At 63.5% G+C, this 110,103-nt stretch carries 114 protein-coding genes and 1 pseudogene (2 of these 115 running past the window's edge); 62 read left to right on the top strand and 53 right to left on the bottom strand.

The features are described from left to right. Positions 1-1,476, bottom strand: partial view of a DNA primase gene (dnaG, locus tag FJ490_RS19105; RefSeq protein WP_140631952.1) — the 5' portion only. It extends 459 nt beyond the left edge of the window; the window shows 1,476 of its 1,935 coding nt (coding positions 1-1,476); its start codon is at positions 1,474-1,476; the stop codon falls past the left edge of the window. Positions 1,477-1,617: 141 nt separating this feature from the next. Then, positions 1,618-2,013: an RcnB family protein gene (locus FJ490_RS19100; protein WP_140495913.1), complete on the bottom strand. Its 396-nt coding sequence runs from the start codon at positions 2,011-2,013 to the stop codon at positions 1,618-1,620. A gap of 247 nt (positions 2,014-2,260) precedes the next feature. Between FJ490_RS19100 and FJ490_RS32735 the strand changes: the two genes are divergently transcribed. The 4 genes from FJ490_RS32735 to FJ490_RS19085 all read left to right on the top strand — a co-directional run bounded on the left by FJ490_RS32735 (position 2,261) and on the right by FJ490_RS19085 (position 5,800). Then, positions 2,261-2,407 (top strand): hypothetical protein, encoded by a 147-nt coding sequence (locus tag FJ490_RS32735; protein ID WP_181165210.1) that lies wholly within the window; start codon positions 2,261-2,263, stop codon positions 2,405-2,407. Continuing rightward, positions 2,404-4,065, top strand: a complete 1,662-nt coding sequence (locus tag FJ490_RS19095) for a Na/Pi cotransporter family protein (RefSeq protein ID WP_140495914.1) — start codon at positions 2,404-2,406, stop codon at positions 4,063-4,065. The genes FJ490_RS32735 and FJ490_RS19095 overlap by 4 nt, the downstream gene beginning before the upstream one ends. A gap of 218 nt (positions 4,066-4,283) precedes the next feature. Continuing rightward, positions 4,284-4,493 (top strand): DUF2061 domain-containing protein, encoded by a 210-nt coding sequence (locus tag FJ490_RS19090; RefSeq protein WP_140495915.1) that lies wholly within the window; start codon positions 4,284-4,286, stop codon positions 4,491-4,493. Positions 4,494-4,615: 122 nt separating this feature from the next. After that, a complete protein-coding gene (locus tag FJ490_RS19085) occupies positions 4,616-5,800 on the top strand; it encodes an MFS transporter (RefSeq protein ID WP_140686120.1) in 1,185 nt (394 codons plus the stop codon). A 114-nt stretch (positions 5,801-5,914) separates the two neighbouring features. Here the strand turns inward: FJ490_RS19085 and FJ490_RS19080 are convergent, their stop codons facing one another. Continuing rightward, positions 5,915-6,472: a GNAT family N-acetyltransferase gene (locus FJ490_RS19080; protein ID WP_140631944.1), complete on the bottom strand. Its 558-nt coding sequence runs from the start codon at positions 6,470-6,472 to the stop codon at positions 5,915-5,917. 52 nt (positions 6,473-6,524) lie between these two features. Beyond that, the gene (locus tag FJ490_RS19075) at positions 6,525-7,229 is read right to left on the bottom strand and encodes a DNA helicase (protein WP_140728588.1); all 705 of its coding nucleotides are present in this window, start codon (positions 7,227-7,229) and stop codon (positions 6,525-6,527) included. Positions 7,230-7,519: 290 nt separating this feature from the next. Between FJ490_RS19075 and FJ490_RS19070 the strand changes: the two genes are divergently transcribed. Beyond that, positions 7,520-8,509 (top strand): hypothetical protein, encoded by a 990-nt coding sequence (locus tag FJ490_RS19070; protein ID WP_140516982.1) that lies wholly within the window; start codon positions 7,520-7,522, stop codon positions 8,507-8,509. 46 nt (positions 8,510-8,555) lie between these two features. On the opposite strand, the gene pcaD is transcribed toward FJ490_RS19070, so the two are convergent. Further along, positions 8,556-9,347: a 3-oxoadipate enol-lactonase gene (pcaD, locus tag FJ490_RS19065; protein WP_140582023.1), complete on the bottom strand. Its 792-nt coding sequence runs from the start codon at positions 9,345-9,347 to the stop codon at positions 8,556-8,558. A 100-nt stretch (positions 9,348-9,447) separates the two neighbouring features. Between pcaD and FJ490_RS19060 the strand changes: the two genes are divergently transcribed. Next, entirely contained in the window at positions 9,448-10,374 is a 927-nt protein-coding gene (locus FJ490_RS19060; protein WP_140686119.1) for a LysR family transcriptional regulator, read from the top strand. 36 nt (positions 10,375-10,410) lie between these two features. On the opposite strand, the gene FJ490_RS19055 is transcribed toward FJ490_RS19060, so the two are convergent. Beyond that, positions 10,411-10,860 (bottom strand): GatB/YqeY domain-containing protein, encoded by a 450-nt coding sequence (locus FJ490_RS19055; protein ID WP_140728587.1) that lies wholly within the window; start codon positions 10,858-10,860, stop codon positions 10,411-10,413. A gap of 278 nt (positions 10,861-11,138) precedes the next feature. Here FJ490_RS19055 and carA point away from each other — a divergent pair, with 278 nt between their 5' ends. After that, entirely contained in the window at positions 11,139-12,344 is a 1,206-nt protein-coding gene (gene carA, locus FJ490_RS19050) for a glutamine-hydrolyzing carbamoyl-phosphate synthase small subunit (protein WP_140516753.1), read from the top strand. Between the two features lie 13 nt (positions 12,345-12,357). Here carA and FJ490_RS19045 read toward each other — a convergent pair whose 3' ends face one another. The 3 genes from FJ490_RS19045 to mntR form a co-directional block, all read right to left on the bottom strand. After that, complete coding sequence (locus FJ490_RS19045) at positions 12,358-13,623, bottom strand: TCR/Tet family MFS transporter (RefSeq protein ID WP_140728586.1); 1,266 nt, start codon at positions 13,621-13,623, stop codon at positions 12,358-12,360. A 156-nt stretch (positions 13,624-13,779) separates the two neighbouring features. After that, on the bottom strand, positions 13,780-14,712 hold the full coding sequence (locus FJ490_RS19040; RefSeq protein ID WP_140555992.1) for a neutral zinc metallopeptidase: 933 nt from the start codon (positions 14,710-14,712) through the stop codon (positions 13,780-13,782). 205 nt (positions 14,713-14,917) lie between these two features. Continuing rightward, on the bottom strand, positions 14,918-15,367 hold the full coding sequence (mntR, locus tag FJ490_RS19035; protein ID WP_181165236.1) for a manganese-binding transcriptional regulator MntR: 450 nt from the start codon (positions 15,365-15,367) through the stop codon (positions 14,918-14,920). 232 nt (positions 15,368-15,599) lie between these two features. On the opposite strand from mntR, the gene FJ490_RS19030 reads away from it, so the two are divergent. From FJ490_RS19030 to FJ490_RS19020, 3 genes are all read left to right on the top strand, one after another. Next, the gene (locus FJ490_RS19030; protein WP_140524851.1) at positions 15,600-16,964 is read left to right on the top strand and encodes an Nramp family divalent metal transporter; all 1,365 of its coding nucleotides are present in this window, start codon (positions 15,600-15,602) and stop codon (positions 16,962-16,964) included. Between the two features lie 46 nt (positions 16,965-17,010). After that, a complete protein-coding gene (locus FJ490_RS19025; protein ID WP_181165211.1) occupies positions 17,011-17,853 on the top strand; it encodes a protein-L-isoaspartate O-methyltransferase in 843 nt (280 codons plus the stop codon). Between the two features lie 102 nt (positions 17,854-17,955). Beyond that, positions 17,956-18,606, top strand: a complete 651-nt coding sequence (locus FJ490_RS19020) for a dihydrofolate reductase family protein (RefSeq protein ID WP_140728585.1) — start codon at positions 17,956-17,958, stop codon at positions 18,604-18,606. A 65-nt stretch (positions 18,607-18,671) separates the two neighbouring features. Here the strand turns inward: FJ490_RS19020 and FJ490_RS19015 are convergent, their stop codons facing one another. Further along, positions 18,672-19,550 carry a LysR substrate-binding domain-containing protein gene (locus FJ490_RS19015; RefSeq protein ID WP_281405700.1) on the bottom strand — a complete coding sequence of 293 codons (879 nt, stop codon included), beginning with the start codon at positions 19,548-19,550 and terminating at the stop codon, positions 18,672-18,674. A gap of 87 nt (positions 19,551-19,637) precedes the next feature. Between FJ490_RS19015 and FJ490_RS19010 the strand changes: the two genes are divergently transcribed. Continuing rightward, positions 19,638-20,237, top strand: a complete 600-nt coding sequence (locus FJ490_RS19010) for a LysE family translocator (RefSeq protein WP_140495928.1) — start codon at positions 19,638-19,640, stop codon at positions 20,235-20,237. A gap of 62 nt (positions 20,238-20,299) precedes the next feature. On the opposite strand, the gene FJ490_RS19005 is transcribed toward FJ490_RS19010, so the two are convergent. After that, the gene (locus FJ490_RS19005; RefSeq protein WP_140728584.1) at positions 20,300-21,094 is read right to left on the bottom strand and encodes an SDR family oxidoreductase; all 795 of its coding nucleotides are present in this window, start codon (positions 21,092-21,094) and stop codon (positions 20,300-20,302) included. A 192-nt stretch (positions 21,095-21,286) separates the two neighbouring features. Here FJ490_RS19005 and FJ490_RS19000 point away from each other — a divergent pair, with 192 nt between their 5' ends. Continuing rightward, the gene (locus FJ490_RS19000) at positions 21,287-21,751 is read left to right on the top strand and encodes a MarR family winged helix-turn-helix transcriptional regulator (protein WP_140728583.1); all 465 of its coding nucleotides are present in this window, start codon (positions 21,287-21,289) and stop codon (positions 21,749-21,751) included. 41 nt (positions 21,752-21,792) lie between these two features. Here FJ490_RS19000 and FJ490_RS18995 read toward each other — a convergent pair whose 3' ends face one another. Continuing rightward, positions 21,793-22,971 (bottom strand): MFS transporter, encoded by a 1,179-nt coding sequence (locus tag FJ490_RS18995; protein ID WP_140516769.1) that lies wholly within the window; start codon positions 22,969-22,971, stop codon positions 21,793-21,795. A 194-nt stretch (positions 22,972-23,165) separates the two neighbouring features. Between FJ490_RS18995 and FJ490_RS18990 the strand changes: the two genes are divergently transcribed. The 4 genes from FJ490_RS18990 (at position 23,166) to carB (ending at position 29,218) form a co-directional block, all read left to right on the top strand. Further along, the gene (locus FJ490_RS18990) at positions 23,166-23,522 is read left to right on the top strand and encodes a helix-turn-helix transcriptional regulator (RefSeq protein ID WP_140495932.1); all 357 of its coding nucleotides are present in this window, start codon (positions 23,166-23,168) and stop codon (positions 23,520-23,522) included. 71 nt (positions 23,523-23,593) lie between these two features. Continuing rightward, complete coding sequence (locus FJ490_RS18985) at positions 23,594-24,352, top strand: metallophosphoesterase family protein (RefSeq protein WP_140582048.1); 759 nt, start codon at positions 23,594-23,596, stop codon at positions 24,350-24,352. A gap of 284 nt (positions 24,353-24,636) precedes the next feature. After that, positions 24,637-25,482 (top strand): SH3 domain-containing protein, encoded by an 846-nt coding sequence (locus FJ490_RS18980; protein WP_140728582.1) that lies wholly within the window; start codon positions 24,637-24,639, stop codon positions 25,480-25,482. A 232-nt stretch (positions 25,483-25,714) separates the two neighbouring features. Next, positions 25,715-29,218 (top strand): carbamoyl-phosphate synthase large subunit, encoded by a 3,504-nt coding sequence (gene carB, locus FJ490_RS18975; protein ID WP_140728581.1) that lies wholly within the window; start codon positions 25,715-25,717, stop codon positions 29,216-29,218. A 79-nt stretch (positions 29,219-29,297) separates the two neighbouring features. Here carB and FJ490_RS18970 read toward each other — a convergent pair whose 3' ends face one another. The 10 genes from FJ490_RS18970 to FJ490_RS18920 form a co-directional block, all read right to left on the bottom strand. Continuing rightward, positions 29,298-31,067: an AAA family ATPase gene (locus FJ490_RS18970; protein WP_140728580.1), complete on the bottom strand. Its 1,770-nt coding sequence runs from the start codon at positions 31,065-31,067 to the stop codon at positions 29,298-29,300. A 192-nt stretch (positions 31,068-31,259) separates the two neighbouring features. Next, positions 31,260-31,652, bottom strand: coding sequence for a RidA family protein (locus FJ490_RS18965; RefSeq protein ID WP_140649751.1), 393 nt, complete (start codon positions 31,650-31,652; stop codon positions 31,260-31,262). 141 nt (positions 31,653-31,793) lie between these two features. Continuing rightward, positions 31,794-32,258, bottom strand: coding sequence for a cupin domain-containing protein (locus tag FJ490_RS18960; protein ID WP_140728579.1), 465 nt, complete (start codon positions 32,256-32,258; stop codon positions 31,794-31,796). A gap of 285 nt (positions 32,259-32,543) precedes the next feature. Then, the gene (locus tag FJ490_RS18950; protein WP_140516783.1) at positions 32,544-33,095 is read right to left on the bottom strand and encodes a DUF4142 domain-containing protein; all 552 of its coding nucleotides are present in this window, start codon (positions 33,093-33,095) and stop codon (positions 32,544-32,546) included. 78 nt (positions 33,096-33,173) lie between these two features. Then, on the bottom strand, positions 33,174-33,917 hold the full coding sequence (locus tag FJ490_RS18945; RefSeq protein WP_140728578.1) for a DUF899 family protein: 744 nt from the start codon (positions 33,915-33,917) through the stop codon (positions 33,174-33,176). Between the two features lie 90 nt (positions 33,918-34,007). Then, positions 34,008-34,832 (bottom strand): carbohydrate ABC transporter permease, encoded by an 825-nt coding sequence (locus FJ490_RS18940; RefSeq protein ID WP_140728577.1) that lies wholly within the window; start codon positions 34,830-34,832, stop codon positions 34,008-34,010. Between the two features lies 1 nt (position 34,833). Then, positions 34,834-35,748 carry a sugar ABC transporter permease gene (locus tag FJ490_RS18935; protein WP_181165237.1) on the bottom strand — a complete coding sequence of 305 codons (915 nt, stop codon included), beginning with the start codon at positions 35,746-35,748 and terminating at the stop codon, positions 34,834-34,836. A gap of 98 nt (positions 35,749-35,846) precedes the next feature. Next, positions 35,847-37,115 carry an ABC transporter substrate-binding protein gene (locus FJ490_RS18930; RefSeq protein ID WP_140631929.1) on the bottom strand — a complete coding sequence of 423 codons (1,269 nt, stop codon included), beginning with the start codon at positions 37,113-37,115 and terminating at the stop codon, positions 35,847-35,849. Positions 37,116-37,262: 147 nt separating this feature from the next. Further along, complete coding sequence (locus tag FJ490_RS18925) at positions 37,263-37,751, bottom strand: GNAT family N-acetyltransferase (RefSeq protein WP_140566986.1); 489 nt, start codon at positions 37,749-37,751, stop codon at positions 37,263-37,265. A gap of 5 nt (positions 37,752-37,756) precedes the next feature. Continuing rightward, positions 37,757-38,668, bottom strand: coding sequence for a lytic transglycosylase domain-containing protein (locus FJ490_RS18920; RefSeq protein WP_140495943.1), 912 nt, complete (start codon positions 38,666-38,668; stop codon positions 37,757-37,759). A gap of 180 nt (positions 38,669-38,848) precedes the next feature. Between FJ490_RS18920 and FJ490_RS18915 the strand changes: the two genes are divergently transcribed. Further along, positions 38,849-39,427 carry a methylated-DNA--[protein]-cysteine S-methyltransferase gene (locus tag FJ490_RS18915; protein ID WP_140728575.1) on the top strand — a complete coding sequence of 193 codons (579 nt, stop codon included), beginning with the start codon at positions 38,849-38,851 and terminating at the stop codon, positions 39,425-39,427. A 20-nt stretch (positions 39,428-39,447) separates the two neighbouring features. Here the strand turns inward: FJ490_RS18915 and FJ490_RS18910 are convergent, their stop codons facing one another. Further along, positions 39,448-39,777, bottom strand: a complete 330-nt coding sequence (locus FJ490_RS18910; RefSeq protein ID WP_140728574.1) for a hypothetical protein — start codon at positions 39,775-39,777, stop codon at positions 39,448-39,450. A gap of 275 nt (positions 39,778-40,052) precedes the next feature. Here FJ490_RS18910 and FJ490_RS18905 point away from each other — a divergent pair, with 275 nt between their 5' ends. Then, positions 40,053-40,265: a cold-shock protein gene (locus FJ490_RS18905; RefSeq protein WP_010910991.1), complete on the top strand. Its 213-nt coding sequence runs from the start codon at positions 40,053-40,055 to the stop codon at positions 40,263-40,265. Positions 40,266-40,532: 267 nt separating this feature from the next. Next, entirely contained in the window at positions 40,533-40,733 is a 201-nt protein-coding gene (locus FJ490_RS18900) for an iron-containing alcohol dehydrogenase (RefSeq protein ID WP_140556015.1), read from the top strand. Positions 40,734-41,086: 353 nt separating this feature from the next. Here FJ490_RS18900 and FJ490_RS18890 read toward each other — a convergent pair whose 3' ends face one another. The 3 genes from FJ490_RS18890 to FJ490_RS18880 all read right to left on the bottom strand — a co-directional run bounded on the left by FJ490_RS18890 (position 41,087) and on the right by FJ490_RS18880 (position 43,543). Continuing rightward, on the bottom strand, positions 41,087-41,695 hold the full coding sequence (locus FJ490_RS18890) for a glutathione S-transferase family protein (protein ID WP_140556017.1): 609 nt from the start codon (positions 41,693-41,695) through the stop codon (positions 41,087-41,089). 112 nt (positions 41,696-41,807) lie between these two features. Further along, positions 41,808-42,656 carry an EAL domain-containing protein gene (locus FJ490_RS18885; RefSeq protein ID WP_140728573.1) on the bottom strand — a complete coding sequence of 283 codons (849 nt, stop codon included), beginning with the start codon at positions 42,654-42,656 and terminating at the stop codon, positions 41,808-41,810. Continuing rightward, positions 42,653-43,543 carry an EAL domain-containing protein gene (locus FJ490_RS18880; RefSeq protein WP_140728572.1) on the bottom strand — a complete coding sequence of 297 codons (891 nt, stop codon included), beginning with the start codon at positions 43,541-43,543 and terminating at the stop codon, positions 42,653-42,655. Before FJ490_RS18880 ends, FJ490_RS18885 begins: the two co-directional genes overlap by 4 nt. Positions 43,544-43,758: 215 nt before the next feature. Here FJ490_RS18880 and FJ490_RS18875 point away from each other — a divergent pair, with 215 nt between their 5' ends. Further along, positions 43,759-44,961: a pyridoxal phosphate-dependent aminotransferase gene (locus FJ490_RS18875; protein ID WP_140728571.1), complete on the top strand. Its 1,203-nt coding sequence runs from the start codon at positions 43,759-43,761 to the stop codon at positions 44,959-44,961. A 56-nt stretch (positions 44,962-45,017) separates the two neighbouring features. Here FJ490_RS18875 and FJ490_RS18870 read toward each other — a convergent pair whose 3' ends face one another. Next, the gene (locus tag FJ490_RS18870) at positions 45,018-45,413 is read right to left on the bottom strand and encodes a cupin domain-containing protein (protein ID WP_140495951.1); all 396 of its coding nucleotides are present in this window, start codon (positions 45,411-45,413) and stop codon (positions 45,018-45,020) included. A 325-nt stretch (positions 45,414-45,738) separates the two neighbouring features. Between FJ490_RS18870 and FJ490_RS18865 the strand changes: the two genes are divergently transcribed. Further along, entirely contained in the window at positions 45,739-47,790 is a 2,052-nt protein-coding gene (locus FJ490_RS18865) for an elongation factor G (protein WP_140624094.1), read from the top strand. 874 nt (positions 47,791-48,664) lie between these two features. Continuing rightward, complete coding sequence (locus tag FJ490_RS18860; protein WP_140728570.1) at positions 48,665-49,162, top strand: isoprenylcysteine carboxylmethyltransferase family protein; 498 nt, start codon at positions 48,665-48,667, stop codon at positions 49,160-49,162. A 21-nt stretch (positions 49,163-49,183) separates the two neighbouring features. Here FJ490_RS18860 and FJ490_RS18855 read toward each other — a convergent pair whose 3' ends face one another. Both FJ490_RS18855 and trxB read right to left on the bottom strand, forming a co-directional pair. Continuing rightward, complete coding sequence (locus FJ490_RS18855; protein ID WP_140495954.1) at positions 49,184-50,080, bottom strand: LysR family transcriptional regulator; 897 nt, start codon at positions 50,078-50,080, stop codon at positions 49,184-49,186. 89 nt (positions 50,081-50,169) lie between these two features. Beyond that, entirely contained in the window at positions 50,170-51,144 is a 975-nt protein-coding gene (gene trxB, locus FJ490_RS18850) for a thioredoxin-disulfide reductase (protein ID WP_140495955.1), read from the bottom strand. 250 nt (positions 51,145-51,394) lie between these two features. On the opposite strand from trxB, the gene FJ490_RS18845 reads away from it, so the two are divergent. Together FJ490_RS18845 and FJ490_RS18840 are read left to right on the top strand one after the other, a co-directional pair. Continuing rightward, positions 51,395-51,874, top strand: a complete 480-nt coding sequence (locus FJ490_RS18845; protein WP_140495956.1) for an Lrp/AsnC family transcriptional regulator — start codon at positions 51,395-51,397, stop codon at positions 51,872-51,874. Positions 51,875-52,047: 173 nt separating this feature from the next. Continuing rightward, positions 52,048-52,842: a glycosyltransferase family 2 protein gene (locus tag FJ490_RS18840; RefSeq protein WP_140560642.1), complete on the top strand. Its 795-nt coding sequence runs from the start codon at positions 52,048-52,050 to the stop codon at positions 52,840-52,842. 15 nt (positions 52,843-52,857) lie between these two features. Here FJ490_RS18840 and gmhB read toward each other — a convergent pair whose 3' ends face one another. From gmhB to FJ490_RS18820, 4 genes are all read right to left on the bottom strand, one after another. Then, the gene (gmhB, locus tag FJ490_RS18835; protein WP_140631912.1) at positions 52,858-53,508 is read right to left on the bottom strand and encodes a D-glycero-beta-D-manno-heptose 1,7-bisphosphate 7-phosphatase; all 651 of its coding nucleotides are present in this window, start codon (positions 53,506-53,508) and stop codon (positions 52,858-52,860) included. Further along, positions 53,501-54,073: an SIS domain-containing protein gene (locus tag FJ490_RS18830; RefSeq protein WP_140556028.1), complete on the bottom strand. Its 573-nt coding sequence runs from the start codon at positions 54,071-54,073 to the stop codon at positions 53,501-53,503. The genes gmhB and FJ490_RS18830 overlap by 8 nt, the downstream gene beginning before the upstream one ends. A gap of 7 nt (positions 54,074-54,080) precedes the next feature. After that, positions 54,081-55,574, bottom strand: a complete 1,494-nt coding sequence (gene rfaE1, locus FJ490_RS18825) for a D-glycero-beta-D-manno-heptose-7-phosphate kinase (protein WP_140728569.1) — start codon at positions 55,572-55,574, stop codon at positions 54,081-54,083. Between the two features lie 122 nt (positions 55,575-55,696). Then, positions 55,697-56,329: a LysE family translocator gene (locus tag FJ490_RS18820; RefSeq protein ID WP_140524876.1), complete on the bottom strand. Its 633-nt coding sequence runs from the start codon at positions 56,327-56,329 to the stop codon at positions 55,697-55,699. 216 nt (positions 56,330-56,545) lie between these two features. Here FJ490_RS18820 and rfaD point away from each other — a divergent pair, with 216 nt between their 5' ends. The 3 genes from rfaD to waaC are packed head-to-tail and all read left to right on the top strand — an operon-like array spanning position 56,546 to position 59,462. Next, positions 56,546-57,496, top strand: a complete 951-nt coding sequence (gene rfaD, locus FJ490_RS18815) for an ADP-glyceromanno-heptose 6-epimerase (RefSeq protein WP_140728568.1) — start codon at positions 56,546-56,548, stop codon at positions 57,494-57,496. Next, the gene (gene waaF / locus FJ490_RS18810) at positions 57,469-58,476 is read left to right on the top strand and encodes a lipopolysaccharide heptosyltransferase II (RefSeq protein ID WP_140728567.1); all 1,008 of its coding nucleotides are present in this window, start codon (positions 57,469-57,471) and stop codon (positions 58,474-58,476) included. Before rfaD ends, waaF begins: the two co-directional genes overlap by 28 nt. Further along, a complete protein-coding gene (gene waaC / locus FJ490_RS18805) occupies positions 58,473-59,462 on the top strand; it encodes a lipopolysaccharide heptosyltransferase I (protein ID WP_140516818.1) in 990 nt (329 codons plus the stop codon). The genes waaF and waaC overlap by 4 nt, the downstream gene beginning before the upstream one ends. 221 nt (positions 59,463-59,683) lie before the next feature. Here waaC and greA read toward each other — a convergent pair whose 3' ends face one another. Continuing rightward, complete coding sequence (gene greA / locus FJ490_RS18800; RefSeq protein ID WP_008877613.1) at positions 59,684-60,157, bottom strand: transcription elongation factor GreA; 474 nt, start codon at positions 60,155-60,157, stop codon at positions 59,684-59,686. Between the two features lie 267 nt (positions 60,158-60,424). After that, positions 60,425-60,958: a tetratricopeptide repeat protein gene (locus FJ490_RS18795; RefSeq protein ID WP_140495965.1), complete on the bottom strand. Its 534-nt coding sequence runs from the start codon at positions 60,956-60,958 to the stop codon at positions 60,425-60,427. A gap of 150 nt (positions 60,959-61,108) precedes the next feature. Between FJ490_RS18795 and FJ490_RS18790 the strand changes: the two genes are divergently transcribed. From FJ490_RS18790 to FJ490_RS18775, 4 genes are all read left to right on the top strand, one after another. Further along, entirely contained in the window at positions 61,109-61,534 is a 426-nt protein-coding gene (locus FJ490_RS18790) for a DUF3775 domain-containing protein (protein WP_140524880.1), read from the top strand. Positions 61,535-61,733: 199 nt separating this feature from the next. Then, positions 61,734-62,714 carry an extensin family protein gene (locus tag FJ490_RS18785; RefSeq protein WP_246672633.1) on the top strand — a complete coding sequence of 327 codons (981 nt, stop codon included), beginning with the start codon at positions 61,734-61,736 and terminating at the stop codon, positions 62,712-62,714. 109 nt (positions 62,715-62,823) lie between these two features. Then, a complete protein-coding gene (locus FJ490_RS18780) occupies positions 62,824-63,639 on the top strand; it encodes an extensin family protein (RefSeq protein WP_140495967.1) in 816 nt (271 codons plus the stop codon). A 61-nt stretch (positions 63,640-63,700) separates the two neighbouring features. After that, entirely contained in the window at positions 63,701-64,408 is a 708-nt protein-coding gene (locus tag FJ490_RS18775) for an LssY C-terminal domain-containing protein (RefSeq protein WP_140516822.1), read from the top strand. A 9-nt stretch (positions 64,409-64,417) separates the two neighbouring features. Here FJ490_RS18775 and FJ490_RS18770 read toward each other — a convergent pair whose 3' ends face one another. Next, a complete protein-coding gene (locus FJ490_RS18770; protein WP_140728566.1) occupies positions 64,418-65,440 on the bottom strand; it encodes an NAD(P)-dependent alcohol dehydrogenase in 1,023 nt (340 codons plus the stop codon). Between the two features lie 124 nt (positions 65,441-65,564). Between FJ490_RS18770 and FJ490_RS18765 the strand changes: the two genes are divergently transcribed. Further along, a complete protein-coding gene (locus FJ490_RS18765; RefSeq protein WP_140728565.1) occupies positions 65,565-66,479 on the top strand; it encodes a LysR family transcriptional regulator in 915 nt (304 codons plus the stop codon). 81 nt (positions 66,480-66,560) lie between these two features. Then, positions 66,561-67,871 carry a hemolysin family protein gene (locus tag FJ490_RS18760; RefSeq protein ID WP_140649739.1) on the top strand — a complete coding sequence of 437 codons (1,311 nt, stop codon included), beginning with the start codon at positions 66,561-66,563 and terminating at the stop codon, positions 67,869-67,871. Positions 67,872-67,938: 67 nt separating this feature from the next. Here FJ490_RS18760 and FJ490_RS18755 read toward each other — a convergent pair whose 3' ends face one another. The 4 genes from FJ490_RS18755 to FJ490_RS18740 all read right to left on the bottom strand — a co-directional run bounded on the left by FJ490_RS18755 (position 67,939) and on the right by FJ490_RS18740 (position 73,757). After that, complete coding sequence (locus tag FJ490_RS18755) at positions 67,939-69,255, bottom strand: HlyD family type I secretion periplasmic adaptor subunit (RefSeq protein WP_140556041.1); 1,317 nt, start codon at positions 69,253-69,255, stop codon at positions 67,939-67,941. 3 nt (positions 69,256-69,258) lie between these two features. After that, on the bottom strand, positions 69,259-71,001 hold the full coding sequence (locus FJ490_RS18750; RefSeq protein WP_140556043.1) for a type I secretion system permease/ATPase: 1,743 nt from the start codon (positions 70,999-71,001) through the stop codon (positions 69,259-69,261). Positions 71,002-71,046: 45 nt separating this feature from the next. Beyond that, positions 71,047-72,471, bottom strand: coding sequence for a family 16 glycosylhydrolase (locus FJ490_RS18745; protein ID WP_140728564.1), 1,425 nt, complete (start codon positions 72,469-72,471; stop codon positions 71,047-71,049). A gap of 407 nt (positions 72,472-72,878) precedes the next feature. After that, positions 72,879-73,757, bottom strand: coding sequence for a DMT family transporter (locus tag FJ490_RS18740; RefSeq protein WP_140728652.1), 879 nt, complete (start codon positions 73,755-73,757; stop codon positions 72,879-72,881). A 277-nt stretch (positions 73,758-74,034) separates the two neighbouring features. Here FJ490_RS18740 and FJ490_RS18735 point away from each other — a divergent pair, with 277 nt between their 5' ends. Together FJ490_RS18735 and FJ490_RS18730 are read left to right on the top strand one after the other, a co-directional pair. Beyond that, complete coding sequence (locus FJ490_RS18735; protein WP_246672626.1) at positions 74,035-74,559, top strand: gamma-glutamylcyclotransferase family protein; 525 nt, start codon at positions 74,035-74,037, stop codon at positions 74,557-74,559. 40 nt (positions 74,560-74,599) lie between these two features. Next, positions 74,600-75,121: a hypothetical protein gene (locus FJ490_RS18730; protein WP_181165213.1), complete on the top strand. Its 522-nt coding sequence runs from the start codon at positions 74,600-74,602 to the stop codon at positions 75,119-75,121. 61 nt (positions 75,122-75,182) lie between these two features. On the opposite strand, the gene FJ490_RS18725 is transcribed toward FJ490_RS18730, so the two are convergent. Further along, positions 75,183-76,160 (bottom strand): zinc-binding dehydrogenase, encoded by a 978-nt coding sequence (locus tag FJ490_RS18725; protein WP_140728563.1) that lies wholly within the window; start codon positions 76,158-76,160, stop codon positions 75,183-75,185. A gap of 97 nt (positions 76,161-76,257) precedes the next feature. Here FJ490_RS18725 and FJ490_RS18720 point away from each other — a divergent pair, with 97 nt between their 5' ends. Further along, a complete protein-coding gene (locus FJ490_RS18720; RefSeq protein ID WP_140728562.1) occupies positions 76,258-76,659 on the top strand; it encodes a helix-turn-helix domain-containing protein in 402 nt (133 codons plus the stop codon). Positions 76,660-76,712: 53 nt separating this feature from the next. On the opposite strand, the gene FJ490_RS18715 is transcribed toward FJ490_RS18720, so the two are convergent. After that, a complete protein-coding gene (locus FJ490_RS18715) occupies positions 76,713-77,318 on the bottom strand; it encodes an NADPH-dependent FMN reductase (RefSeq protein ID WP_140495977.1) in 606 nt (201 codons plus the stop codon). 104 nt (positions 77,319-77,422) lie between these two features. On the opposite strand from FJ490_RS18715, the gene FJ490_RS18710 reads away from it, so the two are divergent. Further along, entirely contained in the window at positions 77,423-77,791 is a 369-nt protein-coding gene (locus FJ490_RS18710; protein ID WP_181165214.1) for a helix-turn-helix domain-containing protein, read from the top strand. Positions 77,792-77,885: 94 nt separating this feature from the next. On the opposite strand, the gene FJ490_RS18705 is transcribed toward FJ490_RS18710, so the two are convergent. Further along, the gene (locus FJ490_RS18705; protein WP_140560632.1) at positions 77,886-78,281 is read right to left on the bottom strand and encodes an acyl-CoA thioesterase; all 396 of its coding nucleotides are present in this window, start codon (positions 78,279-78,281) and stop codon (positions 77,886-77,888) included. A gap of 128 nt (positions 78,282-78,409) precedes the next feature. Beyond that, positions 78,410-79,351, bottom strand: a complete 942-nt coding sequence (locus FJ490_RS18700; protein WP_140560631.1) for a phosphoribosylaminoimidazolesuccinocarboxamide synthase — start codon at positions 79,349-79,351, stop codon at positions 78,410-78,412. 206 nt (positions 79,352-79,557) lie between these two features. Here FJ490_RS18700 and FJ490_RS18695 point away from each other — a divergent pair, with 206 nt between their 5' ends. The 3 genes from FJ490_RS18695 to FJ490_RS18685 are packed head-to-tail and all read left to right on the top strand — an operon-like array spanning position 79,558 to position 83,299. After that, on the top strand, positions 79,558-81,174 hold the full coding sequence (locus tag FJ490_RS18695) for a GMC family oxidoreductase N-terminal domain-containing protein (protein ID WP_140728561.1): 1,617 nt from the start codon (positions 79,558-79,560) through the stop codon (positions 81,172-81,174). Next, positions 81,171-82,385: a mandelate racemase/muconate lactonizing enzyme family protein gene (locus FJ490_RS18690; RefSeq protein ID WP_140728560.1), complete on the top strand. Its 1,215-nt coding sequence runs from the start codon at positions 81,171-81,173 to the stop codon at positions 82,383-82,385. The genes FJ490_RS18695 and FJ490_RS18690 overlap by 4 nt, the downstream gene beginning before the upstream one ends. Beyond that, complete coding sequence (locus tag FJ490_RS18685; protein ID WP_140728559.1) at positions 82,382-83,299, top strand: NAD(P)-dependent oxidoreductase; 918 nt, start codon at positions 82,382-82,384, stop codon at positions 83,297-83,299. The genes FJ490_RS18690 and FJ490_RS18685 overlap by 4 nt, the downstream gene beginning before the upstream one ends. A 90-nt stretch (positions 83,300-83,389) precedes the next feature. On the opposite strand, the gene FJ490_RS18680 is transcribed toward FJ490_RS18685, so the two are convergent. Next, complete coding sequence (locus FJ490_RS18680) at positions 83,390-84,328, bottom strand: diacylglycerol kinase family protein (RefSeq protein WP_140728558.1); 939 nt, start codon at positions 84,326-84,328, stop codon at positions 83,390-83,392. Positions 84,329-85,124: 796 nt separating this feature from the next. On the opposite strand from FJ490_RS18680, the gene FJ490_RS18675 reads away from it, so the two are divergent. The 3 genes from FJ490_RS18675 to FJ490_RS18665 all read left to right on the top strand — a co-directional run bounded on the left by FJ490_RS18675 (position 85,125) and on the right by FJ490_RS18665 (position 87,625). Beyond that, positions 85,125-86,255: a hypothetical protein gene (locus FJ490_RS18675; protein ID WP_140728557.1), complete on the top strand. Its 1,131-nt coding sequence runs from the start codon at positions 85,125-85,127 to the stop codon at positions 86,253-86,255. A gap of 208 nt (positions 86,256-86,463) precedes the next feature. Next, the gene (locus tag FJ490_RS18670; RefSeq protein ID WP_140495985.1) at positions 86,464-86,979 is read left to right on the top strand and encodes a hypothetical protein; all 516 of its coding nucleotides are present in this window, start codon (positions 86,464-86,466) and stop codon (positions 86,977-86,979) included. 151 nt (positions 86,980-87,130) lie between these two features. Beyond that, positions 87,131-87,625, top strand: a complete 495-nt coding sequence (locus FJ490_RS18665) for a DUF2314 domain-containing protein (RefSeq protein WP_140495986.1) — start codon at positions 87,131-87,133, stop codon at positions 87,623-87,625. A gap of 16 nt (positions 87,626-87,641) precedes the next feature. On the opposite strand, the gene FJ490_RS18660 is transcribed toward FJ490_RS18665, so the two are convergent. Both FJ490_RS18660 and FJ490_RS18655 read right to left on the bottom strand, forming a co-directional pair. Further along, a complete protein-coding gene (locus FJ490_RS18660) occupies positions 87,642-88,592 on the bottom strand; it encodes a DUF3137 domain-containing protein (RefSeq protein ID WP_181165215.1) in 951 nt (316 codons plus the stop codon). A gap of 182 nt (positions 88,593-88,774) precedes the next feature. After that, on the bottom strand, positions 88,775-89,803 hold the full coding sequence (locus FJ490_RS18655) for a CapA family protein (protein ID WP_140728556.1): 1,029 nt from the start codon (positions 89,801-89,803) through the stop codon (positions 88,775-88,777). A gap of 141 nt (positions 89,804-89,944) precedes the next feature. Here FJ490_RS18655 and FJ490_RS18650 point away from each other — a divergent pair, with 141 nt between their 5' ends. The 9 genes and pseudogenes from FJ490_RS18650 to FJ490_RS18610 all read left to right on the top strand — a co-directional run bounded on the left by FJ490_RS18650 (position 89,945) and on the right by FJ490_RS18610 (position 100,743). Next, positions 89,945-91,198, top strand: a complete 1,254-nt coding sequence (locus FJ490_RS18650; protein WP_140686097.1) for a hypothetical protein — start codon at positions 89,945-89,947, stop codon at positions 91,196-91,198. 618 nt (positions 91,199-91,816) lie between these two features. Then, positions 91,817-93,475, top strand: a complete 1,659-nt coding sequence (locus FJ490_RS18645; RefSeq protein ID WP_140495989.1) for a DUF2778 domain-containing protein — start codon at positions 91,817-91,819, stop codon at positions 93,473-93,475. 127 nt (positions 93,476-93,602) lie between these two features. After that, positions 93,603-96,764 carry an excinuclease ABC subunit UvrB gene (gene uvrB / locus FJ490_RS18640; RefSeq protein WP_140556061.1) on the top strand — a complete coding sequence of 1,054 codons (3,162 nt, stop codon included), beginning with the start codon at positions 93,603-93,605 and terminating at the stop codon, positions 96,762-96,764. Between the two features lie 416 nt (positions 96,765-97,180). Next, complete coding sequence (locus FJ490_RS18635) at positions 97,181-98,707, top strand: ABC-F family ATP-binding cassette domain-containing protein (protein WP_140728555.1); 1,527 nt, start codon at positions 97,181-97,183, stop codon at positions 98,705-98,707. A gap of 64 nt (positions 98,708-98,771) precedes the next feature. After that, positions 98,772-99,049 (top strand): annotated as a pseudogene (locus tag FJ490_RS18630) (type II toxin-antitoxin system RelE/ParE family toxin). Positions 99,050-99,076: 27 nt separating this feature from the next. Then, on the top strand, positions 99,077-99,385 hold the full coding sequence (locus tag FJ490_RS18625; protein ID WP_140495992.1) for a HigA family addiction module antitoxin: 309 nt from the start codon (positions 99,077-99,079) through the stop codon (positions 99,383-99,385). A 129-nt stretch (positions 99,386-99,514) separates the two neighbouring features. Continuing rightward, positions 99,515-99,697, top strand: coding sequence for a hypothetical protein (locus FJ490_RS18620; RefSeq protein ID WP_140556066.1), 183 nt, complete (start codon positions 99,515-99,517; stop codon positions 99,695-99,697). Positions 99,698-99,850: 153 nt separating this feature from the next. Beyond that, positions 99,851-100,276, top strand: coding sequence for a glyoxalase/bleomycin resistance/extradiol dioxygenase family protein (locus tag FJ490_RS18615; RefSeq protein WP_140495994.1), 426 nt, complete (start codon positions 99,851-99,853; stop codon positions 100,274-100,276). A gap of 113 nt (positions 100,277-100,389) precedes the next feature. Beyond that, entirely contained in the window at positions 100,390-100,743 is a 354-nt protein-coding gene (locus tag FJ490_RS18610; protein WP_140624138.1) for a DUF1428 domain-containing protein, read from the top strand. 51 nt (positions 100,744-100,794) lie between these two features. Here FJ490_RS18610 and FJ490_RS18605 read toward each other — a convergent pair whose 3' ends face one another. Beyond that, positions 100,795-102,429, bottom strand: a complete 1,635-nt coding sequence (locus FJ490_RS18605; protein ID WP_140624140.1) for a tetratricopeptide repeat-containing sulfotransferase family protein — start codon at positions 102,427-102,429, stop codon at positions 100,795-100,797. A 187-nt stretch (positions 102,430-102,616) separates the two neighbouring features. Beyond that, positions 102,617-102,841, bottom strand: coding sequence for a hypothetical protein (locus tag FJ490_RS18600; RefSeq protein ID WP_140495997.1), 225 nt, complete (start codon positions 102,839-102,841; stop codon positions 102,617-102,619). Between the two features lie 323 nt (positions 102,842-103,164). On the opposite strand from FJ490_RS18600, the gene FJ490_RS18595 reads away from it, so the two are divergent. The 5 genes from FJ490_RS18595 to FJ490_RS18580 all read left to right on the top strand — a co-directional run bounded on the left by FJ490_RS18595 (position 103,165) and on the right by FJ490_RS18580 (position 104,581). After that, a complete protein-coding gene (locus FJ490_RS18595) occupies positions 103,165-103,371 on the top strand; it encodes a cold-shock protein (protein ID WP_140495998.1) in 207 nt (68 codons plus the stop codon). Between the two features lie 168 nt (positions 103,372-103,539). Continuing rightward, complete coding sequence (locus tag FJ490_RS18590) at positions 103,540-103,809, top strand: hypothetical protein (RefSeq protein WP_140495999.1); 270 nt, start codon at positions 103,540-103,542, stop codon at positions 103,807-103,809. Beyond that, on the top strand, positions 103,806-104,087 hold the full coding sequence (locus FJ490_RS18585; protein WP_140496000.1) for a hypothetical protein: 282 nt from the start codon (positions 103,806-103,808) through the stop codon (positions 104,085-104,087). Before FJ490_RS18590 ends, FJ490_RS18585 begins: the two co-directional genes overlap by 4 nt. Positions 104,088-104,129: 42 nt before the next feature. Continuing rightward, positions 104,130-104,267 (top strand): hypothetical protein, encoded by a 138-nt coding sequence (locus tag FJ490_RS32730; protein WP_181165218.1) that lies wholly within the window; start codon positions 104,130-104,132, stop codon positions 104,265-104,267. Between the two features lie 89 nt (positions 104,268-104,356). After that, positions 104,357-104,581 carry a hypothetical protein gene (locus FJ490_RS18580; RefSeq protein WP_140496001.1) on the top strand — a complete coding sequence of 75 codons (225 nt, stop codon included), beginning with the start codon at positions 104,357-104,359 and terminating at the stop codon, positions 104,579-104,581. Between the two features lie 77 nt (positions 104,582-104,658). Here the strand turns inward: FJ490_RS18580 and FJ490_RS18575 are convergent, their stop codons facing one another. Further along, positions 104,659-105,063 carry a Kazal-type serine protease inhibitor gene (locus FJ490_RS18575; protein WP_140496002.1) on the bottom strand — a complete coding sequence of 135 codons (405 nt, stop codon included), beginning with the start codon at positions 105,061-105,063 and terminating at the stop codon, positions 104,659-104,661. Positions 105,064-105,644: 581 nt separating this feature from the next. On the opposite strand from FJ490_RS18575, the gene FJ490_RS18570 reads away from it, so the two are divergent. From FJ490_RS18570 to FJ490_RS18560, 3 genes are all read left to right on the top strand, one after another. Then, positions 105,645-105,857, top strand: a complete 213-nt coding sequence (locus FJ490_RS18570; RefSeq protein ID WP_006202520.1) for a cold-shock protein — start codon at positions 105,645-105,647, stop codon at positions 105,855-105,857. 322 nt (positions 105,858-106,179) lie between these two features. Then, on the top strand, positions 106,180-106,392 hold the full coding sequence (locus FJ490_RS18565; RefSeq protein WP_006202521.1) for a cold-shock protein: 213 nt from the start codon (positions 106,180-106,182) through the stop codon (positions 106,390-106,392). A 190-nt stretch (positions 106,393-106,582) separates the two neighbouring features. Continuing rightward, positions 106,583-107,005 (top strand): BA14K family protein, encoded by a 423-nt coding sequence (locus FJ490_RS18560; protein WP_140728554.1) that lies wholly within the window; start codon positions 106,583-106,585, stop codon positions 107,003-107,005. An 87-nt stretch (positions 107,006-107,092) separates the two neighbouring features. Here FJ490_RS18560 and FJ490_RS18555 read toward each other — a convergent pair whose 3' ends face one another. The 3 genes from FJ490_RS18555 to FJ490_RS18545 all read right to left on the bottom strand — a co-directional run bounded on the left by FJ490_RS18555 (position 107,093) and on the right by FJ490_RS18545 (position 109,256). Further along, positions 107,093-107,731 carry an MBL fold metallo-hydrolase gene (locus tag FJ490_RS18555; protein ID WP_140496004.1) on the bottom strand — a complete coding sequence of 213 codons (639 nt, stop codon included), beginning with the start codon at positions 107,729-107,731 and terminating at the stop codon, positions 107,093-107,095. A gap of 170 nt (positions 107,732-107,901) precedes the next feature. Beyond that, a complete protein-coding gene (locus FJ490_RS18550; RefSeq protein ID WP_140496005.1) occupies positions 107,902-108,216 on the bottom strand; it encodes a hypothetical protein in 315 nt (104 codons plus the stop codon). Positions 108,217-108,362: 146 nt separating this feature from the next. After that, positions 108,363-109,256 carry a branched-chain amino acid aminotransferase gene (locus FJ490_RS18545; protein WP_140728553.1) on the bottom strand — a complete coding sequence of 298 codons (894 nt, stop codon included), beginning with the start codon at positions 109,254-109,256 and terminating at the stop codon, positions 108,363-108,365. Between the two features lie 258 nt (positions 109,257-109,514). Here FJ490_RS18545 and FJ490_RS18540 point away from each other — a divergent pair, with 258 nt between their 5' ends. Both FJ490_RS18540 and FJ490_RS18535 read left to right on the top strand, forming a co-directional pair. After that, on the top strand, positions 109,515-110,048 hold the full coding sequence (locus FJ490_RS18540; protein WP_181165219.1) for a MarR family transcriptional regulator: 534 nt from the start codon (positions 109,515-109,517) through the stop codon (positions 110,046-110,048). After that, a protein-coding gene (locus FJ490_RS18535) for a response regulator transcription factor (protein ID WP_140631839.1) crosses the window boundary here: on the top strand, positions 110,035-110,103 show its 5' portion. 651 nt of this gene lie beyond the right edge of the window; only the first 69 of its 720 coding nucleotides appear in the window; its start codon is at positions 110,035-110,037; its stop codon lies beyond the right edge, outside the window. The genes FJ490_RS18540 and FJ490_RS18535 overlap by 14 nt, the downstream gene beginning before the upstream one ends.

Here is a 110,103-nt window from a genome sequence, read left to right as displayed (position 1 = left end):
GACCAGTGCCACGATGATCGTCGCTTCGCGCACCGACATTCCTTCGTTGCCGCGCTTGACCAGTGCCGACTGGCCGAGACTTTCCGTGATGGCGATGCGACCACCGCCGGCTTTAGCGAATTGTCCGCCGGGAGCGGGCGCCTTGCCCTGCCCCGGTTTCCAGTCCGGACGACCTTGCCGCGTTGCGCGCTGAGAACCGAAGAAGCTCAGCACGCGCTCGCGCATGTCCTGCTGGTAGTGATATCGCAGGCTTTCATCACGGATGCGGCTGGTCAGTTCGCGCAGCCGCTTCTCCAGTTCGGCCCGCCGCTCCGGCGTGTCGAAGACGCCGCCCGCCGTCTCGCGCATCCATAACAGATCGGCAAGAGGACGCGCTTCCGCCAGCACGGCGCGGAAGGCATCCGGCCCCTCCGCCTTGACCAGGTCGTCGGGATCCTTGCCTTCCGGCAGCAGCGCGAAACGCGCCGTGCGCCCGGCTTGGACTACGGGCAGCACCATGTCGGCGGCCCGCCATGCGGCCTTCAGCCCGGCCTTGTCGCCGTCGAAGCACAGCACCGGCTCGGCGGCCATACGCCACAACAGTTCGAGCTGGTTTTCGGTTAGCGCCGTGCCGAGTGGCGCGACGACATTCTCGAAGCCGGCCTGCGCCAATGCGATGACATCCATATAGCCTTCGACGGCGATGACCGTGCCGCCCTTGGCCAGCGCTTTTCGCGCGCGGGCGAAATTGTAGAGCACGTTGCCCTTGTGGAAGAGCTCGGTATCGGGCGAGTTCATGTATTTGGCGAGCGCATCCGGCGCCAGCGCTCGCCCGCCGAAAGCGATGACCTTGCCACGCGAATCCGGAATCGGGAACATGATGCGGTCGCGGAACCAGTCATAGGAGACCGGAATGTCATCGCCATGGCGCACCAGCCCACAGGCCTCGATATCGCCCTTCGGCACGCCCTTTGCGGCCAGATGCTCCTTCAGCGCATTGCGGCTGTCGGGCGCATAGCCCAGCCGGAACGCATGCTGCGTCGCGGGCGTCAGTCCGCGGTCGCGCAGATACGCACGGGCCTTGGCGCCCTCCGCGCCCTGTAGCCGCTCCTGGAAAAAGGCAGTCGCCATTTCCATGACGTCGGTAAGGCTGGCGCGTTCCTTCTCGCGCCGCTCCTCCTGCACGTCGCGAACCGGCATCGGCACGCCGGCCATGTCTGCGATCTTCTCGACCGCCTCGGGAAAGCTCAGTCCGTCAAGTTCGGTCAGGAACTTGAAGTGATCGCCCGAGACCGAGCAGCCGAAACAATGATAGCGGCCCTTCTTGTCCTCGCAATGGAAGGACGGGCTCTTCTCGCCATGAAACGGGCAGCAGGCCCAATAATCGCCGCGCGACGCATTGGTCTTCTTGCGATCCCAGGCGACGCGCTGGCCGATGACCTGCGAAATCGGCACGCGATCGCGTATCTCGTCGAGGAAGGCGGGCGGAAAGCGCATCGGGGAACTCGTTTATCCCCCATATAATCATGCCCGCGAAATCCGGCGACCCCTAATGCTGACGATGCCCGGTTTCCACAGGGCAAAAGGAAAGGCGGCCGTTGCGGGCCGCCCTTCCTCCAGTCTGGCACTATCGGGACTTTACTGCGCGGCAATGGCGCCAAAGATGATGCCGGAGAGGGCGCCGACCAGCACATAGTCGTTGCCGACGCGGATCCATTCCTGGCCACGGCCGGGACGATGCAGGCCGTAGCGACCATAATCGCGGACCGGCTGATGCTGCCGCCAGCCGGAATATTTCTGGCCATTGCGCCAGTTGTTCCGCTTCACGACGACCTTCTTTTGAATGATGCGCTTCTGGATAACACGCTTCTGGATGACGCGCTTCCTGACATCCCGGTTGGTAGGCTTCTGCCAGTCGACATTGGTATAGTTCGACTGCGGCGCGACCGGCGCATTGAGCGGTGCGGCCTGGCCCGTCAGGGACGTGGCGGCCAGCATCGAGAAAGCAAGACCGGAAAGAACAATGCGTTTCATGAAGGAATCTCCTTGGTTGTCGATGCCGCAGAAATAGCCGTCGAAGAATGAACCGAAACTGAACATGAGCATTACAATTCCGTAATGAATCCGAAGCTTTAGACCGGTTGGTTGAACATCCTCGCAAATTCCGAGCGAAGGGCGGGCGGCAACACCGGCCTATCCGCCGCGTCAAGGCGGCGAGGCTCATGCAACCATTTCGGCATCCGTCCATTCTCCGACACGGCCCGTCGCGCGCGGAGAGCCCTTGAAATCGACAAATTTTTATTATCCGGCTAAAATATTCGAGCTATTATCGGCCAACGTCATGATCATGATTCGCACCCCTCCTCTTTCTCCCGACCGCCGCGCTGCCCGTGTCGCCGGCCTTGTCCGTATCGGTGCGCCGCAATGAGCGGCTCCGTGGTTCTCCTGCATCTGGCCGGCGCCGTGGCGCTGATGCTGTTTGCCACGCGCATGGTGAAGACCGGCGTCGAGCGCGCCTATGGCGACGTGCTGCGCCACAAGCTGCGCGCCACCATGCGCAATCCTGTCATGGCGGTGCTGGCCGGCACCGGCCTCGCTATAGCGCTGCAGAGCTCCACCGCCGTCACGCTGCTGGTCGGCTCCTTCGCGGGCTCCGGCATCGTCTCGGGCGCGGCCGGGCAACTGGCCGTGCGCGGCGCCGAGATCGGTTCGGCTCTGGTGGTCAAGCTGCTCACCTTCGATCTCACGCTGCTGGTGCCGCTTTGCCTGATCACCGGCACGGTCATGTTCATGGCCACCGAGCGGCGCGACTGGCGCCAGACCGGTCGCATCCTGGTCGGCATCGGCCTTTTGATCCTGTCGCTGGAAATGATCGGTCAGGCATCCGAGCCGCTGCGCAACAGCCAGTTGATGCCGGTCATCATCAATTACTTCTCCGGCGATTCCATCACCGCCTATCTGCTGGCGGCGCTGATCACCTGGCTGTTCCAATCGAGCATCGCCGCGGTCCTGTTGATGGCGACGCTGGCGGGCCGCGGCCTGATCACGCCCGAACTCGGCGTCGTCCTCATCCTGGGCGTCAATCTCGGTTCGTCGATCATCGCGCCCATGCTGACCCGCTCCTCCGGCCCCGAAGTGCGCGTCGTGCCGATCGGCAACCTCTTGATGCGCGGGCTTGGCTCGCTGGTCATGCTGATCCTGGTCATGATCTTCAGGCCGCATTTCGCGTTCCTTGGCGCGACGGCAGCGGACCAGATCGTCAATGCCCACATCCTGTTCAATGTGCTGATCCTGCTCGCCGGCCTGCCGCTGGCGGGTCTCGTCTACCGCGCCTCGGAGAAGATCGTGGCGCTCGGCACCAAGACGCCAGCCGCCACGCTCGACGTCGTCGAACTCTCGGCGCTCAACGAAAGCGCGCTCGACGTGCCGAGCCAGGCGCTGGCCAATGCCACCCGCGAGGTGGTGCGGGTCTGCGAGACGGTCGAGATCATGCTCAAGCGCATCATCGAGCTCTACGAGAGCGCCGATGCCGACAAGATCAAGGCGCTGGCCGCCCTTGACGACCGCGTCGACCGCAAGCACGCGGCGATCAAGCTCTACCTCGCCAAGGTCACCAAGAACCCGCTGACCGAGGACGAGGCGTTGCGCTGCCAGGAACTGATCGGCGCCTGCGTCAAGCTGGAGCAGGTCGGCGACATCATCGTGCGCAACATGCTGGTACATGTGAAGAAGAAGTTCGACCGTGGACTGGAATTCACCGACGAGGGTTGGAGCGAGCTGTGCGCCTTCCACGCTTCGGTGCTCGCCAATGCGCGGCTTGCCTTCAACGTGCTGGTGTCGCGCGATGCCGAGACGGCTCGCCAATTGGTGCTGGAGAAGGAACGGCTGCGCGACGCCGAAAAAGAGACCAGCGCCAGCCATTTCCTGCGGCTGCGCGAAGGCACTGCCAAAAGCGTCGAGACCAGTTCGATCCACCTCGACACCATCCGCGATCTCAAACAGATCAACTCGCTGCTGGCATCGATGGCCTATCCCGTGCTGGAAGAACGCGGCCTCCTCGGTGGATCCAGGTTGAAGGCGAGCTGATCAACGACATCTCTCCCTTCTTTGAGATACCTCATCCCACCTCGCTTTGCGACGCCACCTCCCAACAAACAAGGGCAGAAGGAAGAGCGCCGCACTCTGTCGAAAAAATTGTATTGCGGCAGAATTGCATGGCGTCGGTCCTTCGGCGGCAAAATTGCCATTGCCGCGTTTCCATCGCTCGGGCTAGGCATATCAGCCAAAGCTTTCGGAGGAGATCGATGGACACCCATTCGCGCAGTTTCGCCAAGGCGCTTTCGTGGCGCGTGACCGGCACCATCGATACGATGATCATCTCGCTGGTGGTGACCGGAAGCGTCAAGCTGGCGGCCGCCATCGGCGTGACAGAAGTCTTCACCAAGTCGCTGCTCTATTATTTTCATGAGCGGGCATGGTTGAAGGTTCCTTATGGACGCAAGACCCCGTTCTGAACCCGGGGTCAAGATTTTGAACCCGGAGATCAAGAAAAGCTAAAGCGGCGACAAAGATTTCTGGATTGCCGGCAGCGCGCATCCGTGGTTTGAGGCCTGCATTCGAGGATTTAATTCCCGCCATGTCGCTTCCGCTCATCGCCCTGTTCATCGCTGCCTTCGCTTTCGGCACCACCGAATTCGTCATCGCCGGCGTGCTGCCGCAGGTGGCGCAAGGGCTTGGCGTTTCGGTTCCGACATCGGGCTATCTCGTCTCCGGCTATGCCTGCGGCATCGCCATCGGCGGTCCGCTTCTGGCACTTGCCACCAAGTCCTTGCCGCGCAAAACCTTGCTGCTCGGCCTGGCGGTCGCCTTCACCATCGGTCAGGCGGCCTGCGCGCTGGCGCCCGACTTCACCTCGATGCTGCTTCTGCGCATTGCCGTCGCAGTCGCGCATGGCGCTTATTTCGGCGTCGCCATGGTGGTTGCGGTCGGGCTGGTGCGCGGGGACCAGCGCGGCATGGCGGTGGCCGTCATCCTGTCGGGCCTCACCGTCTCCAACGTGATCGGCGTGCCGGCGGGCACTGCCATCGGCAACATCTGGGGCTGGCGCGCGACCTTCTGGGTTATGTGCGCATTGGGCGTGGCGGCCACGCTTGCCATGGCAGCCCTTTTGCCGCGCACCACAGGTTATCAGGCCAAACCCGCCGGCCTCGCCCGCGAGGTCCGCGTGCTTGCCCGCCAGCAGGTCTGGACCTCGCTGATCCTGATGCTGATGCTGATGATCGGCCAGTTCGGCCTGTTCACCTACATCACCCCGACATTGATCGAGATCACCGGCCTCGACGAGAACCTGGTGCCCTGGGTGCTCTTGCTCAACGGCGTCGGCGCCACGCTTGGCGTCTTCCTCGGCGGCAGGCTAGCCGACTGGAAGCTGATGCCCTCCCTGATCACCATGCTGGCCCTGCAGGCGGTGACGCTTGCGGTGATCTATGCCGTCAGCCCCTATCCCGTGCCGATGATCGTGGCGATCGTCATCTGGGGCGGCCTCAACTTCGCCATCGGTACGCCGATTCAGACCCGCATCCTGTCCTGGACTGCGGATGCCTCGAACCTGGCCTCCTCGCTGATCCCATCCGGCTTCAATGTCGGTATAGCGCTCGCGGCATCGCTCGGTGCTGCCATGCTCAATGGCGGTTACGGTTATCGCAGCCTGCCGCTGCTTGGCGCTGTGGCGATGCTCGTCGCCGTCGCGGTGGCGCTCGCCTCGCACATCTGGGAGTGGCGCAGCAACGCCACGCCACCGCTGACGGCAGCGGCTGAGTAGATTATCCGCGTCAGGACATCCACCACCGATCATGCCTGATCCGGGCGTCCACCGGCGCAAGCACGACGCGATGAACAGTCATGTCTCGCCCGGCGGCTGCGCAGCTCCAACGCATTACAGATCGATGCGGAACCGCAGGGTCTCCGCTCCGCCATAGGCGGCATCTTCGAGGAAACGTTCGACCAGTCTGCCGCCGTTGGCCAGGATCACTTTGTGCGAGGCCGGATTCCCAGGTTTTGCGGTGATGTCGACATGAGCCAGGCCGACCGCCCTCGCCTCATCCAGCATAAGCCGCAGCGCTTCCGTCGCGTAGCCGCGTCGCTGTTTCCACGGCACCACGGCGTAGCCGATATGGCCAAGCACGTGCGGCGGCAGCGCCGACGTGCCCTTCTGCCAGCGCAGGCCGATCGAGCCTGACGTCTCGCCGTCCCACATCCAGCGCCTGAAGCCCGGCAGGCGCGGGACCTGTCTGCCGTCAGGCAAGGTGATCGGCGGCCCCTTGGCCTCGGGATCATCGAGGCTGGCCAGGAACGCCGCCGGATCCTCCTCGATTGCGGCAAGCTGCTCGCGAGCTGCCTCCATGAGCCGTACATTGTCGGGCGACCAGCCGCGCTCGAGCGCAGCCTTGTAGGACGCCAGATGCTTGAGCCCGGGCTTGACGATTTCGATCATGATCCATGCTCCCTCGCAGGCCAAGCAGGCATAGCGATGGCCACTGGAACGCTCAAGCGGGCTGGAAGCGGATCGCGCCCTTGTTGAGGAAACACGCTTTGCTGAACAGCGACAGATCCAGCGGGTTCGGTAGCCGAACGTCGCTGATATCGGGAAACGGCTTCGTTGACGGATCGTAGGAGCGGTCGATCTGCGAGATGAAGACCAGGATCACGCCCCTGTCACGCGCAAAAGCCTTCAATGTCCGGACCTGGTTCATCAGCTCCGGATTTTCCCGCTTCTGGTCGAGCAGTTGCAGATAGTCGATGACCGCGAGCGTCCCGCGCGCCACCGATCCCAACACCTCGACGATGTAGTCGGCGCTGATGGCTTCGGAAGTGTCGGACGCGAACAATCGGTCGAACTGGGCGGGGTCCGCCCCGATGGCGCGAAACCGGTCCAGCACATCGCGATGCGTGTATTCCAACGAGAAGAACACGCTGCGATGGCCACGCTTCATGGCTTCGACCGCGAGCTCGAGGCTCATCAGCGTCTTGCCGTGGCCTGGTCGCGCACCGACCAGAACCAGGTCGCCGGGCATCAGCCGCGAGAACAGCCTGCCGGCGGCCGTCGTCTCGGCTGCCTTGGCCGCAAGCAGACTCCAACTCGCAAAACCTTCGCGGGCTGCAACACGGTCAAGCGCCTGATGGAGCGGAATCTTCTCCTTGCGGGACAACAGCCTGGCTTGACGCTTCAGATGGTAAATGGGCGCAATCATCGCAAACCTCCTGGTGCGAGCAGTCTTCGCAACCCCTCCTTATGCTTGGTGCTCGAACAGTCGGTTCGATGATCGGATTGCCCCGCATGAATGATGCTTTCCCGACGGAGGGAGGAGGCGTGGGCGCGCCGGAATCAGACAATACCCCAATGCTGACCGGTCGAAAACGCGCATACGTGCCGGGAATGCTGAACAAGATGTGTTTCGCCGGCCGGCATAAGCCGATTTATGATCGTGCCGGGGGTGATTCACCGCCAAAACACAAACGCTTCGACAGGAGAACGGGTCTGGTGCGGTTGAGATCTATCCCGCTGGGTGTCGTCGCCAGCCTCTTCCTCGTTGTCGTCGCTTTGACGGCACGGTCCTTTGCCGCGCCCTCGGCCATTCCGGCCTGGCTGCAGGCCCATGTCGGCGAAGGTGATGGCCAGATCTCAGCTGTGGTCCTGGAGCGGGCCCGAGCGCTTTACCTGAAGAAAGTCGGCGCAGGAGCCGTTAACAATCCCTGCTACTTCGCCATGGATGCGACGCGCCCTAGCGATCTGGGCAACAACAAACTGGGTCACCGTTATTACATCATCTGCGAGGCCAGCCAGGCGTTTCGCGCCGTTTCGGCGGGCCACGGCAGCGGCCGGAATCTGAAGGGCGTCGCAGATTTCGCCAATGGCAAGCGCTGCGCGAAGAACTTCGGCAATGCGCTGGATTCGTCACTGACCGCCGGCGGCGCCTATATGACCGGCGAGGCGAAAACCTCGTTCAAGGGCTATTATCGCACCGCAGCGAAGCAGGACGTGGCTTTCATGCGTACCTTCGTGCAGTTCGATGGCGAGGGCGAGGCCGCGAACGCCAGGCAGCGCGTGATCGGCGGGCATCCGGCGGAAGTGCTGAAGGGAATGTGTCTTCGCAAAGACCCGGCCAGCTCGCATGCCGACCATGACGGCTACGTGCCGTTCGGCAAACTGGTGGATTATGCCGGCGGCCGCAGCAATGGCTGCACCAGTTGGTCGGCGGCGGATGCGCAGCAGATCATCCCGATGGTGAAGGACAATCCGACTACGCTCTACATCTACCCTGAATCGCGCGACATCGCCGCCGTTGCGCAAATCGTGGCGGCGGGCCGTTCGCTGTCGGACGCTGGCCCCTATTGGAACGCATCCTGCCTGAAGGAAATCGGCACGCCGAAATTCTGGCCGCGAAAGACGCTCGAGCCGATCATTGCCCAATACAGGAAGGACCACCCGGCACCGCCGCCGCAGCCGGTGCCGATCTGCAAGGAGCCGTGAGGTCCGTCCCGGCTCCGGGGATGCGGGGTCTACGGGATCGCATCCCTCAGCGCAGAAAATCGAACACCGCCTGCATGAAACCGGATGGATATTCGACATTCGACAGGTGAACCGCCGGCAGGACGACCAGTTTCGCGCCGGGCACCGCCGCGGCGATCAGTTCGCTGTGGCTGGCCGCCGTCACCGTGTCGTGCTCGCCGGCGATCACCAGCGTCGGCCGCGAGATCAGCGCCACGGTGCGGCGAAGGTCGGCGTCGCGCACCGCCGCAAAGAGGCCCGCCAGGCCTTGCCGGTCGATGGCGAGCAGCATGGCGCGAAATTCCTCGATGACGGGCTCGTTGGCCGCCACCATTTTTGCCGGGAACCAATTGTTGAGGAACGTTTCGGCGGTTTCGGCCATGTCGGGCGCCTGCCGGACGGCGGCAATGCGCTCGTCGAAATAGCTTGCCGGTCCGAGATGCGACGAGGTGTTGCTCAGGATCAGCCGGTCGATCCGCTCCGGCGCGTGGATGCCGAGCCATTGCCCGACGAAGCCGCCCAGCGACAGGCCGAGGAAATGCACGCGGCCAAGGCCGAGCGCGTCGAGCAGTTCGATCACGTCGCCGCCGAGCCGATCGAGCGAATAGGCGCCGGCCGGCACGCTCGATCCGCCATGGCCGCGAAAATCATAGCGCAGAAGATGGAAATGCCTGGACAACTCGCCGACCTGTCCATCCCACATATGCAGCGTGGTGCCGATGGAGTTCGACAGCATCAGAACCGGCTTTCGCGCATCGCCGTCGAAACGGTAGGCGATGCGCGTGCCGTCGCCAACAGTCACAAAATTCAGCTCACTCATGATGAAAGATCCTTCTGGAAGGGTTGAATGACAGAGCGTAGTCAGATCGTTGGTTTGTTGATATTACAAAGTCAGGACAATCTCTGTAATCAAAGCTGACATGGCTGAATTCACCTTGCACGACCTGCAGTGCTTCGACGCCGTGATCCGCACCGGCGGCTTTCAGCCGGCGGCGGCCCTGTTGCATCGTTCACACCCGGCTGTATTCGCCGCTGTCGCCAAGCTGGAACGGCAGCTCGACCTCGTTCTCCTGGACCGCAGCGGCTATCGCGGGCGCCCGACCGAGGCCGGGCTGTCGTTCCACCGCCGGGCGCAATCGCTGCTGCGCGAACTGGAAGGCCTGCGCGTGCATGCCGCCCAGCTCTCGATGGGCGAAGAAAGCGAAATCCATGTGGTGATCGGCGACCTATGCCCACGACCGCAGGTGCTGGGCCTGCTCGGGCGGTTCTTCGCGCAATGTCCCGGCACGCGTCTGCACCTGCACTTCGAGGCCGTCGGCGGCCCTTGGGAACGCCTTTTCGACGACGAGGCCGATCTGGTCCTGCACTGGATCGACAAGGGCGATGCGCGGGTGGAATGGATCGATTTGTGCAAGGTGCCGTTCATTCCCGTGGTGGCACCGGGCTTTCTGCCGGAGCGCATCGAGCCGCCGATCACACCCGACCAGATGCAGGCGCTCACCCAATGCGTGATGCGCGACACTGCCCGCCATTCACCGCAACAAGACTACTTCATGGTCGAAGGCGCGCCGCAATGCCTGGTCGCCGACCAGGGCATGAAGAAGGAGATCATCCTGCAGGGCCTCGGCTGGGGCCACCTGCCACGCTTCCTGATCGAGGAGGAGCTGCGTGATGGACGCCTGCGGTCCATCGCCGGCCCTCATATGCCGGGCCGCACCGACGAACTGGTGGTTGCGCGTCGCCGCGACCGTCCCCACGGGCCGGTCGCCAACCGTTTGTGGGATCATATCCAGCAGGAGGCGCCAGCATTGCGCCACGCGTTGGAGCCCCAGAAGGTTGTTTTATAGGCAGGCGAGCGCTGGCGCTCGCGCTCGACGCGCCGACTATTGCAAAAGCCCCTTGACGATGCCGCTTGCCTTGCCGAAATCCATCTGGCCGGCATATTTCTGCTTCAGCGCCGCGATCACCTTGCCCATGTCTTTCTGGCTGGCGGCACCGGTCGCCGCGATCGCCTCGCGCGCCGCGGCGGTGATGGCGGCATCGTCGAGCTGCGTCGGCAGGAAATCGCGGATGATCTCCATCTCGCTGCGCTCCTGCGCGGCCAGTTCCGGACGCTTGCCGTCTTCGAAGGCCTTGGCCGATTCTTCGCGCTGCTTCACCATCTTGGCCAGGATCTGCAGGATCTCCTCGTCGCTGGCCGGTTCCTTGCCGGCACCGCGATTGGCGATATCGCGATCGTGGATGGCGGCCTGGATCAGCCGCAATGTCGGCAGCCGCTGCTTGTCCTGCGCCTTCATCGCGCTCTTCAGGGATTCGGCGATTTTTGCGCGCATCGTGCTCTCTCCTTCGGTCGGCGCGGACAATAGCGCCGGCTGCAGACCAACGCAAACCCTGATATGTCGAGGCAAGCCTATGATATTGCTCAATGAAATAAATCGCAGCAGCATTTCCCATCATCATTGACCGACCTGCCCCCTTCCCCTATGTACTGGGCCTTGCATGAACTGAAGCTTGAGTGCGTGGAGGCCGCGAATTCGCCGCTCCGCGTCGTTTGCCGCGCAAATGGTCCGCCGGGCCAGTTTGAAGCGCGCGGCCTGATAGGAGTGCCGCCATGGCCGAGATGACGCCCGCCTGGGCCACGCAAAAGCCGACCGCCCTGCTGGTGCTGGCCGACGGCACCGTCATTGAGGGTCGCGGTCTCGGCGCAACGGGTTCGGCGGTCGCCGAGGTCTGCTTCAACACCGCGCTTACCGGCTATCAGGAGATCCTCACCGATCCGTCCTATGCCGGCCAGATCGTCACCTTCACCTTCCCGCATGTCGGCAATATCGGCACCAACGGCGAAGACGTCGAGGACCTCAATCCGGCTGCTCGCGCCGGTGCGGTCGGCGCCGTGTTCAAGGCCGATGTCACCAATCCCTCCAACTACCGCGCTGCCGGCCATCTCGATCAATGGCTGAAGAAGCGCGGCATCGTCGCCCTCTCGGGCATCGACACCCGCGCGTTGACCGCGTTGATCCGCGAAAAGGGCATGCCCAACGCCGTTATCGCGCATGCGACCGACGGCGTCTTCGATCTCGACGACCTGAAACGCCGCGCCGCCGCGTGGTCCGGCCTGATCGGCCTCGACCTCGCCAAGGAGGTCACGTCAGGCCAGTCCTCGGTGTGGCGCGAGACGCCTTGGGTGTGGGACGAGGGCTTTGGCGAACAGGACGAGCCCTCCATGCATGTCGTCGCCATCGACTATGGCGTCAAGCGCAACATCCTGCGCCTGCTTGCGGGGCTTGGTGCCAAGGTGACCGTGGTTCCGGCCAAGACCGGCGCCGAGGAAATCCTCGCCATGCAGCCGGACGGCATCTTCCTGTCCAACGGCCCCGGCGACCCTGAAGCCACCGGCGCCTACGCCGTGCCGGTCATCCAGGACCTGCTCAGGACCGAGATTCCGGTGTTCGGCATCTGCCTCGGCCACCAGATGCTGGCGCTGGCGCTGGGCGGCAAGACCGCCAAGATGCATCAGGGCCATCACGGCGCCAACCATCCGGTCAAGGACCACACTACAGGCAAGGTCGAGATCGTCTCGATGAACCACGGCTTTGCCGTCGACGCCGACTCGCTGCCGTCAGGCGTCGAGGAAACCCATGTCTCGCTGTTCGACGGCTCGAATTGCGGCATCGCGCTGACAGGCCGGCCGGTATTCTCGGTCCAGCACCACCCCGAGGCCTCGCCCGGCCCGCAGGATTCGCATTATCTGTTCCGCCGCTTCGTCAACCTGATCCGCGAAAAGCGCGGCGAGGAACTGCTGGCCGAACGGGCTTAGTTCCGACAGATCCTCATATTCGTGCCCCATCTTCCGCGACGCCTTTGGTGACGGTTCCGAGTGCCGCGGGCCTCGCCACTTTCGTAACGAAGACAACGAGCGCCAGCACTAGGAAAACCGCGCCAACCAGGTAAGGCGCACCGCCGAAGGTCACTGGCGCGCTTGGCCCGGTGAACCAGGAAAAGATCGCGGTATAGAGCAGCGGCGTGACGATCGATGTGATCGAGAAGATCGACGTCATCGCGCCTTGTAATTCACCCTGCGCCGAAGGCGGCACCTTGGCGGCGGCGAGGCTCCTGAGCGGCGGGTCGGCCAGCGCTTCCAGGCAGCCGACGACGATCACCGCATAAATCATCCAACCCTGCGTCGCGAAGGCGTAGCCGAAAGCACTGAGCGCCGTGAACGCCAGACCGATCACCGCCGTCCTCCACTCGCCAAGCCTGGGAATGATGCGTGGCAGCACCGTTGCCATGACGATGGCTCCGCACAGGCCGAAAGCGCCGAGCGAAAAACCGATCTGCTGCTCGTTCCAGCCATAGCGATAGTTGGAGACGAACGACCAGACCGCCGGATACATCATGTGGCCGAGCGTCATCAGGAAGAAGACGAGCCCGATCCAGCCAATGCCTTGATATTGGCGCATCTGCAGAAGCGTGCCGACTGGGTTGGCGCGTTTCCACTCGAAGCGCCGGCGGTGCTTTTCATCGAGCGTTTCGGGCAGCAGGAACAGCGCGATCAGGAAGTTCACAAAGGCAAGTCCGGCGGCGAAATAAAACGGCACGCGCGGCCCGAAGGTGCCGAGCAGCCCGCCAAGGACCGGCCCGATGACGAAGCCGACGCCGAAGGCGATGCCGAGCAGGCCGAAATTCTTGGCCCGGTTCTCATCGTTCGAGATGTCGGCGATGAAGGCTGATGTGGTCGAATAGCTGGCGCCTGAAATGCCGGCCAGCACGCGCCCGATGAACAGCATCGGGTAGGACCAGGCTATGGCGCAGATCAGATTGTCGATGGAAAACGTCAGCACGGAGGCGAGAAGGATCGGCCGCCGGCCGAACCGGTCGCTCAACCCGCCCATGATGGGCGCGAAGAAGAACTGCATGGCCGCATAGACGAAGAACAGCCAGCCGCCTTCGATCGCCGCCTGCGAGACGCCGACGCCGGTCAATTCTTGCAGATAGGCCGGCAGCACCGGCATGATGATGCCGAATCCGATGATGTCGAGGAGCAGCGTCGTGAAGACGAGCGCAAGCCCCCGCTTGGCGGTTTTGGGATCCATCATGGTTCGTCTGCTCCTTCCCGGCGCCTGGCGCGCAGGCGGAGGCACTTATAGGCGAGCCGGCCGTCAGGAACAATGAGGGAACAAGCAGGACGTTCGCATCCTGACATCCCCTGACGACATCCTTGCCGTCAGGTCACCCGTGAAAGAACCGGATGCTCAGATCGGGTTGTTGAACGTATCGCAGTCGGAAAGCTTGCCGCTCTTGTAGCCGCGCGCCAGCCAGGTCTGCCGCTGCGCCGACGTGCCGTGGTTGAAGCTTTCCGGCACCACATAGCCCTGCATTTTCTTCTGCAGCGTATCGTCGCCGATCTGCCTGGCGGCATTGAGCGCGCTTTCCATATCGCCTTGCTCCAATATGCCCTTCTGCGCCGTGTAATGCGCCCAGACGCCGGCGAAGCAGTCGGCCTGAAGCTCGACGCGCACCGACATTTGGTTGGCTTCGGCCTCGCCCATGCTTTGCCGCATCTGGTTGAATTTGGACATGATGCCGGTCAGATTCTGCACGTGATGGCCGACCTCATGCGCGATCACATAGGCCCGCGCGAACTCGCCCGAGGCGCCGAACTGCTGGTCCAGCTGCTGGAAGAATGTCATGTCGAGATAGACTTTGTGGTCGCCGGGGCAATAGAACGGTCCGGCCGCCGACGAGGCGAAGCCGCAGGCCGAGCGGATCTGCCCGCTGAACAGCACCAGCTTGGGGTCCTCATAGGTCAGTCCATTGGCCTTGAAAATGCCGGTCCATGTGTCCTCGGTCTCGGCCAGAACGGTTGCCACGAACTGCTTCATCTCGTCGGAAGCCGGCGCACCGGTGCCCCCGCCCTGGCTGCCGCTGTTGTCCGTTATCTCGCCGCCGCCAGGCAGCAGGCCTCCACCGCCGCCGCTCAGCACCTGGATCGGATCGATGCCGAAGGCTTTCAGGCCGAAATAGAGCACGACGAGGATGATGATGGTCGAGATCGACATGCCGCCGCCGCTGCTGCCGCCGATCGGAATGCGGAACTGACCGGGTCCGCCGCCACCAAATCCGCCGCCGCCGCTGCTGCGCTGGTCCTCGACATTGTCACTCTGACGACGGCCTCTCCAGAGCATGGCAACTCCCCGCGCTGCGAATTTACTGGTCGATCCGGCGCGAGGCCGGCTCCACCTCATAAACAATTATCTCAATGGTTGCGCCAAGTCACAGCATTTTTCGCAGCCGTGGCCGTGCTGGTATGATGGCTCCGCTGCTCTGGCCGCGACTGTGGAATGTCTATGGCAGCGCCGGCGAAATAGGCCTGCGGGCTTGGCAAAATCCCTAGCCCGCCGTCATCGCCTTGCGGAACGCTTCCAGCGTCTCGGCGCTAACATGGTGCTCTATGCCCTCGGCATCGATGCGCGCCGTCTCGGCGCTGACGCCGAGCGAACGCAAAAAAGCCTCCACCGTCTGGTGGCGAATGCGGCTCTCTTCCGCGACCTTGCGACCTGCTTCGGTCAAGAACACGCCGCGATAAGGCTTTCTGGAGACCAGCCCGTCGGCACACAGCCTGGTCAGCATCTTGGCCACTGTCGGTTGGGCGACCCCCAGCCTGGCCGCGATGTCGACCTGGCGAGCCTCGTTGCCGTCCTCGATCAGGTCGGCGATCAACTCGACATAGTCCTCGACCAGCGCGCTGCGGCGCGCTTCGCGCGTCTGCCGGAACCCTTCCGAATGGACATCGGCATCGGGCAGCGGCTCACGCGGGACCGGTCTGTTCTTCAGCGCCAATATGCGCTCCTCCTTGGCTGCCCGAAGATTGAATCGGCCCGCATTCATAGCACGGGCCCCCACAATCCTGGCGTTTATTTGCATTCGGGCCCAGGCGCAACCGCATCGCCGCCGCGTCGGAGCACGATCGATCACATCACAAAAGCATGATCAATGAAATATAGCATATTGCATAATGTTGAGCCGCGACATAGATAGGAGACATCATCCATTGCATCAAGCGGAATTCGCCATGTCCGAGACCGACGCCACCGCCATAGCCAGACCCGCGTGGCGGTTCGACAGGCCAGGCGACGAGCAGCCGAGTCTGCGTGAGGTCAATTCCTCGATCGCCGTGCCGAATTCGGGCGTCTGGTTCCGTCGCCTGTTTGCCTTCATGGGGCCGGGCTACATGGTCTCGGTCGGCTATATGGACCCGGGCAACTGGGCGACAGACCTCGCCGGCGGCGCCCAGTTCGGCTACACGCTGCTGTTCATCATCATGCTGTCCAACCTGATGGCGATCCTGCTGCAGGCGCTGGCCGCGCGTCTCGGCATCGCCACTGACCGCGACCTCGCCCAGGCCTGCCGCGCCTACTACCCGCGTCCGGTGAACTTCGTGCTGTGGATCGCCTGCGAGCTCGCCATCATCGCCTGCGACCTCGCCGAAGTGATCGGCACCGCGATCGCGCTGCAGCTCCTGTTCGGCATTCCGCTGATCGGCGGCGCCATGCTCACCGCGCTCGACGCCTTCCTGGTGCTTTTGTTGATGAACAAGGGCTTCCGCTATCTCGAAGCCTTCGTCATCGCGCTTCTGATCATCATCTTCAGCTGCTTTGCCATCCAGATCTTCGTCGCCGCGCCGCCGGCCGGCACGATCCTGCATTCGATGTTCGTGCCGTCATCCGAAATCGTCACCAATCCGGCGATGCTCTACATCGCCATCGGCATCATCGGCGCCACCGTCATGCCGCACAATCTCTATCTGCACTCCTCAATCGTGCAGACCCGCGCCTATGAACGCACCGACGAGGGCAAGCGCGACGCCATCAAATGGGCAACCACGGACTCGACCATCGCCCTGATGCTGGCCCTGTTCGTCAACGCCTCGATCCTGATCGTGTCGGCGGTCGCCTTCCACAACACCGGCCACCAGGACGTCGCCGAGATTGGCCAGGCTTTCGAACTGCTGTCGCCGCTGCTCGGCCTGAGCATCGCCTCGATCCTGTTTGCCGTGGCGCTGCTCGCCTCCGGCCTGAACTCGACGGTGACCGCCACGCTTGCCGGCCAGATCGTCATGGAAGGCTTCCTGCGCCTGCGCATTCCGCAATGGGCGCGGCGCCTGCTGACGCGCGGCCTCGCCATCATCCCCGTGGTGGTCGTCACCGCGCTCTACGGCGAAAAGGGCACCGGCCAGTTGCTGGTGTTCAGCCAGGTGATCCTGTCGATGCAACTGCCCTTCGCGGTAATCCCGCTGGTCCAGTTCGTCTCTGACAGGAAGAAGATGGGCAGCCTTGCCATCCCGCGCGGCGTTGCGGCGCTCGCCTGGGTGGTCGCCGCCATCATCCTGGTGCTCAACTTCAAGCTGCTCTACGACACGCTGTTCGGGATCGGCTGAGATCGGCCGCGACAAAGACGCGGCCCGCGCTATTTCTCGCTCGATCATGACCACGATAGCCCAATCCCGAAGCTTCTATGCCAAGCTGATGGCTGCCCAGGCGCGTTCCGCCGATCCGCGTCTTGAAGAGGTGTTCGCGGCCGTGCCGCGCGAGGCGTTTCTCGGTCCTGGCCCATGGACGATCGTCGCCGGCCAAGGCGCGGTCGAGACCCCGAGCGCCGACCCGCGCTTCATCTACCAGAACGTGCTGGTGGTGCTCGATGCCGACAAGGGCATCAACAATGGCGAGCCGTTCCTGCACGCCATGTGGATCGGGAAACTCGCGCCCAGGCCCGGCGAGGCTGTCACTCACATCGGCGCCGGCACCGGCTACTACACGGCTTTGCTGGCCAGGTTGGTTTCACCTGGCGGCACCGTTGCCGCCTTCGAACTGGACGCCGATCTTGCCTCGCGGGCAAAGGCAAACCTTGCGGGCTACGAGAACGTCACTGTCATTCCTGGCGATGCCGTCACATCGGATTTGCCGCCGTCGGACGTCATCTATGTCAATGCCGGCGTCGCGGCACCTCCACCCGGCTGGCTCAAGGCGCTGAAGCCGGACGGCCGCATGATCTTCCCGTGGCGCCCGGCCGAGCGCGTTCCCCTGGCCGTTCTGGTGACCCGCACCGAAAACGGTTTTGCCTGCGACCCTTTCATGCGCTCCTGGTTCATCCCTTGCTCCGGCGCGTCGATTGCAAGCCCCGCGGCAAAAATCCCGACGCGCGACCAGGCCGCGCGCAGCCGCTCGATCTGGCTGACGGCGGACAAGTTGCCGGACCGCACCGCCACCGCGATCTTTGAGCATGTCTGGTTTTCGTCACGCAGCCTCGACGCGCGGCCTCGGGGCTGACGAACCGAAATTCGGCAGGGCCTGTCGGACGGCCAGCCAGTCATCCGTCCTTGGACTGAAGTCCGGCCCTGACGGCATGGATCGAAACAGGAGGAGCATCCCATGAGAAAGATCATAGCGGCGACATTCGTCAGCCTCGACGGCGTGATGCAAGCGCCGGGCGGCCCGGAGGAGGATCCCGTCGGCGGCTTCAAGTTCGGCGGCTGGACGTTCCACTATTTTGACGAAGTGGCGGGCGCGGCGATGGATGAACTATTCTCCGAGCCCTTCGCCCTCTTGCTCGGCCGCAGAACCTACGACATCTTCGCCGCGTACTGGCCGTATCAGAAAGATCCGATCGCGGATGCCTTCAACCCTGCGACCAAATATGTGGCGACGCATCGTCCGGATTCGCTCACCTGGCAGAACACGCAATCGCTTGGGCCTGATATCGTCCCGGCGTTGCGCCGCCTCAAACAGGAAGATGGACCTGACCTGCTCATCCAGGGATCGGCCAATCTGATCCAGACCTTGCTCGCCAACGGGCTGATCGACGAGATTCGGCTGATGATCTTCCCGCTGTTGCTGGGCAAGGGCAAGCGGCTGTTCGGCGATGACGCGATGCCGGCCGCCTTCAAGCTGACCCGCTCGCAGACTTCCAGCACCGGCGTCATCATGGCGACCTACGAGCGCGCCGGCGAAATCAAGACCGGTTCCTTTGTCACGGGGGAGCCATCCGACGCCGAGCTCGAGCGGCGCAGGACCTGGAAGTAGTGTGTCGGCCTTGGCACCTTCCTCTCCCTCCGGAGGGGAGAGAGGAACCCAAGGTCTACTTGGTCTCAAGCCGCCATCAGCCGCCGCGCCAGACCGTCGCGTACATACCGCGCAAACTCCTGGGCCGCGGGGCCGACACCATGCCTTGGCAAATGCAAACTGATGGCAAAATTCGGCAGCGGCGGCAGCGCGCCGTCAGACGATAGGATCTCCAAGTCGGCCGGCACCGTGGAGGCCAGCCAGGTGGTGACGGCCAGGTCGGAGCGCACCGTCGCGGTCGTCGCGTCGATATTGCCGTTCTCGAACACGGTGCGCCATTCCAGCCCATGCTCGTGGAGCGCCGAAAGCACCACCGGCCGGAAGGCGCAGCTGTCGGCGACCATCGAGACCGGCAGGGGGCGCTTGGCGCGCGCGACACCGCCCTTGGCGCCGACCCACACCAGCCGATCGATGGTGAGGCACTCGCCATCCGATGCCCCCACCCGCTCCTCGATGACCGCCAGGTCGATAGTGCCGGCCGCGAGCGCCGCGGCCAATTCCGGTGAGGAGGCGCAGACCAGCGATATCTCGACCTGCGGATGGGTTTGCGCATAGGCTTTCAGCACCGGCGCCAGCGTCGTGCCGACAAGGTCGTAAGGCACGCCGAACCGCACCTGGCCGGCCACGACATTGGCAGCCATTTCGGCCCAGATCTCGTCATTAAGGCTGAGCAGCCGCTTTGCCTTGCCGAACAGCCGCTCGCCGGAAGAGGTCAGCCGCAAGCCGCGCCGGTCGCGCTCGAACAGGCTGCGGCCGAGCGCCTCCTCCAGCCGCCGGACTTGCTGGCTGACGGCGCCTTGCGTCAGGTGCAGCGCATTGGCCGCCGCCGTCATGCTGGCCTTGTCGGCGACGGTGACGAAGGTGCGCATGAGCGTCGTATCGAGGTTGCGGATCATGTCCTGCATTATAGATGCTAATGCCCGTCATCGCAAATATTGCATTTACTGATATTCGGCTGCATCTACCATGGGGCCTCCGACTGAGGACGCCGCATGCTCCAACCCGTCATCCCCCTGATCCTGTTCGCCCTGGTGGCGACCAGCACGCCCGGCATCGCCACCACCTTGTCGACGGCGTCGGGCGCGCAGTTCGGCTTTCGCCGCTCCATCCCGCTGGTGGTCGGCAGCGCGGCCGGCTTGGCCACCGTCACCGGGGCGGCGGCCGCCGGGCTGGCCGGCCTGCTTCTCGCCATGCCGTCCTTGCAGCTTGCCATGAAGATCGCCGGCTCGCTCTACCTCGTCTGGCTGGCGCTCAAGATCGGCCGTGCGGGGGCCCCCAAGCTCGATGTGACGATGATCAAACCGAACAGTTTTCTCGGCGGTGCCGGCATTCAGTGGCTGAACCCCAAGGGCTGGGCGATGGGGCTTGGAGCCGCGGCATCCTTCGCCGCACTCGCCGACGGGCCGGCGCGGCTGGCCCTGCTGCTCGGCTCCACCTTCGGCCTCACCGCCGCCTTCTCGCTGTCGCTATGGTGTGTGGCCGGCATGCTGCTCGCCCGGCTGCTGAAGACCGAGCAGCAATGGCGCGCGCTCAATATCCTGCTCGGCCTGGTGCTGGCGGCATCGATCATTCCGATGTGGCGGCAGGCGTAAGATGGGCCTGCAGAACCTGGGTTCCTCGCCCCCGCAAGGCGAGGCGAGGAACCCGAATCCTGTCAAGCCGCGTAGCGTGCGGCTGGCTTGTCGGCGTGCAGGCTGCCGTAGAAGGTCTGCCGGGCGCCAAGGAAGGCGTCCAGCTTGGCCGTATCGGCAAGCGCGGGCACGGTGACGGCTTCGCCCCTGGCCAGGCCGACAAGGGCAGCATCGACCATATCGTCGGCGGTCATGATGATTTCCTTCGGAAGCTGGTCGATATCGCTTCCCGCGGCTTCCCAGAAATCGGTCCGGGTCGCCCCCGGCAGCACCACCTGCGCCTGGACGTCGGTGCCGGCGACCTCGCGCTGCAGGGCTTCGGTGAAGTTGACGACATAGGCCTTGGTGCCGCTGTAGATGCCGCCGAATGAGGTGTCGAAGGCCAGCACCGAGGCGATGTTGACGATAGCGCCGCGGTTGCGCGCGAGAAATCCCGGCAGCACAGCACGCGTCAACCGCGTCAGGGCGATCACATTGACCTTGATCATGCGTTCAGCCGCATCGGCGTCCGCCGTCGCAACCACCTGCGCACCGCCAAGCCCGGCATTGTTGACCAACAGCGTGACGCTGTCATCCGTCGATACCGCCCGCTCCACCCGCCGCACATCATCGTCGTCGGCCAGATCGGCACTGATCACGCTGACCTTGCGGCTGTAGGCATAGCGCAGCCTTTCAGCCAATTCCTCGAGCCGGTCGGCGCGGCGCGCCACCAGCACCAGGTCATAGCCCTGCCCCGCCAGCCGGTCGGCATAGACAGCGCCGATGCCGGAGGAGGCGCCGGTGATGACGGCGGTGCCCTTGTTCTCATTCTTGCTCATTGTCCTGTTCCTTTCGCGCTTTTCGCTCTGGTTCGGCTTCGACGGATGCGCCGGCTGCCGAGCTTCTCGATCGCCAATTAGTGGCATATGCCACTTTTGCGACGTAGGTATATGCCACTATCTTGTCAACGGCGGCCGCGAAAACTATTTCTGGCGGCAGGCTGGCACAGTCTTTGCCGGCGAGGAGTTGACATGACCGACCTTCAGAAACCGGGATTCAGCCGGTGCAACAATGCCACCTTGCGGCGCACCGCGCGCAGGCTCGGCCGCTTCTACGACGACGCACTTGCGCCTTCCGGGCTGAAAGGCACACAATTTGGCCTGCTCTTTCAGATCAGTGCCAGCAGCGAACCGGCGATGGGGACCGTTGCCGAGGCGCTGATCATGGATCTCTCGGCGCTCGGCCATACGCTGAAGCCACTGGTCCGCGACGGCTATGTCGAAACCTTCCCCTACAAGGACGATCGCCGCGTCAAGCGCGTCCGGCTGACGCCGCACGGCCAGGCCAAGCTCGAAGAGGCGATCAAGCTGTGGAGTGTCGCACAGCAGCGCTTCGAGGAGATGATCGGCGCGGAGCAAGCCGCGAAGCTGCGTGCGACGCTGGATGCTGTGGCCTCTCTGGACCTCGAAACGCGGGCGGCCGCTCCCTCCAGCTGAAGCGGCCGCGAAAGAAGCAGTGACGAAAAGCTCGGCGCCCTCTACTCCGCCGGCATGGCGACCGGCCGCGCCAGCATCCGGCCGGCCAGCACGATGCCGAGCCCGACGACGGGGAAGACGGCCGCGATGAGGCCGAGATCGGCCGGCCCGCCATAGCGCAGCACGGCGCCGCCAACCACCGCGCCGAGCGCCACGCCGAGATAGAGCGCGGAGGCGTTGAGCGACAGCACGATCGGGGCAGCGTCCGGGGCGAGCTTGATGATGCGGCTCGCCTGCGCCGGCGGGAAGGCCCAGCCGACGATGCCCCATGGCACCATCATGCCCATCAGCGCCGGCCCGGCGAGATGATGCGGCAGAAAGGCCGGGATCAGCGAGAAGGTGACGAGCATGGCAGCGCTCAGCGCCAGCGACCAGCCGACGGTGCGCGTAGCGCCGAAGCGGTCTGCGGCCTGGCCGCCGGCGATGTTGCCGATGACGGCGCCGACGCCGAAGGCGAGCAGCATGCCGGGCAGCGCTATCGGGGAGAGCCCGCTGGCTTCGATGGCCAGCGGCGCGATGAAGCTGAACACGGTGAAGGCGCCGATGAGGGCAAGTGTGGTCGTCACCAGGATCGGCATCACGCCGGGACGCATTGCCGCCGCCAGCCGGCGCTTCAGCGGCAGCTTGGTGCCGATGATGCCGCGCGGCAGCCGATACCAGAGGATGGCGCCGGCGAGCGCGCCGAGGCCTGCGATGGCATAGAACGTGCCGCGCCAGCCGGCTATCGCCGCGACCAGCGCGCCGAGCGGGGCGCCCACCGCTACCGCCACCGTGGTGCCGCCGACGACGACGGCAATGGCGCGGGCCCGGTGATGGTCATCGACCAGCGCCACCGCCGTGCCTTGCGCGGTCGCCGCGAACAGGCCAGACGACAGCGCCATGATGATGCGCGCGGCGAGCAGCACTTCGAAGGAGGAGCTCAAGGCCGCGGCAACGTTGCCAATGACGAAGAACACCAGCGTCCACAGGATGACGCGGCGCCGGTCCCATTCGCCGGTCAGCGTCGCCAGGATCGGCGTGCCGACCGCATAGGCGAGCGCGAAGGCGGTGATCAGCGTGCCGGCGAGCGGAACGGAGATGCCGGCATCCCTGGCGATGTCGGGCAGAAGGCTGGAGATGACGAAGCCTTCGGTCGAGATCGCAAACGATCCGAGCGCAAGCCAGAAAATCCGCTTGTCCATGGCGATGTGTCCTTAGTTCAAAAGTTATTGAACAATTGGACATAGCCCGGCAGGATGTCAATGAAGCCAGGGAAAAATAGCACAACCATCCTGACAGCCCTGTGTCAGCACGGTCGTGAAAGGGAGAGCGGGGTGCACGGCAGACGCGGAGCGGGTGCGTTGAAATCGGCCGGAACTGTGCTTAGGTTGCAGCCATGAGCCTGCCACATCCCAATACGGACCAGATCAGCCTGCCGATCGTGCTCGCCGTGCTCGGCGACCCGACGCGGCTGGCGATCGTGCGTTATCTCGCCAGCAAGGAAGGCGTGCCGCTGAACTGCAGCAAATTCCTCGATCTCGCCTCGAAGACCAATCTGAGCTACCACCTGGCAAAGCTGCGCGAGGCCGGCGTGACTCGCGCAGAAGTGGCCGGCACCAACCGCATGATCACGCTGCGCCGCGCCGATCTCGATGCCCGCTTCCCCGGCCTGCTCGACAGCATTATTGCCGCCGCAGGCGACGATCCGGCGCTGCCGGCGGTCGGCGGCCATGATATCGAAGTGACGGCCTGACTCGCGGGATCTGGGTTCTCGCCCCCACGGAAGTGGGGAGAGGAAACGCTGCCTCACAACCGGAGCTCCCCATGCGCATCGCTGTCCTCGCCGATATCCATGGCAATGTGCTGGCGCTTGACGCCGTGCTCGCCGACCTCGAGCGGCGCGGCGGCGCGGATATCACGGTCAATCTCGGCGACAGCGTTTCGGGTCCGCTCTGGCCGCGCGAGACGTTTGCGCGGCTGGAAGCGCTGGACCTGCGGACCGTGCGCGGCAATCATGACCGCCGCGTCGCCGCCGATCCGGCCGATGAGACCATGTGGGCCTCCGACATCTACGCGCGGGAACGGCTGACCGGGGCGCAGCGCGAGGTGCTGTTCGCCCAGCCTCTGACGCTGGAGATCGCGCCCGGCGTGATCGCTTTCCATGCCAGGCCCGATCATGACGAGAAATACCTGCTCGATGCGATCACCGATGGCCGGCTGGTGCGTGCGCCGCTGGCGGCGATCCGGCGGCGGTTGAAGGCGCTCGATCCGGCCTGCCGCCTGGCCCTGTGCGGCCATAGCCACCGGGCCGAACTGATCCGCTTGCCCGGCGGTCCGGTGATCTTCAACCCGGGCAGCGTCGGCTGTCCCGCCTATGAAGACTCGACGCCGCCGGCGCATTCCTCCGAGCAGGGCGCGCCGCATGCGCGCTATGGCATCGTCACTTCAGGCGAGCCCGGCCGGCCCGACCGTTTCGAGGCCATCGCCGTCGATTACGATCACGAGGCGGCCGCTAGCCAGGCCGAACAGGCGGGACGGCCGGAATGGGCCCATGCGCTGCGAACCGGCTTCATGCCCGGCTGAATGCTTTTTGCATTCATGCCGCCAGGCTGAATGCCCTTGCATTCATGCCGTCCGACTGAATGCCCTTGCATGCCCGGCTGAATGCTCTTCGCATTCATGCCGCCAGGCTGCTCGCTCCCCGCTCCTCCGATCATCGCCCTCACGCAGCTTCGTCCCTGCCGGAAGAAAATCTCGCTTCTGGACATGGCGCAGCGTCGTCGCCTATAAAATCGGCTTCGCGTGTGGCGGCGTTTTCGTATCTGGCGGTGCCTTTGGTAATGCAATCTATCGGCCACGGCGAAGCGATGAAGCGCCGGTCTACGCTCCGAACGACGCTCTTCGCGCTGATCGCCGCTCCTGTGCTTCTGACGGTGGCCCATGCCGAAGATGGGCCGTTCATCTCCATCGTCACCGGCCTCGCCCCCGACGATCTCCTCAACGTCCGCGCCCAGCCATCGCCGATCGGCAAGACCGAGGCGCGTCTGGCCAATGGCGCCAGCGTGAACAATCTCGGCTGCATCGACGTAGACGGCCGGCAATGGTGCAAGGTCGAGGCCGAGAACCCGAAAATCAGCGGCTGGACCCCTGCCCGCTACCTGAACCCCGTCAATCCGGCTTCGCCGCCCGATCCGGATCAGGCGGATGCGGCCGCTGCCGCGACCAACAATGCAGGCCAGGCGCTCGGCGCCGCCAGCCCCGCGGCCGCTCAGCCGCCCGACCTGACGGCGCGGCTAGGCGGAGCCGACAATGCGGCTGCCCCCGCAACCACGCCGAAATCCGCCGCGGTGATCGCCATGCAGGATGCTTACGGCCTGGCGCTGGTGGCGAATGAACCGCGCACTGGGGAGAATCCGGCACAGGCGGAGGCCACCGCCGGAGGCGCCGCCATTGAAATTCCCTGTGCGCGCAATGTCGGCCAGCCGATGACCTTTTGCGCGGCAAGCGTCGAGCACAAGGGCAGCGACAAGGCCGACGTCACCGTGACCTGGCCGGACGGCGGCAGCCGCGTCATCTCCTTCTACGGCGGCCTGCCCGCAGGTTCCGACGGCGACAGCGATTTCCGCTTCACCCGCGAAGGCAGCCTCAGCATGATCCGCGTCGGCATCTCGGAGCGATTCGAGATTACGGACGCGGTGGCGTTTGGGGATTAGTTTGGAAGGCAATAGGGCAGTAAGGCAATATGTGAAGTGCCTGGAGTGACTGCCCTACTGCCCTACTGCCCTACTGCCCTACTGCCCTACTGCCCTCATTTTCGGGGTTACATCCGGCAAAACTCTTCCCTATAAGGCCCTCCTAGCCTGATACCAGAATCGCAAGCACAACCGGCCGGGTCTCCCGTCCCGGTTTTTCGTGCAAGCCGCTCGCCGAACGGAATTCATAAAGATGCCAAGACGCACCGACATCAAGTCGATCCTGATCATCGGGGCCGGCCCCATCGTCATCGGCCAGGCCTGCGAATTCGACTATTCCGGCACCCAGGCCTGCAAGGCGCTGAAGGAAGAGGGTTTCCGCGTCATCCTGGTCAATTCCAACCCGGCCACCATCATGACCGATCCGGAACTGGCCGATGCCACCTATATCGAGCCGATCACCCCCGAGGTCGTGGCCAAGATCATCGCCAAGGAGCGGCCCGATGCGCTGCTGCCGACCATGGGCGGCCAGACCGCGCTCAACACCGCCCTGTCGCTGCGCCGCATGGGCGTGCTGGAGCGCTATAATGTCGAGATGATCGGCGCCGACGCCACGGCCATCGACAAGGCCGAGGACCGGGCGCTTTTCCGCGAAGCGATGAAGAAGATCGGCCTGGAAACGCCGAAGTCGATGCTGGCCAACGCCACCGACGTCAAGAATGCCGACCGCAAGACGCATGAGGCCGAGCGCGCGGCGCTGAAGGCCGAAAAGCCCGACAATCTCGACGCCGCGCTCGACGCGCTGGAGACAAGCTGGAACCTCGGCGAAGGCGACCGCAAGCAGCGCTACATCAGCCATGCCATGGCGATCGCCGCCCAGGCGCTCGACCATGTCGGCCTGCCCGCCATCATCCGCCCCTCCTTCACCATGGGCGGCACCGGCGGCGGCATCGCCTACAACAGGGCCGAATTCTTCGACATCGTCCAGTCCGGCCTCGACGCCTCGCCGACCACCGAAGTGCTGATCGAGGAAAGCGTGCTCGGCTGGAAGGAATACGAGATGGAGGTCGTCCGCGACAGAGCGGACAATTGCATCATCGTCTGCTCCATCGAGAACATCGATCCGATGGGCGTGCACACGGGCGACAGCATCACCGTCGCGCCGGCGCTGACCTTAACCGACAAGGAATACCAGATGATGCGCAACGCCTCGATCGCGGTGCTGCGCGAGATCGGCGTCGAGACCGGCGGCTCCAACGTGCAGTTCGCCGTCAACCCGGCCGACGGCCGCCTCGTGGTCATCGAGATGAACCCGCGCGTCTCCCGCTCCTCGGCGCTGGCCTCCAAGGCGACCGGTTTCCCCATCGCCAAGATCGCCGCTAAGCTTGCCGTCGGCTACACCCTGGACGAGCTGGAGAACGATATCACCGGCGGCGCGACACCCGCCTCGTTCGAACCGTCTATCGACTACGTCGTCACCAAGATCCCGCGGTTTGCATTCGAGAAATTCCCCGGCGCGGAGCCGGTGCTGACCACCGCGATGAAGTCGGTCGGCGAAGTCATGGCTATCGGCCGCACCTTCCAGGAATCCTTGCAGAAGGCGCTGCGCGGGCTGGAGACGGGCCTCACCGGCCTCGACGAGATCGAGATTCCCGGCCTTGGCCATGGGACTACGCCCGCCAGCCATGTCGACGACCGCAATGCCATCCGCGCCGCACTCGGCACCCCGACGCCCGACCGGCTGCGCATGGTGGCGCAGGCGATCCGCATGGGCACCTCGCTCGAAGACGTGCACGCAATGTGCAAGATCGACCCCTGGTTCCTAGAGCAGATCGCGGGCATCCTCGCCATGGAAGCGCGCATCCGCGAGCACGGCCTGCCTGAGGATGCCGCCAATCTGCGCATGTTGAAGGCCATGGGCTTTTCGGACGCCCGCCTCGCGTCACTGACGAGGACCGACGTGGAAGTCGTTCAGAAGATTCGCGAAAAGCTCGACGTTCATCCAGTTTATAAGCGCATCGACACCTGCGCGGCCGAGTTCGCCTCGCCGACCGCCTACATGTACTCCACTTATGAAGTTCCCTTCGCCGGCGCGCTTGCAAACGAGGCGCAGGTTTCGTCGCGCAAGAAGGTGGTCATCCTCGGCGGCGGTCCGAACCGCATCGGCCAGGGCATCGAGTTCGACTATTGCTGCTGTCACGCGGCGTTCGCGCTGCGCGACGCCGGCTATGAAGCGATCATGATCAACTGCAACCCCGAGACCGTGTCGACCGACTACGACACGTCGGACCGGCTCTATTTCGATCCTCTGACGGCGGAGGACGTGCTGGAGATCCTGCGCGCCGAGCAGGCCTCGGGCGAACTGGTCGGCGTCATCGTCCAGTTCGGCGGCCAGACGCCGCTGAAGCTGGCCGACGCGCTGGAGAAGGCCGGCATCCCGATCCTCGGCACCTCGCCCGACATGATCGACCTGGCCGAAGACCGCGACCGCTTCCAGAAGCTCTTGCACAAGCTCAACCTCAGCCAGCCGAAGAACGGCATCGCCTATTCGGTCGAGCAGGCCCGCCTCGTCGCCGGCGAGCTCGGCTTCCCCCTGGTGGTGCGCCCCTCCTATGTGCTGGGCGGCCGCGCCATGCAGATCATCCATGACGAGGGTATGCTGCAATCCTACCTGCTCGACACCGTGCCCGGCCTGGTGCCGGAAGACATCAAGCAGAAATACCCCAACGACAAGACCGGCCAGATCAACACGCTGCTGGGCAAGAACCCGCTTTTGTTCGACACCTATCTCTCCGGCGCCATCGAGGTCGATGTCGACTGCCTCTGCGACGGCAAGGCGACCTTCGTGTCGGGCATATTGGAGCACATCGAGGAGGCCGGCATCCATTCGGGCGACTCGGCCTGCTCGCTCCCCGTCCACTCGCTGCCTGCGGAGCTGGTCGACGAGCTGGAGCGCCAGACGGCGGCTCTTGCCCGGGCGCTCAATGTCGGCGGCTTGATGAACGTGCAATACGCGATCAAGGACGGCACGGTCTATGTGCTGGAGGTCAACCCGCGCGCGTCGCGCACCGTGCCCTTCGTCGCCAAGACCATCGGCCGTCCCATAGCGAAAATCGCCGCCCGCATCATGGCCGGCGAAAGCCTGGAAGACGCTTTCGCTCATTACGGCGCCATGCCCGACCCCAGGAACCCCGGCCACATCGCGGTCAAGGAAGCCGTCTTCCCCTTCGCCCGCTTCCCCGGCGTCGACATCCTGCTCGGCCCGGAAATGCGCTCGACCGGCGAGGTCATGGGCCTCGACCGCGATTTTGCCCTCGCCTTCGCCAAGAGCCAGTTAGGGGCCGGCGTGGACCTGCCACGCTCCGGCACGTTGTTCGTGTCGGTGCGCGACGAAGACAAGAAAGGCATCTTGCCGGCGGTCAAGCGCCTCGCCGGCCTCGGCTTCAAGGTGATGGCCACATCAGGCACCGCCCGCTTCCTCGCCGAAAACGGCGTCGTCGCCGAGAAGATCAACAAGGTCCTGGAGGGTCGCCCCCACATCGAGGACGCCATCCGCAACCGCCAGGTGCAGATCGTCTTCAACACGACCGACGGCCAGAAGGCGGTGTCGGACTCCAAGTCGCTCCGCCGCGCCACGCTGATGCAGAAGGTGCCGTATTACACGACGCTGTCGGGTGCCGCTGCGGTGGCGGAGGCGATTGCGGCGTTGAAGGCGGGGAGCCTGGAGGTGCGGCCGCTGCAGGAGTATTTTTCTTAGGGGATTGGCTCTCTTCTCCCCATCACTATACGGGAGAAGATGCCGGCGGATGAGGCGATGTCGACTTCATCCAGAATGGCTACCTAGCTATTATTTCTTTAATATTCTTAAACAAAGCTTCGAATGCTACGAAAGCCTCCTTTGGCAAGTTCGGCACAACGACCTGAGCAAATTCGACTTTGGAGTTGTCTTCTATTTGCTGAAACGCAGTGCCGTCACCTATCTTAATACGGAAATTCTCTTCGCCTAACTTTCTCGTCGCCATAATCGGCTTCAGCTCCAAACGTCGACCATTTACCTCCTTGGCAAGGTATTCATCGGGAAAAAGAAACTCTATAGGAAGATTTTGATTTTTTGCGCAATCAGTTCTAAAATCCGGCACAGGCAGAAGCACTGCAAACGACTTGCCATTTTTTGAGGCTTTTACGTTTGAAAACAGATCATCGCTAACAAATGTGCCGTCGAGCCGCCACTCCTTAGCACCGGCATCGTCACGGTCGAACAATCCAATTACTATATTATTGCTATCGTACGGAACTGCGCGCAGTGAAAGAGCCAATCTGGACGCTCCAGCCGACCCTCCATCCGCACCGTCTGTGATATCGCAACACTTAATCTTGAAAGGTGGCTTACCTCCGCGAATTTTTTTCCAAGCTTCTAAAAGAATAACTTCATCGGTTTTTCCCTCGGTTAAAACCACCGGCTGCGTAAACGCCTTAACCTGCTGCTGAAATTCTTCCGCGCGAGTCCTAAAAAGTGCTGCATCAGCCTCCCTGACGGAATACTGCTCAAGAGCCTTTGCAACAGCCGGCAAATAAAATCCCTCGCCAACCGCGCTTACAATGTCCAATTTTTCGAGATTTCGCCCTTGAACTATTGTGGCCTCTTGATCATCATTTCTCGTTACGTAAAATTTCTTCACGCCATCGTCGCCTAAATTGTAGAACGATGGGCTATGAGTCGTCACAAAGATCTGTATATGCCCAGCCAACGCAAGCTTTAAGAACCTAGAAGCCTCGGCTTCAGCCGAAACGAAATCAAGCGAGTTTTCCGGCTCCTCGAAACCCCAGATGTGGAATTGATAGGAATCTCGATCGCATATGAAATTTAGAATTTCTGGGATATGACGAGCCTTTATGCCGTCCCCTCTCTGGAGAGTAAGCGATTTTGCTGAGCGTCCGTCTGCCCCTATAGTCTCAAAATCGAGCGTTTCAAACAACTCAACCATTCGAGACGGAGCAGATATCTTCGATTGATGAGCAATCTCTTTCGGCATAGAAGCGAAGAGTTCGCTAGTTGATGACTGAACTCTACTTGCAAAATCCTCTACAGTTTTTAAAAAATCGTCAGATGTTGACAATATACCATATATATTTCCAAGCAATGTTCTAAATGTGGCCGTGTCTTTTATAGCCGGTATGTGAATAAATCTTATAAGATTTAAAAATCGAGTTACAATATGTCTTTGATTTCCTTTGATATGAGAGGAAACCTCCTCGACATACTCATCATCTCTCGACACTGTCCACTGTCGTTTCACGTAGAATTCGTTCCCAAGCGACTTTCTATAATTACTTGGTGTCGAGAACGTGATTTTTACGTAGATAAATTTCCTAATACCTTCCGAATTTTCGGACTCCGCGCGTCTTTTGTCGCTAAAATCAATATCAAAATTAAAATCCGTAGCATCGTCGGTAGAATTATTGAAGAATAAATTCAAAGCTCTAATAATATTAGATTTACCTATGTCATTTTTTCCAAATATAACGTTCAAATCGCTACATTTAAAAAGCGTCTCCTTGTAGAGACTGCGGAAATAGGCTATTTCTATTTCTTTGATAAATTTCATAACTCCCCCGAAAACGGTATCGGAAACGGCCCCAAGCAGCCACAGTTAACGCTTTCGGACACGGCTCTCACCTTATCCCCCAGACGACAGAACCGTTTGCAGGTTAGATATTTCCAAATAATTTTTTTTTGCAAGCAAAACAGATGAAATAGGGACCATAGTGAGTTCGAGGCGGTCGGCTGGCGGCACCCCTCACCCCACAGCCACACACTCAATCTCGATATCAAACTCCATCGGCCAAGACGCCACCGGCACAAAACTCCGCGCCGGAGGGTTCACGCTGAAATACCTGGCATAGACCCGGTTAATCGCGTTGTAGAAGCCGGAATTGACGGCGTAGATGCGCACCATCACCACATTGTCCAGCGAGGTGCCCGCCGCTTCCAGGCAGTGTTTCAGCGCCTTGAGCGATGCCTCGGTCTGCACCTCGATGTCGCCGCGCACCATCTCGCCGGTCACCATGTCCACCGGCGGTGTCGCCGAGATGAACACGAAGCCGTTGGCCTTCACCGCCGTCGAACAGGGCAGGCCGAGCGCCCGCACCTTGTCCGACATGACCGGCACTTCGATGATTTCTTTCTTCATGGCGACGCTCCCTGGGTTTGGGGAGCTTATAGTGCCGGCCGGGGAACGCCAGCGCCGACCCGCAGTCCAGAGCCGGAACTCGTCCCTCGCCTGCGAAATCTCGTAGGGCGCTCCCCCTGGCGCCGACGCGTTGTCCAGCCTTCACCCTTGCCCCGGATAAGGCGTGCCGTCCTTGTGCAGGAAGCGTCCATCCGAAGTCGGGCTCATCATGTCGATGTCGGAGCAGGTGATGACATCGTCGGGGTTGCGCGAGCCGACCTCGAGATAGAGCGCCGTCGTGGATGAGCGGTTGATCAAATGGTGGCCATTGCCGCTGTTCTTGGCGAAGGTGGCGCAGTCGCCGGCCTTGAGCAGCGTCTCGCCGCCATCCTCGACCAGCGTTAGCTCGCCTTCCAGCACATAGACGAACTCGTCCTCGTGGCTGTGCCAGTGACGCTGGCTTGACCAGCCGCCGGGCGGCAGCGTCATCAGGTTGACGCCGAAATCGGTCAGTCCGCCGGCATCGCCAAGCCGGCGGCGCGTGCGGCCGGCGCAAGGGCCATCGAAGGGCGCGGGATAGCCCGAGCCCTTGCGGATGGGCAGGGATGCGAGGTCGAGTTTGGGCATGGGTGCTCTCGGGGTGGTGGTGCGGCAGTGTAGTCCCACGCAGGCCTGGGAAGAACCCTGGCCGTCGCGCCGCCCTACGGCGCCCCCCTCTGTCCTGCCGGACATCTCCCCCTCAAGGGGGGAGATTGGCTGTCGCGAATGCTTTCGCCAAATTTTCGGCGTGGGCAGAAAGAGCGCCGACGCCCAAGCTGCCGATCTCCCCCCAAGAGGGGGAGATGTCCCGCAGGACAGAGGGGGGCGCCGTAGAGTGCTGTCGTCTGCGGTTCAGCTCCCTCTCGACCGCCCTCACCCCTGATGCGCCGCGCCCAGTTCCTTCACGTGCTTCTCGTGCATCTTCAGCGTCGGCAGCGTCTTCTTGGCGAATTCCTTCATCGCCGGGTCGTCGCCCGATTGGGCGTAGGTGCTGAAGAGCGCGACGGCGTCCTTGTGAGCGGCTGTCTGCATCATGATGTATTTGGTGTCGAAGTCCTTGCCGCTGGCGGCCTTGAGCTCGTCGAGCTGGCCCTGTTCTTTCGGCTGCAGCGCGGGGCCGGCCGGCTTGGTCGAGGCGGTGGTCTGGCCCTGCGCGAGCGCCGCCTTGAAGTCCTCGCCGGCCTTCGTGTGGTCCTCGATCATCTGTTTGGCGAAGGCCTTGACGTCGGCCGACGCCGATTTCTGCTCGGCGAGCTTGCTCGACTGGATCTCGAACTCGTTGGCGCCGGGCACCGTCTTGATGAAGGTCTGCGTGTCGACCTTGCTGTCGGCCGCCAACGGCGTCGTTTGGGCGGTGGATTGGGCAAGCGCGGCGGGCGCGGCGGCGAGCAAGGCCGCGGCGGTCATGGTCAGAAGCGTTTTCATCTGCAATCTCCGATCGGAATGGTTCCCTCGGAATTCCAACGCCGCAGATGCACGGAAGTTGCGCCGGGCGCCTTGCCGTCAATGGCAGCATGCCTCGCCATATTGCAGCTGCTCGTGCCAGTTCGGCCGGCCCTCCGGGGTGAAATCCATCAGGTTCCACAGGATCTCGCAGGTGCCGATGGCGCGCGGGTCCTGGCCGGGTTCGGGCGGCGCGAAGCCGAGTTCGGACGACCAGAAATGCCTGATGCCGTCAGCGTCGCGGTGGAACACCGAGAGCAGCGGGATCTGCGCACCGTCGGCATCCTCGGCGTTGTAGTCGCGCTTGAAGCTGTTGGAGGCCGACGACACCAGCCGCATGTTCTTCCAGCCACGGTCGCGGCCGAGCGTGACGAGGTTTTCGAGCGCCGTTTTCGCCACCACGGCGAAGTTGAAGCCGGCCGCCTGGAGATGGCCGACGGCGCCGTCGAACTGGTCGAGCAGCGCCGTGCAGGACGGGCATGGCTGGTCCGGCCGAGCCAGCTTCGCCGTGCCGCCCGTCATTGCCACGTCGCGCGTCTCCTGCGGATGGCGCGGAAACATCATCTGGTAGAGGATCAGCGTGTCCTTGCCGGGTGCGAACAGTTGCGACAGCTTTATCTCAGCCGCCCTGCCCTCGGCATCCAGCCCATCAAACACGTAATCCTGTGGCACCAGCCCGCCCGGCGGCAACGCGCGGCGCGCCACGGCCACATCCTCCATGGCACGGCGCAGCTCGATTTCCTTCTTCAGCAGCTTTTCGCGGGCGGCGCGGTATCTGGCGGATTCGTTGGGGAAGGTGATCATGATCGGCTCCTTGGTCACAGCGCCGGCGTCCCGGCGCGGTTGCTCTAAGACCTAAGGACGCGCCGCTGCGGCCGGTTCCGACATTTCCCCTCACCCCTTCACGCCCCCGGCTGTCAGGCCCGAGACGATCTTGCGCTGGAAAATCAGCACCAGCACCACCAGCGGCACCGTGACGATCACCGATGCGGCCATGATGTTGCCCCATGGGATCTCGAACTGCGAATTGCCCGACAGCAGCGCGATCGCCACCGGCACGGTGCGCTGGGCGTTGTTGGAGGTGAAGGTGAGCGCAAACAGGAACTCGTTCCACGCGCCGATGAACGCCAAAAGCCCGGTGGTCGCCAGCGCCGGCCACATCAGCGGCAGGAAGATGCGCGTGATGATGATCCACGGCGTCGCGCCGTCAAGGATCGCCGCCTCCTCGACCTCGACCGGCAGGTCGCGCACGAAGGCGGTGAGCACCCAGACGGTGAACGGCAAGGTGAAGATCATGTAGGAGAAGATCAGCGCGACAAGCGAATTGTAGAGGCCGAACATCCGCACCAGTTCGAACAGCCCGGCCAGCACCGCCACCTGCGGAAACATCGACACCGACAGGATGGTAAGCATCAGCGCCGAGCGGCCGCGGAAGCGCACGCGCGCCAGCGCGTAAGCCGCGGTGACACCGAGCAACAGCGAGAGCGCGACGACCGCGCCGGAGACTACCAGCGAGTTGATGAGGTTGCGCACGAAAGCGCCTTCTGTCAGCACATTCCTGTAATTGCCGAGGCTGAACGTCTTCGGCCAGAGGTCGGCCTGGAACAGTTCGGTCCCCGATTTCAGGCTGGTGACGATGGCGTAATAGAACGGGAATACCGCGACCAGCACGATGGCCGCGACCAGCAGGTAGAAAGCCGTCCGCTTCAGGATCCACATCTCAGCGCCCGCCCTCGAGGCTGACCCCGCCGATCCGGATATAGGCCATGGTGAGAAGCGCAAGAATGAGGAACAGCAGCGTCGAAGCGGCCGAGCCGTAGGCGAATTTGTCGAACTCGAACAGGTTCTCGCGCGCGAACACCGACATCGACTTGGTGTGCACGTTGTTGGGCGTCAGCACATAGATCAGGTCGAAGATGCGCAGCGCATCGAGCGCGCGGAAGATCACCGCCACCATCACCGCAGGGCGGATCAGCGGCAAGGTCACCCGCCAGAAGATCTGCCACGGATTGGCGCCGTCGAGCCTGGCGACCTCGATGATCTCGCGCGGCAGCATCTGCAGCGCGGCAAGGATGAGCAGCGCCATGAACGGCGTCGTTTTCCAGATGTCGACGACCAGTACGGCGGCCATCGCCGTGTCCGCGTTGGCCGTCCAGGCGATCTTGGTGTCGATCAGGCCGAGATTGAGCAGAACCACATTGATGATGCCGAACTGGTCGTTGAGCATCCACTGCCACATCTTGGCCGAGACGATGGTCGGGATCGCCCAGGGGATGAGGATCGCCGCCCTGACGATGCCGCGGCCCGGGAATTCGGCATTGAGCACCAGCGCGACAATCATGCCGAGGATCGTCTCGCAGGTAACCGAAAGGGCCGCGAAACGCACCGTGTTCCAGACGGCGCTCCACCACACCGGGTCGGCCAGCACGCCATCGTAGAGCACCCGGCCGCTCGGCATGCGCAGCACCGAGAAGTAATTGGCGAAGCCTGCCCACTGGCGGGCGTCAAGATCGGCCAGCGAAGCGTCGGTGAAACTGAAATAGACCGTGCGGGCGAGCGGCCAGCCGGCAGCGGCGGCGAGCACCAGGAGCATCGGCGCCAGGAACAGCCAGGCCGAACGCACGCGCTGGCGCATCAGCCGCGAGCGCGGGCGGTGGGTCGCGACGGCTTCAGTCCTCGGCTCCGCTTCTGTCATCCCTCGCGCCGGGCGGGACATGGAGGCGCGTTGTGGCGTCACCAGCCACGCCCCTTCAGCCTGGTCAGCATGGCTTCGAGGTCGGCCAGATTGTCGCCCGCGGTGCCATCGCCCGACAGCGTCTTGTGGACGGCGTTCCAGAATTGGCTCGACGCCTCGTTGTACTTGATCCTGGCCGCGGCCGAGGGACGCGGCACCGCATTGAGGAAGATCTGCTTCCAGCGCGGAACGATCGGCTGTTGTCTGGCGATGTCGGTATCGTCATAGAGCGCCTGGATGGTCGGCAGGCTGGAGTTCCTCAGCGCGCGGTATTTCTGCATCGCGGGCGAGGCGATGAATTTGACGAGCCCGATCGCAGCGTCCGGGTGCCTGGAATATTTGGACACGGCAAGATTCCAGCCACCCAGCACCGCCGCCGGACGCGCGCCTTCGCCGGTGCCGGCCGGCAGCGGCGCTACGTCGAACTTGCCCTTGATCGGCGAGCCTTCGGAATTGCCTAGTGCATAGGCGTAGGGCCAGTTGCGCATGAAGACCGCATTGCCGGTCTGCCACACGCCGCGCGATTCCTCTTCCTGATAGGCCAGCACGCCGGGTGGCGCGATGGTTCCGACCCAGCCTTTGGCCGTGTCGAGCGCTGCCGCCGCTTTTGGATTGTTGATCGAGATGGTGCCGTCCGGCTCGATGATCTGGCCGCCGCCGTTCGACATCACCCATTCCAGCGCGTCGCAGGTCAGCCCCTCATAGGCATTGCCCTGGAAGACGAAGCCCCAGATGTCCTTGTTGCCGGCAGCCCGTTCCTTGTCCATGACCAGCCTGGCGGTGTCGGCCAGCTCCTTCCAGGTGGCAGGCACCTTGGCGCCGTATTTGTCGAGCAGGTCCTTGCGGTAGTAGAGCGCCGGCGCATCGGTGAAGATCGGCAGCGCCACCAGCCTGCCGTTGACGGTCTGCGACTGGATGATCGAGGGGAAATGGGCGCCGACGACATCCTTGGTCGCCGCGGTCAGGTCGACAAGCTGGCTGGCGAGCTGCGGCGCCCAGATCACATCGGTCTGGTAGACGTCGATATCGCTATTGCCGGCGGCAAGCCACAGCCTGTACTGGCCGAACTGGTCGGTCCCGGATGCCGGCATGACGACGATGCTGACCTTGTTGCCGCTGTCCTTCTCATAGCGGTCGAGGATTTCACGCAGCACCTTGATGCCGATTCCTGTGTCGCCCGATACGATCGACAATTCGACGGCTCGCGCAGGCACAGCCGCAATCATCGCGGCAGCGACCAACGTGGCAAATGCGTGAAAGAGCCTCATGGCGGCGGAGGATCTCCTTTCGGAACGGCGACGCAAGCCTTCGAGGCTCCGGAAGCTCGTCGGACCCCTCCACCACTCTTTGAATGCGGAGCGGCGCTCTGGGTTCCCGAGCGATGCCCGCGAGCGGCGGTGGGCCGGGCCGCGGCTTCAGCCTTCCCAGGCGACAGGGCTCATCCCAAGCCGCTGATAGAGCCTGACAGCGGCGGCGTTTTCCACCGTGTTGGTCTTGAGGTCGACATGGTCTGCGCCGCGTTCGCGAAAGACGGCGAAGGCGTGCCACATCAGCGCCTCGCCGATGCCCCTGCCGCGCGCCTGCGGATGCACGGCGAGATCCCTGACGAAGGCGCTCGTCCAGCACAGCGCCGCCGCCACCAGCAGGCCCTTGGTGTCGATGACGAGGAAACAGAGCGCAGGGTCGAATTCGGGGTCGCCTGAGATGCGTGGCCACCATTCGTCGAACGGGCCGTCGGCGCCATCATCGAACACCTCGCTCAGCAGCGCATGCAAGGCCGGCGCATCGCCGTGCTCGAGGGTGCGCATGACAAAGCCATCCGGCCAGTGCGCGGGAACCAGCGTCTCGTCGAGGATCTTGCGCAGCCGGATGTCGTTCGGAGCCGGCGGGCGCGGTTCGGGCATTTCGCTCAGGCGTCGGGCAGCAGGCGGCGCCGCTTGCGGTCGACGCCGAGGCCGGTCGCCTCGAGCAGGCCCTTGCGCTTGGCGTCGAAATAGTAGCCGGTCTGGTAGAGCCAGTCGGCGCGCTTGGCGTTGCCGTCCGACACCAGCCAGGCGCCACGCAGGTATTTGACGGCGTATTTCAGGTTGGTTTCGGCATCGAACAGGCCCCTGGCCGGTCCGTCATAGCCCATGCCGCGCGCCGTCGCGTGCTTGATCTGCATCAGCCCCCAATGGCCGTTGTTGTAGGCTTTGGGATTGAAGGTGCTTTCGCGGTTGACGACATGGCGCACAAGGTCGACCGGCACCTGATAAAACGCGGCGTATTTTACGATCAGCCGGTCGATATCGCCGCGCACGCCGGTCGCATGCTCTTCCTGCACCGGAGCGGCAGGAAACTGGACGAGGGCAGCCGGATTCTGCGGCACAACATAGGCCGCCTGCTGCACGCCGGGCATGGCTTTCTGATCGTTCCTGGCGATCGCCGGCACGATGAGCCCGGCGGTGGCGTAGGTGGCTGCCGCCTTGATTGGTGCGCCGGCGCCAGCCGGCGGCGGCGCCTGCCAGGCATTGGCGGTCATCACCGCCGGCACGGCCGGTGCGGTTGGGGTCGCTCCGGCAAAGGCCGCGGTTGCCGCGGCCGCCTGTGTGGTCGGGCCGGCGGACAACTCAGCGGTTTGAACGGGCGTAATCCCCGACGATTCCGGCAGCACCGAAACCGTCTCCGGCAACGGTATGGTGAAGCCGGCATCGGTGCCGGCGACGGTCGCTGTTTCGGTCAGGGAAGACGCGGATTTCATCTGCGATGTCGACGTGCAACCGCTGACGCAGGCCATGGCCGCGATCACGCCGAGCGCGATAAGGGTTTGTTTTGCTGGCAAGCCGCGTTCGGGTCCGGTTCGTCGGATGTTAAGAAATCCCTTACACCAGCGATTCCTGGCGAGCAATCGGGGCGCTCAGGTGGTTTTCGGGTGGCGAGACTCGGGCCGAAATGCCATATTGTTCCTGATATGTACCGGCATGAATGCCGGTTTCTGGCCATTTTGCGAAAGGAGCACGCCATGCAAACGCCGTCGCAGATCACAGCCGGCCACGCAGTGTTAGAAACAGTGATCGGCTTCATGGGGATTGCCTGGAGCGAAAAGGGCCTGATCCGGCTCTGCCTGCCCGAACGCAGCCGCGAGGCGGTCGAGCGGCGGCTGATGCGCCACGCCGGCGTTTCGGCCGCTACCGTGCAGCCGCCGTGGGTGGTCGAGCTGATCGCCTCGATCAAGGCCTATGCGGCGGGCGAGGATATCGATTTCTCCGGCGTGCCGGTCGATCTCGACGGCATCGACGATTTCCGCCTCGCCATCTATGGCGCGGCGCGAAAGCTAGCCTATGGCGAAACCACCACCTATGGAGAACTGGCCAAGCGCGCCGGCCATGCCGGCCTGCCGCGCGAAACCGGTGCCGCGCTTGGCGCCAATCCGGTGCCGCTGGTCATTCCCTGCCACCGTATCCTCGCGGCCGGCGGCAAGATCGGCGGCTTTTCGGCGCCCGGCGGTTCGACCACCAAGGAAAAGATGCTGGCCATGGAAGGCGTGCGCGTCGGCCCGCCGCCGCCCGCGCAAGGTCTCATTCGGATTTTGAAGCGATAGCGGCCGCGCCGAGCGACTACCTAGTCGCTGTGAAAGAAACGCCGGCGGAAACGCCGGTCGTTGTCCGGTCGCTTGCAATTGTAGACCGGGCAGGATTTCGTATCGGCGCTCGGCACATAGGCGCGTGTCCTCACCTCGCCCATGGTGCAGAATTGCTGGCTCTGCACATAGCGGTCGTAGAGTGGCAGTCCCGGTACCCGCCTCGACTGGTAACGCAGGATGACGGCGCCCTGCCGCGCGATCGTCGCCTGCACGCGGCCACACCCCATCCGCGTCGGATCGTAGCTCGAGATCGCCTGCGCCTCGGCGGCAATCAGCGTCAGGCATGCTGCCAGCAGAATGGTCTTCATGGTCCTCTCCCCTGATGCGCGGCCCACGGACAGCGCCATCTGACGCAACGGTTTCACCGGATTGGGGCGGCCGTTGGGCGGTCCCTCGATCACGGCTTTCTCACGCAGTCTTGTATTTCGTGCGAAAGCAGCCTATATCAGCCCCATTGATATTTCGGCCGATCGATCCGGGCCTCGCGATCTTCGCGTTTGCTGACGTCTATCTCCAAAATCTCGATGCACACCGGCTGGACCTCGGTTCGGTCAAACCAAAGCAAATGTGAAGGACTATTTTTATGGCAACTGGAACGGTCAAGTGGTTCAACGCCACCAAGGGCTTCGGCTTCATCCAGCCTGACGCGGGCGGCGCGGACGTTTTCGTCCACATCTCCGCTGTCGAGCGCGCTGGGCTGTCGACCCTGGTCGAAGGCCAGAAGATCAACTTCGAGATCGAGCAGGACCGCCGCACTGGCAAGTCGTCCGCTGGATCTCTGAGCAAGGCAGCCTGATTTTGAAAATGGCGCGCGCCGGGCGACAGCCCGGGGCGCGCGGCAAGTCACGGATGTACTGACGGTCGCGCGAGAAGCGCGCCGGAGCGGAAAGACCCGACAAGCCGGATCAGCAGATAGCTGCCAGCCCGGACCGGACGCTCCCGATCAGGCTACCGAAATGGGAAGGCGGGCATTGTCCCGCCTTTTTATTTGCCTGGATTCCAGGCATGTAAAGCCGAACCTGGAGTCCCACCTGTGGTACCACTAGAGTGGTATTATCCGGCCATGACCAAGCTTGAGCAAATCGAAAAGTCCATCACCGAACTGAGCCCCGAGGAGCTGAAGGCGTTTGCCGCATGGTTCGAGGCGCTCCAGGCGGACCTGTGGGATCGGCAGATCGAGACCGACGTGAGGGCGGGGCGATTGGACAAGCTTGCCGAACAGGCATTGGCTGACCATCGCGCCGGCCGGACTCGCCCTCTGTGAATCACGGCGCCTCTCCATCATTCTGGAAGGCTTATGAAAAACTGTCATCGTCGATCAAAGCAAAGGCGGACAGGCGTTTTGTCATACTGCGTTCCGATCCTTTTCATCCCTCCTTACATTTCAAGCAGGTCGGTTGCTATTGGTCGGCGCGGGTCGACGAAACTACCGGCTGTTGCCATACGCAACAATGAAGATGTGATCTGGTTCTGGATCGGCACCCTATGCCGACTACGACCATCTGTTGAAATAGCTCCCGCGCAGCTTCCCGGACGATGGGCGGCCGGGCCTCGCGCCTGTTGACGCGTGCCCCGCCCCCAAAGAGCCGCGAGGCGGCGACGAGGTTGAGGATAAAGCTACCCCACCCACTCCATCGGCACATGCCCCGGATCCGCTTCCACTCGTTTCAGCCACGCAGCCACCGCCGGGTAGGCGTCGAGCTGGAAGCCGCCCTGCTCCGCCGTATGCGTATAAGCGTAGAGCGCGATGTCGGCGACGCTGTAGGCGCTTCCGGCGAAGAACGCGTTGTTCTCCAGGTATTTATTCATGACACCGAGCGCCTTGTTGCCGCGCTCCAGTGTCACCGCCAGCCGCTCCGGCGTCGCGTCCTTGGCCCTTTCGGGAAAGGTCAGCAGCGCCTTGCGCACGGCGATATAGGGCTCGTGGCTGTACTGTTCGAAGAACAGCCATTGATAGGCGAGCCCGCGCTCATACTTGTCCGCGGGCAGGAAGCGCGTGCCCTCCGCGAGGTAGAGCAGGATGGCGTTGGATTCAGCGATCCGCCTTCCGTCGTCGAGCTCCAGCAGCGGCACCATGGCGTTCGGATTCTTGGCGACGAAATCCGCTTTTCGCGTATCGCCCGTGTGCGAACTCACCTCGACAGTGGTGAAAGGGAGGCCGAGCTTGGCCATCAGCAGGCGCGGCTTGTAGCAGTTGCCGCTATCGATCATGCTGTAAAGTATCATCGCTGGTCCCCGAGCGCTGCCATGTGCAGACGCGATTATCGTAGCCGCGCCGTCCTCACCAATGATTAGTTTTGGCGCGACGATCAGCGCCGCTGATGTGTAGCACACGGCGCTACCCGAACAGCGGCACCACCTTGCTGTCCCTGCCCAGCAGCGCGTCGATGGCGAGCGGTCGCTCGTCGAAGATCACCCCGGCCAGCGCCGGCCGGGCGAGTAGAAAACCTTGCAGCAGGTCGACGCCGCCATCGAGCGCGACGCGCAGATGGGTGGGCTGTTCGATGCCCTCGACCAGGACCTTGGCGCCGCGGTCGTGCAGGCTGGAGACCAGCGGGCGGAAGAACCGCTCGGCGGCGGCGTGGCGGCAGAATTGCGCGAACCAGCCACCGTCGATCTTGACGATATCGGGCTTGAGCAGGCTGACCCGCTCCTCGGTCGAGTGGCCGGTGCCGAAATCGTCGATGGCGATGCGGATGCCGTCGCGGCGCATCTCGCGCACCAGCCTGGCCAGCAGCGTGTCGTCGGCCGCCTGTTCGGTGATTTCGCAGACCAGCATGCCGGGGGCCAGGCCGAGCTCGCCGAGATGCCTGCTCATCAGCCGGATTTCGGCCAAGGCCCGGCCCCGATGGGCGTTGACCAATGGATTGTAGTTGAAGAACAGATCGAGCCCGTCGACGCCGATGTTGCGGAAGTTCCTGAGATGCAGCACGCGGCACATGGTTTCGACGAACAGCCGGTCCTCGGCCGCGACGCCTTCGAAGAACGCCCGTGCGGCGCCCGGCCGGCCGGCGCGATGCGGCTCTATCAGGCCCTCGACCGCGATTGCGTGCAGGAAGCGGCCGCGCGGCGCGAAGATCGGCTGGTAGGCGCTGCGCAGGCGGAAGTCGCCATAAACGCCATATTCGATACCGATCTCGTCCATGAAGATCGCATCGCCGACATCGCGCCGCCGCTCGGGCCTCATCGTGTGCCCCTGCGCCCAAAGGCTTTCGCCGCCCGCGCGGTATGCGGCGCGGCTGCCGGGACGGAAGAGGCACTGTCGGCGACAGGCGATGGCCCGTCCTCGCCGAAGACGCGGAAGCTGGTCGGCGCCAGTTCCGGCCGTGCCAGCACGAAACCCTGGACCATCGAAGCCCCGGATTTCTCGGCCAGCTCCAGCTGCCAGCCTTCCTCGATGCCCTCGAACACGGTGCGGATGCCTTGTGCCTCGAAGCTTTTCACCATGGACGTCAGCAGCGCGAAGCCGGCGCCGGACTCCATCAACTGCGTGATCCAGTGGGCATCGAACTTGACGATGTCGGGTTTCAACTCCTTGATGCGGTTGATGTCGGAATCGTCGGCGCCATAGTCATCGACGGCAATGCGAAAGCCGTTGCCCTTCAACGCCGCGACGAAACCGTGCAGGGTCTCCTGCGAGGCTGGACGCTGCTCGGTCACCTCGCACACGACACGGCCCGGATCGATGCCGGCCTCGTGCAGCACCAGGCGCATTTCGCGCAAGGCATTGTCGGCAACGGCGCGCTCGGTGAACACCGATGGATCGAAATTGACGAAGATCGACGCTTCCTGCGGCAGGCAGGCGCCGGCATTCAGCAGATGCAGCGTCCTGGTCAGCGCCTCGACATGAAGCCGGTCGGCGGCCGGGCAGGTGCTGAAGAAGCTCATTGGCGATTGCGGCTCGCCGTCGCGGAACGGCCGGATCAAGCCCTCGAAGGCGGCAACCGACAGCTTGCCTTCCCTGAAGGCGAAGATCGGCTGGAAGGCGCTTTGCAACGTATAAATGCCCCAGACACCTGACGAGGTGCCGTCATCATGACGGATGATATGGGCAAGCCCGATGCTGCGCGACAAGGTTCCTCGCTCCGCGAACTGGCGCAATTGGGTTACGATCCTGCCACGCAAGCCTCTACCGCCCGTTAATGAACTTTCTGTTGCCGATCACGGCTCATTGACCTCCTTGCGGCACTGGCCCAGCCGACAATGCTTGCACTCACGGGAATGATGCGACATGAGAAGCGCCGCGGCCGCTCCTGGCCGCGCTGATCCTTTCTGGAGAGAAAAAGGTCATGGCCTTCCTTGCCGACACCCTTTCACGCGTGAAGCCTTCCGCCACCATCGCGGTGACGCAGAAAGCCCGCGAGCTGAAAAATGCCGGCCGCGACGTCATCGGCCTGGGTGCCGGCGAACCGGATTTCGATACGCCCGACAACATCAAGAATGCGGCGATCGAGGCGATCCGCCGTGGTGAGACCAAATATCCGCCGGTGTCGGGCATCGTGCCGCTGCGCGAAGCGATCGCGAAGAAATTGAAGCGCGAGAACAATCTCGACTACAAGCCCGAACAGACAATCGTCGGTACTGGCGGCAAGCAGATCCTGTTCAACGCCTTCATGGCGACGCTGAATCCCGGCGACGAGGTCATCATCCCACGCCCCTATTGGGTCAGCTATCCCGAGATGGTGGCGATCTGCGGCGGCACCTCGGTGTTCGCCGACACTTCGATCGACAATGGCTTCAAGCTCACTGCCGCTGTGCTGGAAAAGGCCATCACGCCGCGCACAAAGTGGCTGCTGATGAACTCGCCGTCCAACCCGTCGGGCGCCGCCTACACCGAGGCCGAGCTTCGGTCGCTCGCCGACGTGCTGCTCAGGCATCCGCATGTTTGGACGCTGACCGACGACATGTACGAGCATCTGACCTACGGCGACTTCGTCTTCAAGACCATCGCCGAGGTCGAGCCGAAGCTCTATGAGCGCACGCTGACCATGAACGGCGTGTCGAAAGCCTATGCCATGACCGGCTGGCGCATTGGCTACGCCGCGGGTCCCGTCCAGCTGATCAAGGCGATGGACATGATCCAGGGCCAGCAGACGTCGGGCGCCTGCACCATCGCGCAATGGGCCTCGGTCGAAGCGCTGAACGGCCCGCAGGACTTCATCGCCAAGAACAAGGCGATCTTCCAGGGGCGCCGCGATCTCGTCGTCTCGATGCTCAACCAGGCGCGCGGCATCTCTTGTCCGTCGCCGGAAGGCGCCTTCTACGTCTATCCGTCCTGCGCCCAGCTGATCGGCAAGAAGACCAAGGCCGGCAAGGTGATCGACACTGACGAGGCCTTCTGCTCGGAGCTGCTCGAGGCCGAGGGCGTGGCGGTGGTATTCGGTTCGGCCTTCGGCCTCGGTCCGAACTTCCGCATCTCCTACGCCACGTCGGAGACGCTGCTGGAGGAGGCGTGCACGCGCATCCAGCGCTTTACGGCATCACTGACCTGATCGTGAAAACAAAACCCGGCCAAACGCCGGGTTTTTAGATCGGCTCGACACGGTACTCAGCCGCCATATTGGGCCGGCGTCACCGCTTCCAGCCAGTCGGCATGCACGCCCTCGAGCGCTTCCTGCATGGCTATATGCGTCATGGCCGTTTTCGGCCCGGCGCCATGCCAGTGCTTTTCGCCTGGCGCGAACGAGATGACGTCCCCTGCCCTGATCTCCTGGATGAGACCGCCCCAGGTCTGGGCGAGGCCGGCGCCCGACGTGACGTACAGCGTCTGGCCAAGCGGATGCGTGTGCCAGTGAGTCCGCGCGCCCGGCTCGAAGCTGACCAATGTCGCCCGCAGCCGTGCCGGAGCCTCCTTCTCGATGATCGGCGTCTGTAGCACCCGGCCGGTGAAGTACTTTTCCGGCGCGATGACGGTCGGCGTGCTGCCGCAAGCAATGATCTTCATCGTTCGATCCCTGGAACTGGTGGCGATGCGGGCGGCGGCGACGCCGCTCTTCTTTCGAGACCCTAGTTTCGGCCGATATGGCCGTCGACGCAACCGGTCTGTTCGGCTTGCAAATCAGCGGCAACCGCACCGCGCGCTCGGCCCTTGAGGCTACCTATTTTCCTTGCCCTGCCGGCAAACAAGTGGGACGATACCTTTGGGCCGGTTGAAGACAAGCCCGCCCGCGACGGTCGAACAGGCCGGCCGCCGCTCAGGACCGACTGACCTTGGCCTGAACCATGAATGCCAGTCGGTCTCCAGGGAAACGCCTGAGTGGAGGTCAGTCATGGGTAATCGCGCCGGAGGACGACGCACGGGACCGAAATGCATTGCCATAGTCGGTCCCTTCGCAAGCGGTAAGACGACACTTCTCGAAGCCATATTGGCCCGCACGGGCACCATTCCCCGCCAGAACCCGGTTTCCTCGGGAAACACCGTTTCAGATCATTCGCCCGAGGCGCGCGCGCACGCCATGAGCGTCGAGGCGACCTTCGCCACCACGGAATTCATGGGCGAGCAGTTCACCTTCGTCGACTGTCCCGGATCGATCGAATTCTCCTTCGAGGCCGAACCGGTGCTGGCCGCCTGCGACCTCGCGGTGGTCGTCGCCGAGGCCGACGAGAAGAAGATCCCCGCCCTCCAGCTCATCATGCGCAAGCTCGACGATCTCGGCGTGCCGCGCATCCTGTTTCTCAACAAGGTCGACAAGGCGATTGCCGGCGTGCGCGACACGTTGAAGATGCTGCAGCCGGCAAGTGCGGTGCCGTTGCTTCTGCGCCAGATACCGCTGCGCAAGGACGGCGTCGTCATTGGCTCGATCGACCTGGCGCTGGAACGCGCCTACATCTACCGCGAATATGCCGAGAGCGAGGTGGCCCAGATACCCGGCGACGAAAAGGCGCGTGAGCTGGAAGCCCGTTTTTCGATGCTGGAACGGCTGGCCGACCATGACGACCAGTTGATGGAACAGCTGCTCGAGGAGATCGAGCCGCCCAAGGACGCGGTCTTCGACGATCTTGCCGCGGATCTGCGCGACGGCGCCGTCACGCCGGTGCTGATCGGCACCGCAGAGAAAGGCAATGGCGTGCTGCGTCTCCTGAAGGCGATCCGCCATGATGCGCCCGACATCGACGCGACCCGCAAACGGCTCGGCGCCCCCGAAGGCAACGCGACCGTGGTTCAGGTGATGAAGACCATCCATACACCGCATGGAGGCAAATTGTCGGTGTCGCGCATCCTTTCGGGACAGGTCGCCGATGGCTCCGAGCTCTGGCTGCCCGGCGGCGACATGGCAAAGGTGTCCGGCATCTACAGGATGCTTGGCAAGGACCAGTCGAAGCTCACCGCGGCGAAGACCGGCGACACGGTCGCGCTCGGCAAGCTGGACGCGGTCAAGACCGGCCAGACGCTGACCTCGGCCAAGGGCGGCATGAAGCCGCTGCTCCAGTTCGAGCCGCCGCAGCCTGTCTTCGCTTTCGCCTTGCGGCCGAAGGAGCGCAAGGACGAGGTGAAGATGTCGGCCGCCATCCAACGGCTGGCCGAAGAAGATCCCTCGCTCAGCCTGCATCATAACCAGGACTCGGCCGAGACCGTGCTGTCGGGCCATGGAGAAATGCACCTGCGCGTCGTACGCGAACGGCTCGAGGGCAAGAACCAGATTCCGGTCGAAGGCCATCCGCCGGCGGTGCCCTACCGCGAGACTATCCGCAAATCGGCGCAGCAGCGCGGCCGCCACAAGAAGCAGTCCGGCGGCCACGGCCAGTTCGGCGATGTGGTGATCGAGATAAAGCCGCTGCCGCGCGGCGCAGGTTTCCAGTTCACCGATACCATCACCGGCGGCGTGGTGCCCAAGACCTACATCCAGTCGGTCGAAAGCGGCATACGCGATTACCTGAAGTCGGGCCCGCTCGGCTTTCCCGTCGTCGACGTCGCCGTCAACCTGTCGGACGGCTCCTACCACGCGGTCGATTCCTCCGACATGGCCTTTCAGATGGCGGCCAAGCTTGCCATGAAGGAAGGCATGGCGGGCTGTTCGCCCGTGCTCCTGGAGCCAGTGATGAAGGTCGAGATCGTGACGCCCTCCGATGCGACCTCAAAGATCATCGCGCTAATCCCGCAGCGGCGCGGCCAGATCCTCGGCTACGACGCGCGACCCGGCTGGCCAGGATGGGATGTCGTCGAGGCGACCATGCCGCAATCCGAGATCGGGGATCTGATCATCGAGCTGCGCTCGGCCACCTCAGGCGTCGCCAGCTACCGCGCCGTCTTCGACCACATGGCCGAACTCACCGGCCGGCTCGCCGACGAAGCGATGAATGCCAACGGCAAGGCAGCCTGATTCTGATGCATGTCGTCTAAAGTGATCTCGGCTTTGGGACATCGACATCCACAAAGATTTGGGTGAGTGCCCTCTCGAACCTTGTTCGAGGGGGCGCAAACAAAAAACGACGCCCGGGGGGGCCGGACGCCGTTTTGTTTGCGGACCGTTTTCTTGGGAGGAGAAACGGCAGGTCCGCCGCATCTTGAAGTCGCCGCTTCGGCGGAAGAAGGTTCGGACGCGGTAGCCGCCTGAGCCCGGATCGTCCGAGTGATGCCCCCATCTCCCGTCCGACCACACCGCGTCCTATGGTCTGCTTAGCAGGAGCCGAACGCCTTTGACATGTTACCAGAGGTTACATGTCACTGTTACGTGGCTATTTCGGTGGATTTTCCCGCCCTTCCGGCAGCCTCCGGGCAACAAAAAAGCCGGATCAATGAAGATCCGGCTGAGTTTGATTGGAAGTGCCTGTTAAGGCTAACCTCCAGAGGGGAACACTCGAGGGCGCTAATGGGAGGAGAACGCGCCCAGGAGATGAACTATATATGTGCTCATCATGCCCAAGAAACAAGCATCTATTTTGCAACACACGCATGCAAAAAGACGCAGGCTGTGGTCTAAGCCATTTCTGGACCCAATAGGACCAGCAGAATCACCGAAGCGGAACCCGCAATGAGACAATTGTCACGGCGGAATCGCGAATCACGCTCGGTTTTCATCCCGAAATGTCAAAAATGCGCAATGGCGTGGAATGAGGCAGCAGGCGTTTATTTCCGAGGCAACTAATGCATGTCGCGCAAAGTGTGCTCGGTTCGGCAGCGACGTGAACAACAAAGACGTGAGCGCGTCGCGGGAATCGGTTTGGGCGTGACATGCTTCAGGCGGGAGACAAGCAATGCGGACCTTTTCGGCGATCGCCGGCAGTGCTGCGTTCTTCATCGCGGCACCCTGTATCGTCGCCGGCCTCGTGCCGTGGCTGCTGACGGATCGCTGGGACCGGCCATGGTCGAGCCTGCCGGGTCTTGCCCCGCTCGGCTGGATCCTCATCGCGGTCGCCGTGGCGGCGCTGCTGCATGCATTCGCCTGCTTTGCGCTTGAAGGCCTCGGCACGCCTGCTCCGGTCGCTCCGACCGAGAGACTGGTGGTCGGCGGACTCTACCGCCATGTCCGCAATCCGATGTATGTGGCGGTGCTGTCGATCATCATCGGCCAGGCACTGCTGTTTTCAAGCTGGACGCTTGTCGCCTACGCCGCCATGGCAGCCGCGGCCATGGCCACCTTCGTCAAGCTGTACGAGGAGCCGACGCTCGCACGCCGCTATGGCGATGAATACGAAACCTACCGCCGCAACGTGCCCGCCCGGCTGCCCCGCCTGACGCGCTGGCGGGGGTGAGAGTCTGCGCGATCTCCGGGGTCAATACGACCAGCTCCGCGCCTTGGCGATGATGAAGTCGCGAAACACGTGCAGCTTCGCCTGGTTCTTCATCGCGTCGGGGTAGGCGAAATAGGTGTCGAAGGAAGGCACCTCCGTTTCCGGCAGGAGCTGCACCAGGCCGGAATCCTTGGAGATGACATAGTCGGGCAGCATGGCGATGCCGGCGCCGCCCTGCACCGCGCGCTTGATCGACAATATATCGTTGATCTGCAGCGTCGGCACGCGCTGGCCGCCCTCGAAATCGCCGACCGTCTCCAGCCAGTTCAGCTCCGACAGATGCGCCGGCACCGGCACGCCGAAAGTGACGATGCGGTGCGCCTTGAGCTCGGCCACCGAAGCCGGCCTGCCATGCTTGGCGATATAGCCTGGCGACGCATAGAGGTGGAAATGCACCGTGAACAGGCGGCGCTGGATAAGGTCCGGCTGCTGCGGCTGGCGCAGCCGGATGGCGCAATCGGCCTGGCGCATGGTCAGGTCGAGCTCCTCGTTGGCGAGGATCAGTTGCAGGCTGATTTCAGGATAGAGCTCGATGAACTCCTGCACGCGTTCGGTCAGCCAGCCGGCGCCGAGCCCGACCGTGGTCGTGACCCTGAGCACGCCGGAGGGGCGGTCCTTGGTCTCGGTCAGCCGCGATTTGATGGTCTCGAGCTTCATCAGCACGTCATGCGCCGTGCGGAACAGCATCTCGCCCTGTTCGGTCAGCACCAGGCCGCGGGCGTGGCGGTTGAACAGCGGCACGCCGACATCATGCTCGAGCGCGCTGACCTGGCGCGAAATCGCCGATTGCGACAGGTGCAGCGTCTCGGCCGCATGTGTAAACGACCCTGCTTCCGCCGCAGCGTGAAACACGCGTAGCTTGTCCCAGTCCAACGCCATGATTCCCCTCGTTCCTGTTTGGCGTCTGAATGAAAAATCAGGCTTTTACACGGCGTTTCTAAGCCGTTCTTTCAACAGTTTGCGAACCGCTATTCGGCCGCCTCGCGATGCACCTCGATGCCGGCCAGGTACTTCTCCGCCTCGAGCGCCGCCATGCAGCCCAGCCCCGCCGCAGTCACCGCCTGGCGATAGATATCGTCGGTCACGTCGCCGGCGGCGAACACGCCGGGCACGTCGGTGCGGGTCGAATCCGGCGCCGTCCACAGATAGCCGTTCGGCTTCTGCTTCAGCTTGCCGACGAACAGCTCGACCGCCGGCGCATGGCCGATCGCGACGAACACGCCGTCGACCTCGAGCTGCGTCTCGACACCCGTCACCACGTTGCGCAGCTTCAACCCTTCGACCGAAGGCGGCAGTGGCGTCTTGCCCGGACGGCCGGTGATCTCGTCGACAACCGTGTCCCAGATGACGCGGACATTGTCCTTCTTCAAGAGCCGCTCGCGCAGGATGCGTTCGGCGCGGAAGTCCGAGCGCCTGTGGATGACCGTCACGCTCTTGGCGAGGTTCGACAGATAGAGTGCTTCTTCCACCGCCGAATTGCCGCCGCCGACCACCGCGACATCCTTGCCGCGGTAGAAGAAGCCGTCGCATGTGGCGCAAGCCGATACGCCGAAGCCCATGAACGTCTGTTCGGTCGGAATGCCAAGCCATTTGGCCTGCGCGCCGGTGGCGATGATCAGGGCATCGGCCGTGTAGACGGTGCCGGAATCGCCCGTTGCGCGGAACGGCCGCACGTTGAGATCGACCTCGGTGATGATGTCGGCGATGATGTCGGTGCCGACATGTTCTGCCTGCCTGAGCATCTCGCTCATCAACCACGGACCCTGGATGGGTTCGCCGAAACCGGGATAGTTCTCGACGTCGGTGGTGATCATCAGCTGGCCCCCCTGCTGCAGGCCGGCGACCAGCATCGGCTTCAGCATGGCGCGGGCGGCATAGATCGCCGCGGTATAACCGGCCGGGCCGGAACCGATGATGAGGACAGGCGCGTGCTTGGTGGTCATGAAAAGCCTCTGCGGAGGGCTGCCGGCGTTTGCGGCATGGAAAACTCGTCGATGTCGCGCGTAATGTAAGTGTTGCCCACGACGCCAGCAAGGCAAGTTGGCGCTCGTCCCCGGAAAGCTTTGTCGCACCGGGCGAACCGCTCTGGTGCTGCGTGGATTTCCGCGTGGGGGATGGCGTGGACAGCAAAGTCGTTTAATTACAAAATCCCGCAAGATTCTTTCGCCACCCGCAATCATCGAAAGCCCCGAAATGCCGCTCAAGGCCGACCTCGACGCAATCGACTGGAAGATCCTGCGCGAATTGCAGGCAGATGGACGCATGACCAATGTCGAACTGTCGAACCGCGTCGGCATTTCGGCACCACCTTGCCTGCGCCGCGTCAAGCGACTGGAGGAAGCCGGCATCATTCGCGGCTATCGGGCGCTGCTCAACGCGCCGGCGCTCGGTCTCGACGTGGTCGCCTTCTGCCTGGTCGGCCTGCACCATCAGGCCGATGCCGAGCTTCGCATCTTCGCTGAGCGCACGCGCGGCTGGCCGGTCGTACGCGATGCCTGGATGGTGTCGGGCGAATCCGATTTCCTCCTGCACTGCGTGGCAAGCGACCTCGGCGCCTTCCAGACCTTTGTCATCGAGGAACTGACCTCCACGCCGAACGTCGACACGGTGCGCACAGCCCTCACCATCCGCCGGGTCAAGGATGAAGGGTTGGTCTCGTTCGAGCGGCCGTGACGCCGATCGATTGCGGCGCCCGGCCAAAGCGAATTCCGGAATTTCGCCACATCGCCGCCGCGTTGATAACGGACAGGCGCAGGCAGCCGGATCGTCCTGTGCGATTTGGCGCCTGATTGGTTTCCTTGCCCAAGCAGCGTAAGTTCCAAGGACGATCCGCCGTGGAAGGGACCATGACCAGGTTTGCAAGCCCGATTTCGGCGCTCATCATCTGCATGAACGAGGCCGATATGATCGGCCCGTGCCTCGAAAGCATCGATTTTTGCGCCGAGATCGTCATCGTCGATTCAGGCTCCACCGACGCCACGTTGGACATCGTTCGGCAGTTTGTCGCTGAGGGCTATCCGATAAAGCTGCTGCACAATGGCTGGCCGGGTTTTCCGCATCAGCGGCAATTCGCGCTCGACCACGCCACGCAGCCCTGGTGTCTTTCGATCGACCCGGACGAACGCGTCGACGACCGGCTGCGGCAGTCGATCATGGCGGCGGTCGAGACGGCGAATGCCGGCATCAGCGGATGGTACATCCGCCGCCGCGACTGGCTGAAGGGCTACGGCTATGCCCATCGCTGGGTGCTGCACAACAGGCTGTTGCGGCTTTTCCGCCGGGAAGGTGCGACCATGGACGTGACCGCGCGGGTCCATGAATCCTTCGGCGTTTCCGGCGAGACCAGCACGATCGAAAGCGGCGTGCTGCTGCATCGCCGCGAAATATCGGTCGAGGAGGATCTGGCCCGGGCAAATGCCTATTCCAGCCTCAAGGCGGCCACCCTGGTCGAGAAAGGCAAGAAGCCGGGCCTGGTGCGGCTGGTGCTTTCGCCGCTCGGCAACTTCCTGAAATTCTACCTGGCCAAGCGCTACTTCCTGTGCGGCCGGCACGGCTTCGTCTATTCGATGTCGGTGATGATCTATTCCTTCGCCACCGAGGCCAAACTGTATGAGGCCTCGCAAGGCAGCGAACCGGCGTGAGCGGTCAGGCCCGGATCAAGACCGCTTATCCCGGCCATCGAGCCGCCCTATGGCGGCGATGAGACCGTCGAGGTCGCTGCTGTCCCGCAAGGGCCTGATGACGAAGCCGGAGCGAAGCTGCGCCTCGCCGCCGACGAGCCAGCCCTGCGGCAGGCCGGCGCTCAGGCCTGCCTCCATGTCGGCCAGCTTGTCGCCGACGATCACGGACCGCCGGAGATCGAGATCGAGGCGTCTCGCCGCCTCGAAGAGCATGCCGGGATTGGGTTTGCGCATCGGGTGATCCGATATGCCCAGCGGCCCCACGCCAGCCTCGTGGTAGGCGCAGGCCAGCACCATGTCCACGACAACGCCCTGATCGCGCAACAGCTCGAGCACGCGGCGGTTCACATCGGCGAAGGCACTCCAGCCGAAATAGCCGCGCGCGATGCCGGACTGGTTGGTCACCACCACGACCGGGATGCCGGCATTGTTGGCGGCGGCGATCGCCGGCAACATCTGCGGCCGGAGCTCGATCTCGGCCGGATCGCTGGGATAGTCGGTATCGACATTGATGGTGCCGTCGCGATCGAGGAACAGCGCCGGCTGGCCGGCGGGAAAAACCCTGCCGCCTATCCGCTCCACCCACAGGCCCGGCTCGGCCAACGGGTGCGGCGCCTTGTCAGCCATTGCTGAGGCGCGCTTCCACCACCTCGCACAGGTGATGGTAGAGGCACAGATGCCCCTGCTGGATGATCGGCGTCGAGGTCGAGGGCACGTTGAGCAGGATGTCGGTGAGCGGCGCGAGCTTGCCGCCTGTGTCGCCTGTCAGGCTGATCACCGTCATGCCCATGGTCCGTGCCTGTTCGGCGGCCGCCAGGATGCTCGGCGAATTGCCGCTGGTCGAGATCGCCAGAAGCACGCCGCCGGCAGCGCCATGCGCCTCGACCTGGCGCGAAAAAACGGTGTCGAAGCCGTAATCATTACCCCAGGCGGTCAGCACCGCGGCATTGGCCGGCAGCGCGATGACATTGTAGCCCTTGCGCTCCTTGAGAAAGCGGCCGACCAGTTCGCCGGCGATGTGAATGGCGTCGCTGGCCGAACCGCCATTGCCGCAGATCAGCAGCGCCTTGCCCGACGAAAGGGCGGCGACGATCGCGCTCGCCGCACGTTCCATCGCGCCTGTTAGATCGCGCTCGACCAGCGCCGTGATCGCGGCCGCCGAGCGGACCAGGTAATCGTTCAGTTCGGACATGAAACCCTCAATTCTTGTTGCCGGCCGAGCGCAGCCTGCCGATGGTGCCGGTCGTGCTCTTGCCGGCGACGAGATCGACCAGGACCACGCGCCCGCCCGCTTTCTGCACCACGTCCGCGCCGACCACGGTGTCGACCGTGTAGTCGGCGCCCTTGACGAGTATGTCGGGCAGAAGCGCCTCGATCAGCGCCAGCGGCGTGTCCTCGTCGAAGACCACCACCGCGTCGACCGACGCGAGCGCCGCCAGCACGCAGGCGCGGTCGTGCTGGTCGTTGACGGGCCGTTCCGGCCCCTTCAGCCGGCGCACCGAGGCATCGCTGTTGAGGCCGAGCACCAGCCGGTCGCACTGGCTGCGCGCCGCGTGCAGCAGGCTGACATGGCCGGCATGAAGGATGTCGAAACAGCCATTGGTGAAGCCGACGCTGAGGCCTTCCTCCTTCCACGCCGCCACCAGCCGTGCGGCCGATTTGGCGTCGAGGATGGCATCCCTGTGGACGCTCGGACCGTGCGATCGAAACAGCGCGCCGTTGAGTTCCTCGACCGTCAGCCGCGCCGTGCCTCGCTTGCCCACCACAACGCCGCCGGCTGCATTGGCGATCGAGGCGGCCGCGGCCGGATCGGCGCCGGCGGCAAGCGCCAGCGCGAAGGTCGCGATCACCGTATCGCCGGCGCCCGACACATCGAACACTTCGCGCGCCTGCGTGGCGATGTGGCGCGCCTCCGTCGGACCGACGACGCTCATGCCCTTTTCGCTGCGCGTGGCGACGACGAAGTCGAAGCCATGCGCCGCAAGCAGCTCGCGCGCCGCGGCCACGATCTCGTCATCGCTGAACACCGGCCGTTCGACCGCTTCGCCGAGTTCCTTGCGGTTGGGCGTGATGGCGGTCGCGCCGGCATAGCGTGCATAATCCCGGCCCTTCGGATCGACCAGCACCGGCTTTCCCGCCTCGCGGCAGATCGCGATCAATTCGCCGGCGACGCCGTCGAGCAGGATGCCCTTGCCGTAATCCGACAGGATGACGATGTCGGCGTGCGCCAGCGCGGCGCGGAAATGCCGGACCAGCGCCGCGCGCTCCGCCGCGCCGAGCGGCTTGATCTCTTCCTCGTCGAAGCGCAGCACCTGCTGGTTGAGCGCGCTGAAGCGGCTCTTGGACGACGTCATGCGGCCGCGCTCCCGCGCCAGGCCTGTCGTGTCGGCGCCAAGCTCGCCGAGCATGCGCACCAGGCTGTCGCCTGCCGTATCAGAGCCGATCACCGAGACCGGAATGGCGGCGGCGCCGAGCGAGATGATGTTGGCCACGACATTGCCGGCGCCGCCCATCGCCAGGCTCTCGCCGCGCCCATGGAGCACCGGGATCGGCGCTTCAGGCGAAATCCGCTCGATGATGCCGTTGACGAACCGGTCAAGGATGAGATCGCCAACCACCAGCACGGTGGCCTGGCCGAAACGCGCGATGGCGCGATGCAAGGGTTCGGGGGAAAGTGGGTCGTGCTTGATCATGTCACTGGCAACGCGCAAAAACCGGTTTTGAAGATGCATGGAGGACAAATTGGCCGGGATCGGTCGTTCATGGCGATGCCGATATACCGCAATTTGAGCCAGCGCAACGCCGGCTGGCCTCGTCAACTCTTCTGCAAGGCGACATGGACGCCAAGCCCGACCAGCACCGCGCCGCCGGCTCGCTGCATCATGCGCTGGGCGCTGCTGGAGCGGCGCAGCCTGCCGATCACGGCACCAGCCAGGAACACGCAGACGATATCGGCCGAGGAGAACATCAGGTTGACTGTCGTGCCCAGCACGACGAATTGCAGCCAGACCGGGAATGCGGCAGAGGCATCGATGAACTGGGGCAGGAAGGCCATGAAGAAGATCGCGGTCTTCGGATTGAGCACCTCGACGGCGATGCTCTCGAAAAAGGCGCGGCAAGCCGATTTCCGCTCGATCGCCGGCAGTGCCATGTCGCCTTCCGCGCGCTTGCGGAACAGCGCCACACCGAGCCAGATCAGGTAGAGCGCGCCGACGAGCTTGACCGCCATGTAGAGCGGCGGCACGGCGTGGAAAAGCACGGACAGGCCGGCGGCGGCGGCAAAGACGTGAACATAGCCGCCCAGATGAATGCCGAGCGCCGCAGTCAGGCCGGACCAGCGGCCGCGCGCCATCGTCTGCGCGGCGGCATAGAGCATGGCCGGGCCTGGAATATAGGCGAAGATCGCCGTGGTGGCGAAAAACGCGACGAGCAGCTCTGTCGACGGCATTCCTGGTCCCTCATGATCGCGCCCGGCGGCGCGAGCTGACTGAAGCGGCAGCTTTGCGGCGCCACTGTGGCGCGCTGCCCCGCGCAGGGCAATCGCGGACGGGTCCACCCCTCGATTGTTCTTGCGGATCCCAGTGCCGCCCGGCAACGCTGCTTTGTCGACAGCTTCGCAAGCCTCCCTTATAAGGGCCGGAATCGCAAGCAACCAGAGGCGTTCATGATCATCGTCACGGGCGGCGCCGGCATGATCGGCTCCAACATCGTCGCCGCGCTCAATTCGGAGGGCCACGACGACATTTTGGTCGTCGACGACCTGAGCGATGGCCACAAGATCGCCAACCTTGCTGACTTGCGGATCGCCGATTATCTCGACAAGGACGATTTCCTGGCCCGCCTCGAGGACGGCGGGCTCGGCCGCATCGAGGCCGTCTTCCATCAGGGCGCCTGCTCGACCACCACCGAATGGAACGGCAAGTTCATGATGGAGGTGAACTACGCCTATTCGAAGCGGCTGCTGCATGCCTGCCTGGCGCTGCGCGTGCCCTTCCTCTACGCCTCCTCGGCATCGGTCTATGGCGGCGGCTCCGAGTTCCGCGAGGACGCGGAGCTTGAGCGGCCGCTCAACGTCTACGCCTATTCAAAAAAGCTGTTCGATGACTATGTCAGGCGCAATGTCTTCGATACCGATCATTCGCAGGTCGCGGGCCTGCGCTACTTCAACGTCTATGGGCCGCGCGAGGCGCACAAGGACGCCATGGCCTCGGTCGCCTTTCATCTGTTCAACCAGGTCGGGCGTGGCGAGAATCCAAAGCTGTTCGGCGCCCATGACGGCTTTGGCCCCGGCGAGCAAAGCCGCGACTTCATTCATGTCGGCGATGTCGCCGATGTCAATCTGTGGCTGTGGAAGCGCGGCGCGAGCGGCATCTTCAACTGCGGCACCGGCCGGGCGCAACCCTTCCGCGCCATTGCCGAAACCGTCATCGACACGCTGGGCAAGGGCGAGCTCGAGTACATCCCCTTTCCCGACCACCTCAAGGGCAGCTACCAGAGCTTCACGCAAGCTGATATGTCGCGTCTGCGCGCGGCCGGTTACAACGGGCAATTCCGCAGCGTCGAAACCGGCGTCAGAGACTATGTCGAATGGCTGAAAGCCCAGCGATCCTCGTGATCGGCCCACGCTGGGTGGGCGATATGGTGATGGCGCAGTGCCTGTTCTCGGCGCTGAAGGAGCTTCATCCAAATGCGGCGATCGACGTGCTGGCGCCAGCCTGGGCGGCCCCTTTGGTCAAGCGTATGCCTGAGGTCCGCCAGCAGATCGATTTCCCGCTGAAACCCGGCGCGCTCGAATTCGCACACCGCCGCCGCTTCGGCCGCCTGCTGCGCGGCCGTTACGACAGCGCCTATATCCTGCCGGGCAGTTGGAAGTCGGCGCTGATCCCGTTCTTTGCCCGCATTCCACGCCGTTTCGGCCATCTCAGGGAAATGCGCTACGGCCTGTTGACCGATATCGTTCCGCTGCCGGAGGCCGTGAAACGGCTCACCGCGCAGGCCTATTTCGGCCTTGCACGGGGTGGCGATTTTCGGGCGCCTCATCTGACGGTGGACGCCAAAAACCAGGCCACCCTGCTCGACCGTTTCGGCCTGGGGCCGCAGAAATTCGTGGCGCTGATGCCGGGTGCTGAGTTCGGCCCGGCCAAGCGCTGGCCGAGCGAACACTATGCCGGCCTTGCCCGGGAGTTCATGGCCAGAAGGTTCAAGGTCGCGCTGTTCGGGTCGAAGAACGACCGCGAGGTGACAGCGGAGATCGCAGCCCTCGCTCCTGGCGTGGTCGACCTGGCCGGCCAGACGCGGCTGGAGGACGCCATCGACCTGATCGCGGCCGCGCGGCTGGCGGTCTCCAACGACAGCGGGCTGATGCATGTTGCGGCGGCGGTCGGCACGCCGGTTGTCGCCGTCTATGGTTCGACCTCGCCACAGAACACGCCGCCGCTGGCCGAACGGCGCGAACTGGTCTGGCTCGGCCTGTCCTGCTCGCCCTGCCACCGCAAGATCTGTCCGCTCGGCCACCTCAATTGCCTGAAGACGCTCGAGGCCGCACGGGTCATGGCGGCGGCGGACCGGCTGCTGGACATCCCGGCCGCCGCATGAGGGTGCTGATCGTCAAGACATCGTCGATGGGCGACGTCGTCCACACCTTTCCGGCGCTCCAGGATGCGCGCCGCGCACGGCCCGATATTGCTTTCGACTGGTGCGTCGAGGAGGCTTTCGCCGGCATCGTCGCGCTGCACCCCGCAGTCGGAACCATCCACACGGTCGCCATCCGGCGTTGGCGAAAACATCTCTTCGACAAGGCCACCTGGCGCGAGGCGACCGCCTTGCGACGCGCCTTGCGTGCGTGCCGCTATGATCTGGTCATCGATGCGCAAGGCCTGTTGAAGTCGGCGCTGGTGGCCAGGCAGGCGAAAGCGCCGATCGCCGGCTTCGACCGCTCAAGCGCGCGCGAGCCTTCGGCAACGCTGCTTTACGACGTCGGCCACGCCGTCCCTCGCAACCTCCACGCCATCGAACGGACGCGGCGGCTTTTCGGGCTGGCATTGGGCTACCGGCCCGATCTTTCGATGCTGGATTCGGGCATTGTGCCGCCGCCCGGCAATCTGACCGGCATAGCCGGCAACACGGCCTTCCTGCTGCACGGCACCAGCCGCGAGGACAAGAAGTGGCCTGTTGAAGACTGGATCGAAACCGGCCGCCTGCTGGTTGAGCGCGGCATGACGCCGGTCACGACCTGGTCGGACGAGCGCGAACAGGCGGTGGCTGAAGCGATCGCCCGGGCAGTTCCATCGACGAGCATCGTGCCAAAATCACCATTGGCCGACATCGCGGCGATCCTGGGCAGCTCGAGGCTGGTAATCGGCGCCGATACGGGGCTCACGCATCTCGCCAGCGCCTTCGGCCTGCCGACGGTCGCGGTGTTTTTGGCCACGGAGCCGGGTTTGACCGGTCCGCGCGGCCCCTATGCATCGACGCTGCAGGCCGCGCCCGGTGAGCGAGTGTCGCCCGCGAGGGTGGTGGCTGAGGCTGAGAGGCTGCTGGAGCACCAGACGCATGGTCAGGCCGGCGCTGGCAAGAACTGATCTATTCAATCGGAAAGCTGGCGCTGCCCCTCATCGCCCTGCCGGGGAGAAGGACACCTTCACCGATGACTGCGCCAATTTTAAGCGTTTGCAGAATAGACGCCGACTTCGCGTTCAGCCGTCTTCTCCCCGTCACTATACGGGGAGAAGGTGCCGGCAGGCGGATGAGGGGCGGCGCCAACCTTGGCTAAAAACGCGCAGATCAGCGCCCCTCGAACCCCTTAGATAAACTGCACCTGGACGATCTCGTATCCCCTTGCACCACCCGGCGCGTTGACCTCGATGGCGTCGCCGACTTCCTTGCCGATGAGCGCCCGCGCGATCGGCGAGGAGATCGAGATGCGGCCGGACTTCACGTCCGCCTCCTGATCGCCGACGATCTGGTAGGTCTTCTTCTCCTCGGTGTCCTCGTCGACCAGCACCACGGTGGCGCCGAACTTGACCTTGTCGCCGCTGAGCTTGGTGACATCGATGACTTCGGCCCGGGCGATGAGATCCTCGAGCTCGTTGACACGGCCCTCATTGAGGCTCTGCGCCTCTTTGGCGGCATGGTATTCGGCATTTTCGGATAGGTCGCCGTGCGAGCGCGCTTCGGAGATCGCCTCGATGATGCGCGGCCGCTCCTCCTGCTGGCGCCAGCGCAGTTCTTCCTTCAATGACGCGAACCCCTCGCCTGTCATCGGGACCTTGTTCATGATACCTGACCTTTCCTGCCGCCACCCCCGCATTTCGGGGAAAGCCTTATCGATGGTGCAAAAAGAAAACGGTCCGGCAGCCTCGGGCTAACGGAACCGTTCACCGCAATTTCCCTGAATATAGCAATCTTTGCGGGCTTTTCACGCCCAAAAATCGGTTTCTGAAGAAATCATCACCGTTTTCGCGCGCGCCGTCGCAGGAGCCGGCATGGCAACAAAAAACCGGCCGTGATTGCTCGCGGCCGGTTCGAAAAGGCATTGAGGGGGTCAGCTCCTCATGAAATGGTCGATCTGTTCGGCCAGCATGCCGTATTCGCGTGAACCCTTGCCGGTTCGCTTTTCGATCTCCATCAGCTGTTGCTGGGCGCCGGCCAGGTCGCCGATCTGGAGATGGGCTTCGCCGAGATATTCGCGCACCAGCGTGTAGTTGGGATCGATGCGCAGCGCTTCCTCGTAATAGCCGAGGCCAACGGCGACGCGGCCGGAATGGCGGTGCGAATAGCCGAGATAGTTGAGGATGCGCGGGTCCTGCTTGTTGGCGGCGAGGCTGAGCACGGCGATCGCCTCGTCATAGCGGCCGGCCATCGCCAGGTCATGCCCGGCATCATAGATGCTGTCGTCGTCCAGCATGCCTTCCTGGGGTGCGACGCACTTGTTCTTCTTCTTGTCCCAGACCATGCCTTTCTTGCATTTGGTGGTCGTACTGGTGTCGTCACCGCTGCCTGCGGCAAACACCGGAACGGCAAGGAACTGCAGAGCGAGAAGCGCGCTCGCCGCCTGGATCAGCACTCTTTTATGCATCGGAGCCTCCTGGAGGGGTGAGAATGCAACACTAACGCAGCGTGTCGGCGGTTTCATCCCGGAAAAAAGCAAGGGGCTAACATGAGGTGACGGATGCTCGAAATCCGCTATCATCGGCGGCGATGAAAGCTGAGCCAGCGGAGACCGCCAGTGCAGCGACGGCTTGAAAAGAACTGGGATTTGACGATCGGGCCCGACACCGTGCGGCTGTTCATCCTCAAATGCAAGGCGTTGAGCGCCGCGATCAATGAAGACTATGCCGACGGCGCCGAACACGAAATCGAGTTCGATGGAAACACCCGTGACAATCATCATCATGACGGACTCGCCGAGGAAAGCTCGGAAAACCTGACCGAAGAGGAACTGCGCGAGCTGATCAACGACCTCAATGTCGACGAGGCGGCCGAGCTCGTCGCGCTCGCTTGGGTCGGCCGTGGCGACTACGATGCCTCGGAATGGGCCGACGCCGTCGCCGCCGCGCGCGAGCGCGCCAACAAGCACACGGCCAAATACCTGCTCGGCTTGCCGTTGCTCGCCGATTGGCTGGAGGAAGGGCTGGAAGCGATCGGTGCGTAACGCGCCGGTAATCGATTGTGATCGGGCCTAAGCGCCTTCCAGGCAACTTCGAGCATCCCGGCACCGTTTCGAGGCGATGGCAACACTGAGCTTTTCCCGAAAATACAGGATTGCATTGGTCATGGTCGTGACAGCACTGCTGGTGACGCCGGCCGATGCCAGGCATCGTCACAGGCATCACGAGCCGCTTTCACCACGGGTGGAACAGCCGCTGACGCCGCGGGTTGACCGGCCGCTGAAACCGCGCGGCGAAAGGCATCGCAAGCCGAAGCCGGCACGGCAGAGGACGCAAAATCCGAAGCCGGTACGTGCGGATGTCCCAGTGCCTGAACCGCGCCCCGCTGACGCGCCAGAGGCGACAGAACCGAACACGCAAAATCCAGCCGCAACATCCGACCGGTTTCAGGAGGAAGGATCCCCTCGGAAGCAACAAGCCCGGCCCGAGCCGCCAGCCGATGCGAAAGGCGAACCGGAGCCGCCAGCCGTGGCGCCGACGCCGACACAAAGGCCTGAGACTGCGGAACCGGAGGTTGAGCCGCCAGCCCTCGCCCCGCCACCGCCGCCAAAGCCGGCGGACGCGGACAAAAAGGAGATGCTTCCCGATCCGCGTTCGGCTGACCTGCCAGACGCGAAAATGCCTGCCGAGGAAGTCGCCTGCCGCGAGCGGCTGAGGGGTCTCGGTGTCGAATTCGAGGAGCACAAGGCTGAAAGCGATCGCGATATCGGCTGTTCGATCCCCTATCCCCTGGTGCTGAAGAGCCTTGGCAAGTCGATCGCCATTGCCCCGGGCGCCGAGCTCAATTGCGCAATGGCCGAGGCGGCGGCACGCTTTGCCGGCAACGTCATCCAGCCGGCGGCGAAAGCCGAATTCGGCGCCGACCTGAAATCGATCGGCCAGGCATCGGCCTTTGTGTGCCGGCCACGCAACGGCACGCGCAAACTGTCCGAACATGCCTTCGGCAATGCGCTCGATATTGCCAGCTTCACACTTGCGGACGGCAGGACGATCGAGGTCGGCCCGGCGCCACCGGACAAGGACGCCAAATTCCTCGACGCGGTGCGCAAGGCCGCCTGCGGGCCGTTCAAGACCGTGCTGGGCCCGGGCAGCGATGCCGATCATTCGCTGCATTTGCACCTCGACCTCGAGCCGCGCCGCCACGGCGGTACCTTCTGCCAGTAGGGCCGGCTCAGAAGCGATGCCGCAATTCGGCCGCAGGCATGAACGCCGGCGCTGATTTTTCCTTTACCGTTGATCGTTAAAATCCCGCCTATCGGGAAAGGGACTGCCGATGGACGGGATATTTCGTGCCGCGCTGGCGCTTGCGCGGCAATCGAAACGCGCGCGCGCCGCTGCCGGCGGGCTGGCCGCCCTGCTTGCGCTGGCCGCGGTGTCGGCCTGCAACACCGGCAACGTGCTGGCACTGGAGCCAGCCGTCGATGTCGGCGCGCAGACCGCGGCCGTGCCGCAATATTCAGGCATGCAGCGGCTGGTTCCTTCCAATCCCTACATGACGCAGGCCGCCTATCCACGCATGGACGAGCCGATGTCGCCGGTCGAGCAGATGCCGGCCAGCGAGACCGACTGCCGTCAGCAGCTGAGGCGCCTCGGCGTCACCTTCACCGACCTGGCGCCGATCCATGAAGGCCAGTGCGGCATCGACTATCCGGTGAAGGTTTCGGCCATCGGCAGCGTCGAGATGAAGCCCGCCGCGACGCTGACCTGCGACATGGCCGCCAGCTTCGCCGCCTGGACGAAGAACGAGCTCGTTCCTTCCGCCCGCTGGCGCTACTTCTCCGGCGTCAGGACCATCCACCAGGGTTCCAGCTATTCCTGCCGCAACATCGCCGGCGAAGGCGTGCTGTCGGAACACGGCAAGGGCAACGCGCTCGACGTGATGAGCATCGAACTCAACAATGGCGACGACATCGACGTGCGCAAGCCCGGCCTGTTCGCCTTCCGCACCCGCGGCTTCCTCAACAATGTGCGCGCCGACGGCTGCCAGTATTTCACCACCGTGCTCGGCCCCGGCTACAATTACGACCACCGCAACCATTTCCACTTCGACATCAAGAATCGCAAGAGCGGCTATCGCGCCTGCCGCTGATCCCTTTGCCTGGCGGCGGCTTCGCCGCGTACAGTGACGTCGTAGAACTCGAGCGGCATCGATGAGCCAACGAAGCTTCCGACGACGCGCTGCGACCTGGCTGGTGTTGCTCCTGGCGACCTATCTGGTGCTGGCCTATGTCGCCGCGCCGGAATTCTGGACGTTTCGCGATCGCGGCTTTCGCAGCCAAAGCTTCGAGATGGTGACGCACACCCCGCAAGGCATTCCGGGCGACCCGATCAATGTCGGCCTGATCGGCACGCAAAAGGAGGTTGTCCATGCCTTCGCCGTGGCTGGCTGGGACACGGCCGACGCCATCACATTGAGGACAGCGATCGACATCGGCGAAAGCGTCTTGTTTTCGCGCCCCTATCCGGACGCGCCGGTGAGCCGGCTGCTGTTCGAAGGTCGCGCCCAGGATCTTGCCTTCGAGAAGCCGGTCGGCGGCAGCGCCGACCGCCGTCACCATGTGCGCTTCTGGCAGACTGATGCCACGGGCGACGATGGCCGTCCGCTGTGGCTGGGCTCGGCCAGTTTCGACCGTGGCGTGGGCCTGAGCCACGACACCGGCGCCATCACCCATCATATCGGCCCCGACATCGACGCCGAACGCGACTTTCTTATGCAGGATTTGACCGCCGCCGGAATGCTGATCTCAACCAGCGACCTGGAAGGCATCGGCGCCACCACGCACGGGCGCAATGGCGGCGGCGACCCCTATTTCACCGACGGCAAGGCCGTGCTCGGCGTGCTGAAGCAACTGCCGTGATGCCTGAAGTCAGCTCGTGGCGACCACGACCTTGCCGAACGGTCCCTTCTCCAGATGCTGGAAGGCCTGCTCCACCTCCTCGAAGCCGAAGACCTTGTCGACCACCGGCCGGATACCGAGCACCTCGATCGCCTGGTTCATCCGCTCGAAGGCGCGGCGATGACCGATCGATATCCCTTGCACGACGATGCGATTGCGCAGGAACGGCACGATCGGAAAGCTGAGTTCCATCGAGCCCAGCAGGCCGATGACCGACAGGCGGCCGTCGGCGGCCAGGGCATCGAGCGATCGCCGCGCATTGTCGCCGCCGACCATCTCCAGGATATGGTTGACGCCGGTTCCACCCGTCAGGTCACGCGCGGCTTCGTCCCATGCCGGCTGGGTGCGGTAGTTGATCACTTGCCAGGCGCCGAGTTTCCTGGCCCGTTCGAGCTTGTCGTCGCTGCTCGAGGTGACGATGGCGCGCAGGCCGAAAGCGGCCGCGAATTGCAGTGCAAACAGCGACACGCCGCCGGTACCCTGGATAAGAATGGTCTGGCCGGGCACCGGCTTCGTCGCCTCCGCCAAGGCAAACCACGCCGTCAGCGCCGCGATCGGCAGCGTCGAGGCCTCGGCGTCGCTGAGCGAAGGCGGCGCCAGCACGACGGCATCCTCGTGAAGCAGCACGTAATCGGACAAGGTGCCGGGCAGTGACAATCCCAGCGTGTGCTGGTGAAGCACCGGCGGCGCATCGCCGTCAGGCCAGTCGGCGATCACTTGGCCCAGCACGCGTTGCCCGGCCTGGAAGCGGCTGACGCCGCCGCCGACCGCCACGACCTCGCCCACCGCATCCGATGTCGGCACGAAGGGAAAGACGAGGTCCGGGATCAGCACCCCGTCTAGGATCATTCGATCCTTGTAATTCAGCGATATGGCCTTGATCCGCACCAGCAGCTCACGAGGCCCGGGTGCGGGTACCTTTCCCTGCGCCGGTTGCAGCTTGGACAGGCCAAAACCGGTCATTTGCCAGGATCTGTTGATGTCCCTGTTCATCTCGTCTGCTCCGGATTGAGTTGCTGGCGAGATCTTTACGTCATTCCACTATGGAAAAAAGTGCTTCTATGTGGCATAATTGGAAACGAATTGAAGATCATTATTCTACAATAGGGGCACAGCCATGGAATCCGCCGATCTGCAGGGCATTGTCGCCTTCGTTCAAACGATCGAAGCCGGCAGCTTCACCAGTGCGGGAGAACGGCTGCGCGTGACGAAATCGGCGGTCGGCAAATCGATCGCACAGCTGGAGCATCGGCTTGGCGTGCGTCTGCTCAATCGCACCACCCGCAGCCTGAGCCCGACAAGCGAAGGCCTCAGCTATTACGAAGCCTGCGTCAGGGCGCTGTCCGAAATCGAAGCCGCCCAGTCGCTGCTTGCCTCGCACCGGCAGGTGCCCTCGGGCCGGCTTCGGGTCGATTTGCCGTCGGCCTTCGGCCAGCGCTGCGTTGCCCCAGTTTTGTTCGACATTTCCAAGCGCTTCCCCGATCTGGCGATGGAGATCTCCTTCAACGACCGTCGCGTCGATCTCATCGAAGAAGGCATCGACCTGGCAGTTCGCATGGGCGAGCTCGACGACAGCCTGTCGCTCGCGGCGCGGCGGCTCTATGTCCAACGCTCGTACGTATTGGCCGCCCCCGCCTACCTCGAGGAGCACGGCAGGCCGCGAACGATCGAGGAGCTCGCCGCTCATAAGCTGATCGGCTACACCCGTAACGGCGTCGCCCATCCCTGGACCATAAGGCACGCCGACGGCCAAATCGGAAAGTTCACACCGCGGGCAAGGCTGGTCCTCGACAATGGCGAGCCGATGCTCGACGCCGCCCTTGCCGGCTGCGGCATCACCTTCCTGCCGACATGGTTGGCGGCGGACAGCCTCAGGAGCGGTGCGCTCGAAATGGTGCTGTCGGACCGCCTCGTCGAAAACATTGCCGTCCACGCCGTTTGGCCGGTGACGCGAGCAGTGACGCCGAAGGTCCGCGTCGTCGTCGATGCGCTGGTCGAGCATTTTTCGGCGCCGCCCTGGGATGCCGCCTGACGGGGCCGCATGCGCTGTCATCTTCCTGAAAACGGCTGCTGACTATTTTCCAATCCAGCACGGCAATGCTATTGACCCCTGATGCTATATGTTGAAATCGCCACCGTGGTCGTCCTCATCTGCGTGAACGGCCTTCTGGCAATGTCCGAGCTTGCCATCGTCTCGTCGCGGCCGGCCCGCCTCAAGGCAATGATCGATCGCGAGGTCAAGGGCGCCGGCCGGGCGCTTGCGCTTGGCTCCAACCCCGGCAAGTTCCTGTCCTCGGTGCAGATCGGCATCACCCTGGTCGGCGTGCTGTCCGGCGCCTTTTCCGGCGCCACGCTCGGCGAAAGGCTGGCGCAGTTCCTGGCCTCGAACGGCATCCGCGAAAACATCGCCGATCCGCTCGGCGTCGGCATCGTCGTGGCCATCATCACCTATGCCTCGCTGATCATCGGTGAGCTCGTGCCCAAGCAGATCGCACTGCGCGATCCCGAGCGGGTCGCCGTGCGGGCTGCCCCGGCCATGACCGTCCTCGCCACCGTCTCGGCGCCGCTGGTCTTCCTGCTCGATATTTCGGGCCGGGCCGTGCTTTGGTTGCTCGGCCAGCGCGGCGAAAGCGAGGAGAAGGTCACCGACGAGGAGATCAAGATGCTGGTCGCCGAGGCCGAGCATCACGGCACCATCGAATCCGACGAGCGCCGCATGATCGCCGGCGTCATGCGGCTTGGCGACCGCGCCGTGCGCGCCGTCATGACGCCGCGCACCGAGGTCGACTGGATGAACCTCCAGTCCGACGATGCCACCATCCGCAAGCTCCTGATGGATACGCAGCATTCGCGCTTGCCCGCCGGCGACGGCGGCGTCGACGCCATGATCGGTGTCGTCCAGACACGTGATGTGCTGGCGGCATTGCTGGGCGGCCGCGCGCTCGACCCGCGTCGGCACGTGCGCACCGCGCCCATCGTGCACGATCAGGCCGACGCGCTCGACGTGCTGCAGACGCTGAAGGAATCCGACGTGCCGATGGCGCTGGTGCACGACGAATACGGCCATTTCGAAGGCATCGTCACCCCCGCCGACATCCTGGAGGCCATCACCGGTGTCTTCCGTTCCGACCTCGAAGCCGGCGAGGAGGAGAATGCCGTCAAGCGCGACGACGGCTCATGGCTGCTTGCCGGCTATATGCAGGCCGACGAGATGGCCGAGGTGCTGGGCATCGACCTGCCGGAAAACCGCGACTACGAGACCGTCGCCGGCTATGTGCTGTCACACATGCACCATCTGCCGGCGACCGGCGAATGCGTCGACGCGCAAGGGTGGCGCTTCGAGGTGGTCGATCTCGACGGCCGCCGCATCGACAAGCTGATCGCCACGCGCCTGCCCAGCGGCCACCGCGAAGTGGTGCGCTGACTTTTCCAACGTTGCCTCGGGCCAAGAGCGGCCATGGGCATCGGCCGATCGATCTACCGGTCCGCGCCTACTGCTCCGTGAAGGCGCGGGCGAACGAATCGAGCATCGGCCGCGCGAGATATTCCAGGAAAGTCCGGTCGCCAGTGCTGATGAACGCCTCGACCGGCGTCCCGGGATAGAGCTGTTCGGGCTTCACGCGGGATGGCAGGGCGTCGATCTTCAGCTTCGCCCGGAAATAGGGTTCACGCGTAGCCTCGTCGATCAGCCGATCCGCGGAAACCTGTGTCACGGTGGCTGGAACCTCGGGCGTGAGCCGCGTGTTCAAGGCGGACAATCGCAGTTTCGCCGGCTGGCCGACGCGCACCTGATCGATGTCCTTCGGCCGCAGCTTCGCGTCGACGACCAATCCCGATGCCGTCGGCAGGATCTCCATGATCTTTTCGCCCGGGGCAACTACGCTGCCCTTGGAATTGTAGGTCGACGACACCACGATGCCCGCTGCCGGCGCCTTGATTGTCGTGCGCCGCAGCACCGCCGCGGCCGCCCTGATCTGTTCCTCGACGTCGGCCAGGTTGGAGCGAACCTCGTCCAACTTCGTCAGCGCCTCCTCCACCCGTTGCGTGGTCAAGCGCTCGGTCTGCTCCTGCGCCTCGACGATCTGGGTGCTGGCCGATGCAAGACTGGCCTCCAGCGCTCCCGCCTGGCCGACGAGGTCGGCTTCGCTGCGCAGAAGCTGGGAGTATTCGGTGCGGTTGGTCAGGCCTTTGTCCAAAAGGCTGGTCTTGATGCCGAGCTCCTTTTTCACCACGTCTACCTGCTGCTGGATGGCTTGTTTCTGGGCGTTCAATCCCACCACGGACTGGCGATGCATGGCGACCCGCTGCGCGAGGATGGATCGTTCCGACCGGAACCGGGCGAGCCTGGCGTCGAATTCCTTCTGCTGTTCGCGAACCAGCATTTCGAAATCGTGCTGAAGCGGCGCCGGCGCCGCTGTTGTGATCGGCGCCAGCCTGTCCAGCCCGTCCCGCTCCGCCTCTAGCCGCGCCGCACTTGCCCTGAGCGCGATCGACTGCCTCGTCAGCCGGTTGAGCTCGGCCTGCGCGGCGGTTGGATCCAGCACGATCAGATCCTGCGCCTGCCGCACGCGATCGCCTTCGTGGACCAGCAACTCTTGGACGATGCCGCCCTCGGGGTGCTGGATGAGGATGTTCCCGCCCATCGCCGAGATCGTGCCTTGCGTGATCACCGCACCGGACAAGGGGGCATAGGCCGCCCAATAACCGAAGCAACCTGCAAATATCGCTATCGCCGCATAGCCGGCCAATGCCACGCGCCCTGTGTCGGTGCGCGGGCTGCGTTCCCCGGCGAGGCTGTGCACTGCCATCATCTACGATCCAAAGCGGGTTTTTTGCGGGGCACTGCGGATCGTCGTGGCGAACGACCCCGTCACCACCGTATTCTGCTGGGGAGAATTGCCGGCGAGCGGCTGTCGCAGCAAATCGCCGCTCGGGCCGAAGGCTTCGATCACGCCGTCGCGCAGCAGCATCACGCGGTCGCAGGCCGCCGCGATCGAAGGGCGGTGCGTGATCACGATCAAGGTAGTCCCTGCCGCGCGCGCAGCCGAGAGCACCGCTTCGAGCGCCGCCTCGCCGGCGCCGTCGAGATGAGCGTTGGGCTCGTCCAGGACGAGAATTCTGGGGTTGCCGTACAGGGCGCGCGCCAGCCCGATCCTTTGGCGCTCGCCGCCCGACAGCGCCCTGTCAGAGAGACCGATCATCGTCTGGTAGCCGTCGCGCTGCGTCAAAATCAGTTCATGGGCCTGGGCACGCTTTGCCGCCTCGACGATCGAGGCGTCATCCGCGTCGGGGTCGAAGCGGCCGACGTTCTCCGCGATCGATCCCGGGAACAGTTCCACCTCCTGCGCGAGATAGCCGATATGCCTTCCAAGCTGCTTTTCGTCCCAGGTCCTGAGATCGGCACCGTCGATCCTGACCGAGCCGCTGACCGGTTGGAGCGCACCGACAAGCAATCTGGCGAGCGTCGATTTGCCGGCTCCGCTCGGGCCGACGATCGCCACCGCCTCGCAGGCCCCGATGTGGAAATTCAGCCTCTTGACGATGGGCGGACCGCCGGGCGTATTCGGCGCGACGTAGATCAGATCCTGCGCCGAAATCGCGCCTGACGGATCAGGCAAGGCCAGTTTTTGCACCGCGGACGGACGTGCCGAAAGGGTTGCCTCCAGCCGTTTCCACGATCGTCTGGCGTCGACGATCTGCCGCCACGAGCCGATCAGTTGGTCGAGCGGCTGCAGCGCGCGCGACGATACCAGGGAAGACGCGAAGATCATCCCGGCCGTCATCTTGCCTTGCAGGACCAGCCACGCACCCACGCCCAGTATCGCCAGCTGCAGCATCATCCGCACCGCCCGCGACGTTCCGCTGAAGATCGCATTAGCCGTCGACGCGCGGTCGTGAACGATCAGCGCTTCGGCGACGTGCTTTCCCCACGCCCGCGCGGCGTTCTGGACCATGCCCATGGCGCGCAGCGTCTCGGCGTCGCGGGCAAAGGCCTGCTCCGACTGGCTGGCGACCGCCGAACGTCGTGAAAACAAGGCGTCGTTCCTGCCGATGGCAAGCTGGGTTGCCAGGACCAGTGCAAGCAGCATCGCCACGCCAGCCAGGGTGAGCCAGAACAGCACGGGATGGATCAGGTAGAGCAGTCCGAGGAAGAACGGAGCAAACGGCAGGTCGAACAGGACCGCCACGCCGCGCGACCTGATGAAGGCGCATACCGAGGCGAGATCACGCAATGGCGACAGGCCTGCGGAGGCGTGGTCGGCGCCAAGCGAAGCGGCGAACGTCTCCGCCCCGAGCTTGCTGTCGATGCTGGCCGCGACGCGCTGCGTGTAAATGGAGCGCACCGCGTCCAGAAAGCCCAGAAAGACCAGCGCGAGAACCGCGATGACCGACAGGTAGACAAGCGTCTCGACATTGGAGGAAGGCAGGACCCGATCATACACCTGCAACAGATAGAGCGGGATCACCAGCAGCAGGACGTTGATCAGCAACGAGAAAACGCCGACATCGGCGATGGCGCGCCACAAGACCGCCCGCAGACCTGACTGTCCCATCGTTCCCGCGCTCCCTTGGCGGCTCATGTCCCGAGACATCGGCGCTCAGACCGAGTGGTCGCCCGCAACGTCCAGGGGGTGGTGCTGCAGGTCATCCAGCGTATAGGCGCGGATATAGTCGATCTTCATCTCCGCCGGCGTGGCGAGATGGTCGGGAGGCGCGCCGGCAAAACCGCCGACGGCTAGATCGGCCAGCATGTACATGGGCGTGTGCATGTCGGACGGCGTCGCGGCTTCGGCGACCTTTACGCCGTCATAGGTCCAGACGAGCGTATCCGGTGTCCACAGCAGGCCATAGGTATGGAAGCCGTCGGTGTCCGAAACATTCACCGAGGAAGAGACCTTGGTGTGCTGTCCCGTCTCGTTCGTGTGCGCCGTCATGATGAGCGTGTTCGGATCCTGCCCGCGCGCTTCCAGGACGTCCAGTTCCGGCGGCCACGAGCCGTCTTCCGGCAGCAGCCAGAAGGCCGGCCAGGCTCCGGCCGTTTCGGGCAGGTCCGCCCGCATTTCGAAATAGCCGTAGGTCTGCGAGAAGCTTTCGTGGGTCGTCAGGATGCCCGAGGTGTATTCGTAATTGTTGATCAGTGGCTTGATGTCTTCGGGCGCTTGCGCCGCAGTGATGGTGAGCACCCCGTTTTCCACGCTGAACGGGTGGACTGAGCTGGTCGGGCCGTAATTGGCGTCGATGTACCATTGCAGCTCCCCATTGCTGCTCAACGTGCTTCCGTTCGGCGCTCCCCACCAGAAGTTGGAATTCCAGGTGCCATCATGGCCGTTCCAAAGGCTGAGCGTGTTGAAGTCGTCGGAAAAGGACAGCGTCATTCCGGACTTGTCGATCGGCAGTTCGAACTGGCTGGGCGCCAGCTTGTCCACCGTCGTGTTGTTGAAGACCAGCACCTCGTCGGATCCGAGGTTCAGCAGAAGGTTCGATCCTGCCTGGGTCATATGTGCCTTGACGTCGTCGAAAGACATGAAGTCGTAGCCATTGAGGCGGACCGTGTCGTCCGCGCCGAAATCGGTGATCAGGTCGCTTCCATTGCCCTTGGTGATGATGAAAGTGTCGGCGCCGCTGCCGCCGATCAGCACGTCGTTGCCCTGACCGCCATCCAGCGTCTGATGGCCCGAGCCACCCTTGATGATGTTGTCCAACGCATTTCCGAACGCATAGCGATTGTTGCCGGTGACGACGAGATTCTCGAAATTGTCGGAGAGCTTGTAGCTCATCCATGTGTCGATCGTGTCGATGCCAGTCCCGGGATCCTCAACCACCTTGTTGTTGGTGGAATAGAGGTGATAGTAGTCGTCGCCCGCGCCGCCATAGATGGTGACGTTGACGCTGGCGTCCCCCCAGAAGGAGTCGTTGCCGGAGGTGCCGTGCAATTCCGGCCCGGATCCGGTCGCCGAGAACCAATGGGTGGACGTGCCCGTGTAGGGGAGAGGGATGCCTTTGGCGTTCACGACGGTGCTCATCAGGAAATCCTTTCCTCGCGCCTGTTCAGGTCATTCGAAACGGCAACCGCTTACGGAGCAACGTTGCCATGCACGATGTCGTTCCAGGAGCTTGCCACACAGTTCAGCATTACATCGACTGTTGGGTGACATTTTTCGAAACGAAAGCACTAGAGGCCAAGAAATGGTCTATAAATCGTAATGAAGTCAGTAAAACTTTTAATAAAATTTTCGCTTATACCGAGAAAACGGCGATATACTTGCTGCCACGCCTGGCGTAGGTCACAAAAAAGCGATTCCGGCTTTCTGGCGGGCCGTAACATTGCCGCTCTGGAGCGATGGGCGAATTCGAGGGCTGGCGCATCGAGCGAGGGAACAGGCCTCGGGCCGGCGGCGCAGTGCCTGCTATTTGTCGCAGGGGAACACCGTCAAACCGCGGCTTCGATCGGTTCGGAAAGCTTCGGGTTCGAGCGCGAGGCGATCAGGCAGCTGGCCACGATGAGGCCCGCTCCCGCCAGCGTGGTCCAGGTCACCGCCTCGTCGAAGAAGAACCACCCAAGCGCGATCGCCCAGACAAAGGCGGAGTATTCGGTCGGGATCAGATATTGCGCTTCGGCGCGCGCGTAGGCCCAGCTCATCAGGAATTGGCCGGCGAGCGAAAGCGCCGTCACCCCGGCGAGAGGAAGCCAGAGCTCGCTTGGCAGCGCAATGGCAAGCCAGGGTGCCGCGAGACCGAGGATGACGGCAACGCAAAGGTTTTGGAACAGCATGATTTCGATCGGCTTGGCCAGCAGCGCCTGTTGCCGCGCGAGGATCAGGTTGTAGGCGTAGAACACCGTCGATACCAGCACGGCGGCCGTGCCGAGCAGGGCATCCTCGGCATAGGTCGCATGCCCGAACTGCCCGGCTATTATGATTGCGACACCGGCAATGCCGGCCAGCGATGCCCAGATCGCCTGCCGTTGTATCCGTTCGCCCAACAACAGCGCGGCCAGCAGGAGCGCAAACAGCGGCGCCACGAAACTGAGGCCGATCGCCTCCGCCAGCGGCAGCTTGGCAAGCCCCCAGAAGAACGACAGCAAGACAATGCCGACAACAACGGCACGCAGCGCATGCAGCCTCAACACGGAAAGGGCGGGAAATGAACGCGACCCTGCCGACCAGCCGGCGCCCGCGACCACGGTCGCCAGCATGCTGCGCCATAGCACCGTGTTGTAGACGCCCACGGCAATGACCAGAACCTTCATCGCCGCATCCATCCCCGACAGAAGGAAGATGCCGAGCGCGCACACCAGCACCGGGATCATGGGGGAAACGACGCCTGCCAGGCTGGATGACTTCACGGGGCTTTGCTCATGTGATGGATCGCGGCCGGATATATCAGGGCAGAACGGCCGAGCCAGATGGCAGCTCCGCCCATATGGAGGGCCAACCCGTATCGGTCCGGCATCGCGCGAAAGCAACCTTCACAGCTCCACGCCTCAGCCCAGATACGATGCTGAATCCGCTGTCCTGCTCACTTCCGCTGCCCCGAACGCCGATGAAAACAGATGAACTTCCAAGCTTGGCCGGCGTTCCCCGCGCATGATGCGGAAACTCTTCGTGTTTGGTACCTTGAAGAAAGGCTTTCCCCTTCACGGCGAGGGTTTGTCCGAAGCCGCATTTCTGGGCGCCTACAGGACGCGAGAGCGCTTCCCGATGCTGATCGCTGGACCTCGCTTCGCTCCGATGATGTTCAATGAACCAGGCGTCGGCTTCCAGGTCGGCGGCGAACTCTACGCCGTGGACGATCGCGCCTTGGCAAACCTCGACAGGATCGAATCCGTTGGCAAGCCCGGAAATTTGCGCGTGCTGATCGAAGCAGAGCCTGTCGATGGCGGGCCGCCTGTCTCGGCGTATGTCTACAGAAATCCCGGCATCTCGCCGCGCCGATCCACTCCCGATATCTCAAAGACTACAATGATCGGCGCTTCGCGCTTTCATGGGGTGGCTAGAACAACTCCAGGAAACGTGCATGGCGTTTCCCGCCTGGTTCGGCTTTTCTGCGACGCCAAGTGGTTTCACCTCGCCACTGATGCTCCGGCACGTTTTAGCGCCAAGGGATTTTGAGCTAAGGTGACGCATCACCGATGCGGCATAGAGCATTCTCATGACTGAACGTACCGGCGCCGGAGGCAGCAACACGGCAGTCGCAAGCGATCCTGCCGACGACGATCCTCGCCTGGCATTTATCTATCAGGAGGCAGTGCGAGGCCTCAATCATCAGCAGAATCTCGTCGAGAACATGAACGCGCGCGCGGGCAGCCTCATCTTCGCCACCGCGTTTGTAAACTCGTTGCTTGGCGCAAGGGCGCTTTCCGACGGGCTCGGGCTCTGGGATTGGATCGCAGTGGCCCTGCTGTTCGGCATCGGCGGACTGATCGTCTTCCTGCTTTGGCCCTATCACAAATACACGTTCCGCTTCGATCCGGAAGAGCTGCTCCATCACTATGTAGATGGCGACAGGCCGCTGAAGATATCGGCCATGCAGCGCGCGCTTGCCCTTCGCATCAAGGCGGACATGGCCAGCAACTGGCGCATCATCCAGCGGCTTCGGGTAGCATTGCAGATCGCGCTGGTTCTTTTGTTGTTCGATATCCTCGCCTGGCTTTTCGCCGTCGCCGGCGTTTGACACGCACGATTTTGGGCCGAAGGCTATTTCCATCCCCAGCGGATTGCCCGGCAGCCCGACACTAAGGCATCAGCACGACCTTGCCGATCGAGCGGTGCTCTTCGAGCAGGCGATGCGCCTCGCCGGCTTGGTCGAGCGGAAAGCGCCCGCCAGTCGTGACGACAATGTCGCCGCTGGCAGCCAGATCGAAAAGCTCCGAAAGGCTCGCTCTCAGCACTCCAGGGGACAGCAGCGGGAGCAGCGCGAAGCCCTTCAACGACTGATTCCTGCCGATCATCGCCTCAAGCCGGGCAACGCCAAGCGCATAGCGGCCAAGTGCTGCAAACACGAGCTCGCCACCGGGCGCCAGGATATCGAGGAAGTCCCCGGTCATCGCTCCGCCGACGGTGTCATAGATCGTATCGAGACCACCCTGCGCGGCGTCTCTGGTTTCGGCCACCCAGTCTCCGGAATGACGATCGATGGCGATGTCGGCACCATGCGACATGGCGACGTCGAGCTTGGCCTTGCCGCCGGCGAGCCCAATGACCCGGCGCGCGCCTTGGCGCTTCGCCAACTGGACGAGCAGCGAACCGACCCCGCCCGCGGCGGCGGGAACCAAAACCGTCCTGTTCGCCGGCGGACTTTGCCGCAACAGATGAAAGGCGGTCAGCCCCTGCACCATCAACGCCGTCGCCTCCTCGAACGAAAGCGGATCCGGCAGGGGCACTGCCAAGCCTGCGTCGATCGTCACATACTCGGCATAGCCGCCAAAGGGGCGTGTCGAGGCAAACAAAGGCGCCGCGATCCGGGTCCCGACCAGCGTATCGTCCGCCCCTTGCCCGACGGCCTCCACGACCCCCGCCGCCTCGACGCCGGGAACCATCGGCAATTGCGGCGTGACCGCATAACGATCCGCGCGCATCAGCACCTCGAAGAAGTTGATGCCGGCGGCATGAACGCGGATCAGCACCTCGCCGGCCTGCGGCTCCGGTGTCGGCAGGTCGACAGTCTCCAGCACCTCGGGGCCGCCGAAACGGCTGAATTGTGCGGCTTTCATGGCAAACTCCGATCGCTATGGCATCGGCCGCGGTTTGCCACTATCTGCGAGACCTCGACTACACACTCATTTGTCCCCTGCTGACCAGGTGGTGACCATGGCGGGAATAACCAAGAGACTGCCGATGCTGCCGGCGGAGCGCGCCCTGAAAGTGATCGCAGGGCGCTGGAAGGCGGTCATCCTCTACCATCTCTTCGACGGCCCAAGGCGGCTGACCGCACTCAAGGCGCTGATGCCGGGCATCACCCAGAAAGTGCTGATCCAGCAGCTCCGCGAAATGGAGGAGCACGGTCTCGTCAGCCGCGAAATCTTCGCCGAAGTTCCGTCGCGCGTCGAATATTCCGCCACGCCGCTCGGCCTCAGCCTCGAGCCCATCCTGCTGGCGCTGTGCCAATGGGGCCAGCACCACGCCGACGAACTGAACGAAAAGCAGCGCCTTGCCGACTGCGTCATCCGGCCACGACCAGGGCGGGACGAGCAAGCAGCCTTTCGCAATTGAAAAGGGCGGCGCAAGCGCCGCCCCACATCCTTGGGAGGATGATTTCGAGGCGGTCAGGCCGCCTTGATTTCCTCGTCTATGGCGTCGGCCTGGCGCGCGGTCTTGAGCGCCTTGGCCCACCAGGCGACGTCGTTGACGAGCGCGGTCGCGGCCTGGTTCAGGTGCTCGATCTCCTCGAGCTTCTTCTCGCCCTGGCGCACCGCGAGGAAATCGCCCCAGGCGATATGGACGGCCGACTTGACCGGCGCCATCTGCAATTCGACCGCGTGGAGGCGCAGCTGCTCGACAGCGCGGGCACCGCCGACGCTGCCATAGCCGACGAAGCCGGCCGGCTTCTTGTTCCATTCATTGGCGGCGTAGTCGATGGCGTTCTTCAGCACGGCCGTCGGGCCGTGATTGTACTCGGCGGCGGTGAAGATGAAGCCGTCATATTCGGCGACCTTCTTCTGCCAGCGCTGCGCCACCTCGTTGGTCGATGGCACCCAGGCGGAGGATGCGACCTCGTCGAAGAAGGGCATCGGGAAATCGCGCAGGTCAACGACATCGACCTCGATATCGGCATGCGATTTGGCGATCTTGGCGATCCATTGGGTGGGCACGTCGGCGAAGCGCGCGGCGCGTGTCGAACCGACGATGATGGCGATCTTGGGTTTGGACATAGGGGCTCTCCTGGTAAGCAATTCCTGGGCAGGTAAGACTGGTATCGTTTGGATACCGGGGCTATATGAGTTCCTGTCAACTTCATGCGCAAGGAGGCACCTTTTTGTTACTGAGGAACCCGCACAACACCGAAGACTGCCGTGCCGTTTCGGAAATCCTGCAGCGCGTCGGCGACAAGTGGACCGTGCTCGTCGTCGGCAAGCTCGGCGACGGACCGCTGCGCTTCAATGAGCTGCGCGCGGCTGTCGGCGGCATCTCGCAGAAGATGCTGACCACCACCTTGCGAGGGCTGGAACGTGACGGTTTCGTCACCCGCACCGTGTTCCCGACCATTCCGCCGCGCGTCGACTACGAGCTGACCGAACTCGGCCATGAACTGCTGGTCCCCGTCAGCGCGCTCGGCGAATGGGCGCGCAGGAACACCACGCGCGTGCGGGCCGCGCGTGCGAAATTCGATGGCCTGCATGGCTGAAATTCTACAGTCGTTCAGCAATCATTGACTGATTGTCTTCGTGCCTGCACCGCCGCCGCAGGGCTGAAAGACAGTTTCACAGCGGTCCCAGGCTTTAGTTTTCGGCTGGAACGGCCTTCGGCTTGCCCTCGCCGTCCAGCGCCACCATGACGAAATCGGCGTGCGTGACCTTTTCCATCAGGTCGGAGAGATAGCGCTGCGCCCAGGCCTCGACCTTGAGCGTGATCGAGGTGCGTCCGACGCGCTCGACATGGGTGTAGATGCACAGCGTGTCGCCGATCTTCATCGGCTTGGCGAAGGACATCTCCTTGACCGCCGCCGTCACCACGCGGCCCTTGGCGCGCTCGGCGGCGCGGATGCCGCAGGCCAGGTCCATCTGCGCCATCACCCAGCCGCCGAAAATGTCGCCGGCGGCATTGGCGTCCGAAGGCATGGCCAGCGTGCGCAGCGTCAGATCGCCGATCGGCCGCCCGTCCGCGTAATGCACCATGCGAGTTATCCCCAGAGATTGACTGCCCTGATCCCGTATCGTCAAGGCGCCAACGCGTCAACGCGAGACGATCGCGATCCACGGCTCGGACCTTCATTTCGAGTCCCCCCGCAAGGGCTCGCGGCCTTCTATAAATAGCGCTCGAGGTTCGCTCGAATGCGATCGAGAACAGTATGCCCGGAAACGTCGGGGACGAACGTCTTGCCGGTGATGGCCTCGTAAGCCTGCGCATAGACTTTGGAGGCCTGTTCGACGATCTCATCCGGGATTTCCGGAATAGGCTCCCTGTAGGGATCGCAGCGCGCCGTCACCCACGACCGGATGAAATCCTTGTCGAAACTCTCCGGCCGAGTGCCGTTCGCCAGGGCCTGTTCGTAACTCCCGGCGATCCAGTACCGGCTGCTGTCGGGCGTGTGGATTTCGTCCGCCAGGATGATCGTCCTGTTTTGGTCGATGCCGAATTCGTATTTCGTGTCGGCGAGGATCAGGCCGCGTTCGGCGGCACGCGCCTGGCCGCGGGCGAACAGGTTCAAGGCGTAATCCGAGACGGTGTCCCACTGCGCCTGGGTGAGCAGGCCCTGTTCGATGATCTCGGTCCTGGACAGCGGCTCGTCATGGCCGCCATGCGCGGCCTTGCTGGTCGGCGTGATGATCGGTTCGGCCAGCTTCTCATTGTCGCGCAGGCCGTCCGGCAGCCGCATGCCATACATGTCCCGTTCGCCGCGACGATAGCGGGTCAGGATCGAGGTGCTGGTGGTGCCCGCCAGATAGCCGCGCACGACGATCTCGACCGGCAGGATGTCGAGCCTGGTGCCGACGACGACATTCGGGTCGGGATATTCGAGAACATGGTTCGGGCAGATATCGGCGGTTTCCTCGAACCAGTACCGCGCCGTCTGCGTCAGGACCTCGCCCTTGAACGGGATCGAGGTCAGGATGGTGTCGAAGGCGCTGAGGCGGTCTGTGGCGATGATGATGCGCCTCCCGTCCGGGAGGTCGTAATTCTCGCGGACCTTGCCCTTGTAGTGACCCGGCAGTTCGGGAATGAAAGCATCCGACAGGACGCGCATGGGATCTCCTGCCTTGCGCAGATTGGCCGATGTCCTCGCATAAGCTGTCGACCCCATGCGTATCAAGCGGGATTGTTAAGGGTTCCCCGCAACTGGATCCGGCATCGCGGTCGCTTTTTTCACAACGCATGCCGGAAGGCCCAGCGACGCGGCAAGCCCGCCCCGTCTAGGCTGCGGCCAGATTTCCGGAGCCGGCCATACCCATCATGCAGACCTACGACTTCATCATCGTCGGCTCCGGCTCGGCCGGTTCGGTGCTCGCCGATAAATTGTCGGCCTCGGGCCGCTTTTCGGTGCTTGTGCTCGAAGCCGGCGGCAGCGATCGCCGCTTCTACGTGCAGATGCCGCTCGGCTACGGCAAGACCTTCTTCGATCCCACGGTCAACTGGAACTACAAGACCGAGCCGGATCCCGGTCTAGGCGGCAATGTCGACCACTGGCCGCGCGGCAAGTTGCTTGGCGGGTCCAGCTCGATCAACGCCATGGTGTGGATCCGCGGCGCGCGCGAGGATTTCGACGACTGGCGCGACGCGGGCAATCCCGGCTGGGGCTATGACGACCTGCTGCCGGCCTTCAAGGCGCTGGAGGACAATGAAGCCGGGGCCGATAGATGGCGTGGCAGAGGTGGCCCGCTGCACATCAGCGATACGTCTGATGCCGTCCACCCGCTGACGAAGCGCTACCTCGCCGCCGGCCAGCAGGCCGGACTGCCGTTCAACTCCGATTTCAATGGCGCTGCCCAGGAAGGCGTCGGCGTCTACCAGATCTCGACCCGCAACGGCCGCCGCATGTCGGCCGCGCGCGCCTTCCTGCGCCCGGCGATGAAGCGCGCAAACGTCCGTGTCGAGACCAACGCGCTGGCAAGCCGCATCCTGTTCGAAGGCAAGCGTGCCGTCGGGGTCGAATATTTACAGAACGGCCAGACGAAAACGGCCCGCGCGGGCCGCGAAATCATCCTGTCCGCCGGCTCGATCAACTCGCCACAGCTTCTGCAACTCTCCGGCGTCGGTCCGGCGGCGCTGCTCCACGGGCTGGGCATCCCGGTCATTCACGCCAACGAGAATGTCGGCGCCAATCTGCAGGACCATGTCGGCATCAACTACACCTTCAAGGGCAGGCTGCCGACGCTGAACCAGATCCTGCGTCCCTGGTGGGGCAAGCTCATGGTCGGCATGCAGTACATCCTGACGCGTTCCGGCCCGCTGTCGCTGTCGATGAACCACGGCGGTGGCTTCTTCCGCACCGACCCGGCCTTTTCGCGCCCCAACATGCAGCTCTATTTCCAGGCGTTTTCGACCGTCATCCCGAAGAGTGGCGAGCGCCCGATCCTGACGCCGGACCCTTGGCCTGGCTTCTCCATCGGCTTGTCCAACTGCCGCCCGTCGAGCCGCGGCGAGATCATGATCCGCTCCAGCAATCCGTTGGACCATCCCAAGATCGCCGCCAACGCCTATTCGACCAATGCCGATGTCGAGGAGATGCTGGCGGCGGTGAAATTCGTGCGCAAGATCGCCTCGATGCCGGCTATGGCCGAGATCATCGCGGAGGAGGTTTTGCCAGGCCCATCAATCACTTCGGACGCCGACCTGATCACGGATTTCAGGAAACGCTCCGGCACCGTCTATCATCCGGTTTCGACCTGCCGCATGGGACCCGATCCCGCGCGCGCCGTGGTCGATCCGCGGCTCAAGGTACATGGGTTAGAAGGCTTGCGCGTGATCGACGCCTCGATCTTTCCCGACAACATAACCGGCAACACCAACGCCGCCTCGATCCTGACCGGATGGAAAGGCGCCGAACTGGTTCTGGAGGACCAAGAATGAAGATCACCGACGTCAAGACCTGGGTTGTCGGCAATCCGCCGCCCGGCATCGGCGGCAAGTATTTCATCTTCGTCAAGCTTACCACCGATGGCGGTGTGGTGGGTTACGGCGAGGCCTACAACGCCACCTTCTCCGCCCATGTCACGGCCAGGATGGTCAAGGACATGGCCGAGCGCTATCTCGTCGGCCGCGATCCGCACGACATCGAGAATTTCTTTCGCCGCGCCTATTCCTCCGGCTTCACGCAGCGGCCAGACGTGTCCGGCATGGGCTGCTTCTCGGCGCTGGAAATGGCCTGCTGGGACATTATTGGCAAGGAAGCGGACAAACCCGTCTACAAGCTGCTCGGGGGCCAGGTGCACGAGACGCTGCGCTCCTACACTTACCTCTATCCGCATACCGGCAGCGTCCATTCCGAGGACGCCCCGGACGGCAGGAATGTCTACAACGACCCCGAAATGGCGGCGGCCTGCGCGCTCGAATATGTCGAGCAGGGCTTCAATGCCGTCAAGCTCGACCCGGCCGGTCCCTACACCGCCTTTGACGGCCACCAGCCGCGCCTGCTCGACATCGACGTCTCGACCCGCATGATCAAGGCGATCCGCGAGGCGGTCGGCACGCGTGCCGACATATTGTTCGGCACGCACGGCCAGTTCACCGCCTCCGGCGCCCTGCGCCTGGCGCGCGCCATCGAGCCCTATGACCCCTTGTGGTTCGAGGAGCCGGTGCCGCCCGACATGCCCGAAGTGATGGCACAAGTTGCCCGCGCGACCTCGATCCCGATCGCCACCGGCGAGCGCCTGACGACCAAGTTCGAATTCGCCCGCGTCATCGAGAACCGCGCCGCGACCATATTGCAGCCGGATCTTGGCCGCTCCGGCGGGATTCTGGAAACCAAGAAGATCGCCGCCATGGCCGAGGCCTACCACATCCAGATCGCGCCGCATTGCTATTGCGGACCGATCGTCGGCGCCGCCAACATCCAGCTGGCGGTGACGCTGCCCAACTTCCTGATCCTGGAATCGCTGAAGCAGTGGGACGGTTTCCACGCCACGTTGCTCAAGAAGAAGATCGAGTGGCAGGACGGCAACGTCATCCCGTCAAAGGAGCCCGGCCTCGGCGTCGAACTCAACGAAGACGTCTGCGACGCCCATCCGTACACCGGCAAGGACCTGCATTTGCAGATGATGCAAACGCCGTTGATGCCGTGAGCGAACGCTACGCCTTCATCGGCCTTGGTCATCTCGGCGGCAAGCTAGCCGCCAGCCTGGTCCGAAATGGTTTTGCTGTCACCGTGTTCGACCGCGACCCGGCCGCTATCGAGCGCCTCGTGGCGCTCGGCGCTATCGCTGCCGGCAGCCCCGCCGAGGCGGCTGAGCGGGCGGGCAATGCCATCACCTGCCTGCCATCGCCGAGGGTCAGTGAGGCGGTACTCGCCGGTCCTGATGGACTGCTCAACGGCCTCCCCGCCGGCGGCACCTGGATTGAGATGTCGACCAATGGCCGCGACGAGATCGTGCGCCTCGCGGGCCTTGCCTCGGCCAGGGTAATCGAGACCTTGGAATGCCCGGTCACCGGTGGCGTGCATCTGGCGGCGGCCGGGAAAATCACCGCGCTGGTCGGTGGCGATGCCGATCTTTACGGGCGTCATCGCCCTGCCATCGATGCGATGTGCGCGAAGTCGTTCCTGATGGGCCCGATCGGCTCGGCGGCGGTGATCAAGGTCATCACCAACATGCTGGCCTTCATCCATCTCGTCGCCGCCGGTGAGGCGCTGATGCTGGCCAGGCAAGGCGGGCTCGACCTCGCCCAAGCCTATCACGCCATCGTTGCCTCCTCCGGCAACAGCTTCGTCCACGAAACCGAAAGCCAACTCATCCTGAACGGCTCCTACGACATCGGCTTCACCATGGACCTGGCGCTGAAGGACCTCGGCTTCGCGCTGGGCATGGGTCGGGATTTCGGTGTGCCGGTGGAACTGGCATCGCGCGTCAATGCGATTTTCGAGCAGGGCAAGGCGGCTTACGGCGGCGGCGCCTGGTCGACCCAGATCGTCAAATTGCTCGAGGACGCTGTCGGCGCCGACCTGCGCGCGCCCGGTTTTCCGTCCAAACTGGAAATCTGAATCCGGGAAACTTGAAGCGGTTTCAAAAGGTTGAGCGCTCATCTGGAATCAGGACCGGAGCGACCTGAATCAAAGCCGCAACGTCTTGATTCAATATCTGAGCGTCAGAGCGCCGGGCAGGATCTCGAAGGTCGCTGGTATGCGCCCGGGCGACTCGCCGTCGATGTCGACCAGCGCGCCGTTCTTTTCCACGTCGCCGAGCGGTTCGACAACCACTTTCTTGCCGCGCAGGATGGTGATGGCCGGATGGTTGCGATGCCTGCCGCCATAGAGCAGGCGGATATCCCAGATCAGCTTCAGCTTGCTGGCAGCCCGAAGGATGACGATGTCGAATTGGCCGTCGGTCAGTTCGGCGTCCGGCGCGATCATCATGCCGCCGCCGAAGAATTTGCCATTGGCTACCGCGACCAGCGCCATGCGCGCCTCGACCGGCGCGCCGTCATCGACTGAAATCGTTACATCCTGGAACCGGTAGCGGGCGAATTCGACCACGGTGCGGCACAGGAACAGCGTCTTGGCCGCAACCTTGCCCTTGCGCTTGTCGGCGTTGACGGCGCGATCGGTAGCGCCCGAGAGCCCCAGGCTCGCAATGTTGACGAAGTGCCGGGCGGCCAGCGCGCCATGGTCGTCGATATAGCAGATGCGCCCTGCATCGACCGCCCTGCCCTTCGCCTCGGCGATCCGCTTCAGCGTCGCGTCCACCTCCTTCGGCAGGCCGAGCCCGCGCGCGAAATCGATACCCGTGCCGCACGGCAGCAGACCGAGTTCGGACGCGCGGCCGTTTTCCTTGGACGCCTGCAACAGGCCGTCGGCCACCTCGCTGGCCGTGCCGTCGCCACCGGCCGCGATCACCAGGTCGAACCCGTTTGCCGCGAGGTCGAGCGCCAGCCTTTCGGCATCGCCTTCGGCCTGCGTTTCGCGCAGTTCGAAATCGCCGAAGTGATTTTTCAACGAAGCGGCGACCTCGGACCAGTGCCGTTTCAGCCAGCCGCCGCCGGCAATCGGATTGAGCACCACCCCGACCTTCAATGCGCATCCCTCCCCGCAAGGCGCCAGGCACGCACTGCCCGATCCTTTGCCGGCATTGAAGCCCGCGCCCGTCGGCTGAGCAATAGGCGCTCTCGGTTCGCGTGCCGAAAAAGCAGGGCAGGCTGTCCAAGGCCTTGGAGGGCGAAATTCCGAGACTTCTGGCAATGGTCCCCGATAATCCCGCTATCCACAGGCCTGCGGGCATTCCCCAACATCCTTGGCCGGCGTAAGTTTAACCCATCTCAGGCGGCTACCGATCGCCCAGCCGAAAGGCGAAGGTGAAAGGCGGATTTCCTGAGGCCCGTACGGCCCGAAGCGAGAGCAGGCTCGCCTGCTTCGAGGGACGGAAGCCGAGACCTACGGGGCCGCGGAAAGCGTGCCAACGCCGACGGCGGACCGATGCTGCCATGAAGGACGGCAAAAACCTTCGATGGCCGCAGGGCAAAGCCCGCAAGGGTGGAGACCGGCGTGGTCTGGAACGGGCGCGGCCTTCGGGCGGCGACTGGCAGGACCGTCAAAATCAAGGCCGGCTTGGTGCGACGACTTTAGGGGAGTTGCTGCCGTGACCGTGTCCTGGTCTGACAGGGAGGCGCTGGGAGAAATCCCGGCGCCGACTGTCTTTTTCCCTCCCGCTCAAGCGCCTTCCCGGCGAAGTTGCGGGCGCCGCTTCACCGCGCGCCAAAATCGGTTAGTATCGCCGTGTCAGAGTCCGTTTGCGTTTGCAGGCGGGTTCGCTGAAGGGGGATACTTCATGACATTGATCCAGAAGCTTGCCGCCGCCATGGCCTGACCGGCCATGGTCCTGTTTCGCTTCATGAAGCGTATCATCAGGACGATCCTCTGGCTGATCGTCATCATTGTCCTGATCCCGATCGCCGGGCTGGCCTACGGTTTCCTGACGACGCCGTCGCTGGACAAGACACCGTTGCCGGGTATCGCCGAAGGTGCACCGCCGCCGGCGCTCGCCGCCAGGGTGCGCGCCGAAATCCCCGGCTACCAGCGACCTGAGGAATCGACCTTCCTCACCTACCCGGAATGGGCCATCGTCTATGCCGCGCGCGAATATGCCGGCTTCGTCGCCAAGGACCAGCCGAGCGGCTTTCCCTATTTCGCCTATGTCGGCCGCTTCTGGCAGGACTACGCCATGGTGATCCGCGCCAGCTCCGCCTACAAGTTCAACTACGCCAACCACCAGATGCCGGTCGTCATCGGCACCAGCCACACGATCGAGCATGCCGTGCAATGGGCTTATGAAAACACGGTCGGCCGCATCACCGAGGCGATTGCGGGCAGGCGCACGGCGACTGACATCTACCAGGGCAAGGTGGCGGCCGAATACGCCGCCTTCCTCGACCAGGGGCCGTGGTACCAGTTTCCCTATGCCGAGAAGCGCGCCGGGCTTTTCGCGGTCCAGCCGGCGCCGGGCGACAGCGCCGTGCGCTCCAGCGAACGAAAGCTTGCCTTCGGCCTCGCCGACACGATCAAGCAGTTCTATGCCAGCCTGATCAGGCAGGCACTCGCGGCAACGTCCGATCCGGCCTTGCTCGACATCCACGTCTGGGCCAAGGGACCGGTCGGCGAAGCGACGCGCAACGAAGCCGACACCTTGCTCGAACGCGACTACGGCCCCGACGGCACCGTTTTCGTCACCAAGCGCTACCAGATGTTCACCGACATGATTCCGCGCCTGATCGACAAGGGCGTCTCATTCGTCGAGATCGGCGGCAACGACGAGATCATGATCACCGTGCTCTCCACGGATTCGATCGCCGTCCCCGAAGGCATGCGCATCCTGTTCAGCTATCCGCTGCCGGCCGATCCATCGACACGCCGCACCGGCATGGTCGTAGCCGTACCCAGGCTGCATCTGGTATTGCCGGCGCTGATCAAGTCAGGCGCCAGGCTGGAGCACGTCTACGACTACTGAGGCCTTTCGGCCACGCTGCGCGGAGAACGGCCGTGTCGAGCGCCACGCCACGCTCATTTCACAATCGCGGCCAAATCCCGCCTTGTTCGCGCGCGATGGACTGTCGCATGTCGCCCAAAGCGTGCCCGCGGGCTCCGCTCAGGGACCGGTTTGGACAGCGACATGCACCTGAATGGGCTGCCGAGGGGCACATCGAGGGGACGAGACCGTGATCAAGACCGCCCTTGTCGCCATGACCATCGTCGGCTGCGACTGCGACGCCAAGCTTTGCGAATATATCGGCGAGACGCCGGCCAAGTGGTCGACCATCGCCGAGTGCGAAGCGGCGATGAAGAGCCAGATGCTGCACGAGCGCAATTTCAACTATCCGCTCGTCTCTGGCATCTGCCGCGCGAAAGGTTCCGCGTCCTCCTCGCAACTGGCCGCGACCGCTTCGCGCCCGGAGCTGAGGCCCGCCAGCCGCGCCGTTGAACCGACGCTGCCGCCCGAGCTGAGCCACAGGCCGACGGTCCCGGTCGGCTCGCCGACGACGGCGATGGAAGCGGCCGCCGCGCGGCCGGTCGCCTATGAACAGGTGGTCGATGGCGGCACCGGCGTGCTCTATCGTACGAAAAACGGCTATGCCGTCGTCAAGACCGATCTTGGCCGCGCTGTATCGGCGACCGCCGACATGGCCAAGCGGTCAGCCAACTGGCTGGCTGGCCTGGTGCCGAGCAAGCTGTAGGGACGAAACTTTCTTCACCGGCGTCACCATCCCGGTCTGTCATCAACGGTCGCCGCCACCTTGGACCTGAAGAGACAAGACTCGCGCAAAGGTTGCAAACCGGATGGGGATGCAGCATTGTGTCGACCGCAACGATGAAGGGGGGCCTTCCATGAAACCAGCGGTTCGAACTGCGGCAGCCTTGATGCTGGCGCTTGCTCCGGGATCGGTCGGCGCGCAAGGCGTGGATCCGGGTGACGACAAGGGGATCATCTTCGCTCCGGGCGATCCCGACATGGCGGCGGCGACCGCGCAGGCGCTCGCCGGCCTCGATGAATTCCTGGCACTGTCCGAAATGCCTCCCTCCGGCACAGGTAGGTTCAAGTTGAAGGTCAAGGTGCGGGATGGGCATGTCACCGAGCACTTCTGGGTCATACCGTTCCGCCGTGCCGGGACAGGGTTTGTCGGCATATTGGCCAATGAGCCGGAGGCAGTGCACAACGTCGTGCTCGGCCAGAACATAGAATTCACCAGGGACGACATTTCCGACTGGGGATATACGCGGGACGGCCATCAGGTCGGCAGCTTCACGATCTGCGTGATGTTCAAGCGAATGTCGAAAGAAGAGGCGGACAACATGCGCGAAAAGTACGGCTTCGATTGCTGACGGGAACGCCGGCTGATCAAGCCGCTTCGTCCCTGGCGCCGATCTTGCGCACCAGCGCTGCCGTCGCCAGCATCGCGCCCATATCCGATATCATCGGCGCGACATGGGTCTGGTAGTCCAGTGGCACCGAAATGGCGGGCAATTCGAAGAAATTCTTCGCCTGCGGCAGGAGCAGAAAACCGTCGCTGCCGTTGAGGGCCACGCGCGCCGGTTCCTCCGGCCAGGTTTCGCCCAGCCATTTCAGCGCTTGCGCCAACCGGCCGCTCACCAATGGCTGCGCCGCCTCGGCATTGTCGGTGCGGAACTCATAGGCGGCATCGAGTTCCGGCACGCCGGATGACAGTTCCTGCATCTTGCTGGCGAACATGCCACGGAAGAAGCCGACGACGGCATTGGTCCGCCGCGTCGCCACCAGGATTCCCGGCAACGGTTCAATGGCTTCGAAGGCGACGATCACGCCTTTGAAAGCCGTCGATGAGCCCTTGCCTGTCCCTTCCCGCAGTTCCGCTTCGTAGAGCTCGAACGAAAACTCTTCGTAGCGGCCGGAAACGACATCGTCGAACGACTCCCGGTTGAACGGCCCGACCGCCTCGCGCGGCAGCCGGTCGAAGGAATTTGGCCGCCCGCCATGCGCGTAGCGCACGTCGCGGATGAAGCCGAAGATGATGGGCAGCAGTGTTTGGCGAAATGATTGCTGCAGCCGCGTCGCCGGCTTCATCGCCTGGAAATAAAGCAGGATCGAAGCTGCGAAACCGACGACATAGAGGAACACATGCGGCGTCGAGAACCATTGCTCGTTGGGATCGGCGACCTTGTTGAACAGCCAGGCGATCAGCACCACCGTCGCCAGCACCAAACCGACCAACAGCGGCACCCGCCAGCGTACCTGCCGCACCACGGAGGCCCGCGCCGCTTCATAAGCCTCGATGTTTTTCCGGATGCCGGCAACCACGGCGTCGCCAGGCATGAAATCCGCTGTTTCCACCGCCACCCCCGCTTGCCTGGACCGGTTCATGATAGCCGGTTTTGTCTGAAGTATCGACTGTAGCGCCTCTTCAACAGATGCTTGCGCCGCCTCTTCATTCGCCAATCATCAGCGCTTGGAAAAGCGCCGACATGGCGATCTTGGCCAATGTCCACCACCTGTAGTTACGGAAAGACAGCGCTCAACCGCCTTTGCACCTTGTCACGCATGCGGCCCTCCAATCCTTCCACCGGCGCCAGCCGCTCATGATCCCCGGCGCGCAGCCGCACAAAGGGATGTATCCGGTAGGAAATGACTGACCCCCGCGTTCCCGCATCGGCGCTGACGTCGGCGACAAGAATCCCGCCAATGCGTCCCGGCCAAGGCTGGCGGATAAGGGCGGTTCCGAGGAAATCGCCAAGTCCATAGGCGACAATCGTATCGCCGATCCGCTCCACCGGCTGCACGACATGGGCGTGGTGGCCGGCGATCAGCCCGACGCCCTGCCCTGCCAGGCGCCTCGCCAGTCTCCGCGTTTCGGCGCGCGGAAAGTGGCGGAACTCCCAATCCCAATGCGGCACGGCGCAGAGGAGATCGAACCCGTCACCTCGCAGGTGGGCAATATCGCCGGCCATCGAAACGCGGCCGGCGAACAGGTCCTCGCCCGCATTGCGCCACAGCGTGAAGGCGGCGAACCCGACAGTCAGCGGCCCGACTTCGACAGGCTGCACCGGGCTGTTGCCGGCGAGGCCAATAGTGCCGATACCGAGCCGCTTCAGCGCCGCCACGGTCTCATCGAAACCGGCGACGCCCTGGTCGAGCACATGGTTGTTGGCCAGCGACAGCACCAGTCTTTCACGCGAGATGCCGACTGCCGCCAACGCGTCGCCGAGAAAGCGCTCGCTCATCGCGTGATGTGTGCCGAGCCTGGTGCCGAGCACGGCGCTTGGCTTGTCCACGATCGGGCTTTCGCAATTGCCGATCACCAGGTCGGCCGCGCCAAGCAGCGTCGTGATCACCGGATCACAGTCGGGCGCGCTGCGGTTGGCCACCGCCGAAATGTCACCGACGAAGGCGAGCCGCACCGTCTGCCTCGGTGCCGGATCCATGATTGTCCCGGCCATCGCCGCGAAGCCCTGTGCGTCGCCGGCCAGCGACGGTTTCAGGAATCGCGGCAGCCACGACAGTTTGTAGGAGAGCGGATAGTTCGACACGCGATGTCCAATCGTTTGCCCTGTGTAGACCGTCCGCCGGGCGCGTTGAAGCCAGCCAATGACAATCATGCGTCAGGGCCGGCAGACGCGGCATTGCAAATGCGTGTATGATTGCCAGCACGACGCGCATGGGAGGGGGAAATGACACCATTGGCAAGTCTGCTGGCATTGGCACTTGCTCTGGTTCTGCCGATGTCTTCGGCCCAGGCCGCCATGCCCGAAGCCGCGACCGCTCTGTTCGAGGCCAAAACCGTGACCGCGCGCGACACGGCGCTCTCGACGCTGGAGACCGCCGCAGCCAAAGATGCAGCATCAGCCTATGCCGCCGGCGCCGGCGAATTCTTCAGCGCGCTGGAATTGCTGGCCAGCGGCCTGCACCGCCACGGCTTCGAGAGCCCGCGATCCTTCATGCTGCCGCTGATGCGGCTGCCTGTGCCGGAAAACCCGAACCCCGAACCGCTGACCTACGAACAGTTCCGCGTCATATTGGTCGCCTTCCGCAACCGGCTCGAGAAATCCGCAGCCACGCTGGGCTCGGTGCCTGCCGATGCCGATATCGGCATTGTCATCGACCTCACCCAGGTCGGTATCGACCTCGACGAGGACGGCACGATCGCGCCGGACGAAAGCATGGCCGCCATAATGGCCTCGCTGTCGCGCGGCGTGGCGCCCGACGATGCCGCGCCTGCGCTCACCTTCCGCTTCGACCGCGCCGACGGTTATTGGCTGCAGGGCTATGCCGAGTTCCTGATGGCGCAGGCCGATTTCTGGCTGGCGCATGATTTCAGGAGCACGTTCGACGGTTCCTTCCACATGCTCTTCCCGCGCGCAAAACTGCCGTTGCAGGACATCCTCGTTCCGCCGGCTGGCGACATGGGCAGCAGCATCTTCTCCTCGGAATGGCGCATCGCCGATTTCATCTCGCTGGTGCATCTTGTCAACTGGCCGGTGGTCGAGCCCGAGCGGCGGCAGGCGGCGCGCCGTCACCTGCTGGAGATGATCCGGCTGTCGCGCGAGGACTGGAAGGCGATCCGCGCCGAGACCGACAATGACCGCGAATGGCTGCCGGGACCGCAACAGAAGGGCGAAAACCCGCTCACCGGCCTCGAAGTCGGAGAGCAGCAGGTCGCGGCCTGGCTCGCCACCTTGACCATGGCCGAGGACCTGCTCGAAGGCCGCGTGCTGCTGCCGCATTTCCGCATCACCGGCAAGGGCATCAACATGAAGCGCTTCTTCGACGAGCCGAAACCCTTCGACCTGGTGCTGTCGATCACCGGCCCGGCCATCGCGCCCTATCTCGAAAGCGGCAGGATCCTGACCAGCGACGATTTCGACCAGATCCAGAGCGAGTTCGGCGGCGGTGGCTTCCTGACGTTTGCGCTGTGGTTCAACTGAGGGCCCAAGAGGGCTGCGTTCCTGGGCGGTCAGCGCCAGCCCCCCACCCGGACCTGCGGTCCAACCTCCCCACAAGGGGGAGGCAGAAGCTCCATTGCAAACCCTAGAAAATCGCGCCTTGGTACAGCACCGCTTCCGCCTCCTCCGGCGCGAACCGCCGCGCCAACACGGTGGCCGATCAATGGTCGCCGCGAAACCGCGGTACGGGCCGGTTATCTGCTGCGGGCGGATAGCAGTTTTGGGGCGACGCACTGGGCCTTCTCGGGAGTACGGAATGACACGCGCCACCGTCGCGGCCCCGCTGAAACGGCCATTCGCTTCAATTAGCAAGAGCTGTTTTGCTTGACTCGGCCGTTAAAAGCAGGCAGCAAAATACTCTTGGAAGGGCTGCAATACCGCGTTCATGGTCGTGGACGAGCCTTTTTTGGCACAAAGTCCACGTCTCTCGGTTGGTTTTGAGAGGGATTGGTTAACCAACTTTGTCCATATTTTGAAGCAATCGGCAACCAAAGACAGGCGCGGCAAACGCGTCGGGGACCACCTGGGATCACTCACAGAATGGTCGTCGCGGCTATCACAGCCGCGGACGTGGGAGCCGATTGGAGCAAGATTGGTTGAATGGCGTTCTTGAGTAAGAAAATTGTCGGGGACAGGCGTTGGGACGGCGAAGCTGCCGACAACGCGTCACGTGCCTCATCCTTCAACTCTAAGCGGATCGTCCGCTGGGTCGCGGTGCCCGGCGTCAGCGCTGCCGTTGGCCTGTGGCTGGTCGGGACAATGGCTGGTCTGAGCTCCGTCGGCGCTTCGCTGTCGTCGACGTCGAGCGTCCTGCCGCAGAGGCTGGCCATGCCGGGCTCGCTCGCTCTTGCCGATCCGCTGAAACAGCATTTCCTGATGCCCGCTGCGCCATTCGCACTGGCCAACGCCGATGGCGGCACGCAGGCGCTGCAGAACCACGCCGTGCAATGCGGCTCCGGATGCTTCAGGCTGGCCGCGCTCGCTCCTCGAGCGGAAAAGTCGGCGCGCCTCGTGGCCGCGTCCACGGCACACCCGGTCCCGGTCGCCAAGACGACCTCGCAGGAGCGCTTCGAGCGCATGGAAGCATCTCTCTCGCCAAGCAAGCTCGCCGCCGCCTTCGCCAACGCGGCCAAGCCCGTGGCCACGGCCGGCGCACCCGCCCGTCCTATCATCTCGACCTCCGCTCCACAGGTCGCCGAGGCATCGCTGGTGCCGGGCGCCAAGCTCGTCGCCAGCCTGTCTGAAGACTTGCCGGCACCCGCGGCGGAGCGCTTCGCCCGGATCGACACCGGCTCGGTGGTTGTCCAGACAGCGCCGCAGCCGATGCATTTTGCCCAGCCGGATGCCGGCACGCCGGACAATTCGCAACTGGCCCTCGCGCTTGCCCGCTCGCTGCCTGTCGAGGACGAGGCATTCGCCTCGCCATTGCCGATGACGGACTCTTCGGCCGATGTCGCGGTTTCGCCTGTCGAAACCCAGCAGGAACAGCCGGGCGATGCCGCGGCCTTGCCCGACGCGCTCACCGATGACGTGCCGCTGCCGACCCGTCGGCCGCAATTCGACGCGCCGGAGCCGTTGAAGTCCGTGGAGCAGGAAAAGCCGACTCAACAGCCCAAGGTCGTGCAGCAGAAGCCGGCACCTCAGACAAAGCCGGTCCAGCAAGCCCAGCCGGCAAAGCCGATCCAGCAAGCCCAGCCGGCAAAGCCGGCCCGGCAGGGCCGGCCGGCGGATGGCGGCGACGCGTTGGCCTATGCAAAGCCAGACACGCCTTCGGGCGGCCTCGGCCAGGCGTTCAGGAACCTGTTCAACGCGCCGGGCGGCTCCAGGAGCGGAGCCGGCAGCGGTGTCGCCATCTATGACATCAGCGCCAAGACCGTCTACATGCCCGACGGTTCGAGGCTCGAAGCGCATTCGGGCATCGGCGCCATGGCGGACCAGCCGCGCTATGCCGATCAGAAGAACCGCGGACCGACACCGCCCAACACCTACAATCTGTCCTTGCGCGAGTCGCGCTTTCATGGTGTCGAGGCTTTGCGTCTGACACCCGTCGATGGCCGCAATAAATACAACCGCGACGGGCTGCTGGCCCACACCTACCTGCTTCGGGGCCGCTACGCACAGTCCAGTGGATGCGTCGCCTTCAAGGACTATGCGCGCTTCCTCGCCGCCTTCAAGAAGGGCAAAATCAAGCGCCTCGTCGTGGTGCCGCGCCTGAACGGATCGCCGACACGCGTGGCGGACAACGCACGCGGCGCCTGACCGCAATAGGCAGGCATCACCGGCACTTGCCTCCTCCTGACAGCCTTCTGTCAGGAGCTGCATCTGGAGATGCGCCTCGGCTGATCGCGCTCTTTCCATTTTCGCCAAGACCTCCCATATTCCGGCCATGGTCAAATCCACCGAAAAGAGAACGCCGTCGACGGCGAATGACGACCGCGCCGCGCCCAAGCGGCGCAGCCCGCTGACCGATTTCCTCGACGCCTCGGAACCGCTGCACAAAGGCGGCTTCGCCGAGATGCCGCAGCCCGAACTGTCGGGCACGCCGCTCACCGGTTCGGTCGCGGACTGGGCCGAGCAGATCGAGCAGGAAGCCGAACGCGAAGGGCGCCAGGCCGGCAAGGACGGCGGCAAGTCGCCGAAGCCGTCGAAGAAGATCCCCGAGCGCTCCGCAGCGCCCGGGCGCACGGCGCGTGGCACCTCGATGGGCGGCGCGGCGACAGCCCGCGAGCGCGCGGCGGCCGGCCTCAATCCCGTCGCCGGCCTCGACGTCTCGCTCGAGGAAGCCGAGACGATGACGTCGAGCGGCGTCACCGCGACGGTGGCGGCTCTCTCGGCATTGATTGAATCCGGCAATCCGCTGCACAAGGACGGCGTGCTGTGGACGCCGCACCGGCCTGCCCGGCCGGAAAAGTCCGAGGGCGGGATCATCATCAAGATGGTGTCGGATTTCGAGCCGGCCGGCGACCAGCCGACCGCCATCAAGGACTTGGTCGAGGGCGTCCAAAACAACGACCGCACGCAGGTGCTGCTCGGCGTCACCGGCTCGGGCAAGACCTTCACCATGGCCAAGGTGATCGAGGAGACGCAGCGTCCCGCCTTGATCCTGGCGCCGAACAAGACGCTGGCGGCGCAGCTTTATTCCGAGTTCAAGAAATTCTTCCCGGACAATGCGGTGGAGTATTTCGTCTCCTACTACGACTATTACCAGCCGGAAGCCTACGTTCCGCGCACCGACACCTTCATCGAGAAGGAATCCTCCATCAACGAGCAGATCGACCGCATGCGCCACTCGGCGACGCGCTCGCTGCTCGAACGCGACGACGTCATCATCGTCGCTTCGGTCTCCTGCATCTACGGTATCGGCTCGGTCGAGACCTATACGGCTATGACCTTCCAGATGCAGATCGGCGACCGGCTCGACCAGCGCGCTCTGCTCGCCGACCTCGTCGCCCAGCAATACAAGCGCCAGGACATCAATTTCGTGCGCGGCTCGTTCCGCGTGCGCGGCGACACGATCGAGATCTTCCCGGCCCACCTTGAGGATCGCGCCTGGCGCATCTCCATGTTCGGCGACGAAATCGAGGCGATCACCGAATTCGACCCGCTGACCGGCCAGAAGACGGGCGAGCTGAAAAGCGTCAAGATCTACGCCAATTCGCATTATGTGACGCCGCGCCCGACGCTGAACCAGGCCATCAAGTCGATCAAGGAAGAGCTCAAGCACCGTCTGGTCGAGCTCGAGCGCGCCGGCCGCCTGCTGGAGGCGCAGCGTCTGGAACAGCGCACCCGCTTCGACCTGGAAATGCTGGAAGCCACCGGCTCCTGCGCCGGTATCGAGAACTATTCGCGCTATCTCACCGGCCGCCAGCCGGGCGATCCGCCGCCGACCCTGTTCGAATATATTCCCGACAACGCGCTGGTCTTCATCGACGAAAGCCACGTCACCGTGCCGCAGATCGGCGGCATGTATCGCGGCGACTTCAGGCGCAAGGCGACGCTTGCCGAATACGGCTTCCGCCTGCCTTCCTGCATGGACAACCGGCCGCTGCGCTTCGAGGAATGGGACGCCATGCGCCCGCTCTCGGTCGCTGTCTCGGCAACCCCCGGCGGCTGGGAGATGGAGCAGTCCGGCGGCGTGTTCGCCGAGCAGGTCATCCGACCGACCGGCCTGATCGACCCGCCGGTCGAGGTGCGCCCGGCCAAGACCCAGGTCGACGACGTCGTCGGGGAGATCCGGGAGACGACCAAGGCCGGCTACCGCACGCTGGTCACCGTGCTGACCAAGCGCATGGCCGAGGACCTCACCGAATATCTGCACGAGCAAGGCGTGCGCGTGCGCTACATGCACTCCGACATCGACACGCTGGAGCGTATCGAAATCCTGCGCGATTTGCGCCTCGGCGCCTTCGACGTGCTGGTCGGCATCAACCTTTTGCGCGAAGGCCTCGACATCCCCGAATGCGGCTTCGTCGCCATACTCGACGCCGACAAGGAAGGTTTTTTGCGCTCGGAGACGTCGCTGATCCAGACCATCGGCCGCGCCGCCCGCAATGTCGATGGCAAGGTCATCCTCTATGCCGACCAGGTCACCGGCTCGATGGAACGCGCCATGGCCGAGACCAATCGCCGTCGCGAAAAGCAGATGGAGTGGAACGCCGCCAACGGCATCACGCCGGAATCGGTCAAGTCGCGCATCTCCGACATTCTGGATTCGGTCTACGAGAAGGACCATGTCCGCGCCGACATCTCACAGTTCACCGACAGCGCCGGCGCCATGATGGGCAACAACCTCAAGGCCCATCTGGACGCGCTGGAGAAGCAGATGCGCGACGCCGCCGCCAACCTCGATTTCGAGAAGGCGGCCCGCATTCGCGACGAGATCAAGCGGCTGCGTGAGATGGAGATGTCGATCTCCGACGATCCGCTGGCCAAATACGCCGATATGGAAAGCCCGGTCTCGGGCCGCGAAAAAGGCAAGCACAACAAGGGCGTGGCCAGGCATCGTACATCGGAGGAACAGGAGCGTTTCCGCAGGCTCGACGAAGCACGCGCAGCCGAAGAGGCAGCCAAGGCTGCCCGGCCCAATCTCTTCCGCAAGCCCGATCTCGACGAGATGGGTGCCGACGGCGCGGTGCCGGTGAAGAAGCCCCTCTTCGCCAAACCATCGATCGACGACATGGGCCCAGGCACCGACATGCCGACGCCGGCCGGTGCGGTGTCGCGCTCGCTGTTCAAGAAACAATCGGCGTCCGAAGCACACGGCTCGGATTTCGGCATTCCCGGCGAGCCGACCAAACCGCTGTTCAAGAAAAACTCTCTCGACGAGATGACCGTGCGCCGCACCGAGAAACCGGTCGAGGGAAAAGTGCCGGCGAAGCCTCAGCCGATCTCTCCCGTTGTTGGGGCCGGCAGGACAGACGGGGGCGCGAAGGAACGCGAGGACAAACCAATCGTGCGCCAACGCGCCGGCATTGGTTCTTATGAAGACCCCGGCGACGCCCGCCGCGAAAAGCGCCGGCCCGCGAAGACAGGACGGCCCGGAAAGTAGTTCGTTCGAAATGCCGGCGGGACGGCGCCCCCTCTGTCCTGCCCGTCCTCCGCAGCAGCTGCGCTGCAGCTGCGGAGGGTGGACCGGACATCTCCCCCACGAGTGGGGAGATTGGCAGCTTCAGCGCCCCGCTCGACACTACCCTCCTCTTGCCCAGCGCATGACCTTTGGTGTACTCAGTCCCCACACCCAAACGTCTTGAAAGGAGGGCTGCGTGTTTATCGATCACCATCGTCAGCGTGGCCCGATTTCCGCCCTGCGAGCTTGCTTGCAGGGCTGACCAGGGACGGTCCGGGTTTTTCCCGCTTCGATTTTTTGGTCTGCCCTTCGTGGTGCGCATTGCCGAGCCTGATGGCCGCTTGCGCACTGACAAAGTGCATTGAGCCGGACTTTCCGGATAGACCAGAGAAATCGACATGGCCCTGATCAGCCTCAAATCCCTCGGCGTCACGATGAGTGCGCCGCTCTTTTCCAATCTCGACCTCACCATCGGCAGCGGCGACCGGCTCGGCATCGTTGCCGCCAACGGTCGCGGCAAGTCGACCTTGCTCAAATGCCTGGCCGGCGAGATGGAGCCGACCTCCGGCGACATTAGCCGCACGCGCGGCTTGCGCGTCGGCCATGTCGAGCAGTCCGTTTCCCCTACCCTGCTTGGCCGCAGCTTTCATCAGGTAGTGGCTGACGCTTTGCCGCCCGAGCAAGCCGAAAGCGAACTATGGCGTGTCGATGTGGTGCTGGATTCGCTCGACGTTCCTGAGGCGATGCGCGAGCGAGAGATGCAGGCGCTGAGCGGCGGCTGGCAGAGGCTGGCACTGATCGCGCGTGTCTGGGTCACCGATCCCGACATGCTGCTGCTCGACGAACCGACCAACCATCTCGACCTTGCCCGCATTAGCCAGCTCGAAACTTGGCTGAACGCGCTACCGCGAGAGGTGCCGGTGGTGATCGCCAGCCACGACCGCGCCTTCCTCGACGCCGCCACCAACCGCACGTTGTTCCTGCGCCCGGACCAGTCGCCGGTGTTTTCCCTTCCCTACTCCCACGCCCGGCAGGCCCTCGATGAGGTCGATGCCTCGACCGAGCGAAAATTCCAGCGCGACATGAAGGCGGCGCAGCAATTGCGCCGCCAGGCCGCCAAGCTCAACAATATCGGCATCAATTCGGGCAGCGACCTACTCACGGTCAAGACCAAGCAGCTCAAGCAGCGCGCGGAGCGACTTGAGGACGCGGCGGCCCCGGCGCATCACGAGAAATCGGCGGGGGCGATCCGGCTGGCCAATCGCGGCACGCACGCCAAGGTGCTGATCACGCTCGACGACGCGGCGGTGGAAACGCCCGACGGCACGCTCTTGTTCAGGACCGGCAAGCGCCACATCTGCCAGGGCGACCGCATCGTGCTGCTTGGCCGCAACGGCGTCGGCAAGTCGCGCTTCGTCACGCTGATCCGCAACGCCATTATCGAACCCGACACGGTTCAGAACGTGAAGGTGACGCCGTCGACGGTGCTCGGCTACAGCGATCAGGCGCTGTCCGGCATCGGCGGCGACGATACGCCACTGGCGATGGTGTCGCGCCGTTGCGATGTCGGCGAACAGCGCGCCCGCTCTCTGCTTGCCGGCGCCGGCGTCGGCATCGAGATGCAGGAGCGCAGGATCAGTGTGCTGTCCGGCGGCCAGAAGGCGCGGCTGATGATGCTGGCGCTGAGGCTCGCCAATCCGAATTTTTATCTGCTCGACGAGCCGACCAACCATCTCGACATCGACGGCCAGGAAGCGCTGGAGGAGGAATTGCTCAAGCACCAGGCAAGTTGCGTGCTCGCCTCGCACGATCGCTCCTTCATCCGTGCCATCGGCAACCGCTTCTGGCTGATCGAGAGGCGGCGGCTGACCGAAGTCGACGATCCCGAGGAGTTCTTCCGCTCAGTGGCTGAAGGGGCGGGATAGATCGGATTGTAAATTATCCGCTTACAGGTCCTTGAATCTTGTAAGCGATCTGTTTACATACGTCATGATCAAGTCTTTCAGGAACAAGGCCCTGTCAGAGCTCTTTCAAACCGGGAAAACCGGCAAGATCGACGCCAAGATGCACAAGCGCATCTTGTCCGGCTTGACCGCCTGGAAGCTTCAGAAAAGCCGGAGGAGATGAACCTTCCTGGCTTTGCCTTCCATGCGCTGAGAGGCTTCGATCCCATCCGTTACACGGTCCACGTCAACGGCCCGTGGTGCATCACGTTTGAATTCGACGGCAAGGACGCCGCCCGCGTCGATTTCGAGCAATACCACTGAGGCGGCCAGATTGGAGAAGTTCGACCAATGAGCGTGCACGAGCCGACGCGTCCTATCGAGCTCTGTCCCTCCCACCCGGGAGCGCTGCTTGAGGACATTATCCCGGCAACTGGAAAGACCAAGGTGGAAATTGCAAACCTGCTCGGCATCTCCCGGCAGCAGCTCTATGACATCATCCGCGAAAAGAAGCCGGTTTCACCGGCTGTAGCCGCCCGCCTTGGGAAGCTGTTCGGCGACGGGGCCGCGATCTGGCTTCGCATGCAGGCAGCTTTCGATGCCTGGCATGCCGAACGTGAGGTGGATGTTTCGGCTATTCCGACGCTCAAGGTTGCGTAGGCCGTGGCGCTCGAATGAGAAATTAAACGCTGCGAGAAAAAAAACGACGACCTGTCGGATCGCCTGAACCTGCCTCGTCCTTGGGATGCCGACACGATGATGCCGGCGCCAACCCAGGGAGAATGCATCATGTCCGTCCTTTCCTCCATCGGCCGCATCGCAACCCGATATGCGGCGGCGCGTGCCCGCCATCGTAGCGAGCGCATCCTGCTTTCGCTCCCCGCCGAACTGCGCAAGGACGTTGGCTTTCCGGAGCTCTTCGACGCGCAGAACAGCCGCCGCTCAGCCGCCGTCTCGGCCAAGGTCATATGAGCGGCCGAGCCATGCGTCTATCGCTTGAGTTCTCCGGTCGCCCGGCCAGTCCGGGCCCGGCCCTCGAGAAAAATTTCAAGCCCATGTAGGACCGCCGTCACCTCGCGCGTCCTATGTCCGCAAGGCCAAATCAAACGTGAAGAGGAACACGCAATGACCGACCAGACCCCTGTTCAGCCCAAGGCGAAAGTGCTCGGCGGATTGACCCCCTATCTGCAGGTGGACGGCGCCTTCAAGGCTGCCGAATTCTACCAGAAGGCGTTCGGCGCCGAACAGGTCTTTGCCTACCCCGCGGACGAAAAAGGCCGCACGATGCATGTCCACCTCCACATCAACGGCTCGACGCTGATGTTGGGTGACGCCTATCCCGAGCACGGCCACCCGCACCAGGCGCCGCAGGGCTATACGCTCCAGCTTCATCTCGGCAGCGACGAGATCGACGGCTGGTGGCAGCGCGCGGTCGACGCCGGCTGCGAGATCGTGACGCCGCTGCAGGTGATGTTCTGGGGCGACCGCTGGGGCCAGGTGAAGGACCCTTTCGGAGTCGCATGGGCGATGAACGCTCCAGTGGAGCAATAACCGTCGCAATTCGATAGCGGGCGTCAGCACTCTCGGCGAGAAGTGCGCGCCCACCTGCCCCGGGTCGCATCCCTGCCGGCCCGGCGCCGGATGCAGCAAACAAGGAGATTGCCATGTCCTATGTCGACGGTTTCGTGCTTGCCGTGCCAAAGGCAAAACTCGACGATTACAAGAAGCTGGCCAACACCGCCGGCGCCGTCTGGAAGGAACACGGCGCGCTCGCCTATGTCGAGTGCGTCGGCGACGATGTGCCTTATGGCGAGGTCACGTCGTTTCCACGCGCCGTGCAGGCCAAGGACGACGAAGTCGTCGTCTTTTCCTGGATCGTCTACAAATCCAGGCAGGACCGCGACGCGGTCATGGCCAAGGTGATGGCCGATCCACGATTGCAGCCGGATATGTCGACAATGCCGTTCGACGGCAAGCGCATGATCTTCGGCGGATTCCAGACGTTCATGGAATTGTAGGCAACGCACTTGGGCGGAGCGGGAGCGCTCCGCCGGAAATGCCGAGCCGCATTAAGCCAGTCTGTCCAGCAGGGGCTTCAGCCTGTCGCCGTAGCGCTTCCACAGGTCGACCGAGCCTTGATACATCGGCTGGCGCACCTGCGCGGCGGAAGCCGTGCGCACCGGCCGGTCGGTCTGGTGGAACGACAGCACGGCATCGTCCCATGGCAGCCCGAGATAGTTGATCAGCGCCCGGCTCTGGCCTTCCTGGTCGGCGACGAAATCCTCGTAGCGCACATCGTGCACGACGCCAGGCAGCACCTTGTGCCAATGCGCCATGATGTCCGTGTAGAGATTGTGGAAATCGGCGAGTTCGCCCAGATCATAGCCGTAGCGGTGGCTGTCGCCGCGGAAATGCACCTTGTAGATCGAAAGGCAGGTTGCCGCCGCATCGCGGGCGCAATGGATGATCCTGGCCTTTGGCATCATCATGTGGATGAAGCCGACAAGCAGGAAGTTGCCCGGCATCTTGTCGGTGACGTGGCGCATGTGCGGATAGCGGGCATGCAGCATGTCGAGATAGGCGCGTCCCGCCTCGGCAAAATCCGTATCGGGCGCATCCGAAACGCCCCAGGGGAAGCCGCCGGGCATGGTCGCCGGGAACTGCCTGCCGACCGCCGTCTTCAGGATGCCGAGCTCGCCGGCGCCGTAGACCTGCGGATGGCTGGCGATGATCTGCTCGACCAGGGTTGTGCCCGAACGAGGCATGCCGACGACGAAGATCGGCGTATCGTCGGAGATCGCGCTGGGCCTGTGCTTCTGGAAGAAATCCCTGTCGAACACCGTTTTCATAGCCTCGAATTCGGCGCGTGTCCTTTCCGCGTCGTAGTCGATGCCCTTGCGGCGGATGGCATTGCCTTCGGCGAAATAGTCGAAGGCTCTGTTATAATCCTTCAGATCGTCGTTGACCTTGCCGAGGCCGAAGGCAAGCTGCATGCGCGCCAGGCTGTCCGGCAGCGCCTTGGCGTGCTGGGCCTCCATCCCGGTCAATTCGGCATCGCGCTCCTTCTGACGCTTGACCTGCGTCAGCATCAGCCAGGCGCGCGCCATGCCGGGATCGGCCGCCAGCGCCTGCCGGAACAGGTCGGCCGCCTCGTCGAGCTCGCCTTTTTCCATCAACCCGACGCCCAGCCCGTGCAGCAGTTCGGCGTCCTTCGGACGGATCGACAGCGCCTCGCGAAAGACGGCCAGCGCCTCGTCCAGGCGCCCCGCTTCCTGCAAGGTTTCGGCAAGCCCGATGCGGGCGCGGAAATGGAAGGGATTGCGCGCGACCGTGCCGCGATAGATCTCCTCGGCGCCCTCGAACTGCCCAAGCTGTTTCAGTGACGAGCCGAGATTGTCGCGCGCCGCGAGCTGGTCCGGCCGCAGCGCCACCGCGCCGCGGAAGAAGTCGGCGGCCGCCGCGACACGGCCGAGATCGCGCATCACCGTGCCGAGGTTGTTGAGGAAATCCGGATTCTTCGGCTGCAAGCGCACCGATTGCTCGAGGAGACCGAGCCCCTCGGCGCTGCGCCCGGTCTGGTGCAGCAAAAGACCGAGAAAATGCGCAGCCGCCGCATGGTTGACCTTGTGCGTCAGCACTTGCCGATAGAGCGCCTCGGCCTCTTGCCGCCGCCCCGCCTGATGCAGTTGCAGCGCCCTCTGCACATGCTGGTCGAGACTCGACGGCGGCTGTCCGCCCGAGCCGGAGTTGGCGCCAGCACCCGCCGCTCGTCTCTGATCTCTGTTAATGGGAAACCTGCCGTGTTTGTCCGCCTGCCGCGATCTAGGCCATTGGCGCGGCGGGTTCAAGGCTTTGCTTGGTTTCTTGCGCTTGCCATCGGCGCGGACAAGATCAAATCAGCCGGTTGGTCTCAGCCGTCTGCCTGGCGCGCCGAACCGTTCCGTCAGTATCGGCGATCGTCCGCCTTTCAGCCTCGTCGCTTCTGATGGTCAGCCGCGCCGACTTGACGATCATAGGTTTGCCGGTACGCCCGATGGCGACGGCATATGCGGTGGCCGGCCTGATAGGCGGGTTGATCGCTGTGGTATTGCCTCTTGAGCTTCTCGCAGAAACCATGGTTTTTGTCCTTTTTGGAGAAATAAAACGCAAATTTCGGGAGCGGACCCCAAAATGATTTTTTGAGAATTTTTGGAAAATATCACCAAACCATAGCAGAGTTTTTCAAATGGACGCAGCAATCTTTTTCCTTTGGCTTACTTATTTTTCCGAATCTTCTTGAAATCCATGCAAAGTCGAGCTACATATATATAAGCGTTTGGGCCAGAATTGGCATTTCGCGGCGTCAGAGGTTCTCGACCCGCCAATCTCACTCCAAATCATCGATATCGGCAGCGCGGCGCATTTGCTCCGCGACCGTTCTCATTCTTCGAAAGATACCCATGAACACCGGAACCGTGAAATTCTACAATGGCCAGAAGGGTTTTGGCTTCATTCAACCAACCGACGGCGGCAAGGACGTTTTCGTCCACGTCAGCGCATTGGAACGCGCGGGCTTTCCTGGCCTCGCCGAAGGCCAGAAGCTGCAATTCGAGTTGGAGCGTGATGCCAAGGGCCGCGAGTCGGCCGCCAATTTGCAACTGATCTGATCCGGCCGAATTCGATGACCGCTGACCACGGATGTACTGGCAGCTCTCGAAAATGGCTTATTTCCAGCGATTGCCGGAAATAGGAAAGCGGGGCTCGTCCCCGCTTTTTTGCTTTGAGGCTCTCCGCCTCGCATGTCGCCACAGGGCTTAAAACATCAAGGCAGGACAATGCCGGACCGCACGACCCATTCCGTCGCACATTTCATGGCTCCTTTCGTACTCGGCGGGCTGGAAGGGCAACTGCCGGCGGGCGACTACGACATCGATCACGACGAAGAGCTGATGGAGGGCATGTCGCGGCTTGCCTGGCGCCGCGTCGCCACCTTCATCCATTTGCCGGCAAGAGCGGTGAAGAACCCGACCACCAGTCAACTCGTCGCCATCGATTACCTGGACCTCGAAACAGCGCTGAAGCGCGACAGGGAGAATGCAGCATGATCCGTTTCCAGCAGAATGCGCGTCCGCGCACCGACACGCCCTCGCATCTCTTCGCGGTCGGCCAGACCGTGCGCATGAAGAGCCGCACAGGGCTCCTCAACAAGACAACGGAACTGTTCGAGATCAAGAGCAGGCTGCCGGTCAAGGACGGCTCCCCGCAGTACCGCATCCGCAGCGAGCAGGAGACCCACGAGCGGGTCACCACGGAAGACAATCTCGAACCAGCCGACAATCCGATTGGTGACAATCCGACTGTTGGCAACAATCCGGCGGTCTGAGACCCCGGCGCCGCCAGACCACCAGCACGAGGAGCAGACAAGATGGCCAAGGGTCAACAGCGCAGCAACCGCGAAACACGAAAGCCCAAGAAGGACAAGGTGGTGGCCAAGCCCGCCTCCCCGTTCGGCTCGTCGGTCAAGCAGGCCGAGAGCGGCCTGAAGCCGAAATCGAAGAGCTGATCGCGGACGACTTCTTCCGCGCCCATCCCTGCCGCAGAATCTCCTGCCGGAGAATCTCCCTGGCGGAACAACGCATCATGGAGGCGTCCTTGAATTTCGTCATCGAGTTTTACCGATCGCGCGAAGCCGAGGAAGCGACGCTCGACAAGGTGTCGCTGGAAGCCCCTACCCTGCGCGCAGCCTGGCAGGGCGCCACCGCGCTCTTCCATACGCTCGCAATGCCGCAAATCCCCGACCGCGTGCGCATCTGCGATGAGCACGGCAGCGAGCTTTACTCCGGCCCGGCCGACGGCGCCTATCCATCCGCGTTGTGACCGTCACACGTCCCCGAAATTTGTTTTAGACGGCATCCGCGTTTCCCAAAGTACGGAAAAGACGAACACCCGGCCTTTCAGCAGCGGCCCCCGCCAACGATGCGGTAGTCGGCGGCGCGTGCCTCGCAGGCGTTGGGGAAGGTTCGCAACTCTCCGCCGCGCCGGGCGCAGACCGGCGCGTATTCGCGGGTGCAGAAAGTCTGCTCGCCGCCACCCTCGCCGCCGTCACGGCAGGGACCGTCGCGCACGATGCCATAACCCGCCCGGTCGGCAAGACAGGCATTGGCGAAGGTCTGGCGGTCGCCACCGCGCCGGGCGCAGACGGGCTCGTACTGTTTGGTGCAGAATTGCGGTCCCGGCCGCGGCGGCCGTGGCCGCGGTCCCGGGCCGTCGTCGACGACCACTGTACAGGCGGCAAGAACAGCCGACAGGAACAGGACGACAAAACCCTGTCGCGAGAAGATTGCCGCAAGAAACCTCATGATCGTCTCTCCCTCGATCCTCGCCTCGCTGCGTGCCGCTCCAAATACGCAGCTGTTCGGGACAATGATATTCACGAAGCAAAGGCTCAAACCAGTCGCGCTGTTGCGATCCTCCGCATTCCATCGCCGATTGCAACCCTCGTTTGCAGCCGGCTGCTAAAAAGAACGTCGCCTGGATTATCCCGGCGCCTCGCACCGCCAGCCGTCGCCGCCGCTGGCCCATGCGTGACGGGGCTGTGGCCGATGACCCCTCAGGCAACGAGGCCTATTTGCGGCGCGTCGATGCTCGGATTGGTCGATTCATGAGTCGGGACGCGCCCATCGGGGGCGGCCCGCGGCGCTATCTTGCAACCTTCACTTTTCCGTGCGATAAATTCCGTGTTCGGGCATTTGCGACCCGGAGAGCGGAACGTTTTGGACGACCTTTCCCCGATACTGTGAATCTCTGACGGCCCCGTTTTTCGGCGGGGGGTTTGACCATGCGCCAATGCATGACTGCCGAAAGCTACCACCGGGAACTGCCCTCGACGCGAGGTGGCGGGCAGGACCATCAAGACTGAACGGGTGAAGGAGTTTCCCCAATGGCCCAGACCGGCACCGTTAAATTCTTCAACGCGACCAAAGGCTTCGGTTTCATCACGCCCGACGGTGGCGCCAAGGACGTATTCGTCCACATTTCCGCGATCGAGGCCTCGGGCCTGCGCACGCTCGTCGACGGCCAGAAGGTCACCTTCGACGTCGAGCCGGATCGCATGGGCAAAGGCCCCAAGGCCGTCAACCTCCGCGCCGCCTGAGCCATCGGCCAGCAGCACGCCCTTCCTGGCCGTGCGACTGAGGCTCCGAAGCTTGAATGACTTCGGAAGAGGCAAACGAATTTTGAAGGCGCGGCGATTTTCGTCGCGCCTTTTTCATGTCGCAGCGCAGCAAAAATGCTGTCGCCCCAAAGTGGATCCGGTGTCGGGTCAACGACATGCATCATAATGAAAACTTAAAGCGCGACGCGCTTTAAGTGCCCGCAAAACTTTCTCTTGCCGATGACGCTAAAATAAAGGACAAATTTCCATTCGGGCATTTGCCGGCCCGAGACTGGAGTTTATGGGATCAAAGGAGCTTCCCATGCCGCAGACCGGCACCGTCAAATTCTTCAACCATGCCAAAGGGTTCGGCTTCATCACACCGGATGATGGCGCGAAGGATGTCTTCGTTCATATTTCGGCCGTGCAGGCGTCGGGTCTTCCCGGTCTTGAGGATGGGCAGAAAGTGACATTCGACACCGAGCCTGACAAGCGCGGCAAGGGTCCCAAGGCCGTCAACCTGTCGATCGGCTGAGCCTGCTCCGGAACGGCGGCTGTTCTGGCAGGACAGCTTCGCTCCCTGGAGCGTTCGATAGTTGATGCCCGTGCCCTCCGGTCAGGCAAAAATTCGTTCAGCCCCCGTTCAGCCACGGTCTCATATTAATCTTTCGTAAAGCCGGACCGCATCCCCGGAATTCTTACGGGCCGGCACGAAGGAGATCGACATGAACCGAATTTTCAAGACAGCCGTGCTGTCCGCCGTAGTGGTTGCCACCACGTTCGCGGCCTTGCCCGCGGCCAATGCGGGCGATTGGCGTCACCGCCACCATCATGACCATGGCGATGCCATTGCCGCCGGCGTCCTCGGCCTCGCGGCCGGCGCGCTGATCGGCGGTGCGTTGGCCAACCAGCAGCCGCCGCCCCGCGACTACTACGATGATGGCTATTACGATCGCGATGTGCGGATTCGCCCGGCGCCGGTCCGCCGCTACTATGCCGAACCGCAAGTGGTCTACGCCGACCGCTATGCCGAACCGTGGACGCGCGGCTGGTACGACTATTGCTCCGACCGGTACCGCACCTTCAACGCCCGCACCGGCACCTTCACCGGCAATGACGGCGAGCAGCATTTCTGCACCGCTAACTGATCAAGGGCTTCCCTGCCTCAACAAAAGCGCTGACCGCAAGGCCGGCGCTTTTTTGTCAAGCCGGCACCGGCTTCGGCGCGACGCGCTTCACGTCAAAAACGGATTGCTCCGCCGCTCCTCGCCGAAACGCCCGCCCGGACCGTGGCCGCAGATGAAGCCGATGTCGTCGCCGAGCGGCAAAAGCTTGTCCTTGATCGAGGCGATGAGTGCCGCATGATCGCCGCCCGGCAGGTCGGTGCGCCCGATCGAGCCGCGAAACAGCACGTCCCCGACATGGGCGAATTTGGCCGCGCGGTTGTAATAGACGACATGGCCGGGCGCGTGGCCGGGGCAATGCAGCACCTCGAAGAGATGCGAGCCGAACGAGACCGTCTCGCCTTCGGTGAGAAACCGGTCGGGCACGCAGTTGCGCACGCCGGCAATGCCATAGCGCTCGCCCTGGTTCTCAAGATTGTCGAGCAACATCCTGTCGGCCTCGTGCGGGCCGATGATCTCGACGCCGAGCGCTTCCTTCAACTCCATCGCGCCGCCGGCATGGTCGATATGACCATGCGTGATCCAGATCGCGCCGGCCGATATCGCATTGTCCTTCAGCGCCGCCAGCACCTTGTCGATATCGCCGCCCGGATCGACGACGACACCGTGCTTGTCGTCCATGTCGAACAGGATCGTGCAATTCTGCTGGAAAGGCGTGACCGGCACGATGCCGGCATTGAGCTGACCCATGATCGTCCTTTCGATGTTCACGCCGTGATGTAGAGGCGCGAGCGAAGGGCGTCCACCCTTGGGATCGGTCGTTCCAAAGCGCGTCGCGTCGAAACGCATTCATGCGGCGCGCTCTGGAAACAGAAATGGGCGGCCGAAGCCGCCCATTTGGCCAGCCCGAGATCGCAGGCTTACTTCTTCATGGCGCCCATGACCGCGCCGATAATGCCGGTCAGGATCGCGCCGCCGCCGGCGCCGCCGACGATGTTCTGCAGGTTGAGCGCGCTGCCCAGACCACTCGTCGCTGCCGCAGCCGCTGCCGGATCGACTGTGCCGCCGAGCAGGCTGCCGAGGATCGCCGCGCCGCCGACGCCGCCAATGGCGCCGCCCAGGATCTTGGGAAGCTGCCCCAGCGCCGCCGTCTTGATCGCCGCGCCGACCGCCTGACCACCGATGATGCCTGTAATGATCTGAACGATGATCGGAAGAAGCGTATTCATGTCCATCTTACCAGTCCCTCCATAGCTGCCAGCCTCCCGGGCCGACACCATCATGGAGACGCTGAATTCGGCGAAAGTCAAATGCAGAAACGCTGAAATAAAAGGGGCGGCCCGAAAACCGCCCCTGCTTGCGCGAAAAGCTGTGACTTTCGTTATTCTGCGGCGATCGCGTGCTTCGGCTGAACGGCCGCAGAATAGTCATTCATCAGAGTCTTGGCGATCTCGCCGACCTCGAATCGGTACGGCCCGATCTCCGAAACCGGGGTCACTTCCGCTGCCGTTCCAGTCAGGAAGCACTGCTCGAAGCCCTCGAGTTCTTCCGGCATGATGGCGCGCTCCACCACCTCCAGGCCGCGGTCCTTGGCGAGGCCGATGACCGTGCGGCGGGTGATGCCGTCGAGGAAGCAGTCCGGCTTTGGCGTGTGGATCCTGCCGTCCTTGACGAAGAAGATGTTGGCGCCGGTGGCTTCCGCGACCTGGCCGCGCCAGTCGAGCATCATGGCGTCGGCATAGCCCTTGGCCTCGGCGGCATGCTTGGACATGGTGCAGATCATATAGAGGCCTGCAGCCTTCGATTTGGACGGCGACGTGCGCGGGTCGGGCCGGCGCCACTCAGCCATATCGAGACGTATGCCTTTCAGCTTCTGCGCCGGATCGAAGTAGCTAGGCCACTGCCAGATGGCGATGGCGCAATTGATGCGGTTGTTCTGCGCCGAAACGCCCATCTGCTCGCTGCCGCGCCAGGCGATCGGCCTGACATAGGCATCCTTGAAGCCCTGCTTCTTCAGCAGGGTGCTGGAGGCGTCGTTGAGCTCGGCCACCGAATAGGGGATCTTGAAGCCGAGCAGCCGCGCCGATTCATGCAGGCGCTCGGTATGCTCGTTGAGCTTGAAGATCTCGCCGCCATAGGCCCGCTCGCCCTCGAACACCGCGCTGGCATAGTGCAGGCCGTGGGTCAGCACATGGATCTTGGCCTCGCCCCATTGCACGAACTCGCCATTCATCCAGATGAAGCCGTCCAGTTGATCAAAGGGAACGGATGCCATGGTAACCTCCCGCGGGCGGCAGCCCGCATATCGTTGTTCGTTGCGTGCTCTTGTCGGCCGCGCCAACTGGTTGGGGCGCCTGCCGCTGTCTGGAAAGGTAGGCGGATAATCGTGCTCTGGCAAACTCAGGAAGTTCCGGAAAACCCGGCCTGTCTTGCCTTTTCGTTCGCAATCCGCCCAAAACCTTGTCAAAAATTACCATTGCAGGGAAATTACGTCAATAGTACTGACATAATCTTCCCTGCCCATGGAGAAAAGATGACGGATCGAAGCCGAGCAGCCGGGACGCCGATCAGGACCGCGATGTCAATCGAGGATGGCATTGATTTCGCCCTCATCGAGCTGTTTTTCTTCGCCTATCGCGATTTCACCTCGGATCCCGATCAGATCCTGGCCGACTATGGCTTCGGCCGCGCCCACCACAGGGTGCTGCATTTCGTCAACCGCAGGCCGGGCCTGACGGTCGCCGAACTGCTCGATGTCTTGAAGATCACCAAGCAGAGCCTGGCGCGCGTGCTGAAGCAGCTGATCGACACCGACCATGTCGTGCAGTTGCAAGGGCCGCGCGATCGTCGCCAGCGCGAACTGTATCCGACCGCCAAGGGCCGCGCGCTGGCGCTGGCGCTGGCACGGCCACAGTCGCGCCGCATCCATGCTGCATTGGAAGATTCCGGAGCCGCCGAACGGACCCAGGTGGAACGCTTCCTCGAAGCAATGGTCAATCCGGAACTGAGAGCCCAGATCGACGTTGGGTCCGCAAAAATGTCAGGGAAAAGCCATGGAGAGCACTGAACGCGCTGATCACGCGGCCGCACCGGACGACGATGCGCCGCATTTGCTTGTGGTC

Origin of the sequence: Mesorhizobium sp. B2-5-11, assembly GCF_006440835.1 — a bacterium.
Taxonomy (GTDB): Bacteria; Pseudomonadota; Alphaproteobacteria; order Rhizobiales; family Rhizobiaceae; genus Mesorhizobium.
Note: the sequence above shows the minus strand (reverse complement) of the source record. Positions and strands in the feature narration are given on the sequence as shown.

What these genes read in the sequence shown, in the direction of transcription:
- FJ490_RS19100 (WP_140495913.1), bottom strand. Translation starts at nt 2,013, where the DNA reads ATGAAACGCATTGTTCTTTCCGGTCTTGCTTTCTCGATGCTGGCCGCC.
- FJ490_RS19095 (WP_140495914.1), top strand. Translation starts at nt 2,404, where the DNA reads ATGAGCGGCTCCGTGGTTCTCCTGCATCTGGCCGGCGCCGTGGCGCTG.
- FJ490_RS19090 (WP_140495915.1), top strand. Translation starts at nt 4,284, where the DNA reads ATGGACACCCATTCGCGCAGTTTCGCCAAGGCGCTTTCGTGGCGCGTG.
- FJ490_RS19085 (WP_140686120.1), top strand. Translation starts at nt 4,616, where the DNA reads ATGTCGCTTCCGCTCATCGCCCTGTTCATCGCTGCCTTCGCTTTCGGC.
- FJ490_RS19080 (WP_140631944.1), bottom strand. Translation starts at nt 6,472, where the DNA reads ATGATCGAAATCGTCAAGCCCGGGCTCAAGCATCTGGCGTCCTACAAG.
- FJ490_RS19075 (WP_140728588.1), bottom strand. Translation starts at nt 7,229, where the DNA reads ATGATTGCGCCCATTTACCATCTGAAGCGTCAAGCCAGGCTGTTGTCC.
- pcaD (WP_140582023.1), bottom strand. Translation starts at nt 9,347, where the DNA reads ATGAGTGAGCTGAATTTTGTGACTGTTGGCGACGGCACGCGCATCGCC.
- FJ490_RS19060 (WP_140686119.1), top strand. Translation starts at nt 9,448, where the DNA reads ATGGCTGAATTCACCTTGCACGACCTGCAGTGCTTCGACGCCGTGATC.
- FJ490_RS19055 (WP_140728587.1), bottom strand. Translation starts at nt 10,860, where the DNA reads ATGCGCGCAAAAATCGCCGAATCCCTGAAGAGCGCGATGAAGGCGCAG.
- carA (WP_140516753.1), top strand. Translation starts at nt 11,139, where the DNA reads ATGGCCGAGATGACGCCCGCCTGGGCCACGCAAAAGCCGACCGCCCTG.
- FJ490_RS19045 (WP_140728586.1), bottom strand. Translation starts at nt 13,623, where the DNA reads ATGATGGATCCCAAAACCGCCAAGCGGGGGCTTGCGCTCGTCTTCACG.
- FJ490_RS19040 (WP_140555992.1), bottom strand. Translation starts at nt 14,712, where the DNA reads ATGCTCTGGAGAGGCCGTCGTCAGAGTGACAATGTCGAGGACCAGCGC.
- FJ490_RS19030 (WP_140524851.1), top strand. Translation starts at nt 15,600, where the DNA reads ATGTCCGAGACCGACGCCACCGCCATAGCCAGACCCGCGTGGCGGTTC.
- FJ490_RS19025 (WP_181165211.1), top strand. Translation starts at nt 17,011, where the DNA reads ATGACCACGATAGCCCAATCCCGAAGCTTCTATGCCAAGCTGATGGCT.
- FJ490_RS19020 (WP_140728585.1), top strand. Translation starts at nt 17,956, where the DNA reads ATGAGAAAGATCATAGCGGCGACATTCGTCAGCCTCGACGGCGTGATG.
- FJ490_RS19015 (WP_281405700.1), bottom strand. Translation starts at nt 19,550, where the DNA reads ATGCAGGACATGATCCGCAACCTCGATACGACGCTCATGCGCACCTTC.
- FJ490_RS19010 (WP_140495928.1), top strand. Translation starts at nt 19,638, where the DNA reads ATGCTCCAACCCGTCATCCCCCTGATCCTGTTCGCCCTGGTGGCGACC.
- FJ490_RS19005 (WP_140728584.1), bottom strand. Translation starts at nt 21,094, where the DNA reads ATGAGCAAGAATGAGAACAAGGGCACCGCCGTCATCACCGGCGCCTCC.
- FJ490_RS19000 (WP_140728583.1), top strand. Translation starts at nt 21,287, where the DNA reads ATGACCGACCTTCAGAAACCGGGATTCAGCCGGTGCAACAATGCCACC.
- FJ490_RS18995 (WP_140516769.1), bottom strand. Translation starts at nt 22,971, where the DNA reads ATGGACAAGCGGATTTTCTGGCTTGCGCTCGGATCGTTTGCGATCTCG.
- FJ490_RS18990 (WP_140495932.1), top strand. Translation starts at nt 23,166, where the DNA reads ATGAGCCTGCCACATCCCAATACGGACCAGATCAGCCTGCCGATCGTG.
- FJ490_RS18985 (WP_140582048.1), top strand. Translation starts at nt 23,594, where the DNA reads ATGCGCATCGCTGTCCTCGCCGATATCCATGGCAATGTGCTGGCGCTT.
- FJ490_RS18980 (WP_140728582.1), top strand. Translation starts at nt 24,637, where the DNA reads ATGAAGCGCCGGTCTACGCTCCGAACGACGCTCTTCGCGCTGATCGCC.
- carB (WP_140728581.1), top strand. Translation starts at nt 25,715, where the DNA reads ATGCCAAGACGCACCGACATCAAGTCGATCCTGATCATCGGGGCCGGC.
- FJ490_RS18970 (WP_140728580.1), bottom strand. Translation starts at nt 31,067, where the DNA reads ATGAAATTTATCAAAGAAATAGAAATAGCCTATTTCCGCAGTCTCTAC.
- FJ490_RS18965 (WP_140649751.1), bottom strand. Translation starts at nt 31,652, where the DNA reads ATGAAGAAAGAAATCATCGAAGTGCCGGTCATGTCGGACAAGGTGCGG.
- FJ490_RS18960 (WP_140728579.1), bottom strand. Translation starts at nt 32,258, where the DNA reads ATGCCCAAACTCGACCTCGCATCCCTGCCCATCCGCAAGGGCTCGGGC.
- FJ490_RS18950 (WP_140516783.1), bottom strand. Translation starts at nt 33,095, where the DNA reads ATGAAAACGCTTCTGACCATGACCGCCGCGGCCTTGCTCGCCGCCGCG.
- FJ490_RS18945 (WP_140728578.1), bottom strand. Translation starts at nt 33,917, where the DNA reads ATGATCACCTTCCCCAACGAATCCGCCAGATACCGCGCCGCCCGCGAA.
- FJ490_RS18940 (WP_140728577.1), bottom strand. Translation starts at nt 34,832, where the DNA reads ATGTGGATCCTGAAGCGGACGGCTTTCTACCTGCTGGTCGCGGCCATC.
- FJ490_RS18935 (WP_181165237.1), bottom strand. Translation starts at nt 35,748, where the DNA reads ATGCGCCAGCGCGTGCGTTCGGCCTGGCTGTTCCTGGCGCCGATGCTC.
- FJ490_RS18930 (WP_140631929.1), bottom strand. Translation starts at nt 37,115, where the DNA reads ATGAGGCTCTTTCACGCATTTGCCACGTTGGTCGCTGCCGCGATGATT.
- FJ490_RS18925 (WP_140566986.1), bottom strand. Translation starts at nt 37,751, where the DNA reads ATGCCCGAACCGCGCCCGCCGGCTCCGAACGACATCCGGCTGCGCAAG.
- FJ490_RS18915 (WP_140728575.1), top strand. Translation starts at nt 38,849, where the DNA reads ATGCAAACGCCGTCGCAGATCACAGCCGGCCACGCAGTGTTAGAAACA.
- FJ490_RS18910 (WP_140728574.1), bottom strand. Translation starts at nt 39,777, where the DNA reads ATGAAGACCATTCTGCTGGCAGCATGCCTGACGCTGATTGCCGCCGAG.
- FJ490_RS18905 (WP_010910991.1), top strand. Translation starts at nt 40,053, where the DNA reads ATGGCAACTGGAACGGTCAAGTGGTTCAACGCCACCAAGGGCTTCGGC.
- FJ490_RS18900 (WP_140556015.1), top strand. Translation starts at nt 40,533, where the DNA reads ATGACCAAGCTTGAGCAAATCGAAAAGTCCATCACCGAACTGAGCCCC.
- FJ490_RS18890 (WP_140556017.1), bottom strand. Translation starts at nt 41,695, where the DNA reads ATGATACTTTACAGCATGATCGATAGCGGCAACTGCTACAAGCCGCGC.
- FJ490_RS18885 (WP_140728573.1), bottom strand. Translation starts at nt 42,656, where the DNA reads ATGAGGCCCGAGCGGCGGCGCGATGTCGGCGATGCGATCTTCATGGAC.
- FJ490_RS18875 (WP_140728571.1), top strand. Translation starts at nt 43,759, where the DNA reads ATGGCCTTCCTTGCCGACACCCTTTCACGCGTGAAGCCTTCCGCCACC.
- FJ490_RS18870 (WP_140495951.1), bottom strand. Translation starts at nt 45,413, where the DNA reads ATGAAGATCATTGCTTGCGGCAGCACGCCGACCGTCATCGCGCCGGAA.
- FJ490_RS18865 (WP_140624094.1), top strand. Translation starts at nt 45,739, where the DNA reads ATGGGTAATCGCGCCGGAGGACGACGCACGGGACCGAAATGCATTGCC.
- FJ490_RS18860 (WP_140728570.1), top strand. Translation starts at nt 48,665, where the DNA reads ATGCGGACCTTTTCGGCGATCGCCGGCAGTGCTGCGTTCTTCATCGCG.
- FJ490_RS18855 (WP_140495954.1), bottom strand. Translation starts at nt 50,080, where the DNA reads ATGGCGTTGGACTGGGACAAGCTACGCGTGTTTCACGCTGCGGCGGAA.
- trxB (WP_140495955.1), bottom strand. Translation starts at nt 51,144, where the DNA reads ATGACCACCAAGCACGCGCCTGTCCTCATCATCGGTTCCGGCCCGGCC.
- FJ490_RS18845 (WP_140495956.1), top strand. Translation starts at nt 51,395, where the DNA reads ATGCCGCTCAAGGCCGACCTCGACGCAATCGACTGGAAGATCCTGCGC.
- FJ490_RS18840 (WP_140560642.1), top strand. Translation starts at nt 52,048, where the DNA reads ATGACCAGGTTTGCAAGCCCGATTTCGGCGCTCATCATCTGCATGAAC.
- gmhB (WP_140631912.1), bottom strand. Translation starts at nt 53,508, where the DNA reads ATGGCTGACAAGGCGCCGCACCCGTTGGCCGAGCCGGGCCTGTGGGTG.
- FJ490_RS18830 (WP_140556028.1), bottom strand. Translation starts at nt 54,073, where the DNA reads ATGTCCGAACTGAACGATTACCTGGTCCGCTCGGCGGCCGCGATCACG.
- rfaE1 (WP_140728569.1), bottom strand. Translation starts at nt 55,574, where the DNA reads ATGATCAAGCACGACCCACTTTCCCCCGAACCCTTGCATCGCGCCATC.
- FJ490_RS18820 (WP_140524876.1), bottom strand. Translation starts at nt 56,329, where the DNA reads ATGCCGTCGACAGAGCTGCTCGTCGCGTTTTTCGCCACCACGGCGATC.
- rfaD (WP_140728568.1), top strand. Translation starts at nt 56,546, where the DNA reads ATGATCATCGTCACGGGCGGCGCCGGCATGATCGGCTCCAACATCGTC.
- waaF (WP_140728567.1), top strand. Translation starts at nt 57,469, where the DNA reads ATGGCTGAAAGCCCAGCGATCCTCGTGATCGGCCCACGCTGGGTGGGC.
- waaC (WP_140516818.1), top strand. Translation starts at nt 58,473, where the DNA reads ATGAGGGTGCTGATCGTCAAGACATCGTCGATGGGCGACGTCGTCCAC.
- greA (WP_008877613.1), bottom strand. Translation starts at nt 60,157, where the DNA reads ATGAACAAGGTCCCGATGACAGGCGAGGGGTTCGCGTCATTGAAGGAA.
- FJ490_RS18795 (WP_140495965.1), bottom strand. Translation starts at nt 60,958, where the DNA reads ATGCATAAAAGAGTGCTGATCCAGGCGGCGAGCGCGCTTCTCGCTCTG.
- FJ490_RS18780 (WP_140495967.1), top strand. Translation starts at nt 62,824, where the DNA reads ATGGACGGGATATTTCGTGCCGCGCTGGCGCTTGCGCGGCAATCGAAA.
- FJ490_RS18775 (WP_140516822.1), top strand. Translation starts at nt 63,701, where the DNA reads ATGAGCCAACGAAGCTTCCGACGACGCGCTGCGACCTGGCTGGTGTTG.
- FJ490_RS18770 (WP_140728566.1), bottom strand. Translation starts at nt 65,440, where the DNA reads ATGAACAGGGACATCAACAGATCCTGGCAAATGACCGGTTTTGGCCTG.
- FJ490_RS18765 (WP_140728565.1), top strand. Translation starts at nt 65,565, where the DNA reads ATGGAATCCGCCGATCTGCAGGGCATTGTCGCCTTCGTTCAAACGATC.
- FJ490_RS18760 (WP_140649739.1), top strand. Translation starts at nt 66,561, where the DNA reads ATGCTATATGTTGAAATCGCCACCGTGGTCGTCCTCATCTGCGTGAAC.
- FJ490_RS18755 (WP_140556041.1), bottom strand. Translation starts at nt 69,255, where the DNA reads ATGGCAGTGCACAGCCTCGCCGGGGAACGCAGCCCGCGCACCGACACA.
- FJ490_RS18750 (WP_140556043.1), bottom strand. Translation starts at nt 71,001, where the DNA reads ATGGGACAGTCAGGTCTGCGGGCGGTCTTGTGGCGCGCCATCGCCGAT.
- FJ490_RS18745 (WP_140728564.1), bottom strand. Translation starts at nt 72,471, where the DNA reads ATGAGCACCGTCGTGAACGCCAAAGGCATCCCTCTCCCCTACACGGGC.
- FJ490_RS18740 (WP_140728652.1), bottom strand. Translation starts at nt 73,757, where the DNA reads ATGATCCCGGTGCTGGTGTGCGCGCTCGGCATCTTCCTTCTGTCGGGG.
- FJ490_RS18735 (WP_246672626.1), top strand. Translation starts at nt 74,035, where the DNA reads ATGATGCGGAAACTCTTCGTGTTTGGTACCTTGAAGAAAGGCTTTCCC.
- FJ490_RS18730 (WP_181165213.1), top strand. Translation starts at nt 74,600, where the DNA reads ATGACTGAACGTACCGGCGCCGGAGGCAGCAACACGGCAGTCGCAAGC.
- FJ490_RS18725 (WP_140728563.1), bottom strand. Translation starts at nt 76,160, where the DNA reads ATGAAAGCCGCACAATTCAGCCGTTTCGGCGGCCCCGAGGTGCTGGAG.
- FJ490_RS18720 (WP_140728562.1), top strand. Translation starts at nt 76,258, where the DNA reads ATGGCGGGAATAACCAAGAGACTGCCGATGCTGCCGGCGGAGCGCGCC.
- FJ490_RS18715 (WP_140495977.1), bottom strand. Translation starts at nt 77,318, where the DNA reads ATGTCCAAACCCAAGATCGCCATCATCGTCGGTTCGACACGCGCCGCG.
- FJ490_RS18705 (WP_140560632.1), bottom strand. Translation starts at nt 78,281, where the DNA reads ATGGTGCATTACGCGGACGGGCGGCCGATCGGCGATCTGACGCTGCGC.
- FJ490_RS18700 (WP_140560631.1), bottom strand. Translation starts at nt 79,351, where the DNA reads ATGCGCGTCCTGTCGGATGCTTTCATTCCCGAACTGCCGGGTCACTAC.
- FJ490_RS18695 (WP_140728561.1), top strand. Translation starts at nt 79,558, where the DNA reads ATGCAGACCTACGACTTCATCATCGTCGGCTCCGGCTCGGCCGGTTCG.
- FJ490_RS18690 (WP_140728560.1), top strand. Translation starts at nt 81,171, where the DNA reads ATGAAGATCACCGACGTCAAGACCTGGGTTGTCGGCAATCCGCCGCCC.
- FJ490_RS18675 (WP_140728557.1), top strand. Translation starts at nt 85,125, where the DNA reads ATGGTCCTGTTTCGCTTCATGAAGCGTATCATCAGGACGATCCTCTGG.
- FJ490_RS18665 (WP_140495986.1), top strand. Translation starts at nt 87,131, where the DNA reads ATGAAACCAGCGGTTCGAACTGCGGCAGCCTTGATGCTGGCGCTTGCT.
- FJ490_RS18660 (WP_181165215.1), bottom strand. Translation starts at nt 88,592, where the DNA reads ATGCCTGGCGACGCCGTGGTTGCCGGCATCCGGAAAAACATCGAGGCT.
- FJ490_RS18650 (WP_140686097.1), top strand. Translation starts at nt 89,945, where the DNA reads ATGACACCATTGGCAAGTCTGCTGGCATTGGCACTTGCTCTGGTTCTG.
- FJ490_RS18645 (WP_140495989.1), top strand. Translation starts at nt 91,817, where the DNA reads ATGGCGTTCTTGAGTAAGAAAATTGTCGGGGACAGGCGTTGGGACGGC.
- uvrB (WP_140556061.1), top strand. Translation starts at nt 93,603, where the DNA reads ATGGTCAAATCCACCGAAAAGAGAACGCCGTCGACGGCGAATGACGAC.
- FJ490_RS18635 (WP_140728555.1), top strand. Translation starts at nt 97,181, where the DNA reads ATGGCCCTGATCAGCCTCAAATCCCTCGGCGTCACGATGAGTGCGCCG.
- FJ490_RS18625 (WP_140495992.1), top strand. Translation starts at nt 99,077, where the DNA reads ATGAGCGTGCACGAGCCGACGCGTCCTATCGAGCTCTGTCCCTCCCAC.
- FJ490_RS18620 (WP_140556066.1), top strand. Translation starts at nt 99,515, where the DNA reads ATGTCCGTCCTTTCCTCCATCGGCCGCATCGCAACCCGATATGCGGCG.
- FJ490_RS18615 (WP_140495994.1), top strand. Translation starts at nt 99,851, where the DNA reads ATGACCGACCAGACCCCTGTTCAGCCCAAGGCGAAAGTGCTCGGCGGA.
- FJ490_RS18610 (WP_140624138.1), top strand. Translation starts at nt 100,390, where the DNA reads ATGTCCTATGTCGACGGTTTCGTGCTTGCCGTGCCAAAGGCAAAACTC.
- FJ490_RS18600 (WP_140495997.1), bottom strand. Translation starts at nt 102,841, where the DNA reads ATGGTTTCTGCGAGAAGCTCAAGAGGCAATACCACAGCGATCAACCCG.
- FJ490_RS18595 (WP_140495998.1), top strand. Translation starts at nt 103,165, where the DNA reads ATGAACACCGGAACCGTGAAATTCTACAATGGCCAGAAGGGTTTTGGC.
- FJ490_RS18590 (WP_140495999.1), top strand. Translation starts at nt 103,540, where the DNA reads ATGCCGGACCGCACGACCCATTCCGTCGCACATTTCATGGCTCCTTTC.
- FJ490_RS18585 (WP_140496000.1), top strand. Translation starts at nt 103,806, where the DNA reads ATGATCCGTTTCCAGCAGAATGCGCGTCCGCGCACCGACACGCCCTCG.
- FJ490_RS32730 (WP_181165218.1), top strand. Translation starts at nt 104,130, where the DNA reads ATGGCCAAGGGTCAACAGCGCAGCAACCGCGAAACACGAAAGCCCAAG.
- FJ490_RS18575 (WP_140496002.1), bottom strand. Translation starts at nt 105,063, where the DNA reads ATGAGGTTTCTTGCGGCAATCTTCTCGCGACAGGGTTTTGTCGTCCTG.
- FJ490_RS18570 (WP_006202520.1), top strand. Translation starts at nt 105,645, where the DNA reads ATGGCCCAGACCGGCACCGTTAAATTCTTCAACGCGACCAAAGGCTTC.
- FJ490_RS18565 (WP_006202521.1), top strand. Translation starts at nt 106,180, where the DNA reads ATGCCGCAGACCGGCACCGTCAAATTCTTCAACCATGCCAAAGGGTTC.
- FJ490_RS18560 (WP_140728554.1), top strand. Translation starts at nt 106,583, where the DNA reads ATGAACCGAATTTTCAAGACAGCCGTGCTGTCCGCCGTAGTGGTTGCC.
- FJ490_RS18555 (WP_140496004.1), bottom strand. Translation starts at nt 107,731, where the DNA reads ATGGGTCAGCTCAATGCCGGCATCGTGCCGGTCACGCCTTTCCAGCAG.
- FJ490_RS18550 (WP_140496005.1), bottom strand. Translation starts at nt 108,216, where the DNA reads ATGGACATGAATACGCTTCTTCCGATCATCGTTCAGATCATTACAGGC.
- FJ490_RS18545 (WP_140728553.1), bottom strand. Translation starts at nt 109,256, where the DNA reads ATGGCATCCGTTCCCTTTGATCAACTGGACGGCTTCATCTGGATGAAT.
- FJ490_RS18540 (WP_181165219.1), top strand. Translation starts at nt 109,515, where the DNA reads ATGACGGATCGAAGCCGAGCAGCCGGGACGCCGATCAGGACCGCGATG.